This window comes from Pseudomonas sp. Pseu.R1, from assembly GCF_045764065.1.
Taxonomy (GTDB): Bacteria; Pseudomonadota; Gammaproteobacteria; order Pseudomonadales; family Pseudomonadaceae; genus Aquipseudomonas.
Genome location: NZ_JBJGEE020000001.1, coordinates 1 through 115,343, shown reverse-complemented (window position 1 = coordinate 115,343; position 115,343 = coordinate 1). Strand labels below are relative to the sequence as shown.

Genomic DNA, 115,343 nt, shown 5'->3' with positions numbered 1-115,343 from the left:
CTTGCGGGCTGGCGCCGGGGTACAGCGTCATGACGCGAATGGTCGGGTAATCCACCTGCGGCAGTGCGGACACCGGCAATACCGTGTAGGCAATCAGACCGGCCAGCACGATGGCCAGCATGCTCAGCGTGGTGGCAACCGGCCGCAGGATGAACAGGCGTGAAAGGTTCATACGTTGCCTTTCTGCACAGGCTCAGCGTCTGCAGACTCACTGGATTCTTTCGACGGCTTGCCCTGCAACTTCTGGCCCGGCGTAACGGGAACCTCCTTGCTGTCGTTGACCACTTCGACTTCACTGCCGTCCTTCAGGCGGTCAGTGCCTTCCAGCACCACGCGATCGCCCGCTGCAAGCCCCTCGGTGATCACGGTCGAGTTCTCGTCGCTCGGGCCGGTCTTGAGCTGACGGATGCGCACTTTCCTGTCGCCGTCCATCACATAGACGAACGTGCCGTTGACCCCGAACTGCACCGCAGCCGACGGCACCAGCACGACCCCTTTCAGGGTGTTGGCCAACAGCCGTGCATTGACGAACTGATTCGGAAACAACGCTTCGTTTTCATTCTCGAAGCGTGCCTTGAATTTCAGGGTGCCGGTGGTGAGGTCGATCTGGTTGTCGATGCTCGCCAGCACGCCTTTGGCTTGCAGCTTCGCATCGCCCCGGTCCCAGGCTTCCACCAACAGCGTGTCGCCGTTGCGGTAGTGGCTGAGCACGTCGGCAAGGTCTTTTTCCGGCAGGGTGAAATTGACCGTGATCGGTCTGGTCTGGGTGATCACCGCCAGTGCAGTCGTGTCGTTGGCCGCGACGAGGTTGCCGACGTCCAGTTGGCGCAGGCCGATGCGCCCGGAAATCGGCGCGCGAATTTGGGTGAATTCAAGGTTGAGTTTTGCGTCGCCCACGGCTGCCTGATTGGTCTTGATCGTGCCCAGGTACTGGCCGACCTGAGACTCTGCGGTGTCGAGGGTCTGTTTGGCGATGCTGTCTTCTTTATAGAGGTCCCGATAGCGCTGCACGTCGATTTGGGCGTTCTTCAGCAGCGCCTGATTCTGCATCAGTGTGCCTTCAGCCTGTTGCAACGCGATCTGGTAGCTGCGCGGATCGATCACCGCCAGCAGATCACCGGCCTTGACCTGTTGGCCTTCCTGGAAGTTGATCTTCACCAGTTCGCCCGCGACGCGGCTGCGCACGTTGATGGTGTTCATCGCCGTGACGGTGCCCAGTGCCTTGTAGAAGATCGGGAAATCGCCCGTGGTCGCAGGCGCCACGCGCACCGGAACCGGGCCGGTCGAACCGCCGAAGCCCGGACGCGACGCTCCGCCCATGCGCCCCGGCGTACCGCTGCGGTTGCCGCCTTTGTGCGGCTGCTCGGCTTTTTGTGCCGTGGCGTCGGTTTTTGCCGACGAACCCGGCCAGAAATGCCAGCAAACGCCTGCGACGATCAAGAGAACCAACAGGCTGAACAGCCAGCGACGGGAGTTACGAGGACCAGACGATTGCATGAATAAGTCAACCAGTGTGTGGGGGCATCTTCGGGAGGCTGAACAATAAGCACTGTTGACAACCAAGCAAAGAACCTTTACCGGCAATTTACGCATTGAGCGATGCGGTAACGTGCTGAAGTGCAAATAAAAAACGGCCTGATCAGGTCAGGCCGCTATATGTTGCGAAGTATTGCCACGACAGATCGGGCAACACGCAACCGGACAACTTACTTGAGAACAGCCAGTGCCGCGTCGTAGTTCGGCTCTTGGCCAATCTCCGGCACCAGCTCACTATGCAGAACGGTGTTGTTTTCATCCAGTACCACGACAGCGCGGGTGGTCAGCCCGACCATCGGGCCGTCCGCAATAGCCACACCGTAGTTTTCCATGAAGTCTGCGCCCCGCATGGTGGACAGGTTCTTCACGTTTTCCAGGCCTTCGGCGCCACAGAAACGCGCCTGCGCGAACGGCAAGTCAGCGGAGATGCACAACACCACGGCGTTGTTCAACTCGTTGGCCTGGGCGTTGAATTTGCGCACGGAGGTGGCGCAGGTCGGGGTATCGACGCTCGGGAAGATGTTCAACACTTTGCGTTTGCCGGCAAAGGTTTCCAGGGTCACGTCGGCCAGGTCGCTACCGACCAGCTTGAAAGCAGGCGCCTTGCTGCCGACTGTTGGCAGTTCGCCGCTGATCTGTACCGGAGAGCCTCTACGAGTCACTTGAGCCATGAGCTGAGTCCTTATTCTGGAGGTTGCAGGGTTCGGTTTACGACAAGACCGGAAGTTAACCACGAATCCTCGCGGCGACCTACCGGTAGACGCGATTTTGTTGTTCAGGGTCCACCTTCTGACGACGGTTTGTCCAGCAGACTGGGGCGCGCGCACCGGGGCCCTGAAAAGCCCGGACGACTTCGCCGCCGATGACTACCGTCGCAGCAGCCCGCGCTTTCAGGGCGAAAACTTCACCAAGAACCTGTTGCTGGTGGGAAAAAGTGCAGCAACTGGCGGCGGACCAAGGTGTGACTGCAGTCGCGGGCGGGCGGTACACGGACGCGGGAATGAAACTGGTTAATGGCTGATTTCGCGCTACCCCGGCTGCGCCCCGTGGGCCGAATCAGACCTCGGTAACTTCCAGTTCCGCCAGATACGCCCACGGGTAAATCCCGCGCTGGTGTCCGTCGCTGAACACCAGTTGCACGCCATACCCCTGTGAATGGACCGCCAGCACTCTCAGGGACGCCGCTACATGCGGCGTCATCCCACGCAAACGAAATGCCCGGCACTGCGAGCACGGGCACTGCTGGCGCAACAGGACGTGGCTGATCCGTTGTTCACGGCCATCCTGCCAGCGCACGCGCAGGGTTTGCCGCTCCCTAGCGTTGCCGATGGAGACAGGCGCGGCAATCATGGCAACTGCGCCAGTGCAATGCGCACGGCCTTGCGCACTTCCGGGTCGCCGTCGTGCTCCAGTTGAAGCAAGGCCGGCCGGGCACGGCTGTCACCCAACTCGCCCAGTGCCAGGGCAGCCTCCTTGCGCACGTTGCTGATGCGGTGGGTCAGGGTCTCGACCAAGGGCCACAGGGCATCGGAATGACGCAAGCGCCCCAGGCTGCGGGTCGCGCGCAACCGAACCTGCCAGTATTCGTCGTTCAAGGCCTCGATCAGCGCCGCCCCCGCTTCTGGCTGACCAATCTTGCCCAGCGTCGTGGCGGCTTCCTCGCGCACTTGCCAGACCTCATCCTGCAACGCCTGACGCAACGCGGGCAGAACGTCGGCATTGTGGGTCAGGCCCAGCGCGCCAGTGGCGGCGCGACGCACCTCGCTGTCGGGGTCCTGGCTGGCCAGCGCAGCCAGGGCTTGCAGCGCTTCAGTTCGCTTCAGCCAGCCCAGCACGCCCACCGCTTCACGGCGTACGCTTGCGTCTTCATCCTTCAACGCCAGCAATGCAGCGGGTGCGGCCTGCTCCAGACGCAACTCACGCAAGGCACGGAATGCTGCGATGCGCACACTGGCGTCGGCATGCGTCGTCCACGGCAGCACCACCCTGCCCGCCTCGGCGGTCTTCAGCAGACTCAGGCTCTGCGCCGCCGCTTCACGCACAAGCGCTTGAGGGTCGATCAGCGCCTGACACAGCGCCTCGACCACCTCGACCTCTTCCCAAGCCTCCAGCAATGTCGCGGCCTGAGCGCGTACCTCGGATGCCGGGTCATTGGCCAGCCGATCGGTCAACCAGCCCAGGCCTTCAGGATCTTCCAGATCCGCCAGCTCGATCAGCGCAATGCGCCGAACCCCCGCGTCCGGGTTTTCGAGCCTGCTTCTGAGCGCCAGAATCTCCGCAAGCTCGATGTCATCAAAATAGGTGTTCAGGTCAGTCATAAGGCCAGTCGCAGTCCGGGGTGATCGTTGGGTAAGCCGAGAGGGTCCAGACGCGGCAACTGCCGCCCGTCCTCGTGGTGCAGCAGTTCAAGGCAATGCCGTTTCAGGCGTGAAAACTCCGGGCGCGTCACCAGTTCGCTGCTGCGCGGGCGCGGAAAGTTCAGGCTCAGGTCTTCGATGAAACGCCCGGGCCGCGGACTCATCACCAGAATCCGGTCGGCGAGAAACAGCGCTTCGTCGATGTCATGGGTGACGAACACCACTGTGGTGCGAATGCGCGTCCAGATGTCCAGCAGCAGCGCCTGCATGTGCATGCGGGTCAACGCGTCCAGCGCGCCGAACGGTTCGTCCATCAACAGCAGGCGTGGGCGATTGATCAGCACCCGCGCGATTTCGACCCGTTGCTGCATGCCGCCGGACAGTTGATTCGGCCAATGCCCGGCGAAACCTTCCAGGCCCACCAGCGCGAGCATTTCGTCAGCGGCCGCCAGGCGTTCGGCCTTGCCGACACCGCTCATTTTCAAACCAAAGGCGACGTTCTCGCGCACCGTGCGCCAAGGGAACAGGGTGTGTTGCTGAAACACCATGCCCCGCTCGGGAGAAGGCCCGTGCACGTCTGCGCCATCGACGCTCAGGCGGCCTGCAATCGGTTGCAAATGCCCGGCAAGGGCGCCGAGCAACGTCGACTTGCCACAGCCTGAGGGGCCAAGAATGCACACGAACTGCCCCGACTCAATCGTGCAGTCCAGCGCCTGCACGGCCTGGAAGGCGCTCTGCCCTTCGCCCAGGGCAATGGACACACCTCGGATGTCGACATGCCCCGCCTGTTTTGTTGCGACGTTCATCAGGCTTTTCCTCGTGGTCGATGCCAAGGGGTGAACAGCCGCCCCAGACGTTTGATCAATCCACTGCTGCCCATGCCCAGCAGGCCGATCAGCAGCATACCGACGACGATGTCGGCGTAGTTCTGGATGGTGTAGGACTCCCAGGTGTAATAACCGATGCCGAACTGCCCGGAAATCATCTCCGCCGTGACCAGGCAGAACCATGACGTGCCCATGCCAATGGCCAGCCCGGTGATGATCCCGGGCGCTGCGCCCGGCAACACCACTTCCAGCAGAATGGCCCGACGCCCCGCCCCCAGACTTTTGGCCGAGGCAATCAATCGCCGGTCCACGCCCTCCACCCCATGCACGGTGTTGAGCAGGATCGGAAATAGCGCGCCCGTGAACGTGATGAACACCATGGACAGTTCGGACGACGGGAACATCAGAATGGCCAGCGGAATCCACGCCACAGCGGGGATCGGTCGCAGCACCTCAAGGGGCGGCAACAACCAGTCCTCGGCCCGACGCGATCGACCGATGATCACGCCCAGCGCCACGCCGATCACCACTGCGGCCATATAACCGGCGAACACTCGACCCAGGCTGGCCGACAGGTGCTGCATGAGCCGACCGGAGTCCACCAGCCCCGCTGCCGCTGCGATGACGGCACCGGGCGTCGGCACGTTGGCAAACGTCACCAACCCCAGATTCCAGTGGTTGCTGGCTGCCAGTTGCCAGAACAGCAGGCAGAGCAACACCGATGTCAAACGTGGAATCCAGCGCATCGAGATCATCAGCGGCTGGCCACAGCGGACTGGGCGCTGGCGTCAGTGAAATCCAGCACTTTGCCGCCTTGTGCCTGAGCGTATTGCTGAGCCTGACCTTTGAGCAGGAAGGCACTCAACCGCCCTTTGCTGTCGCTGGCAAACCACGCCTGACTGGCCAGCAGCTTGATGCCGCTGTCTTCAGCCTGAGCGTAAACCGCGCGCACCGCCTTACCCTCCTTGTTCAGCGCTTGCAAGGCCGTGAACGCAGACTCAGCGGAGGCGTAATTCCGCACTTTTGGCTCGCCTTTGACCCAGATCTGCGCGACATGTCGGTCGTCCGTGATCGGTTTGCCAGTCAGTGCGTCATTGGCCTTGAGCGGCGTCTGGGCGTAATTCGCCAGCTGCGCGTTGTAATCCAGACCGGAGGCCTTGTAGGCCGCGCGGATGTACTGGTCATCGACAAAGGTGTTGAGGTCCAGCCCGCGATCGGCCTTCTTCAGCAACTTGAGGGTGTCGATGGCGGTGCCCACAGCCTGCCGGTATTCCGGCTTCCAAGTCTGATCCCGAGTCTGCAGGCCCAGCGGGCCGTGGAACAGGTAGTTCACTTCGGCTTCGATACCGGTGACTTTTTCGATCAGCTCGCTGTACTTCTCAGGTTCGGCGGCCAGCAACTGGTTGGCTTCGATGCCTGCGCGCAGGTAGGCGACGACGATTTCCGGGTACTTCTTCGCGTAGCTTTCGTCGACCAGCGCGCCATGGAAGGTGGGTGCGCCGGATTGCGAGCCGTCGTAAATCTTGCGCGCGAAACCCCGATTCGGAAACAGCTCGCCGAACGGCACGAAGTCGGCGTGGGCGTCGACCTTGTTGGCTTGCAGCGCGGAGCCTGCGACTTCGGGCGCCTGAGCAATGATGTTGACGTCTTTCAGCGGGTCCCAGCCCTGCGCTGCAACGGCCCGCAACAGCATGCCGTGGGCGGTTGAAGCGAACGGCACGGAAATGGTCTTGCCTTTAAGGTCGGCCAGCGACTGTGCGCTGGACGATGTGGGCACGACAATGCCGTTGCCGCTGCCCTGAATGCTGCCCGACAGCACGCTGATGAACAGGCTGTGCTTGCCCGCCGCTTCGAACGCGACGCCATTGAACGCCCCCGGAAAATCGGCCATGGCGCCGAAATCCAGTTTCCCGGCAACCATTTCATTGGTCAGTGGCGCACCGCTGGTGAAGTTCCTCCACTCGACCTGATACTGCGCGTCCTTGTATTTGCCTTCGTGAGGCAGGTATTTGTCGAGCAGCCCCAACTCGCGAATCAGCAGTCCGCCGGCCGCGCAGTTGATGGTGGTGTCCTGAGTGCCAATGGCAATGCGGATGGTTTCGGCCTGAACCGACAGGGTGAGCGAAGCCAGTACGAAACCGGCCAGTGTGGCGCGCAATAGCATGGATGTATCCCCTCGAATCATTAATAGAAGTCGTCTCCGCCGCGAGACGGCGCGGTGGGAAACGAGGGGTTCTGGGTGCATCAGCGTCCGCGGTGGGCGGATGGCTCTTGGCTGTTTTTACAGAGCCCTGCCAAAACGGCGGGCTGTCGGCTCAGCGCAGCAGATACGGGATCTCGACCTTGACTGCGCCGGTCGGGCAGTCCTTTTCGCAGGGCATGCAATACCAGCACTCGTCAAACGCCATGTAGGCTTTCTGGGTGGCAGGATTGATGGCCAGCAGGTCCATCGGGCAGACATCGACACACACGGTGCAGCCTTTGTCGGCGATGCACTTGTCCTCGTCCACGGTGACCGGGGCGTTGGAGCGGAAAAAGATTTCCTGGGGCTGATAGGCCATTTCACGGTGTCCTTGGCGCGTGTCGCGCTCTCTGTCTATAAAAGTGCGGGCCGTACGGTTTCAGGCGGCGTCAGCCCCCACACGCAAGCGGTCGTAGGCGAGCATTTCTTCGGCATCCAGCGCCACGATGTAGGGTTCGACCGGTTTCTTGAAGCTGACCATCCGGCCCTCCTCATCCTTTTTCAGATGGGTGTGACAGAACCAGTCGTGGTCATTGCGCAACGGATGGTCGACCCGATGGTGGTACAGCCCCCAGCGACTTTCGGTGCGATACAGCGAGGCGCGAGCGGCCATTTCTGCGCAATCGCGAATCACGCTGACTTCCATGGCGCGCATCAATTCGTGGGCGTTGCTGGCTTTCAGTTGATCAAGATCGCGCTGGATGTCGCTGAATCGTTGCAGGCCGATTTGCATCTTTTTGGTCACTTTCGGCGGTTGCAGGTAGTCATTCACAAAGCGCCGCAGCTTGTACTCCACCTGAGCGGGCGGCAGGCCGTGCTCACGATCCAGCGGTGCGTAAACCCGCGCCTGCTCGCGTTCGATCTGTCGGGCATCGACCTCGGTGAAGTCCCGCTCGGCCACGTAATCCGCTGCGTTGTTGCCCGCAAACCAGCCGTAGGTAAAAGCACCCAGCATGTAGTTGTGCGGCACTGCCGCCATGTCACCCGCTGAATACAGCCCCTTGACCGAAGTTTCCGCCCGTTCGTTGACCCACACCCCTGACGCCGAATGCCCGCTGCAGAAGCCGATTTCGGAGATGTGCATTTCCACCATTTGGCTGCGGTAATCGGTGCCGCGATTGGCGTGAAACTGCCCCCGGCTGGGGCGCTCGTTGCTATGCAGAATCTCTTCGATGTTCTGGATAGTTTCTTCGGCTAGGTGATCGAGCTTGAGGAACACCGGGCCATTGCCGCTTTCCAGTTCCTGATGAAACTCCCACATCATCTGGCCGCTCCAGTAGTCACATTCGATGAAGCGTTCGCCCTTGTTGTTAGCCGTATAGCCGCCTAAAGGACCGGTGACGTAAGCGCAGGCCGGGCCGTTGTAATCCTTGATCAGCGGGTTGATCTGAAAGCACTCCAGATTCGCCAGCTCAGCGCCTGCGTGATAGGCCATGGCGTAACCGTCGCCTGCGTTGGTCGGGTTTTCGTAGGTGCCCATCAAGTAACCCGACGCTGGCAAACCAAGGCGTCCTGCTGCCCCGCAGCACAGGATCACGGCCTTGGCTTTGATCACGTGAAAATCCGCCGTGCGGCAGTCGAACCCCATCACGCCATTGACCGCGCCCTCGGCATCGGTCAGCAGCCGGGTACAGACCACACGGTTGGTGATGGTTACCCGCGCGCGCTTCAACTGGCGATACAGCACCTTCTTGATGTCGTGGCCCTCGGGCATCGGCAGCACATAGGCGCCCATGTGGTGGACCTTCTTGACCGCGTAATCACCGGTCTCGTCCTTCTCGAATTTCACGCCCCAGCGGTCCAGTTGCTCGATGGTTTCGAAGCTGTGGGTCGCATAGGCGTATACCGCTGCCTGATTGACGATGCCGTCGTTGGCAATGGTGATTTCCTTGGTGTACTGCTCAGGCGTGGCGTGGCCAGGGATCACCGCGTTGTTCAGCCCGTCCATGCCCATGCTGATGGCGCCGCTGCGCTTGACGTTGGCCTTATCGATCAGCAACACCCGCAGATCGCGATTGCGCTCCTTGGCCTTGATTGCGGCCATCGGACCTGCCGTGCCGCCGCCGATCACCACGATGTCGTATTCCTGCTCCAGCACGTGGCGTGTCATCACTGAGCCTCCTGGTGACGGTCGATTCGCAGGCGGTACTGAAACGCATCGCCCCGGTAATAAAGGTGTTCGAAATCCACGGGCTGGCCATCGGCAGTGTGGGTCAGGCGCTCGATGCGCATGATCGGCGAACCCGCCTCGACGTCCAGCGCCTGGGTCAAATCGCTGTCGGCCAGCACCGCGTCAATGGCCAGATCCGCATGACCCAGCGTAAGGCCGCAGTCGTTTTCCAGGATCAGAAAGATGTCGCGGGTCACCAGGTCAGCGCTTTCCAGTCGCTCGCCCAGGTGCCTGGGCAACCAGGTGACTTCCAGTGACACCGGCTCGCGGTTGATCAGCCGCACGCGGCGAATCTGCGCAACGCTTTCGCCTTCCGCCACGTTCAGGCGCTCGGCCACCCGTTTGTCGGCGGGTACGAAGCGGAAACTGCGCAGGCGGTTGATCACTTCATAGCCGCGACCGGTCATGGATTCGGCCAGGCCCTTCAGGGTGCTGACGTTTTGAAAGGTCTTGGGTTTGGACACGAATGTCCCTTTGCCGTGGATCTTGAAGATCAGCCCTTCTTTCTGCAGATCGCCCAATGCCTGGCGCACGGTGATGCGGCTGACCTTGAACATCGCGCCCAGCTCGCTTTCGGAGGGCATCTGACTGTCGGGGGCGTATTCGCCGTCCAGAATCCGGCTGCGCAGCAAGTCACGCAGTTGGCTGTGCAGGGGTACGCTGGACAGCGGAGAGAGGGTTTTGGCAGTGTCGTTCATCGAAGTCACTTGTCATAACGAGTTATGACGTGATCTTAAAGAGCTTGAATTCCGGCCGTGAAATACCGTTTGGGCATAAGGTTAGAGGCTTCTTTGCTGTCGCGTGCCCCCTTGGTGTCGGTAGCGCTTGTGCACACGCCGCCGCGGGCAAACCATACGGTTACGCAGATGAGGTGTAGGTGAGCGGCAATTGCGTGGTGGACTTGATCTGCTCCATCGCAAAGCTGGAGCTGATGTCGGTAATGCCCGCCAACTGGATCAACTTCTTGTACACCGCGTCATACCCGGCGATGTCCGGCACCACCATACGTAACATGTAATCCGTGTCCCCCGCCATTCGATAGCATTCCACCACTTCGGGCAGCGTTTCAATGAGGTTGTGAAAGCGCTCAAGCCATTGTGCGTTGTGCTGATTGGTACGTATCGCGGCAAACACCGTCACCGCGACATTTAGCAGGGCCGGGTCTAGTAACGCGACACGCCCGCGGATCAACCCCTGCTCTTCCAGCTTCTGGACACGGCGCCAACAGGCGGTGGTGCCCAGGCCAATGCCGTCGGCGATTTCAGCGATGGGACGGGTGCAGTCACGTTGCAGCATGTCCAGGATGGCCTGGTCGAACTTGTCCATGGTGAGTTAAGCCTTGAAAGATCCGGTTATGACGAATGGTGATAACCATACGCCAAATCGTGCAGCGATCCGCAGTCTTATTCTCCAAAACCGATTGATACTGAAAAAATAATCTACCCGAAGCGCAAATCGGCGCTCACTAATCAATATTTTTTCGCGCCTGCCCGCGTACTATTTTTCCCATCACGGACAGCGCGGATTTCTCCCCATGAGCACACTTCCTTGTTACTTCGATTACGCAGCCACCACCCCTGTCGATGACCGCGTCATCCAGGCGATGGTCACCTGCCTGGGACGCGAAGGCACCTTCGGCAACCCCGCTTCCAACTCTCACGCTTACGGCAATCTGGCGCGCCAGTCCGTTGAACTGGCGCGTCGTCAGGTCGCCGAACTGGTCGGTTGCAACGCCGAATCGATCATCTGGACCTCCGGCGCCACCGAGTCCAACAACCTGGCCATCAAAGGCATCGCCCAACGCGCACAAGGCCCTTGTCGCCACCTCATTACTAGCCGCATCGAGCATAAGGCGGTCGTCGACACCGTGCGCCAACTGGAGCAAGCCGGTTTTCCGGTGACCTGGCTTGAGCCGGACGCGCAGGGCTTGATTCAACCCGAGGCCGTGCGTCAGGCCTTGCGGGACGACACGTTGCTGGTGTCGCTGATGCTGGTGAACAACGAATTGGGCACACTCACCGACATCGACCGCATCGGTCGCATGGTGCGCGAACACGGAGCACTGTTCCACGTCGACGCGGCACAAGGCGCGGGCAAGGTCGCCATCGACCTGAACGCCCAGCCGGTCGACCTGATGTCGTTCTCCGCGCACAAAATCTACGGTCCCAAAGGCATCGGCGCGTTGTATGTCGGCGAACGCGCGCGCGATCTGCTGGAAGCGCAGATTCACGGCGGCGGCCACGAGCAAGGCTATCGCTCCGGGACGCTGGCCACGCACCAGATCGTCGGCATGGGCGCCGCCTACGCGCTGGCCAGCGCCGACATGCACGCAGAGGTGCAACGCATCACCGCCCTCTCCACTCAATTACGCGATGGCTTGCTGCAACTGCCGGGTGTCAGCCTCAATGGCCACCCCGATCAACGGGTCCCACACACCTTGAACATCTGCGTCGACAAGCCCGGCTTCAGCGCCATGAGCCTGGCCAGCGAACTCGCGGTCTCATCCACCTCAGCCTGCAACTCCGCTGGCGGCGGCGCCTCTCACGTGCTGCTCGCGATGGGGCTGCCTCAAGCATTGGCCAGCAGTAGTCTGCGACTGAGTCTGGGGCGCTATACCCAGGCGGCAGATGTCGAGAAAGCGATTGCGGTCATCGCCGGTCGAGTAAACAGCCAATCGACGACATTCTGGTAACACAACCTCGAAGGGTGGGTGATCTGGCGAGCCAGTCTCTGGCACAATCGCCCATCGTTTTTTTTCGAGACCGTCACACGCATGGACCTCAACAGCGTTTATCAGCGCCTGAACACCGGCAGCAAGAAGTGGAGCCAATACCCGGAAGATGTCTTGCCAATGTGGGTGGCAGATATGGACTTTCCAGTGGCCGAGCCGATCGTTGCCGCGCTGAAAAACCGTCTGGAGCACCCCCTGCTCGGCTACTCGGTGGCTCAGGACAGCCTGCGCCAGACCTTGGTCACGCATCTCGCGCAGCGTTACGGCTGGGCCATTCAACCTGAAGACCTGGTGTTTCTGCCCGGCGTCGAGCCGGGTGTGAACATGGCGCTGAACACGCTGGTTCCCGCTGGCAGCGGCGTGCTGGTGCAAACACCCAACTACTCGCCGTTGCTTCATGCCCCGGCGAACTGGAAGCTGCCGCGGGTCGATTTGCCGTTTCATGCTGACGCCAACGGTGAGTACCCCACCGATCTGGCCGCGTTGCAAGGCGCTCTGCTTCAATCGCGAGCCTTGCTCCTGAGCAACCCGCACAACCCGCTGGGCAAAGTCTTCGAACGCGAAGAATTACAGGCCATTGGCGAGGCCTGCGTGCAACACGACGTGCTGATCATTTCCGACGAGATTCATGCCGACATCGTGTTCGACGGACGCCACCACACGCCGATAGCGTCGCTGAGTCCGGAGATTGCCGCGCGTACCGTGACCCTGATGTCTGCCAGCAAAGCCTGGAATATCGCAGGGCTGAAAACCGCGTTTGCCGTGGTGCAAAACGCCGAACTGCGCGAGCGCTTCAATGCGGGCCGTCTGGGATTGGTGGACAGCGTTAACGCGCTGGGGCTGGAAGCCACCGAGGCGGCGTATCGTCTTGGCGCAGACTGGCTCGTACAGGTGAACGACTACTTGCAGGGCAACCGCGACTACCTCGCTCACGCCCTCGCGACCCGTTTCCCCGGCATTCGCATGAACCTGCCGCAGAGCACCTACCTGGCCTGGCTGGATTGCTCGGCGCTGGACATCGAGCATCCACAGCAATTCTTCCTCAAGGAAGCCAAAGTCGCGTTCAGTGACGGGCTGGAGTTCGGGGAAGATTGCAGCCAGTTCGTACGCCTGAACTTCGGCTGCCCGCGCCCAATGCTGGAAGAGGCATTGGCACGAATGGAACGCAGCCTGCAACAACGCTGATCCCTTCTGGCGGCGCCCCCCCCCTTTGAAATCGGGGGCGCTTGCCTCAGAAATACTTCAACCAGGCGATATCCCGACGTCGCGCCTTCAGCTCGGCAAATCCGCGCACCGCCGGAAACAACACGACCGTCAGCCCCGCCGCACACAGCCACAACGCCCACACTGAATCAAAACCGAAATAGCGGCCCTGGGTGGTCCCCCATATCGCCACGGCGATCAGGTAAAGCACCTTCAGCACATACAGGTGCAGCACGTAAAAAAACATCGGTGCAGCGCCGAAGATCATCAGTGGTTTGAGCCAGCGCTGCCCCGCGCCGCGCTCCAGCCAGGCAAGTGTCAGCAACCCCATGCCCAGCGTCAGGCAGATGAACAATAGCGACGGCGGGTACTTGGTGATGTTGAAGACACTCATCAAGGTCTGAGTGGGGGTGTCACCCGGGGTCCAGGGCTTTTCGCCATAACCGTTGAAGCCGCGCAGGGCCAGAAACAGCGCCAAAAGGCCGAAACCCCAGGCAATCAGATTGATTTCCCTCTCGGCGTTTTTCGCAAACCACGGCCCTGCTGCGTAACCCACGGCAATGACCCCGATCCAGGGCAGCACGGGATACGACGTGCGCAGCCGCAGGCTGTCGGTGGCCTCGATCCAGCCCCGATCATGCAGAATCGCCCATGGAATGTGCATCCACGAATCCGGGCCAAAGTGCACGCCGTCCAGCAGGTTGTGCCCGGCGATGATCGCGATGCCCAGCGTCGCCAGCACACCACGCGGGAGTCTCACCAGAATCGACAGCGCGATCATGCTCAAGCCGATGGCCCAGATCACTTGCAGGTAAATCACCGAGGGCGGCAACTGGAAGGTCCAGGCGAAGTTGACCAGGGTCAACTCCAGACCGATCAGCACCAGACCGCGCACGCAGAGAAAACGCGAAACTGCGTGATGCCCGGCATGACGTTGCCCATACAAAAACGCCGACAGCCCGGTGAGAAACACAAACAAAGGTGCACAGAAATGCGCCAGCGTACGGCTCAGAAACAGCGCCGGATCGGTGTTGCCGACCTCCATGGGGTCGGACACCTGATGGTGCAGATAGAACGTCTCACGTACATGATCCAGCAGCATGAACACAATGATCAGTCCACGCAGGGCATCAACGGACTGCAAACGGGGCTGAGCCGCCGACGACGTCTCGCGGGTCGGCAATAACAGTGCCGCCGTCATGCGCGAAGCGCCTTGTCGAACGCCTGAAACGGCAACGTTCCACGGCGAGATGACGACGCCGCCGCATCGTGCGGGTGCAGGCTTTCCAGATGCGTGACGGAGACGTCGCTGGCGTGAAATCGGGTGGCCAGTGCTTGTTGCACCTTGCGCGCGGCATCTTCGACGTACATCAGATTTTCCCCGTTGAGCCGGGCGAAGGCCTGCTCATCTGCGCGCTTGACCGCCGTTTGCACGGGAGTGCCCAGTGCGCCTTCAATCAGATCGATCAGGTTCAACAGGCCCAGATGTTCTGCGTCCTGATCGATGTGCACGCGCACACGCGCCACGCTGCGTTGGCTATGGGGCGTGGCGTGCGAGCCGTTCTGGCGAATCCAGTTCGCCACGTGGTTGCTGTCCACAGGTCCTGCGCCGAAATGCGCGATGAACGCCTGTTCCAGCAACTGCCGGGACAATGCCGCCGAGCATGGGCAGGTCGATGAATAGGTCACATCGACCGTGGCATCCAGAGACAATCGCCCCTCACACCACTGCGCCTCGATCACCACCGGATAGGATTTCCAGCCGCTCAGGCCTTCGGTCACCAGTGCAGGACGTTTGCACAACAGTTCAAACGCCAGCCGCAACCGCGATTGGGACGAATGACAATCGGCGTGGCTGTCGACCATCAGTTCCAGCAGTGCCACCAGACTCGCCGGACTCACTGCCTGATGCTCGGCAAACCGGTCCAGCAGCGTGTACAACCGCGACATGTGAATGCCTTTGATCTGCGGCATCGGCAGATTCACGTACAAGTCGGCGCGGGCATGCACCGAGGCGTCAACGCCAGGTTCATCGAGGATCAGAGGGATATCGATACCTTGCATGCCGACCCAATCGAGGGGCAGCAAGGCTTGCGACAGTTCGGAATTAGCAACGTCAGGAAGCGGCGTATTCATGAGGGAATGGAGTCTCGAAGCGCAATGTCATAACGAGTTATAACATAACACTTAAAACACCAGCTTTACACTCTCCCCTACCTCACACCCCGGTCACGCCAGTCCCTACAGTGTGCTCGGTGCCGATCTCAGTGGGAGATTCTATGTTGGCCGGTCAACCGCGTTCGTCGGAACGCCGTCCGCACCAAGGCGGCTCCCACAGTGATGCGTGTCGAACCACAGACTCATGCTCAAAACCAAACCTGTGGGAGCCGGCTTGCTGGCGAAAGCAGCCGGTCAGCCTATTCATGCGTAACTGACCCACCGATTTCGCCAGCAAGCCCGCTCCCACAAGCCTCCAGCATGGCTTGCCTGCGGTGACTCGCTTGCAAACACCACCGCAGGCACGTCGGACCGCTCTAGGGCTCAATACCCCAACGACAACCCGGTGTTACGACGGGGGTCGTTGGCGCCGTAGAACCGATTGTTCCCCACCGGCTTGCCACCCAGCGACGGCGCGCCGACGAGGATGGCGGCCAGGTGGTTGGCATCCTGCGGGCCTGCGAACGTGTGACCCCAGCTTTCGAGGATCTTCTGCGTGTCAGGGCTGACCGCGAAGTTTTCCAGGTTGGTAGTCTCCGGCATCCATTGCTGGTGGAAACGCGGCGCATCGACCGCTTCCTGAATGTTCATGCCGTAGTCGATGACGTTGAGCATGGTCAGCAGGGTCGCCGTGATGATCCGGCTGCCACCTGGCGTACCCACCACCATCACCGCTTTGCCGTCCTTGGTGACGATGGTCGGACTCATCGACGAGAGCGGCGTTTTGCCCGGCGCAATCGCGTTGGCTTCACCCTGCACCAGGCCGTACATGTTCGGCACGCCGACCTTGGAGGTGAAATCGTCCATTTCATCGTTGAGGATCACGCCGGTCTTGCTCGCCATCACGCCTGCACCGAACCAGTCGTTGAGGGTGTAGGTGACCGATACGGCGTTGCCCCATTTGTCGACGATGGAGTAATGGGTGGTGTTATTGCCTTCGTGGGGTGCAACGCCCGGTTTGATGGCTTGTGAGTCACCGGCCTTTTGCGGTTCGATGGCCGCGCGCAGCTTCGCGGCGTAGTCATGATTGAGCAAATGCTCGATCGGGTTCTTCACGAAATCCGGGTCGCCGAGATAACTGTTGCGGTCCACGTAAGCGTGACGCATGGCCTCGATCTGGTAATGCAGCCCCTGAGCCGAGTGATAGCCCAGTTCCTTCATCGGGTAGCCTTCAAGGATGTTCATGATCTCGCAGATCACGACACCGCCGGAGCTGGGAGGCGGTGCGGAAACCACGTGGTAACCACGATAATCACACTCGATGGGCGCCAGTTCGCGAGTTTTGTACGTGTCCAGATCGGCCTGAACAATGATGCCTTTGCCCGCCTTGCTCGAATCGACGATGGCCTTGGCCACCCAGCCCTTGTAGAAACCGTCGGTACCTTTCGCGGAAATTTCCTTGAGGGTCTTGGCCAGATCCTTCTGCACCAGCTTGTCGCCAACGTTCATCGGCTGGCCTTTGTTCAGGAAGATCGGGCTGAGGTCCTTGTCGGCCTTGAATTCGTCCGTCGCGGTGTGCAGCAAGTCGATGTCGCCCTGCTCCAACGGGAAGCCGTTTTCGGCCAGTTTGATCGCCGGGGCAATCACTTCAGCGCGCTTCTTGGTGCCGTACTTGCTCAGCGCCAACTCCATGCCCGATACCGTTCCCGGCACGCCCACCGCAAGGTGGCCTTTGGAACTCAGGTCCGGGACCACGTTGCCGTCCTTGTCCAGATACATGTTGGCGGTCGCCGCCAGCGGGGCTTTTTCGCGGAAATCGAGGAAGGTCTTGCGTCCGTCCGCCAACTGGATGGTCATGAAACCGCCACCGCCCAGGTTACCCGCCGCCGGGTAAACCACGGCCAGCGCGTAGCCCACGGCAACAGCGGCGTCCACCGCGTTGCCGCCGGACTTGAGCACATCGACGCCCACGTGGGTCGCCAAATGCTGCGCGGTCACCACCATGCCGTTTTCAGCGGCAACCGGGGCGACAGAGGCGGCGTAGGAGGGGGAAAAGGCGAGCGCGAGCGCAGTCGCGATCAGCGACCGAGTCAAGGGTTCAAACTTCATGTGTCGACTCTCTTTGTTCTTTGAATGTGGAACAGCATTGACGGGTCGAGCCTTGATGGGGAGTACCCTCTCGCGGATCGCCCGGCATCCTTGCAACTGCAGATGCACATTTATGTAGAGCGCGTTCGATACGACCGATCAGTTCAAGACAGTACTCATCGGCCGCACCAAAATAGCGCACTCAAAAGAATCAACCTAGAGCCAATGGCAAGATATTTCAGAAAGTTTTATCGACCCACGCGCCGGATTCAAAACCAACGATCGTTGCGCTTGCGGCCACGGGTCAGCGCCGGAAGGATCAAACCCACCAGCAGGCCCGCTCCTGCGATGCTGCCGCCGTACACCATGTACCGCATCAGCACCTGATTGTTTTCGTCGCCGAGTTTGGCCTGCGTGGCGCGCAATTCCGATTGCGCATCGGTCAGTTGAGCATTGAGGTCCTTGGAACGGGCCTCCAGCTCATCCACCAGCTTCTTGCGCGAATCGAGGGTTTCCTGCATGCCCTGGACTTTGGTTTTCCAATCGTCATCGATGGTTTTCAACTGTGCGCTGAGGTCCGCGACTTGCTGGGTCAACTGCGGCAGTCGCTCGGCCTGGCCGGGCACTTCCTGCAGGTCGCTGGACGGAATCCAGACCGTATCGCCCGAGTTGCCACGCACCTGGCTGTAGTCGCCCTGGGTGTTGAGCAGTTCGACCTTCTGCCCGGATTTCAGCGTGCCGACGATGCGGTAGCCGTCGGTCGGGCCGCTGCGCACGTAGGTGCTCAAGGTGTCACTGACCCAACGGTCCTTGCCCTCGGCCTGGGCTTGTGGGGCAAGGCCTACGGTCAGCAGCGTGCCCAGCAGACCGACGCTGAGCAAATGGCGAGTAAGGGATGAGGCGCAAACAGAAGCGGAACGAGTGAGCGGCATGAAGATTCTTCGACAAAAAAATAAAAATAAAGGCCGGATGGACAGGCCCGATGCAGTGAACAAAACGTGGTTTACTGACCGTACAAATGGTTACAGGTTCACTGCGCAAGGGTGACGTTCGTCTGCCTGGGGCTGAACGCGCTGCGGCCGGGGGCGGCGGATCTGGCGGGAATGACCATGGGATACCCGCTCAGGTTGGGGAGGAAAGTGGCGGAAGGCAGCCGGAGTCGAACCTGCCCGGGAACGGCTGCCGTCCCCAACCGGGTTTGAAGCCCGGCCGCGCCACCGGGCGCGATTGCCTTCCTTGATTGATTAAACGCTGTCGTCAGCCTTGTACTGCGCCAACGCGTTGTCCGGCCGTATCAGGCGTTGGTCGCCGATTCGGCGGGTCAGGCCGATGCGGTCGAAAAACTCAAGAATCTGAATGCTGCGCTTGCGCCCGATTCCCAGCCGGTCACGAAACGCAGCCGCCTGTATCACTGGTTCGGCATCGGACAGTTGCAACAGCATAGCCGCCATTCGCGCAATCGTCGGCTCGGGATAAAACAGATCCTTCACCACCTGATGCACTCGACCGATCCGCGCCAGTTTACGCAGCAGCAGGCGTACAGCGGCGTCCGATTGCCCCACGAGGCCCGCGAGGTCGCGTACCCATGGCGGATCAAAACCACCCTGCACCATCAAGGGTTCAAGCTGCGCCCACAGCGCGGCGTCCTCGTCATTGAGTTGCACCTGATGATCCGGCGCATGCAGCCACGGCCCGCTGCTGGCAATTCGGCCACTGGCGAGCAATTCGTCGAGCAGCGCGATGAACGCCGGGCGCTCCAGCGTCATGGCGGCGAATCGGCGCAGGCGGTCGCGATCCGGGCCGAGTTGATCGGGCTCCTGCTCATGAAACCGGGCCAGGTGTTGTAGCAGTTGACCCTGCAACCCCTGCCAACGCGCCTCGCTGAACAGCAACGAGCCTTGGCGGGTGGCGATGATGCGCACGTCAGAAGGTAATCGCCACGTTGCACGCAACCGGTTGAACTGCCGCTCAAGGCGCTGCGGATCAAGGCCGCTTGCGCTCTGGGCGATCAAGTCCGGCAGGGCCTGCTCCAGACCGTCAGCGAGGGACAGAATGCGCAATTGCGTCAGCCGTTCAGGGCTGCGACGTTGCCGGGAAGGCGCGAACGGATCGAGCACACGACCGCCACCCAAGGTGCGCTGAGCGCTGTGATCACGCAGCACCAGCCGGTCGCCGTGAACGGTCTGCACCGGCGCGTTGAGTAACAACTGGGCAAACAGGCGCTCGCCCGGCTCTACCTGATTACCCTCCAGCAACGCCACGCGGGCCGAGACATCCTGCGTGCCCAGGTGCACATGCACCGGGCTGAAGTGCTCGAACACCCGCGTTTCACTGGGCAGCAGGCGCAATTCGATGTCGACCCGCTGCGTCGGCGCGAACAACCAATCGGCCAGCAGCCAGTCACCTCGATGAATCTGGTCAAGCGCCAACTTGTCCGCGCTCAGGTTCAGCGCCACGCGCTGCCCCGCCCTCGCCTGCGCCGCCGCCTGGTGTTGTGCGTGCAATCCGCGCACGCGCACCGGCTTGCCTGTCTGCCCCAGTAGCAACGTGTCGCCCACCGTCACTTGCCCGGCCAGCGCGGTGCCGCTGACGACGATGCCGGAACCGGGGACGCTGAACGCTCGATCAATGTCCAGCCGAAACCCGCCTCGATCACTGCGTTCCAGCACTTCGTTGCGAGCGAGCAACAACGCCCGACGCAGAGCGCTGATGCCTTCACCGGTCTGGCTGGACACCTCGAACAGCAAGGCATCGGCATAGGGGCCGGGCGCGAGCAACTCGCGCACCTGCATCCACACTGCTTGCACCCGCTCAGCGTCTGCGCGGTCGCATTTGCTGATGACCACCAGCAGTTCGGGAATGCCCAGCAGCTCGACGATGGCCAGATGCTCTCGGGTCTGGGGCATCACCCCATCGTCCGCCGCCACCACCAGCAACACCAGATCGATGCCCTGCGCACCGGCGAGCATGTTGTGTATGAAACGCTCGTGACCGGGCACGTCAATGAACCCGGTCAGTTGACCACCGGGTTCCAGCGCTGCATAGCGATAGCCGAGGTCGATGGTGATGCCCCGCTCACGCTCTTCGCGGCGACGGTCGCCCGCTTGCCCGGTGAGCGCTTCCAGCAGCGCTGTCTTGCCGTGGTCGATATGCCCTGCGGTGCCGACAATCACGCCAGATCGCCCTCCCATTGCAGACGCTCTAGCTGCCTCAGCCAGCCCGCTTCATCGTCCAACTGACGCAAATCCAGCCATAACGCGTCGTCGTCGATACGGCCCAGCACCGGAATCGGCAGGCGCCGAAACCCCGCTTCCAATCCATGCAACCAGCGGCTGCGCAGCTTTTTCGAGACGATCGGTCGAAAACACAGCGCCGCGCTGGGAAGCCGAGCAACCGGCTGGCTGCCACTGCCGATCATGCCTAACGACGTTTCGACGAAAACGCCCCATTGCGCCCCCATCCGTCGCGCCACAATCGGCTGTAAACGCTGGGCCTGAGCCAGAATATTCGCCTGTGATCGGGTCAGTAATCGCAGGCTGGGCAAGCGTTCGGCAAGGCGGTCCGGGTCTCGATACAGCCCCAGTACGGCCTCCAGTGCAGCGAGGGTCAGTTTGTCGACACGCAAGGCACGTTTGAGCGGGTTCTTTTTGATTTTCGCGATCAGGGCTTTGCTGCCGACAATCAACCCGGCCTGGGGGCCGCCCAGTAATTTGTCGCCGCTGAAGGTGACGATGTCCGCGCCCTCGGCCAGGGTCTGGCGTACGGTCGGTTCGGCAGGCAGGCCCCAGCGGCTCAGGTCCAACAAACTGCCGCTGCCCAAATCCTCCAGCAGTGGCAAATCGTGTTGGTGGGCAATCTGTGCCAGTTGCGGCGTCGATACAGAAGCAGTGAAACCCTGCACGCTGTAATTGCTGGTGTGCACCCGCATCAACAGGCCGGTGCGCAGGTTGATCGCCGATTCGTAATCGGTGGGATGGGTCCGGTTGGTGGTGCCCACTTCGTGCAGTTTCACCCCGGCACGGGCCATGATGTCCGGGATGCGAAAGGCGCCGCCGATCTCGATCAGCTCGCCTCGCGAGATGATGCCTTCCTTGCGCGCGCCCAGGCTGTTCAGGGCCAACAGGACAGCGGCGGCGTTGTTATTGACCACGGTGACGGCTTCGGCGCCGGTCAGTTCGCGGATCAACCCTTCGATAAGGTCATCGCGGTCGCCACGTTTGCCGGTGTTCAGGTCGAATTCAAGGTTGAGGGGGTAGCGGGCGGCGGTCTGAATGGCTTCGATCGCCTCTTCCGGCAACAGCGCACGACCCAGGTTGGTGTGCAGCACCGTGCCGGTGAGGTTGAACACGCGGCGGACCTTGCTTTGGTGTTGAAGCGTCAGGCGTTCGGCGAGTCGGCCCAGAATCACTTCATTGCCCGATTCTGCAGCACTGATTTGCCCCTGCTGCGCCGAACCGCGCAAGTCTTCCAGCAACTGGCGCAGCCCTGCCAGCACCACTTCTCGACCATAGCGATCGATCAGCGCGTGGCAGGCAGGGTGACGCAGAAGGCTGTCGACGGAGGGTAAGCGGGGTCGTTCAGAGGCGAGGCTTAGAGGCATTCAAAATTCCTTGAAAAGTGACTGCCATGCGCTGATCACTCTGTGGGAGCGAATTCATTCGCGATGCGTAGGTACAGGCGACACATCTCTATCGAATGTTCCGACCTCTCGCGAATGAATTCGCTTCCACAATTCAGACCGCGTATCTCGGCCACATGGGTGTCGGATGCTCGAAGTGTAGACGCCAATCCTCAATCGCCCCCCGGCGCCAACAACAGATTTGGCGCCGGGCGCTGAATGCCTTCCAGGTCCAGACGCATGTCCAGCATCAGGCTCGCCAGATCCGCCGACAAGGCTTCCCCCTCAGGCTCGCTTTCGAGGTAAATCTGCTTGAGATAACGATTGCACGACGGGCACACCTCGGCCCGCAATGGCGCCTTGTCCACCGCCACGCGATCGTCCTCAAGGCTGACGTATTTAAGCCCTTTGCTCTGCTCGCAATACACGCACTTGACGCGTACCACGTGCCATTCGCAAGCGCACAACGAGCACACCAGGTAGCGCAGCCCGTTGTATTTACCCCGATGACGAATCACCCCGGCCATGGCGGGCGAACCACAGGCCGGGCACTGGCTGAGGCTGTCGCAGGGTTTCAGGTCATGGCTGGGCAGGTTGAGCAACCAATGGCTCCACGCGGCCTGCAACGCAGCACCGAGAAACGGCACCAGCGCCGCAGGCACCCCGACGAACTGCCCACTGAGCAGCGACACCGCCCAGCCCCGACGCTGCCCGTCGTCGGCGGCTCGCAAACGGGTCAACGCTTGCTGGATGGCGACGGACGCAGGCGGCTGAAAACGCTCCAGCAAAGCCCGAAGCCACACCTGCCAGTGATCTTGCCGCGCCAGGCTCTCTGCCGACAGCGGCGGCAAACCGTGCTGACAACACAGGGTCATGCTGTCTGCGTCCAGCATCCATTCGGCGGGAGGCTGGTCCAGCAAGTCCTGCTGCACGCGGCACAGCCCTGCCACCAGTCGCAGGTAATCGCCCAACGGATGCCCTTTCCCTAATTGTTCAAGCCGCGCCGCACGCAAGGCGAACAGGTTGTTCGGCGGCAGATACAGAAACGGCAGTGAACTGGCCGCTGCCTCGGCCTGAATCTCTTCGGGTTCACGAATCTCGCTCAAGGCATCATCCCTTCTTGCTCACACGGTCCGGCGCCGCTTCCTTCTCGGCGATCTGCCGATACCACAGCGCATGGTGTTTTTTCGCCCAACGACGGCTGACCCAGCCGTACAACATCGCGCCGATGGAACCCTTGATCCAGATCCCGGCATAGATGTGGACGATGATGCTGGTGATCAGCACGAACCCGGCCAAGGCATGCACCAGCGCCCCGAGACGAATCACGTCGATGTTGAAATACGCGCTGAAATACGCCCGCCAGATCACCACGCCGCTGACCAGCAAGCCCAGCATGCACAGCAGCAAGGTCCAGAACAGCAGCTTCTGGCCAGGGTTGTATTTGCCAATGGGTGGCACGCCCTCTTCCTCATTTTTCATCACCCGGTCGATGCGCTTGAGCCACAGCCGGTCGTTGGGAATGAACAGGTTGGCGCGCCAGAAACGGATCACCAGCCCCATGAAAAACACGAACATCGCCACGCCCAAGAACGGGTGCAGGATGCGCGTCCAGGGGCCGCCGCCAAACAGGTTCGTCAGCCAGAACATCGCCGGATGAAACAGCGCCAACCCCGACAGACCGGCCATGAAAAACAGAATGGCAACGATCCAGTGATTGGTTCGCTCGTTGGCGTTGTAGCGCAGAATGGTCTTGCCGGGTTCACGGTGCTCGCTCATGGCCGTTGCTCCCCTTCGTGACCCGGCTTATGCGGATCGTAAACATGCACCGCCGGGTCGACTTCATGCACGGCCGGATCGCTGCCGTGTTCATGCTCGTCTTCTTCACGCTGCGGGCCGATGCGCACGTAGTGGAAGAAGCCCGCCAGCACGGCAAGCCCCATAGCCAACAACCCCAGAGGCTTGGTTACGCCTTTCCACAGCCCCACCAGCGGGCTGATTTCCGGGTTGTGTGGCAGACCGGCGTACAGCTTCGGATCGTCAGCGTGGTGCAACACATACATCACATGGGTGCCGCCCACCCCGGCCGGGTCGTAAAGACCGGCGTTTTCGAAGCCCCGGGACTTCAAATCCACGACGCGCTCCGCAGCGTGGACCTTCATGTCTTCCTTGGTGCCGAACACGATAGCGCCGGTCGGGCAGGTCTTCACGCAGGCCGGTTCAAGGCCAACGGATACCCGATCCGAGCACAGCGTGCATTTGTACGCCTTGTGGTCTTTTTGCGAGATGCGCGGAATGTCGAACGGGCAGCCGGTGATGCAGTAGCCGCAGCCGATGCAGTGATCCTGATTGAAATCGACGATGCCGTTGGCGTGCTTGATGATCGCGCCGGGGCTTGGGCAGGCTTTCAGGCAGCCCGGATCGGCGCAATGCATGCAGCCGTCCTTGCGGATCAGCCATTCCAGATTATTGTCGGCGGTTTCGTGCTCAGTGAAGCGCATGAGGGTCCAGGTCTCGGCGCTCAGGTCTTGCGGGTTGTCGTAGGTGCCGTGGTTGTGGCCCACCTCGTCGCGCAGCTCGTTCCACTCCGAGCAGGCGACCTGGCAGGCCTTGCAACCAATGCATTTGGTGGTGTCGATCAGCTTGGCGACCTCTTCCAGTTGCCGCACCGACGACGGCACCGTGGTGGTGGCTGAACGGGCAACGATGTCTTGAATGGCCATTCAGATTTTCTCCAGGTTGACCAAAAACGACTTGGATTCCGGGGTCTGGGAATTGCCGTCTCCGAGGAATGGCACCAGCGTGTTGGCCAGATAGCCGTTGCGCGTGGTGCCGGTGAAGCCCCAGTGGATCGGGATGCCGATCTGGTGCACCACCTGGTTGGTCACCTGCAATGGCCGAATGCGTTTGGTCACCACCGCAACGGCCTCGATGAAGCCGCGCTTGCTGCTGACCCGCACCCGATCTCCGGCAACGATGCCCTTCTCTTTCGCCAGCGCTTCACCGATCTCGACGAACTGCTCGGGTTGCGCGATGGCATTCAGACGACAGTGTTTGCTCCAGTAATGGAAATGCTCGGTGAGCCGGTAACTGGTGCCCGCGTACGGAAAGTCCTTGGCCACACCAAGGGAATCCCACACTGAATCGAAGATGCGCCCGGCCGGGTTGCTGGTCGCCTGTTTGTTGGTCGGGTGCAGCGGGTTGATGCCGATGGGGGTTTCGAACGGCTCGTAGTGTTCAGGGAAAGGCCCCTCGTTCATCTTGTCCACGGCGAAGAACCGCGCCACGCCTTCGGGGTTCATGATGAACGGGTTCATGCCCGCTTCCGGCGCAGACGTCGGCGCAAAATCAGGCACATCGGTGCCGGTCCAGACCTTGCCGTTCCACCAGATCAGGCGTTTTTTCGGGTCCCAGGGCTTGCCTTGGGTGTCTGCCGACGCGCGGTTATAGAGAATCCGCCGGTTACTCGGCCACGCCCAGGCCCAACCTTGATGTTGGTGCATGTCGAATGGGTCGCTGTTGTCGCGCCGAGCCATCTGGTTGCCGGTTTCAGTCCAACTGCCGCAGAAAATCCAGCAACCGGATGCCGTGCTGCCGTCGTCCTTCAACTGCGCGAACCCGGCCAACTGTGACCCGCCCTTGACGGCCGCGCCGGTGGCGTCGGTGAAGTCCGTGGTGGCCGCGCCGTTGATCTCCTTGGCGATCTCCTCCGGCGACGGCTCTTCGGGCACTTTGTATGGCCAGCTCAGCTTCAGCAGCGGCTCGGCATAGGCGCCGCCCTGTTCCTGATAGCGTTTGCGCAAGCGCAGGAACAGTTCGCTCATGATGCGAATGTCCGTAATCGCCTCGCCAGGACCTTCCGCGCCCTTATAGTGCCATTGCAACCAGCGGCTGCTGTTCACCAGCGAGCCGTCCTCTTCGGCAAAACAGGTGGTGGGCAAGCGGATGACTTCGGTCTGGATGTTCGCCGTGTCCACGTCGTTGTACGGCCCGACCTTCTGCCAGAACTCCGAGGTTTCCGTGGCTAGCGGGTCCATGACCACCAGCCACTTGAGCTTGGCCAGTGCCTTCATGACCCGGTTTTTGTCCGGCAGTGCGGCAATCGGGTTGAAGCCTTGGCAGATGTAGCCGTTGACCTGTCCCTTGCCCATCAGGTCGAACATTTTCAGGATGTCGTAGTTGGGGATGTCCAGCTTCGGCAGCCAGTCGTAGCCCCAGTTGTTTTCAGCGGTGGCATTGGCGCCGTACCAGGACTTCATCAGGCTGACGTGAAACTTGCTGTAGTTCTGCCAGTAGGACAACTGGCCGGGACGCAACGGTTTCTGCGTGCGTTTGGCGATGAATGCGTTGTAATCCTGCTCAGCGTCCAGCCCCAAGGTCAGGTAGCCCGGTAGCGAGTTGGACAGCAGCCCCAGATCCGTCAGGCCCTGAATGTTGGAGTGACCGCGCAAGGCGTTCACACCACCACCTGGCATGCCGACGTTGCCGAGCAACAGTTGCACCATCGCCGCACTGCGGATGATTTGCGCGCCAATGGAATGCTGCGTCCAGCCCAAGGCGTAGAGAATCGTCATGGTCTTGCCCGGCGTCGAGCAGGTGGCGATCTCTTCCCAGATTTTCATCATCTGCGCTTGGGGCATGCCGCAGGTCAGGCTGGCGATTTCCGGGGTGTAGCGGCTGTAATGCTGTTTCATCAACTGGTAGACGCAACGCGGGTCCTGCAGCGTGGGGTCGACTTTGGCGAAGCCGTCCTCACCCAGCTCGTAGCCCCAGCCTGACTTGTCGGTGTACAGGCGCTTGCTGGCGTCGTAGCCGCTGAAAATCCCGTCCTCGAAGCTGAACCCCGCTTTGACGATGAACGACGAGTCGGTGTAATTGCGCACGTATTCGTGCTGGATCTTGTCCTGAGTGATCAGGTAATTGATCAGCCCGCCCATGAAGGCAATGTCGCTGCCGGTGCGAATCGGTGCGTAATAGTCGGCCACCGAGGCGGTCCGCGTGAACCGCGGGTCGACCACGATCAAACGCGCCTTGTTGTGCGCCTTGGCTTCGGTCACCCATTTGAAACCGCACGGGTGCGCTTCTGCTGCGTTGCCGCCCATCACCAGAATCAGATTCGCGTTGGCGATATCGGTCCAGGTGTTGGTCATGGCACCACGGCCATACGTCGGGGCAAGACTTGCCACCGTCGGGCCATGTCAGACACGTGCCTGGTTATCGAACCCCAGCATGCCGGTTGCACGAACGACCTTGTGGGTCATGTAGCCCGCTTCGTTGGACGCCGCCGAGGCCGCGAGGAACCCCGTGGTCAGCCAGCGGTTGACGGTCTGGCCCTTGTCGTTCTTCTCGATGAAATTGGCGTCGCGGTCGGCCTTCATCAGGTCAGCCACGCGGTCCAGCGCCTCGTCCCAGGAAATCCGCGTCCATTCGTTGCTGCCGGGTTTGCGGATCTGCGGGTATTGCAGGCGGCTGGGGCTGTGAATGAAGTCGAGTAGACCTGCGCCTTTCGGGCACAACGTGCCGCGATTGACCGGGTGATCGGCGTCGCCTTCGATGTGGATGATGTTCTGCGCCACGTTTTTCGCGGCATCACCCAAGCTGTACATGATTAATCCACAGCCCACCGAGCAGTAAGGGCAGGTGTTGCGGGTTTCATGGGTGTGAGCGAGTTTGAAGTGGCGTATCTGTTCGGCGAACGCAGGCGTCGGGGCCATGCCCAACGCCGCGAGGCTCGAGCCTCCAAGGCCGACAGCGGCGACCTTGAAGAACTGCCGACGGTTGAGGTCCATCGTACACTCCTGATCAGGTGATGATCCCGGTACAGTGCCGGGAGCGTGTTCGATCACGGTGTCGGCGACAAGAGCGCCGACCCTTTGGAGGGTAGTCCAGATTGCCAGTAACGCAGATGAAACTTGACTGTTGGTGAATGGCTTGAGTCTGCGGTGAACAACGATTTGCGCAGCACCGCAGTTCCCACAGGTAGTGATCGTCCCCACGCTCCGCGTGGTGATGCGTTGTGTGACGCTGCGCGTCACTGGACGCGCAACGTCCTGAGCGGTATTCCCACGCGGAGCGTGGGAACGATCAGCGCTGAAAATGTGGGAGCCGGCTTGCTGGCGAAAGCGGCGTGTCAGACAACACAGTGACATCTGACCAGACGCTTTCGCCAGCAAGCCGGCTCCCACAAAAAAGCAACATCATCATCCGCGAAAGAAGTTGACCGGCTACTGATCCCCCACCGGCTTCAGAATCACCACCGCCAACGGCGGCAAATCCAACGCCAGCGACACCGCCTGGCCATGGCTCTTCACCTCATCGGTCAGCACCGCCCCGCCATTGCCCACGTTTGACCCGGCGTACACACCGGCGTCGGTGTTGAGCAATTCCGCCCATTTGCCACTGAACGGCACGCCGACGCGATAGCCGTGGCGCGGCACGGGCGTCAGGTTGGCCACCACCAGCAGCGGCTCGCCCTCCTTGCTCCAGCGCAAATAGGCATAAACGCTGTTTCCGGCGTCGTCACCAATCACCCACTGAAAGCCCTGCGGCTGGCAGTCCTGTTCATGCAGGGCCTTTTCCGAGCGGTACAGCCGGTTCAAGTCCCCCACCAGCGTGTGCACGCCTTTGTGGTCCTCGTACTGGAGGAAATGCCAGTCCAGTTCGGTGTCGTGGTTCCACTCGCGCCACTGGCCGAACTCGCAGCCCATGAACAACAGTTTCTTGCCCGGGTGGGTCCACATAAATGCCAGATAGGCCCGCAGGTTGGCGAATTTCTGCCAGCGGTCGCCGGGCATCTTGTCGATCAACGAACGCTTGCCGTGCACCACTTCGTCGTGAGAAATCGGCAGGATGAAACGCTCCGACCAGGCATACACCAGCCCGAAACTCAGCTCATTGTGGTGATGCTGTCGATGGATCGGGTCTTGCTGGATGTAGTGCAGCGAGTCATGCATCCAGCCCATGTTCCATTTGTATGAGAAACCCAGCCCGCCTTGCTGCGTGGATTGCGTTACGCCCGGCCAGGCCGTGGACTCTTCGGCGATGACCAGTGCACCCGGCGCTTCCAGCCCGACCACGTCATTGAGATGGCGCAGAAAATCGATCGCTTCAAGGTTTTCTCGCCCGCCGTAACGGTTCGGCACCCACTCCCCGGCCTTGCGTGAATAATCGCGATACAGCATCGAGGCCACCGCATCGACCCGCAAGCCGTCGATGTGGAAGTGCTTCAACCAATGCAGCCCTGACGCGATCATGAAGCCATGCACTTCGGTGCGGCCCAGGTTGTAGATCAGCGTGTCCCAGTCCTGATGGAAGCCCTCTTGCGGGTTGCCGTATTCGTACAGCGCGGTGCCGTCGAATTGCGCCAGGCCGTGTGCGTCGGTCGGGAAATGGGCGGGCACCCAGTCGAGGATCACGCCGATGTCGGCCCGGTGGCAGGCGTCGACGAAGCCGGCAAACTGCTCGGCGGTGCCGTAACGGGCGCTGGGGGCGAATTGCGACAGCAACTGATAACCCCAGGAACCGCCGAACGGGTGCTCCATGATCGGCATCAGTTCGATGTGGGTGAAACCCAGCCCTTTGATGTAGGGGATCAGTTCGTTGGCCAGTTCGGTCCAGTTGAACGGACGGTCCGGTTCATCCTCGCCGCCGTGGTGCCATTTCCAGGACCCGGCGTGGAGTTCGTACACGGACAGCGGTTTATGAACGTCCTGATTCTCGCCACGGGCCTGCATCCAGTCATGATCTTGCCAGTCGAAACTCAACGGTGCGGCGACTTTGGAAGCGGTGTCCGGCGGCAATGCGGTGGCCAGGGCCATGGGATCGGCCTTGAGGGGCAAGATGCCGTGTTGGCCGAGAATTTCGTATTTGTAGGTTTCACCCGGCCCGATGCGCGGGATGAAAATTTCCCAGACACCGGTCGGGTGGCGCAGGCGCATCGGGTGGCGGCGCCCGTCCCAACTGTTGAAATCCCCCACCACCGACACGCGGCGTGCATTCGGCGCCCAGACCGAAAAGCGCACCCCGTCGACGCCATCAACGTTCTTTACCTGCGCGCCCAATGCACTGCTCAGGTCACGATGATTGCCTTCGGCGAACAGGTACAAGTCCATCTCGCCCAACTGCTCGCCAAAGCTGTAAGGGTCTTCAGTGATCTGCTCACCCGTGGCCCAGTTGATTTTCAGCAGGTAGGGTTCACGCACCGGGAAGTGCCCGGTGAAGAAGCCTGGCTTGTCACTCATGCTCAGCTCACCCAGGTCCCGCTGGCCATCCCGTGACAACACCCGCACGCCCAGCGCATTGGGCAGATAGGCGCGGATCACCTGCCCCTCCTTGCCATCGCTGTGTGGCCCCAGCATGGAGAACGGGTCGCGGTGTTCGGCGCGGATCAACGCGTCCATATCGCCGGCCGACGGCAACCACCCCTGGTTGCCCGTGCCGAATTGGTCAGACGCACTCATGTTCACTCTCCATCAGACAGGTTCAACAGCCCGCGCAGACCTTGAAGCGGGACCGACAACCAGGTCGGCCGATTCTCGGCCTCGTAGGCCACTTCATATGCGGCTTTTTCCAGGGTGAACAACGCCAGTGCGGCAGCTTCTCCCCGGGCATCTTTAAACACATGGGCAACGTCGACGGTGGCTTGTTTATAGGCCCCCAGAAACGCCTCCCGCGCTTGCAACAAATACGTTTCGGCCACATGCCGACGCGCCGCAGCGGCCTGCTCCGAAGTGTCGGCGCTGTGCGCATTTCGCACGGCCATGGCGGCAGCGTAGTCGAAAGATCGCAACACGCCGCTGACATCCTTGAACGGGCTGTATTTGGCCCGTCTTTCCTGCAATGGCCGGGCCGGTTCGCCTTCAAAGTCAATTAGATAAGCGTCACCCTTCACCACCAGCATCTGCCCCAGGTGCAAGTCGCCGTGGACACGCATCCGCAGGCCGCCGACCGATTGCTTAGCCAGTGTCTGCACCTGCGCCAGCAACGGCTTGCGCTTGCTCAACAGTTCACTGACCAGTTGCTGATCAACGGGTTCCAGCGAATCGCGATGCTGTTCGAGCAAGTCCAGCGCGCGCTCGATTTGCGCCGAGACGCTTTTCGCCGAGGCCTGGCTATCCTTGACGCTGGTGACTTCGGTTTTGAAGTCCGGGTTGTCGGTCGGCGCGCTCAGCACCACGTGCATTTCGCCCAGTCGCTGACCCAGCAAGGCGGCGAAATCCTTGAGCTCCAGCAGGGCGTTAGCGTGTTTTTCAACCTCTGACTGACCATGGGCCATCTCGTCCCGCACAGCCCGTTCCAGATTGTTCTGCGTCCATTCCCAAGCATCGCCCTGATTGCTCAGGTAGCCCTGAGCGATCATTAGCAGGTTGCTCTCGCCCTGTTGATCCACGCGTACCACAGCGCCCAGCAGCGGCGAGATGTGCGCGTAACCGGCTTCAGTGAGGTAAGCGCCCATTTCCAGTTCCGGGTGCGTGCCCGCGGCCACCCGGCGGATCATTTTCAGCACCAGCGCGCCGCCCACCACCACCGAACTGTTGGACTGTTCAGCGGACAGGTAGCGCACTTCGGATGCGTCGTTCAGCCCCAGCGCGGCCAGTTTGGAAGTCTGCTGGAAGCGCAGTTCACCCGACGCGGTGGACAGCGTCGTGCCCTCCTGCATGCCCTTGATCACCGCACGGATGAAGGGTTCGAGGGTGAAGGCGTCAGTAATCAACCCTACCTGACGCCCACGACGTACGCGGGCCAAAGCCAGTTGCTGTGGCAACGCGCTGCTGAAATCGTCTTCGGCGAGAAAACCGAACGGCATCTGGTAGCGTGCAACTTCACCGCCCGCCGTGACTTCAATCTCGCTAAGCAACACAGGCCGTTCTTTGCTACCAAAGCGCACACCGTAATCTATGTGCACGTGGTCGATGGCCGTGCCCTTGCCTGCGAACCAGCGCCGTTTGGGCAAGTACACCGAGAGCGACGTCTGTTCCATGGTCTGGCGCAGCGGTGCGTCGAGCAGCTCTTCCATCCGCTGCTTGAGCACCAGCGTCGGAAAGTCCGGCATGCTTTCGGCCGGTTCTACATGCCAACTGGGCATTTGATTCTCCGCAGCCAGCAAGAACCAGTAGAAGCCATACGGCGGCAACGTCAGCAGGTAATTGAGCTGGCCAATGGGTGGGAAGGCACTGCCGCCGAGCATCTCCACCGGCACCGTACCGGCATAGTGAGACAGCTCAAGTTCGGCAGCCTGAGAGGCCGACGACACGTTGGCCACGCACAGGATGATTTCGGTTTTGCCGTCCGGTGCCGTGTATTCACGGGTGTACGCCAGAATCCGGCGGTTGCTCGGCGAAAGCATTTTCAGTGTGCCCCGGCCGAACGCCTTCTGCTGCTTGCGCACGGCGAGCATGCGCCGGGTCCAGTTCAGCAGCGAGTGCGGGTCGTGGTCCTGCGCTTCGACGTTGACCGACTGGTAGCCGTACAGCGGGTCCATGATCGGTGGCAACACCAGACTGGCCGGGTTGGCGCGGGAAAAGCCGCCGTTACGGTCGATCGACCACTGCATGGGCGTGCGCACGCCGTCGCGGTCGCCGAGGTAAATATTGTCACCCATGCCGATTTCGTCGCCGTAATACAGAGTCGGCGTACCTGGCATGGACAACAACATGCTGTTGAGGAGCTCGACGCGTCGGCGGTCCCTTTCCAGCAAGGGGGCCAGACGTCGGCGGATGCCCAGGTTGATCCGGGCGCGGCGGTCGGAGGCGTAGTAGTTCCACAAATAGTCGCGCTCACGGTCGGTGACCATTTCCAGGGTCAGCTCGTCGTGGTTGCGCAGGAAAATCGCCCATTGGCAGTTTTCCGGAATTTCAGGGGTCTGGCGCAGGATGTCGGTGATCGGGAAGCGGTCCTCCTGAGCCACGGCCATGTACATGCGCGGCATCAGAGGGAAGTGAAAAGCCATGTGACATTCGTCGCCGTCCTTGCCCTTGCGATCACCGAAATACAATTGGGTGTCTTCCGGCCATTGATTGGCCTCGGCCAGCAGCATGCGATCAGGGTAATTGGCGTCGATTTCGGCGCGGATTTTCTTCAGGACGTCGTGGGTTTCCTGCAAATTCTCGTTGTTGGTGCCTTCACGCTCCATGAGGTACGGGATCGCGTCCAGGCGCAGGCCATCGATGCCCATGTCCAGCCAGTAGCGCATGACTTCCAGCACCGCCTTCATGACCTGGGGGTTATCGAAGTTCAAATCCGGTTGATGTGAATAGAAGCGATGCCAGAAGTACTGGCCAGCGACCGGGTCCCAGGTCCAGTTGGACTTTTCGGTGTCGAGAAAAATGATTCGCGTGCCATCGTACTTCTGGTCGTCATCGGACCAGACATAGAAGTCCCTCGCCTTGGAGCCTTTCTTCGCGTGCCTCGCACGCTGGAACCACGGGTGCTGATCGGAGGTATGGTTGATGACCAACTCAGTGATCACCCGCAGTCCGCGCTTATGGGCCTCGGCGATGAACTTCTTCGCATCGGCCATGTTGCCATAGTCGCTGTGCACGCCCCGGTAATCGGAGATGTCGTAGCCATCGTCCCGCCGTGGCGAGGGGTAGAACGGCAGCAGCCAGATGGTGTTGACCCCCAGTTCGGCGATGTAGTCGAGCTTGGCGATCAGCCCCGGGAAATCTCCGATGCCATCGTCGTTGGAGTCGAAATACGACTTCACATGAACCTGATAAATCACCGCATCCTTGTACCAAAGCGGATCGTCGATAAACGCAGCGTTCCGGTTCTTTTTCGCCATGACGCCATCCTTCGAATGATTAATGGGCGGCCTTGATTCGCCAGATGCCGAACGGTTGATACGCCGGATCGATGCGCATCCACTGGGTTTTCCCGTACCAGGTCCAGGAGTGCCCGGTCATCAGGTCTTCGCCCAGCGTGGCGGCATCGTCCGCCAAGCCCATCTCCCAAAGCGGCAGTTCGAAGTGCGCCTCTTGAGCGTTATGCGGATCAAGGCTGACGGCCACCAATACGAAGTTACTGCCGTCGGCGCTGCGCTTGCCGAAATACAGGATGTTGTCGTTCCAGGCGTTATAGATGCGCAGGCCCAAGTGGGTTTGCAACGCCGGGTTTTGCCGACGAATGCGATTGAGCTGGGCGATCTCGGCAATGATATTGCCGGGGGTCGTGTAATCCCGAGGCCGGATCTCGTATTTCTCGGAATCCAGGTATTCCTCTTTGCCGGGCACAGGGGCTGATTCGCACAGTTCGAAGCCCGAATACATGCCCCACAAGCCAGACCCCATGGTCGCCAGCGCCGCCCGGATCAAAAAGCCCGCGCGTCCTGAGTCATGCAGAAAATACGGGTTGATGTCCGGCGTGTTGACGAAGAAGTTCGGCCGGTAGCATTCGCGCCATGGCGACTGGTTGAGCTGGGAAAAATACTCGCTCAACTCGGCCTTGGTGTTGCGCCAGGTGAAATAGGTGTAGCTCTGGGAGTAACCGACCTTGCCCAGCCGGGCCATCATCGCCGGTTTGGTGAAGGCTTCGGCGAGGAACATCACGTCGGGATGCTTGGCGCGCACATCAGCGATCAGCCATTGCCAGAACGGCAGCGGCTTGGTGTGGGGGTTGTCGACGCGGAAAATCTTCACGCCCTCCTCGACCCAGCCCACCACGATGTCGCGCAGCTCCAGCCACAGGCTGGGGATGGCGTCGGGTGCGTAGAAATCGACGTTGACGATGTCCTGATATTTCTTCGGCGGGTTTTCCGCGTAACGAATGGTGCCGTCCGGACGCCAAGAGAACCAGCCCGGATGCTGCTTGAGCCAGAGGTGGTCCTGAGAGCACTGAATCGCGAAGTCGAGGGCGATTTCCAACCCGTGCTCGGCGGCGGCTTTCACCAAATTGCGGAAATCTTCCCGCGTGCCCAGTTGCGGGTGTATGGCCTCATGGCCGCCCTCCGCGCTGCCGATGGCGTACGGGCTGCCCGGATCATCGGGACCGGCTGTCAGCGAGTTGTTGGGGCCCTTGCGATGAGCGCGGCCAATGGGATGAATCGGCGGAAAATACAGCACGTCAAAGCCCATGTCGCGGATCATCGGCAAACGGCTGTGCACGTCGTTGAAGGTGCCGTGGCGGTGCTTGTCGTCGGTGATCGAGCGCGGAAACAACTCGTACCAACTGGCGAACTGGGCCAGCTCGCGTTCGACATCCAGCGGGAATTCCAGGCTGCGGCTGAGAAACGCACGGTTGTCGGCCTTGGCCATGATCGCGGCGGTTTCTTTGCTCAGCAGCAACGCCACCTGAGCTTCATGTTCCGGGTTTTCGCCCAACCGTTTGAGCACGGCGTCGATTTCTCTGCGCAACCCGCCCTGGCTGCGCTCGGACGCATGCACCAGGTGCAACCGCCCTTCCTCCAGCTCCAGACCGATGGCCACACCGGCGGAATACTTTTTCTCCAGCTCATAGCGATAACTGGCGTATTGGTCGATCCACGCTTCGAGGCGAAACACGTAGCGGCTGACCGAGGTAGGGGTGAACTCGCCGATCCAGCTGTCGTTGCCCAGATCGCGCATCGGCGCGCTGTGCCACGCCTGCTCGTCGGCGGCGCGATAACAAATGCGCACGGCCAACTTGTCGTGACCGTCGGCGAACACCTTGCTCGTCACGGTCACGGACTGGCCGGTGATGGCCTTGGCTGCCAATTGGCCGGACTCGATCACAGGCTGCGTGTCTTCAATGACGATACGCGGCAGTTGCAGGGCTTGGGTCAGGGGTAAAGGCCGGGTTGGGTGCGGTACATCAGTGGCCAGGGAATCCGGGCCGTATGGCTGATCAGCAGTCACATTCATCGAGCATCACTCCTCACGCCCCAAGGACGCTCCTTATTGAGAGTCCATTCATTCGCATCGTGTCCCTATAAAAAGAGGAAGGCCACCGGACTAAACCCATCCCGACGTGGCCGCATAGGTTCCGAACGCCTGTCTTGGGGAAAAGTTCAAAGAGCTTGTGCAGCAAAAAATCGATCCGATGCCAGCTTAGTCGCCGACAGAAAAAGCGCTGCAAAATTGCGCTGAATCATTCAAGGCCGAGCACTGTCGAAGCCTGCGGGTGCGGTGTAAAGGTGCCGCTCCCTTGGCTCACACAGCGCTGGAGGAAGGTGAAGCAATGAACATTCCGATTCCCGCAGAAACGCCCGATCCGAACATCGATGACCCGAAACTGCCGGTGCCACCGGCTGAAGAGCCGCCGCCACCGACCATGCCGCCGGTCATTGAACCACCCAAGGGTGATCCGCCCAGTCAGGAGCCGCCAGCGGTGCTGGCGGGCGCGCGGCAAGGAGCGGTGAACAGAAACAGTGCACCCAGCCAACCCTGATCAGATCAGCCGTCTGGCGCTCAGGAAAACCGCAACGGATTCGCGGGTTGCCGTAACGCAGCGGGGTCACGGTAGCGGGCGCCGAAGTGGTCGGCGGGCAGGCGCGACTGGCCCGCGCCGAACAGCCGTTCACGCAGGGTCTCGCCGTCTCGGTAGGACTCCCGAAAACGACCACGACGGCGCAGCTCCGGAATCACCAGCTCGATGAAGTCCCGCGCCGTTTCGAACGACAAGTACTGACGCAGGTTGATGCCGTCGATGCCGTCCACGTCGAGCCACTTCTCGATTTCGTCGGCGACCACGCTGGGCGTACCCGCCACGAAGAACCGTTCTCGGTTGAAGCCTTCCAGTTGCGCCAACACCGTCCCTACCGTCGCCCCCGGTTTGAAACGCGCCAGACTCTGCCAGCCCTTGACCCGCCGTTCTATCAGTTCGCTGATCAGCAGATCCCGCGGATAAGCCGTCAAATCGACCTCGAACCGCGCGTGGGCCAGTGAAGCTTCGACGCTCATCAACTTGCGATAGCTGTCCAGCTTGCGGCTGACCTCTTCATCGGTGCGTCCGACGATCACCCCGGCCATGACAATGAACTTCAGCCCTGCCGGATCGCGCCCATGTTCGATCGCTTTCTGGCGCATCGCCTGAATGTTGTCACGCACGGCTGCGGTATCGGGACCACCGGTGAATACCACCTCGGCGTGGCGCCCGGCGAACTCGATTCCGGCCGGTGAGCCAGTGGCCTGGAACAGCACCGGGGTGCGCTGTCTCGAAGGCTGGCACAAGTGCGGTCCGGCGACCTTGAAGTGCTCGCCAACATGATCGATGTAGCGCACTTTCGCCGGATCGGTGTACACCCGGCGCTCGCGGTCCTGAATCACCGCATCGTCGTCCCACGAGCCTTCCCACAGTTTGTACAGCACGTCCAGATACTCATCGGCGATCTCATAGCGATGGTCGTGAACCACTTCAGTGTCATGGCCAAAATTGCGTGCCGCGTTGGGCAGGTAGGACGTGACGATGTTCCAGCCCACTCGGCCTTTGGTCAGGTGATCCAGTGTGCTCATGCGCCGGGCAAAGGCAAACGGCGGCTCATAGGTCGTGGAAAAGGTTGCACCGAACCCCAGGTTTTTCGTGACGGCAGCCATCGCCGGAATGACCAGCAGCGGGTCGTTGCTGGGGATCTGCATGCCTTCGCGCAGCGCGGTGTCCGGCCCGTCACGATAGGTGTCGTAAGTACCGATGACGTCCGCCAGAAACACCCCATCGAAGGTGCCGTATTCCAGCAACTGCGCCAGCTCCGTCCAATAGTCCAGATCATTGAAGCGATGGCGGTTGTTTTCCGGGTGCACCCAGAGGCCGTGCACGATGTGGCTGACGCAGTTCATTTCAAACAGGTTGACGTGCAATGGCTTGGGCACGGCAGGCACTCCTTCGCAGATCGGTCACAGGCTCAGATGGCCACTTGCAGATAAAACACAGCGGGGCCGCGCTCGGCTTCCAGCGTCGGAATGGCGGCGATCAGTGCGCGGGTGTAGGCATGCACCGGACGGTCGAAAACCGCCCTCACCGTCCCGGACTCCACCACCTCGCCATCCTTCATCACCAGCACCCGGTCACTGACATGATTGATCACCCCCAGATCATGGGAAATGAACAGGCACGCCAACCCCAGACGGTGCTTGAGGTCGTCGAGCAATTCGAGAATCTGAGCCTGCACCGAGACGTCCAGCGCGGACACCGGTTCGTCGCAGATGAGCACTTCAGGCTCTGACGCCAAGGCGCGGGCAATCGCAATGCGTTGGCGCTGACCGCCCGACAGCTCAATGGGGCGACGAAACAGCACGCTGTCCTTCAAACGCACCAACGCCAGCAATTGCTGCGCTCGGCTGCGCCATTCACGACGGGGCAATCCGGCGACCGAAAGCGCTTCGAACAGCACCCGTTGCACGGTGTAACGCGGGTCAAAAGAGTTCAGCGGGTCTTGGAACACCACTTGAACGGCCTTGCGTGCCTGGCGCCTCTGCCGGGCGTCGAGGGCCGACCACTGTTGTCCGGCGATCCACACCTCGCCGGCATCGGGTGTGTCCAGACCGAGCACCAGCCGCGTCAGGGTGGTTTTGCCCGAGCCGGACTCCCCCACCACGCCCAGCGTTTCGCCGCGACGCAATTGCAGCGAGGCCTTTTTCAGCACCGTACGCCGCGAACCGTCCGGCCCATTGAACGACTTGCTCAGTTCACGGGCTTCCAGCAACACGTCGCCTTGCGGCTCAGGTTCCGCTTCCACCGCCGTCAACAGCCGCCGCTCGGGCTGAAAATGCACCGCTCTGGCCGCCCGTAGCAGGGACTGGGTGTAGGGATGTTGCGGGTCATGCAGCACCTGTTCGGTGGTGCCCTGCTCGACGATGACACCGTGATGCATGACGGCCACGCGATCAGCCAGACGCGACACCACGGACAGGTCGTGGCTGACCATCAACAATGCGTTGTCCTCACCGCGCAGGCTTTCCAGCAGCGCGATGACCTGGGCTTGTACCGTGGCATCCAGCGCGGTGGTGGGTTCATCGGCGATGATCAGCCGGGGATTGCAGGCGATGGCCGAGGCGATCAGGGCTCGTTGGCGCAAGCCACCCGATAACTGCCAGGGGTATTGCCCGGCACGCCATTCGGGATCGGGAATACCGACATCACGCAGCAGCTCCAGCACCCGCAAGCGACGGGCCTCTGCGCCCAGCGTGGTGTGCAAATGCAGGGGCTCTTCGACTTCCGCGCCGACCCGGCGCAGCGGGTCCAGTGCGCCCAAGGCGTCCTGCATGACAAAACCGATGCTGGCGCCGCGCAAGCGTTGCCAGTGGCGCTCACTGAGACGCCGCAGGTCGATGCCTTGAAACGCCAGCTTGGCCGCTTGAATCTGCGCGCCCTTGCCGGTCAGGCCCGCGAGCGTGCGCGCCGTCACGCTTTTGCCGGAACCGGACTCGCCCACCAGGGCCAGGCATTCGCCCCGGTTGATGTGCAGACTGACGCCCTGCAACACCGGTTCGGCCTGACCGAAACGCACGGTCAAATCGCGGATTTCGACCAACGGGCCGAGGGTCTGGACAGTGGCATTCATAGGGGTTTTCCTTCGCTGCGCCGCAACAGTTCACGGCCGATGGCACTGATGGATATAACGGTCAAGGTGATGCCCAACGCGGGCCAGGCCACCAGCCACGGTGCGTTGGCGAGAAAGCTGCGCCCGATGGCCATCATCCCGCCCCATTCCGGCGCTGGAGGCGGTGCGCCAAAGCCCAGAAAGCTCAAGGCCGCGCCTGCGGTGATGGTGCCACCGATGCCGATGGTGGCCAGAATCAGCACCGGTTTGATGGCATTGGGCAGGATGTGCCGCAGCACCACCGCCCCGTGCGAATGCCCCAGGGTGACTGCCGCTTCGACGTAACCGGCGTTGCGCACGTTCAGGGTCTGCGCCCTGACCAGTCGCGCATACCGGGGCACGCCCGCAATGCCCACGGCGAGAATCAGGTTGGCGGTGCCCTGCCCGAAGAAGGTGATGATCACCAACGCCAGCAACAGGTCAGGGAACGCCAGCAACACATCGACACCGCGCATGATCCCGGCGTCCAGCCAGCGCGGACCAAGGCCGGAAATCAGCCCCAGCAGCGTGCCCCAGGCCAGGCCCAACGCGGTGGCGGCCAGGCCCATGAACAGCGACGAGCGCACGCCGTAGATCAATCGGCTGAGCACATCGCGACCGTTTTCGTCGGTGCCCAGCCAGTGCGTCAGGTTGGGCGGCTGGAACGCCAGACGAGCCGTCGCATCCAGCGGGTCGTAAGGGGCCAGCCGATGCGGAAACAGGGAGGCCACCAACAAAAGCAACACAAAAACGCCCGCCGCCCACAGGCCGGGGCGCAAATGGCCAAACCTCAGTGCCTTGCTGCCACCCGTGCCGATGGCCGGGCCGATGATGAGCGGTTCAATCGCTTGAGACATCAAAAACCTCCGTTTCCAATAAGCAGCGATGCCGATCCGTGATTCATTCCCCCATGGATTTGCGTTGCAGGGGGCATCCGGCGCTCAGACGACACGCTGTCGCGCATCAAGCACTCCCACCGAGCCCCTTGCCACGGAGCTTGAGGTCAGCTGGATCAAGGCGCCGGGTTCGGCACCCGCTGATGCACCGCCTGCACCTGTGCCCTGATCTCGTCATTCAGGCTCACGTCCAGCGCGCTCAGGTTGTCGCGCAATTGCGCCAGGGTGGTCTGGCCGGTCAGAGCACTGGCCACGAAGGGCTTTTCGATGAGAAACGCCAGCGCCAGTTGCGCCGGGGTCAGGCCGTGCTGTTGGGCGATGGCCACGTACCCGGCAATCGCTTCCTGTGCCGAGGGGCTGTCGTAGCGGTTGAAGGTGCGATACACCGCCGACAGCCGCGAACCTTCGGGGCGTGCGCCATTGAGGTATTTCCCGGTCAGCGCCCCGAACGCCAGTGGCGAATACGCCAGCAGGCCAACGCCTTCCCGATGGCTGAACTCCGACAATCCGCCTTCGTACAGGCGATTGAGCAGGCTGTAGGGGTTCTGAATGCTGACGATGCGCGGCAGCCCCAGACGCTCGCTCTGCTTCAAAAACTCGGCCACCCCCCAAGGCGTTTCGTTGGACACACCGATGTGCCGAACCTTGCCTGCCTTGACCTGATCGGCCAGCACCGAAAGGGTTTCTTCGATAGCCACACTGCCCGTGTCGTCCTGATACGGGTATTCGCGCTGGCCGAAAATGTTGGTTTTGCGGTCCGGCCAATGCAGTTGATACAGGTCCAGGTAATCGGTTTTCAGCCGGGCCAGACTGCCGTCCAGCGCTTCGACGATGTTGCGTCGGTCATGACGGCTCAGCCCGTCACGAATGTGCGCCTGACCACTGGGATCACGAGCAGGACCGGCGATTTTGCTGGCCAGCACCACCTCGGCCCGACGGCCCGTCTTTGCCAGCCAGGTGCCGATGAAACGCTCGGTGGTGCGCCAGGTTTCGGCCTTGGTGGGTGTGGGGTACATCTCGGCGGTGTCGATCAGGTTGACGCCATCGGCCAGCGCCAGATCGATCTGCTGATGGGCGTCAGCTTCGGTGTTCTGGTGGCCCCAGGTCATGGTGCCCAGCCCCAGCACGCTGACGTCGATGCCGCTGTTGCCCAGTTTGCGATAACGCATGGTAGATCCTTTGTCGTGAAAAAAGCTGGCGTCGCGGATCAGGCCCGCTGCGCGTATTGGTTGGTCGGAAATGGCAGGCCCAGGTGCTCACGCAAGGTGCTGCCGGTGTATTCGTGGCGGAACACGCCGCGCTGTTGCAGCAATGGCACCACTTCGTCGACGAACACCTCGACGCCAGACGGAAACATGTCCGGCATGATGTTGAAGCCGTCGGCAGCGTGGGCCAGGAACCAGTGCGTCAGGGTCTCGGCGACCTGTTCGGGGGTGCCGACCAGCAGCCGGTGGCCCACCAGAATCCGGCGTGACAGTTGGCGAATGCTCAGGTTTTCCCGTCGCGCCAGATTCAACTGGGCTTCGAGAAAACCTTGGGAACCCCGTTCGAAGTCCGCCACGGCCCCGATGCGTGACCACGGCAAGGGCGCATCCGGGTCCAGTTCACTGGCCGGGATGCCAATGCGCCCGGCGACCTGCTCCAGCAAACCGTGCTCGCCGTGCCAGGCATTGAGCGCGTCGAAACGGGCATGGGCTTCCGCCTCGGTGCTGCCGATGACCGTCGACAGCCCCGGCATGATCTTCAGGTGTTCAGGGTTACGGCCCCAGCCCGCCGCACGTTCCTTCATTTCGCGGTAGAACAGTTGCCCGTCCTCTAGCGTGGTCTGGGTGGTGAAGATCGCATCGGCATAGCGCGAGCCTAACGCCTTGCCGCCTTCGGACGAACCGGCCTGCACCAGCACCGGCCGCCCTTGCGGCGAACGCGGCACGTTCAGCGGGCCTTTCACCGAAAAATGCTGGCCGACGAAGTCGATGGCGTGGACTTTTTTCGGGTCGGCGAAACGGCCTGCCTTGGCGTCGCCGATGATTGCGTCATCCTCCCAACTGTCCCAGAGCTTCAACGCCACATCGATGAATTCGTCAGCCCGCGCGTAGCGGTCCACGTGCAGCGGCGCCCCCGCAAGACCGAAGTTCTGCGCCGCAGCGTCCCCGGCGTTGGTCACCACATTCCACGCCGCACGGCCGCCACTGAGGTGATCCAGCGATGCGAAGCGCCGGGCGATGTTGAACGGGTCGTTGTAGGTGCTGGACGCTGTGGCAATCACACCGATGCGTTGAGTCGCCAGTGCCACAGCGGTCAACAGCACCGTCGGCTCCAGTCGCCCCGCAGGCTGCTTCGACACGTCACCGGCCAGCGCCGGGCCGTCGGCGAGAAAGATCGCATCGAGGCAGCCACGCTCGGAAATCCGCGCAATATTGCGGTAGTAATCGACGTCCAGATAGGCGTTGGCCGCCACTTCGGCGCTGCGCCACGCACCGGAATGCGCGCCAAAGCCGAGGATGTTCATGCCCAGGCTCATCTGCCCGGCCCGGATGTTTTGGGTCGCTGTGCTCATACTGCGCTCGCTTCGTCACGGGCGCCGCTGCCCTGCTGTTCGGCATCTGCCGCTTGCAGGGCACGCCACGCCGCGTTGGGGGTGATGTCGTTGAGGTAGAAGTTGCCCAGCGCCCGCTCGCGGAAGATCGCCGGGTTGTGCGAAGCCAACGTGCGCGCATTGCGCCAGTGGCGGTCAAAGCGTCGGCTTTCACTGGTGGCCGACGCACCGCCCACCTCGAACAGCAAGGTGGTGGCTTCCAGCACCTGCTCCAGCACGATCTGCTGGGCCTGATAGGCGCGGATCTCCGCTTCGGTGTAATGCGCCTCGATGGCGTAGCCACCCTGCTCCGCTTCGTACACGTCTTGCAGCACCTGAGCCACGGCCAGGACCTGGGTGCGCGCCGAATAGGCCAGGCTCGACAACCGCCCGATCACGCGCTGCACCAGTGGGTCATCCTTGGGGCTGGACTGGCCCGGAACGCCGAAGGCGCGGGTGCGCCCTTTGACGAACGCCGTCGCGTCACGCAGCACCGCGTTGGCGATGCCGGTCAGGGTTGCCAGGTGAAATAGCTGATAGAACGCCGACAGGTAGGATTCGGCGCGCAACTCGTCCTTTTTGAAACGCCGCACGAGGTGTGCGTCCGGTACGTGGACGTCCTTGAAGCGCGTGGTGCCGCTGCCGGTCAGACGCTGGCCGAAACCGTCCCAGTCGTCTTCCACCGTGACGCCGGGGGCGTCGGTCGGCACCGCAAGGCTGACGAAGTCATCGCCATCCAGCGCCACCGCCGCGATCCAGTCGGCGTACAGGGTGCCGGTGCAGTAATACTTTTCGCCATTGAGCCGCCAGCCTGCAGCGAGGTTGCCCGGCTCGACCGCTGTGAGGGTCACCGAATTGCGCGTGGTGTCGGTGCGCTCCGCCATGGCCGCGCCCCACAGCTCTCCGCTGGCGGCTTTGCTCAACCAGTATTGCTGGGAGTCCGCTTCCCGGCTGGACAGGCGCCCCTCGACGAACCCGAAGTGCGCCCGCACGATCTGCGGCAGGTTGGAGTCTGCTTCGCCCAGCGCGATCAGCAACTCAAACAACTGCGGCAGGCTGGCGCCCAACCCGCCCAACGCCTGCGGAACACGCAAGGCACCGAAACCGGCGTCGCGCAGCCACTGCACGGCTTCGAAGGCCAATTCACGCTGCTGCTCGCGGGGCACGGCGGTGTCAGCGATCCGGGCAAACACATCGGCAAAGCGCCGTTGCAGGTCTTCAAACTTCACATCAGGGGCAATCGCGGCGTTCATGGGGCTTCCTTATTCGTGATCGTTGACGTTCATGGCCATCAGGCGTGGGCCGAACGCGGGTCGATCCAGCGGTTGACCAGGTCGACGGCGAGGTTGACCACCACATAAACGGTGGCCGCCAGCAGGGTCACGCCCAGCACCATCGGCACGTCTTTGTTACTGGTGGCGTCGAGCATCAGACGACCGATGCCCTGACGCGCGAACAACAGTTCGATCACCACGGCGCCGCCCAGCAGGCTGGCAAAGATGAATCCGGCCAGGGTCACCAGCGGCACCAGCGCATGACGCAAGGCATGACGTAACCGCACGGCGGTTTCCGACAGTCCTTTGGCGCGGGCCATGGCGATGAAGGGTTGTTCGAGGGTGTCTTCCAGCGACTGACGCAGCAGTTGCGTCAACACGGCTGCGACCGGCAATGCCAGCGCCACCGAGGGCAGAATCAACGAGCGCCAGCCCACCGAGCCCGAAGGCGGCAGCCAGTGCCAGTGAAAGGAGAACGCGAGCAACAGCAGAATCCCGATCACGAAGGACGGCGCCGAAGAAATCACCAGTTCGCTGCCCGAGGCCAGCGAACGCACCCAGCGCGAACGGTTGGCCGTGAGGATGGCGCAGACCAGCGCCAGCACGACGGCCAGCAGCGCCGCGCTGAGGGACAACTGGACGGTGGCGCCGAGCTGTTCGCGAATCGCCTGCGACACGGGAATACGCAGACGATAAGACTCACCCAGATCGCCATGGGCCAGCCGCTCAAGGTAATGCCCGTATTGCACGATCAGTGGCTGGTCGAGGCCGTATTCGGCGCGCACTCGCGCGAGTAATTCGGGCGTGGGCAACGCGTCCGGGCCACCGAGGATGGCCAGTGCGGTGTCGCCGCCGCTGAAGTTGACGGCCAAAAACGTCAGGGTCGCCGCGCCCCACAGCACGCCGATGCCCGCCAGCAATCGCCCGGCAATGTGTTTGACCGCGCTCATGGCTGCCCCCGGTCCAGCCAGAGGCTGGTGAAGAATGGAACGTTGTGGGAGGTGTCGAAAATCACTCCTTTCACCTGCGTGCTGTAGGCCGTCAGCACCTGACTTTCCACCGACGGCACCGCGGGCACGGTCTCGGTCAGGCGCTTTTGGGCCTCGGCATACAGCGCCTTCAACTCCACCGGGTCTCGGGAGCGGCGTGCGGCACTGAGCACCCGATCAAGCTCGGCGTCGCGAAACCTTCCGGCGTTCTGGCCGATCAGTTTCGGCGTGCTGATGGACTGGCTGTGGTAGAGCACGAACAGGCCGTCCGGCGTATTGGTGTGCCAATAACCCGCGGCCAGCGCCTGGAATTTCCCGGCGTAACGACGCTCGGTGACCCGCGTGAGGGGCAGCATCTCGATGGGCATGTCAAAGCCGACTTTCTTCAGGTCCGCCTGAATCGCCACCGAGACACTGGCCGGGAACGCCGGGTTGTCGTAGGTCAACAGCGTCGCTTTGAGTCGCTGGCCGTCGCGGATGCGATAGCCTTGGGCGTCGCGTTCGGTCCAGCCCGCCTGATCGAGCAATGCATTTGCAGCCTTCACGTCATAAGCCAGCGCGTCACTGTTCGGCTGATAGAACCGGGTATTGGCCGCGAGAAAGTCGGGCTTGCTGATGAACTCGCCAAAGCCGGAAATCCACGCCAGACCGTCACGGTCTATCGCCTTGGCCACTGCCTTGCGTACGCGCACGTCATCGAACGGCGCCTGCTCGACGTTGAACGTCATGCTGCGGCTGGGATTGCCTTTGCGAATCCGACTGCGCATCACCAGATTCGGGTTGGCGCGAATCGCCGCCGCGTTCTGCGCCGGGGCATCCAACGCGAAATCGGACTGCCCGGACTCCAGCGCGGTGAAGCGAATCATCGCTTCTGGCACGTAGCTCAGCTCAATACGGTCCAGATACGCCTCGCCCACATGCCGCGTCACGGGCGGCGCCCAGTGGTAACCGGGACGCCGGACGAACACTGCGCCCTGATCGCGGGTGTAGCTTTGCAATAGAAACGGGCCGCTGCCGACCGGGTGTTCGGCGATGGTTTTCGGCGCCTCACGAATCTGTTTCGGCGAGACCATGCCCAACCAGGACTGGGCCAACACATCGAGAAAGGGCGTGTAGGGTTCGCGCAAATGGGCTTCGAAGGTGTACGCGTCCACCACCCGGCCATCCAGATACGGCGCGATGTAGGCGGCGGCCAGCGGCGACTTGGTCGCCGGGTCGCGCATGTGCTCAAGGTTGGTTTGCAGCGCGGCGGCGTCGAATTTTTCGCCGTCGCTGAAGGTCACGTCATCGCGCAGATGAAAGGTGTAGGTCTTGCCGTCCTCGGAAATGTCCCAGGATTTCGCTAGCCATGGACTGATGTTGCCTTGCTCATCCTGATAGACGAGACAGTCGAACAGAATGCGCCCCATCCACTGCATGTTGCCGTTGGACAAGGCGTGGATGTCGAAACTGCCAGCGTCCGATGCCGCCGACACGCGCAAGGTGCCGCCTTGACGACCAGGTGATGATTCATGAAAGTCCGACGGCGCATAGGAAATAACTCCATTGCTTACTGTACCGTCAGCATGAGGAGCGCCCGGTTCCGGTGAAGTGGCAGGTGAACAGGCACAGAGCACCATGACCAGCGACAACACAGTTGAAAGTTTGAATAAGGACGTCAAAGAAGTTCCCTTGAAATAACTCACTCGCGACACATGCGAACAACACCAATGAGGACTATGCAGCGAGCATGCCATCGCCACCTCGAACTTTTTGAAAGACCTTATTTATGTATCGCGTATTTAACCGACCCAGCCGCTCGTTGCCCGACGGGCCGGGCACCACGCCTGCACTCAAGACCTCTTCCGCGGCGCACGCCCAGCGGGCGACACGCCCGACGGGGCTTGCAACACTGTCTATGCTTATAACCCGATCACTGCCCCCTTTTGTTCCCACCCTGACAGACTGCTCATTAAGTGTTGATTTTTCGACAACGCCCTCCACAACACTCACCCGTGCGCACAATAAAACAACTGTTGAATTTCAGACAGCGACTCAAAACTAAGTGCAACATCACGCACGGCGCAAGGAAGAATCCCCATATAAACAGCTGTCGCACCCCAACTAGCGTTGGCACAAAATCTGCTGAATGCATAACAAGCATGACTATACGAATAGAAAGCTGGCATTTATTTATCTATTCATTAAGGAAACACACGATGCATTTAGCGTTTCGGGGAGAGTTGCAAAAATTGCCGCAGGCCATTCGCCGGGCAACATGGTTGACGAGTGTGGGATTGGGGTCTGTCTTGCTGTGCACCGGAGCCGCTCGGGCCGACGACGCGGCGACAGCATCCGACACCTCACAAGCCAACGTGCCACGGCTCAAGACCGTGACCGTACAGGCGCAGAAAGTCACGCCGGTGGAAGTGGCGAAAAGTCAGTTGGACGAAGTGCCGGGCGGCACCAGCGTGGTCGACAGCGAGCAGGTCGCCAAGGGCCGGACGGCCACGTTGCAGGACACGCTGGCCTATCAACCGGGGGTCTTCGTGCAATCCACGGGCGGTAACGATGCAGCGAAGATTTCCATTCGTGGTTCAGGGGCCAACACCTCGCCCGGCTACTTTCGCGAGGGCATCAAATTCCTGTTCAATGGCCTGCCAATCACCGGCCCCGGCGGCACGCCTTATGAGTTCCTCAACGCCTCGGGGGTGAACTACACCGAGATTCTGCGCGGCGCCAACGCCTTTCAATACGGTGCGTTGACCCTCGGCGGCGCGGTCAACTTCGTCAACCAGACCGGCTACACCGCACCGGGCTTACGCGTACGGGCCGAGGCAGGCAGTTACGGCTATCAGAAACAGAGCGTCAGCGTCGGTGGTGTCGAGGGTGATTTCGATTACTACCTCAATGCCGACAACTACCGCAGCGACGGCTATCGCGATTACAGCCTGTCGAAGAGCCAGGGCATCGTCGCCAACTTCGGCTACACATTCAGCCCGAAACTGGAAACTCAGTTCATGCTGCGTTACCGCGACGAGTACCATAACGACCCAAGCCCCACGACCCTTGATGCGGTCAAGCACCACACCCGCGACGCCAGCGCCACTGCGGCCACCAGTGGAGCGGGCAGTCGGCGACCAGGCAGCGTCTGGGCAGGCAGCAAGACCACCTACACCTTCGACGATGATTCGCGGTTGTCCGTGGGCGTTTCCTACTACGAGTATGCTCACAACAACAGCCCGAACAGCCCGGCCAACCCGAGCTACTGGGACTGGCACGATTTGAGTTTCGTGCTGGGTTACGACCGCACCGACAAGCTGTTCGGCCACGAAAGCCGCACCAACCTGGCGTTTACCTCCACCGAGCACTTGAAGGGTGAGGTCAACTCCACTTTCGCCAACAAACAGACCCGCAAGTTCGTGGACTACGGCTCCTCGTTCGATCACGTATTCTCGTTCGGCAACGATCTGGAACTGGTGGACGGACTTTGGCTGACCAGCGGGCTGTCGGCCATCAACGTGCGCCGCCATGCCGATGTCAAAGAGGCCCTGCAAGCCAACACCACGACCTACCCGACGGACGTGACGTACGACAACTGGAGCCTGGCGCCACGGATCGGCGTGCGCTATGAGTTCACGCCGCAGTTGCAGGTGTTCGCCAACGTCAGCCGCTCCATCGATCCGCCTGCCTCCTGGGAATATTCGGGCTCAGGGCCGACCACGCCGTACGTCAGGCCATTGGTGGAGCAGAAAGCAAACACCGTGGAGTTCGGGGTCAAGGGCTCAGCCGGTATTTTCGACGGCAGCCTGGCGCTTTATCGCTCGTGGGTGCGTGATGAACTGTTGAACGTGCAGATCGTCGCACCGACGGCCACCACCGCAGCGGTCACCGGTGCCTTCAACGCGACCCCGACCATCCACCAAGGCATCGAAGCCGGGCTGAATACCCGTCTGTGGGAGAACGCATCCGGCGAGAAAGTCACCTTGCGTCAGGTCTACACCTACAACGATTTCTACTACCGCCACGACCCGACGTTCGGCGACAACCAGTTGCCGGGTATTCCGAAACACATCTATCAGGGCGAAGTGCAGTATCAGCATCCGCAAGGCTTCTATACCGGTGTCAACGTGCAGTCGGTGTCGCGCACCGCCGTGGATTACGCCAACACATTCTACGCGCCCTCCTACACGATCTTTGGCGCCAACGTGGGCTACGAAACGCCGAAGAAGGACTGGAAGGTTTCGCTGGACCTGAAAAACCTGGCGAACAAGAAGTACGTCACCGCCGTGCAACCGATCTACAACGCCAACGGCCAGGACACCGCGTCACTGTACCCCGGCGACGGCATCGGCGCGTACGTCGGTGTAGAGTTCCGCTACTAGGAAGCCAAACCGTCGACAACAGGGCCGCAATGGCCCTGTCTGTCATTCATGGACAATGGTTTGCGACAAGAGGGCCACCCAGTGACTCAAAACATTTACGACACCCCCGAGTTTTTCGAAGGCTACAGCCAGCTACCCCGATCAGTGGAGGGCCTGGCCGGAGCCCCCGAGTGGCCCGCCCTGCGCGCCCTTTTGCCAGACATGAACGGACAAAACGTCGTGGACCTGGGGTGCGGTTATGGCTGGTTCGCTCGGTGGGCCGTCGAGCAAGGCGCACGCCACGTACTCGCGCTCGATGTCTCGGAAAAGATGCTGCAACGGGCTGCACGCGATGGCGAAGATTCGCGTATCACCTTTCGACGGGCCGATCTGGAACACCTTGAACTGCCGCCTGCGAGCGTTACCCTCGCCTACAGTTCGCTGGCCTTTCACTACATCGTCGACCTGCCCCGTGTGTTGCGTACGATCCACACGGCCCTCGAGCCCGGCGGGCGACTGGTGTTTTCGATTGAACACCCGATCTTCATGGCCTCGCTGAGCGCTGACTGGGTCATCGACGATCAGGGCCGTCGTTTCTGGCCAGTGGATCACTACCAGGTCGAAGGCCCACGCCGCACGAACTGGCTGGCCGAGGGCGTGATCAAGCAACACCGTACGTTGGGCACACTGTTGAACCTGCTGATCGCCAGCGGCTTGCGCCTCGATCACGTCAACGAATGGGGGCCTTCGGCGCAAGACCTGCGAGATCGTCCAATGCTGGCCGATGAAATCCACCGACCCATGATGTTGATCGTCGCGGCCAGTCGCGAATGAATTCGCTCCCACAGGCTCAAAATTCGCGTTGATTTTGCTCTCCCCACGCGCTGGTCCAGACACCGCCGAACGCGACTTGCGTGCAGGCTGAACTGTTGCGCATGAAGAGCAAGAGCTAACGGCAAGGGGACACACGCAAATCTCCAGTAGAAATCCGGCCGGGCGGCGCAGCGATTTCACGAACGCCACCGCAGGCAAGCCATGCTGCTACGGTGTGGGGCGGTCCATACAGTCTCAGTAGCGAACGCGGTATCTGTGGGAGCGAATTCATTCGCGATGCGTGGATTCGGGCAACAAAGGCTCACTGTCTACCCGCATAAGCTAATAGCCACACGATATTTAAATAATATTTTTTAGAACTCTAAGATCGATAGCTCAACGCCATCCCACTTTTTCGATCACGAGTCCATCATGAACTTTCCCGCTATCCGCCTCAGAATGACACTCCGTTGCCCCGTGTTCGCAAGCCTCGCCATTGCGTTAGCGTGCACACTCGCGTTGCCCGCTCAAGCGCGAGAAACCGTGCGTATCGGCTATCAGAAGTCGTCGACATTGATCACCCTGCTCAAAGCCCAGGGCACGCTGGAGCAAGCGCTCGCCAAAGACAATATCGACATCAGTTGGCATGAGTTCCCCAGTGGACTGCCACTTCTGGAGGCGCTGAATATTGGCAACGTCGATATCAGCGCGGATGTGGCCGACACGGTGCCCATCTTTGCCCAGGCGGCTCAAGCGAAGCTCACCTATTTTGCGGAGGAATCAGCGTCCCCGAGCGCCCAAGCCATCGTCGTCGCCAAAGACTCGCCGATCCGACAGTTGTCCGACCTGAAAGGCAAGAAGATCGCCGTGACCAAGGCCGCAGGCACCCATTACTTGCTGATAGCGGCGCTGAACAAGGCCGGTTTGAGCTTCGCCGACATCCAGCCCGCCTACCTCACGCCCGCCGACGGGCGCGCTGCCTTCGAGAACGGCAAGGTCGACGCGTGGGTGACCTGGGAACCTTTCCTGACCAGCGTGCAACGTCAATTGCCGACCCGAACCCTGACCGATGGCTCCGGCCTGGCCAGCTACAAGCGCTATTACCTGACCAGCACGGCTTACGCTGATACTCACCCGGATGTACTCAAACGCGTGTACCAGCAGCTTCAGGAAGCAGGCCAATGGGTCAAAAAGAACCCGAAAGACGCCGCCCAGGTGCTGGGGCCGCTGTGGGGCAACCTTGATACACAAACCGTCGAAGCGGCCAATGAGCATCGCAGTTATCACGTCGAACCGGTGCAGGCAGGAAACCTGGGCGAGCAACAGAAAATTGCCGATGCGTTCTTCGCCGCGGGCCTGTTGCCCAAAGCGGTGGATGCCAGCGACGTGGGAATCTGGAAACCGTAACAGACACTACCGACGATCTCCCGTCGTAGCAGCAGGCAAACTCACCTATGCTCTGAACTGTCGCGCCCCCACGTGCAGCCCTGGAGCCCCTTGATGAGAACACTGCCCGTCGTGTGCGCCCTGCTGCTGGCCACTCACTTCGGTCCCGCCTTCGCTGAAGAATGGACCCTGGCCAAAGACGAAGATGGCATCAGGGTCTACCTGAGCCAGCGCGTCGGCTCGCAATACCAGAGTTTCCGGGGGGTGGCGAGAATCAAGGCCGACGTGTCCACGCTCAGTCGCCTACAGGAAAACCTGACTATCGCTTGCAACTGGTTGTACGCCTGCGCGGACATGCGCTTGCTGAAAGTCGATGGCGACAGCACGTTCGTCTACCTGACCACCGCTCTTCCCTGGCCCGCCAACACCCGCGACATGGTTCTGAAAGTGCAGACCGAACAGACTGACGACGGCGGCGTGCTGCGGCGTTTGAGTGCGGTCAACGGCATGGAACCGGTGGTGCCGGGGCTGATTCGCGTGGAGCAACTGGAGGGCATCTGGCAGATGGTGCCCCAAGGAGAACGGGAAACCGAAGTGACGTACCAGTTGCAGGCCGAACCGGCCGGAGACATTCCGTCGTGGCTGGCCAACCGTTTCGTGATCGACGCACCGATGGTGACGCTCAGAACATTGCGCGCGGTTGCCGAGCGCCAGGGCGGGCACTCGGCGGAACTGGACGATGGCGTCGGCAAACCTTGAGGCACCCGTCGTCGGAAATCAGCAACCCCCCAACCCGCCTGGCAGTCGTACGTTCACACGCCTGAAAAGGAGTACGACCATGCCTCTGCAATTCGATGCCAGCCACGAGCATTGCTCGGCCGTAGTGGACGGCGCTGTCTACCGCAGCGCAATCGTCGATGTGGTCATCACCACCAACGACGCCACGCACATGTCCGAAGCGCAAATTGACGGGCAGAAAGTGCCCATTACCGAACCCGAAGCCGATGCGCTGACGGTGTACAGGGCCAAAGACATGCGCCATCACACCATCGGCGTCGAGCCGGGCGAGGATTCGCCTGTCATTTAGCGTGATGGGTGGGGCAACCCGCGCCGCCCCACGTCCCGGACCTCAACCTTTGAGCAGCGATGGGTCCGCCTGAAGCAGAACCTTGTCCTGGATGCCCGCCAGGGTGTCTTTCAACAACGAGGCGCCGCGCCCCTGTCTGGCTTCTTTATCCTGCTGTAGCGCTTGCTGCAGCACGCCGAGCAGGTTCTGGGTTTTAGTGGACGTCGTCGGTGTCAGCGTTTCGTCTTCCAGCCGCCCCATTACGTATTTCGACACCCGTGTGGACTGGCTGGCCGACTGGGTAACGGACGCCTGCACCAGTTCGCCTTTGTTATAGCCGATGGTGGTCTTGCTGCTGGCCGAGTCGTTGACCTCGTAATACAGGTAGTTCTGCGAGGCCGGGTCTTTGCTCAGTTCCAGCTTCTGACCGGCGGCCAGTGGCTTGTGATAGGTGGCCACCAGATGGGACTGCTGGTCCTGAACGAGTGTGCGGTTGAGTTGATCGCGACCCTTGGTTTCGGTTTTCTGCGACAGGTCGTAGGCGAAGCTGTCCAGTTCATTGGGCCGCGCCGGGTTACCCGCCGAGGTTTTTTCAGTGACCGATGCGCTGAAATCCGCCAGACCGCTGAGCAGTGCGTGATCGGTGTCGGTCAGGGCGATGGAGTTGACGGTCTGAGGCGCGGTCGACTCGCGACTGCCGGGGTAATGGCTATGCAAGGATTTAAAGGCGTCCTGGAACATCGACAGCAATTGCGGGTCACCGTCGCCGCGCTTGCGTGCCGCCTCAATCTGGTTCAGGTAGCTGTTCAGCGCTTTGGCCTGCTGATCGCTGTTGCCGATGATCGCGCTTTTTTTCAGGTCCACACTCAGATTCAAATCACCGGAAGCGCCGCTCATGCGCACGCTGCGTTGAGTCTCGTCGGCTTGGAATTCCAGGGTCTGCAGACTGCCATCGTCCAGTTTCAAATGCGTGTTGAGGTCGACCGAGGAAAACACCTTGCTGTCGAACCGGGTCAACGCATCGAGTTTGAGCTGTGGCGGTTTGGCGGACAGACCGTCGATGGCCGATTGAAAACCATCCGCCATTTTGCCCAAGGCCAGCAGTTCGTCATCGCTCAATTTGCCGCCGTTGACGTCCGCCTGCACCGCCAGGCCTTTGTCGGTGCTGGTCAGCGTCAGTTGCACGGTTTTGCCGCTGGCGGTTTTGAGGGTCAGGCTGATGCTGTTGTCCGCCGCGTCGCTGTGCAGTTTTTTCTGCGCGGCTGCGAGGGCGGCGGGTTCCAGCGCAGAACCGCTCGTGGAACTGATCATCGACTGGGAGACGCCCTTGCCGGTTTGCGCCAGTTGAGTGATCAGCGAGGCCCCCAGGCCTTGAAAACGGCTGACGCCGGACAGGGTGCTGAAATTGCCCTGCATCACTAGCGAAACCTTGTCTTGCGGGGTGTATTCCCATGCCGGTGCGACGTCAGGGGCGTTGATGACGCCACGGGAGGTGTAGGTCTGCGCATCGGCAACGCTGGTGGTCTGGCCCAGCGTGACCACGGACGACGGCGAAGTCGCACTCGTCGAGGCCTGCGTCGACGTGTTGACAGCCGGGGTCGCGGCCACGCTGGTGAGCACCAACGGTTGCACGGCTGATACAGAAGAAATCGCGGTCATGGTGGCTCCATGCTCCAATGGATCGGTAGTGTCCTGCCTGCTGTGTCGGCAGCCACTACGACAACTTGAAGAAATGTATCGGGGCCGACACACTCCTTCGGCGCGAAGACTTAACGCAAGGCGTTGGCGATCTCCTCCAGAATCAGCGGATCATCAATGGTGGCGGGAATCGTGTAAGCCTCCCCGTCGGCAATCTTGCGCAACACGGCACGCAAGGTTTTGCCTGACCGGGTCTTGGGCAGCCGCTTGACCACCACCACGCGATTGAAACAAGCCAACGCGCCGATTCGCTCACGCATGTGGGCGATCAATTCCCGAGAAACCACCTCCGCCCCCTGCTCCACGCCGTCCTTGAGCACCACCAACGCCAACGGCACCTGGCCCTTGATGTCGTCGTGCACGCCAATCACCGCGCTTTCTGCAACCGCCGGGTGTTGTCCGGTCAGATCCTCCATTTCGCCCGTAGACAGCCGATGGCCCGACACGTTGATCACGTCGTCAGTGCGCCCCATGATGTGCACAAAGCCGCTGTCATCAATGAAACCGCCATCGCCTGTGTTGTAATAGCCCGCAAACGCCTGCAAATAAGCGCTGAGGTAGCGCTCGTGATCGCCCCACAACGTCTGGCTGCAACCGGGGGGCAGCGGCAAGGCAATGACGATCGCGCCCTGCTCGCCGGGGGGCAATCGTCGCCCTTCGTCATCCAGCACCTGAACGGCATAACCCGGCACCGCACGATTGCTCGATCCAGGTGCCGGTTCATGCCCCTCCAGACCAAGGCACGGTGCGGTCACCGGCCAGCCCGTCTCCGTCTGCCACCAGTGATCGAGCACCGGCTTTGCGGTGAGCTGCTGCAGCCACTCATGGGTGCTGGAGTCGAGTTTTTCCCCCGCCAGAAACACCCGACGCAGCGAACCCAGGTCCCGCCCCTTGAGTAACCGGCCTTGCGGGTCTTCTTTGCGGATCGCGCGTATCGCGGTGGGCGCACAAAACAGCGCGTTGACCCCATACTGCTCGACCACCCGCCAGTAAGCCCCGGCGTCCGGGGTGCGCACGGGTTTGCCCTCGTAGAAAATCGTCGTGCATCCCGCCATCAACGGGCCGTAGACAATCAACGTGTGCCCGACCACCCAGCCGACGTCGGAGATGCCCCACCACACATCCCCCGCCTGCATCCCGTACACTTGGTTCATGGTGTAACGCATCGCCACGGCATGACCGCCGTTTTCACGCACGATGCCTTTGGGTTTGCCCGTGGTGCCGGAAGTGTAAAGAATGTACAGCGGGTCCAGGCTCGATACCGGAACAGGGTCGACCGGCCCCACCCCGTGCAGCGCCTGCGCCCAGTCCAGATCACGCCCCTCTTGCAGCAACGCGAGGGACTGCGGACGTTGCCACACCAGCACCCGCCGAGGATTGAACCGTGCCAGCTCCAGCGCCTTGTCAACCAGCGGTTTGTAAGGAATGACCCGGTCAAACTCCAGACCACAGGAGGCCGTGAGCAAGAGCTTCGGCTTGAGGTCGTCAATGCGAATCGCCAGTTCATGAGGCGCAAAGCCGCCGAACACCACCGAGTGCACGGCGCCGATCCGCGCGCAGGCCAGCATGGCCATGGCGGCCTGCGGAATCATCGGCATGTAAATGATGACACCGTCGCCCTTTTCCACACCCAGTTGGCGCAGCAGCCCGGCCAGGCGTGCGACCTCGTCACGCAATTGATTGAAAGTGAAACAGGCCTGCTGATCCGTCACGGGTGAATCGTAGATCAACGCCCACTGATCACCCCGGCCCTGTTCGATTTGAAGGTCCAGCGCCAAGTGGCACGTATTGAGCTGACCGTCGGCAAACCAGCGATGGGTTCCGTCGGGCAGGGTTTGCAAGGTTTGCTGCGGCGGGCGATACCAGTCCACCTGAAGCGCCTGTTGCGCCCAGTACACCTCCGGCTCGGCGATGGATTGCGCGTAGTGCCGGGCGTAGTGTCCGTTGTTTCGGTTATTCATCCGTGGATCCCTGTGATTATTGTTATGAGGGCCAAAGCACAGCCATGACGTTAGCAGACGGCGCAGACTCGAGCGTCCGGAGGATGGTACCGGCAGACATTCTGTGTTGAACAAGACTTAACGAAAGGCCCGGTCAAACGTCCTCGAATCAAACCGCCGTGGCCTCTTCGCGACGACGCAGCAGCAGGCCACCCAGCGCCAGCAACGCCAGCACGACCACCACCGCCCCATAGACATTGGTCGTGACGATCAAGCCTTCCGTCTTCACCGCCAGGCCCGCGATCAGCGACGGCACACAGAACGCCAGGTAACTGAGCACGAGGAACGTCGACATCAGCCCCGCACGCTCGTGGGCGTGTGCCAACGGCAGCAACAGCCGCAGCGCGCCGAGAAAACTGGCGCCGAACCCCACGCCTGCCACCACCGCGCCGACAAAGAATAACCAGAGCCAGCCTAGATCGACCGCCAGCAATACCACCGACACCCCCGCCGCAAGAAAACTGCACCCGACCAGCAACGCCAGCCGTGGCGCCCGCAAACGCAGGTTCATGATGGAAATGGCGCCGCTGATGGTCAACGCGGCCACTGCCAGCCCGCCGTTGAGCACCGAGGTCGACCCGGTGGCCGCCGCCAGCAGCGAAGGCGCCAGCGACAGAAAGAATCCACCCAGCGCCCATGCCGCGATGTCGGCAGGCAATACCAGCATCAGCGTCGCACGCGCACGCTGAGGCACATAAAGCGCAGGCTTCAGGGTTTTCAGCACGCCTGGCTGCGGCGACACGGTTTCCTGAACCCACGCCAGATACAGCAACTGACCTGCGAACGCGGCCAGCAGCAGGCCGTAGGCCAATTTCGTCGGCAGCGGCGCATACTGAACCAGCGCACTGGTACCCAGTGCACCCAACGCCATGCCGAACATGGGTGCAATGCTGTTGATCAGCGGCCCTTGGGTCTGAGAGGTGTCGAGCATCGCGGCACCCAACGCGCTGGTGGCAATGCCGGTCGCAATGCCCTGCAAGATGCGGGCAGCGATCAGCCAGCTCACGTCAGTGGCGCTGATGAACAACAGCAGCGAGAGGATTTCCAGGATCAGCGCCACGCAGATCACCGGTCGTCGTCCCAGATAATCCGACAGCGAACCGAACACCAGCAGCGTTGCCAGCAAGCTCAGGGCATATACCGCAAAAATCAGCGTCAACAGCGCCGAAGAAAACCCCCACGCCTGCTGGTAAACATGGTAAAGCGGCGTGGGCGCGCTGGAGGCGGCAAAGAAGCACAGCATCACGAACGCGAGATAAACCAGATGACCTCGCCCCCGACCATCGACTGGCGGGTTCTGCAAATAATCAGACACGCGTAAACTCTCCCGAAAAAGCACGCCACAAAAGCTATGAAGTTGCGTTAAAGAGTGTGCGAGCAGAAACCTCTTAAAGCAAATACTTTGTGTTAAGGTCCGCCCCCATGGCTATCAAAGAAGGCATCCGTACCGGAGGGCGCAGCGCCCGGGTGCAGACATCGATCCACGCCGCCGTACGCGATCTGCTTCAGGAACAGGAGCGTTCCGCGCTCAGCGTGCCGATGATCGCGGCGCGCGCAGGCGTCACCCCATCCACCATTTACCGCCGCTGGGGTGACCTGACCTCGTTGCTGGCCGACGCTGCCGTCGAGCGTCTGCGCCCGGACGAACCGGTGGACTGCGGCAACCTGCGCGAAGATTTGCGCACGTGGGTCGAGGTGTACCTGGAAGAAACCAACTCCGCCCCCGGCCGCGAAATGATGCGCGACGTGGTGGCCAGCAGCGCGACCCTGTGTTCGGGCAAATGCCTGAACATGGTTCGAGACCAGTTGCAGATCATCATCGACCGTGCGCAAGCCCGTGGCGAACGCAGCCCCTCTGCTGACGAACTGATCGACGCCGTCGTTGCCCCCATGGTTTACCGCATTCTCTACGCCGAATCGGCACCGACCCTGCAACGCATGCACCAATTGCTGGATCGCTGTCTGGGTTAAGCGCAACGCCCGCCAAATCGTTATGATGGCGGGCCAATGGACTCTGGGGCTTGCCCTTTATGCACACTCTTGCAGATCTGCGCGCCGGTAAGCTGGCGGTTGCGACCTCACCACGTTTCCCGAGGAAATCTTCAGCCTCAGTGACTCACTGGAAATACTGAACCTCACCGGCAATCGGCTGACTGACCTGCCCGCTGACCTGCATCGCCTCACCCACCTTAAAATCCTGTTCTGCTCCAACAATCCGTTTACCCGGCTCCCCGACGCGCTGGGCCAATGCGAGCAATTGTTCTTCGTGGGCTTCAAGGCCTGCCGGATTGTCGAGGTGCCTGCCCGCGCGCTCCCGCCTCGCTTGCGTTCGCTGGTGCTGACCGACAACTGTATCGAGTCGCTGCCGGATGAACTGGGGCAATTGCAAGACCTGCAAAAAATCATGCTCTCGGGTAATCGGTTGCACAGCCTTCCGGCATCCCTGGCCGCTTGTGATCGACTGGAGTTGGTGCGTATCGCTTCCAACCGTTTCCGGGAGTTGCCTTCATGGTTGCTTCAAATGCCTTCTCTGGCGTGGCTGGCATTTTCCGGCAACCCGCTGACAGACATTCACACCGAAGCCTCGATCCGGCGGATCCCATGGTCGCAACTGACGCTGCACGAGGTGTTGGGCGAAGGCGCGTCCGGGGTGATTCAGCGTGCCGACTGGCGCAACGATGAGGGCGATGTCCAGGACGTCGCGGTCAAGCTGTATAAAGGCGAGCTGACCAGCGATGGCACACCATTGAACGAAATGGCCGCCTGCATTGCAGCGGGTCAGCACCCGAACCTGATCCCGGTCGAGGGCCAGGTGTTCGGCCATCCGCAGCATGCCCGAGGGCTGGTGATGCAGTTGATTTCTGCGCGCTTCGTGACCCTCGCCCGGCCGCCTAGCCTTGAGTCCTGCACCCGCGACGTTTACAACGGTACGCGGCTGAGCCTCTCCACCGTGCAGCGCATGGCGCTGGGTATCGCGTCGGCGTGCCACCATTTACACGCACGGGGCATCAACCACGGCGACCTGTACGCACACAACGTGCTCTGGGCTGAGTCCGGAGAAAGTCTGTTAGGGGATTTTGGTGCGGCAGCCTTTTACCCGGGTATCGACACCGGCTTGCAGCTTGAACGCATCGAAGTGCGGGCGTTCGGGATTCTACTGGGGGAATTGCTGGCGTGTTGCGATGCAACAGAAGAACAGACCGCCCCGCTGCGGGACTTGCAGCAGCGCTGCACACAGCGAGAGATCAATGCTCGACCGTTGTTTGCCGAGATAACGCCAGCCCTGACGATTTAAGACACCCGCAAACGGTCGCCGTCGCCTTTGATTTTGCTCTTGCTCTTCGTACGCGATATCTCAGACGCCACCGAACGCGACTTGCGTGCAGGCTGAACGCAAGCGTTCCGCGGTGACTGGGCCATCCTGGATGAAGAACAAAAGCTAGAGCAAAAGCGAAAGCGGATTTTCTGTTTAACCTGCCAGGCCTACATACACGTTCTGTACGTCATCGTGGCTGTCGATGGCCTCCAGGAACGCCTCGACTTCGGCCATCTGCTCATCGCTCAGACCCGAAACCGGGTTCTTCGGCCGGTAGCCGATCTTCGCCGACTCAACGGTAAAGCCCTGCTCCGGCAGCGCCTTGCACACCGCATCCAGATCGGTGGTCTCGGTGTAGAACAGGGTCACCCCGTCGTCACCCGCCTCGACATCCTGAGCGCCCGCCTCGATAGCAGCTTCGTCCGGATCGACATCAGCATTGGCCGCAACCGCTTCAATCATCCCCAGATGATCGAAGTCCCACGACACCGAACCTGACGCACCCAATTGCCCCTTGCGGAACAACACGCGGATTTCGGCAACGGTGCGGTTCACGTTATCCGTGAGGCACTCGACGATCAAAGGCACCTGATGCGGCGCAAAACCTTCGTAGGTCACACTCGTGAACTGAACCTGATCTCCCAACAGACCGGCGCCTTTCTTGATCGCACGCTCCAGGGTTTCGCGAGGCATCGAGGCCTTTTTAGCCTGCTCAACCACCAGGCGCAGGCGGGAGTTCATGTCCGGATCGGCTCCGGCGCGGGCAGCAATCATGATTTCCTTGGACAGCTTGCCGAAAATCTTGCCCTTGGCGTTGGCTGCTGCTTCTTTGTGTTTGACCTTCCACTGTGCGCCCATGAGTGCTCTCTTGTTCCGATGGCGATTGACCGTCGCGCTGTTGTCTGACATGGCGTGCCAGGCCGCGGACGATGAATGCTGAAAAAGGTGATCGATATCGACGCGCCATGGCAGAACCATCGCGCCCGGCGCATTTTATACGCGATGACGCCAGATGAAACCCCTGACATGCTGCCACCGATCAAACGGCTGGCGATAAGTTGCTGAGCAATTGCCGACACGAGACGCAGGATAAAAGGACCAACGTCGTAGGCAATTTCCGAAAATCTGGAACTTAACCTTTTACCCGATCGCTTTCCGTACCCTCTGCACCTCGAATTTTCAGGGTGACTCAGCAGATGCACGACAACTCGCACGTGACTTTGACGTTGGCCATTGCCGACAGCTCATACGACCTTCAGGTCGTCGGAGTCAGCGGCCATGACCGTCTGAATGCGCCATTTCGCTTTGAAGTCGATCTGGTGAGCACCGAAGCCAGACTGACGGACGCCTCCTTGCTGCACCGGAGTGCATACCTGCAAATCAGCAACCAGGCAGAAGACGTTCACGGCCTGCATGGCCAGATCCATGAGCTGCGCCACCTCTATCAAGGGCAGGACCTGAGCCTGTACCGCCTCACGCTGATGCCTTCGCTGCAACGATTGGCAAACCCGACACGCCGTCGTGTGTTCCGCGACCTGAACGTGATCGAAATCATCGAGCGCGTGCTCCAGGGCCACGACATGCCAGGCTGCACGGTTCGGTTCGACCACGTCGTCGGCGTCTACCCGCCTCGCGAGCAGTGCCTGCAATACGACGAGCATGACCTGCACTTTCTCGACAGGCTCTGCGAAGAAGAAGGGATCAGCTATCGCTTCGAACACTCACCTCGCGGCCACACCCTGGTGTTCTCCGACGATCCGATGACTTTTCCCGAGTGGCCAGCCGCCGCCGGGATGGCGCACCTGGCCGAGCGACTGTCAGCCCGCAACTGCTACAGCAGTCACGCTGGCGAGCATTACGTGCCGCTATCGTCCTGGTCGTCATCGGCCTCAGAGGCTGACAACCAGCCTTTCTGGGCGCCTTACGGCGAGACTCTCCCGCCAGGCCGCCTCCAGCAGATTCGCAGCCGCACACTGGAACGGCTGCGCTGCGAACGCCGTGATATCAAAGGGAACAGCGCCCAACCATGGCTGCGTGGCGGGCTGGTCATCCGTGTCGACGATCATCCCGAACCACAGTTCAACGATCATTGGCTGCTGACCGATGTTTCCCACACGGCCTGGGAGTTGGCGCCCTTGCGGGGCTGCGCCTCTTGCGACGTGGTCCATATTCTTCAGGCGATGGCGTTTCGGGACACTGGCGGAAACGGTGTTTCGCGTTTACTGGCCCCGGACGCCAAGGGCGGCAAGCCTCCTCTGGCGCACTACGACAATCAATTCCAGGTCATCCCGTGGACCCTGCCATTTCGTCCGACGCTCGCTCACCTCAAACCGGTGCTGCTCGACGAGGAGTACGCGACGCGGCTCTCAGGCCCTGCTGACCGTTCCGGTCGCATCCCCGTTCGCTTTGACTGGGAGACCGACGAGACCTCGCCGGGGTGCCTGGTGCGTACCGTCACGGGCCTGATGCCCCACCAGGAGGGCACGAGACTGAAAATCGGCTTTTTCGAGGGAGATCCTGAGCAACCCGTGGTCGTCGGTACGCTCGACAACGAACCTGACAATGACACCCCGGTCCCGCGCGATACAGCCAAAAGCCTGTGCATCGACAGCCAAAGCCCGCTATTGCTCAAGGGCGCGCATGCCACCCTCAGCATCACTGAAGATGGCGTGCATTACCTTCCGCAAGCTGCCGTCAACGATGCTTGAACGAAGGTTCGCGCTTTTCGATGAACGCTGCCATGCCCTCTTTCTGATCGTCGCTGGCGAAAGCGGCATGAAACACCCGGCGCTCGAAGCGAATGCCTTCCGAGAGGCTGACTTCGAAAGCACGGTTGACGCTTTCCTTGACCATCATGGCCACTGGCAGCGATTTGGCTGCGATGCCTTGAGCGACCTTCAGTGCCTCTTCGAGCAACTGTTCCTGCGGCACGATGCGGGCGACGAGGCCCGAGCGTTCGGCCTCCACGGCATCGATCATGCGCCCGGTCAGGCACATGTCCATGGCTTTGGCCTTGCCAACGGCGCGAGTCAAGCGCTGGGTGCCGCCCATGCCCGGCAAAACGCCGAGATTGATTTCGGGCTGGCCGAATTTCGCGTTGTCGGCCGCCAGAATGAAATCGCACATCAGCGCCAGTTCACAGCCCCCGCCCAACGCAAATCCCGACACCGCCGCAATGATCGGCTTGCGACGATTGGCAACGCGGTCGCTATCGCTGAACAGGTCATCCAGGTAAATCTGCGGGTATGTCAGCTCCGCCATTTCCTTGATGTCCGCACCCGCCGCGAACGCCTTGGCGGAGCCGGTCAGGACGATGCAGCCAATCTCGGTGTCCCGTTCCAACGCATCCAGTGCGTGATTGAGTTCGCTGATCAGTTGCGAATTCAAGGCATTGAGGGCTTCAGGCCGGTTGAGCGTGAGCAACGCCACTCGACCTTTTATTTCTTTTAGAATTGTCGCGTAACTCATTGATAGATATACCTTATATGTATGTATTCGAATTCAAGAAATCACATCATGCAGCTTGAACTGTCACGCATAACCAATTGATTTATAACGCTAAATAACCTCAACGGCCATGGCCGTCGCCTCACCGCCGCCAATGCAAATGGCAGCCACACCACGCTTCGATCCACGCTGTTTGAGCGCAGACAGTAGCGTGACCAGAATCCGTGCCCCCGACGCACCAATAGGATGACCGAGCGCACACGCACCGCCATTGACGTTGACTTTTTCATGGGGCAGTCCGAGTTTGCTCATGGTCACCAGCGCCACCACCGCGAACGCCTCATTGATCTCGAACAGGTCCACGTCGTCCACCGACCAACCGGTCTTGGCCATGAGCTTTTCAATCGCCCCGATCGGCGCTGTCGGAAAGAGTCCTGGCTGATTGGCATAGCCTGCGTGCCCCCGAATCGCCGCCAGCGGTTTGAGGCCTCGTTTCTCGGCTTCGGATTGGCGCATCAGGGTCAAGGCCGCAGCGCCGTCGGAGATCGAACTGGCGTTGGCCGCCGTCACAGTCCCGCCTTGACGGAAGGCAGGTTTGAGTTGAGGGATCTTGTCCAGCGTCGCCCTGGGCGGTTGTTCGTCCTGGCTGACGGTTTTCTGCTCCTTGCCCACCGTGACCTGTAGCGGAACGATCTCGGCGTCGAAGCGGCCTGCTTTCATCGCATCCTGCGCACGAGTCAATGACGCTACGGCGAACGCATCCTGCGCCTCGCGGCTGAAGCTTTCGAACGACGCACACTCTTCGGCAAACGTGCCCATCAGGCGGCCCCGTTCGTAAGCATCTTCCAGCCCGTCGAAGAACATGTGGTCAATGATCTGACCATGGCCCATACGATAGCCGCTACGGGCCTTCCCCAGCAAATACGGGGCGTTGGACATACTTTCCATGCCCCCCGCGACCACCACCTCGGCGCTGCCTGCCAACAACAGGTCGTGGGCCATGATCGCCGCCTGCATGCCCGAGCCACACATTTTGTTGAGCGTTGTACATTGCGTGGCGTTGCTCAAGCCTGCGCCCAGTGCGGCCTGGCGCGCAGGCGCCTGGCCCAGCCCGGCAGACAAAACGCAGCCGAACAGCACCTGCTCGACGTCACGGGACGCCAGGCCTGCTCGCTCCACGGCGGCGCGAATGGCGAAGGCCCCCAGCTCTGGCGCGGTCAGGCTTTTCAGGTCGCCCTGAAAGCCGCCCATGGGTGTGCGCACGGCGCTGACGATCACCACCGGGTCTTCATTCAAAGGCTGACGTGGGTTCAACGACATGATGGAACCTCCTCGTTTGACAGACTCGATTAGCGGGCAGCCATGCGCAACGCACCGTCGAGGCGGATCACCTCACCGTTGAGCATGCTGTTTTCGATGATATGGCGCACTAGCGCGGCGTATTCGTCCGGTTTGCCCAGTCGAGGTGGAAACGGCACTCCAGCGGACAGACTTTCGCGCACTTGCGGGGTCATGCCCGCCATCATCGGGGTTTCGAAGATGCCCGGGGCAATGGTCATGACCCGGATGCCGAACCGCGCCAATTCGCGAGCCGCAGGCAGGGTCAGGCTGGCAATCGCGCCTTTGGACGCTGCATAGGCCGCCTGGCCAATCTGACCGTCGAACGCCGCCACGGAGGCCGTATTGATGATCACACCGCGCTCGCCACCTTCATCGACAGCACCTTCTGCAATGGCGGCGGCGGTCAGGCGCAACAGGTTGAAACTGCCGATCAGGTTGACGTTGATGACCCGACTGAAACTGTCCAGCCCGTGGGGCCCCTCCTTGCCCACGATCTTTTCGGCGCCGACAATGCCTGCGCAGTTGACCAGGCCGTTGATCTGTCCGAAAGCGGCCAGCGCGCTGTCGACCGCCGCTTTGGCCGCGTCTTCATTCGTGATGTCGGTGACACTGGCGCGGGCATTGGCGCCCAGCGTCTGAACCTGCGCGTGGAGCGCTTGGGCGTTGACGTCGACGAGCAACACTCTGGCCCCCGCCTCGATCAGCATCTGCGCGGTCGCCGCTCCCAGCCCGGAGGCGCCACCACTGACCAGAAATACCTTGCCTTCGATCTGCATGACTGTGTGTTCCTTACACTGTTCTTGTTTGAGTGAGGAAATACTCCGCCCTGTGGCCGGGATGGGCAATAGTCAAAGCGTGCATCAGGGGTGGCTGTTTTAGCCATTGCCCCTTGTAACAGCGCGGCCTCGATGATGGGGCCCACAAAATCGCTGCTGTCGACAAATCGTACTGTTGCAGGGAGTCTGTGACTCGGCCATTAGGCCTTACGTTGCAACACCGCCTCCCCCGATTGCGCCGACAGTCGCCGGTTATCCAGTAACGCCAACAAGGCAATCAGCGCCACCCAGACAAAGGTCAACTGAAAATCCGCCGTCTGCGCCTGCCCCTGATTGCCGTGCAAAAACATCGACCCCCGCAACAGCAGAGCCGCGATGGCCACACCCAGCCCCATGCTCAGTTGAAAGAACATGCTGAACATCGTCGACGCATCACTCATCTGCGGCTTTGGCACATCCGCGAAGCCCAACGTGTTGAAGGCCGTGAACTGCATCGAGCGCGACAGGCCGCCGACAAACAGGATCAGCAGGATCAACGGCCAACCCATCCGCTCGTTGAGCAACGCACAGGCCGCAATCGCCAGGACGCCAATCAGGCCATTGCCCATCAATACGGCACGAAACCCCCAGCGTTCCATGACCGCGCTGGTGAAGGGCTTCATCGCCAGATTGCCCGCGAACACGCCCAGCACCAGCAAGCCCGCGTCAAATGCCGACAATCCGAACCCCAGTTGAAACATCAATGGCAACAGAAATGGCAAAGTGCTGATGGCAATACGAAACAGCGAGCCGCCCAGCAAGCTGACACTGAAGGTGCGGATGCCAATCACCGCGACATTCATCAACGGATCGTTGCGTTTGCGCATGTGCGCCCAGGCCAACGCACCGCTGATCAAGCCTACGCCCGTGACGAGCAACCCCGGCCACTGACTGGCGTGCCCCTGCCCCAACATTTCCATGCCGTACAGAATCGCCATGCAGGCCACGCCCACCAACACGAAACCGATGAAGTCAAACGCCCGCTGAGTGACGTCATTGCGGCGCGGAATCAATACCCAGGTCGCGATTAACGCCAGCACACCCAGGGGCAAATTGAGGTAGAAAATCCACGGCCACGACGCGTGAGTGACGATGAACCCACCCAATGGCGGCCCGAGGACCGGTGCGACCAGTCCCGGCCAGGTGATCAACGAAATGGCCCGTACCAGGTCCTTCTTTTCTGTGGCTCGCATCACGGCCAGCCTTCCCACCGGCACCATCATCGCGCCGCTGATGCCTTGGAGAACACGCGCCGCGACAAACGCATCAAGGCCGGTGCTGATCCCGCACAATAACGATGACACCGTAAACAACACGATCGCACCACCAAACACCAGCCGCGAACCCAGACGGTCCGCCAGCCAGCCACTGATGGGGATGAACGCCGCAATGGCTAGCATATAAGCGCTCATGCCTATGTTCAGATCGACAGCCGCCGCACCAAAGGTTTTGGCCATTTCCGGCAGGGCGGTGGCGATCACCGTGGCATCGAGGTTTTCCATGAAGAAGGTGACGGCGACCAGCAAAGCGATCAGCGTCGATTGGCGTTGCGACATCAACGGGTTCCTTGTTCGAGGTACAGGCCGCCCCAACAGTGACCAGGCTCTAGAGTATAGGTTTCACGTCATGTCGAGCAGACCGGAATGACCTCAATAGTCATTACAAAGGAACAGGGCGATTACCGAACACATTGTGAAAACGATCTGTGGTTCAATACTTTTACTTAATTAACCATCTGGTACATTTTGCTCATACAAGGCAGCCGACTCAGGACTGCCGCATTACAAGAGCCCATCATCATGACGTCATCCATCCCTCAACCCTCCATCCTTGTCGGCCTCATCGGTGCTGGCATTCAGGCTTCCCGAACCCCTTCGCTTCATGAATACGAAGGCGATGCCCAAGGCATGCGCTACCTGTACCGGATCATCGATCTGGACGCCCAGAAACTCGACACCACGGCCCTGCCCCAATTGCTCGATGGCGCCCAAAGCTGCGGCTTCACCGGACTGAACATTACGTTTCCGTGCAAGCAGGCGGTCATTCCGTTGCTCGATGGGCTGTCCGACGAGGCGCGCAGCATCGGTGCGGTCAATACCGTGGTGTTCAAGGATGGGAAACGCATCGGGCACAACACCGATTGCCTGGGCTTTGCCGAAGGCTTCCGCCGTGGATTGGGTGATGTCGCGCGCGGGCGCGTGGTGCAACTGGGTGCCGGGGGTGCCGGGGCGGCGGTGGCTCACGCGCTGCTGAGCGAGGGTGTCGAGCAACTGAGTATTTTTGAAGTTGACCCTGCTCGGGCGCAGAGTCTGGTGGACAACCTCAACGCGCATTTCGGTGCTGGACGTGCGCGGTTCGGCCTGGATCTGCCCGGCGCGATGGCGGTGGCCGATGGTGTGGTGAACACCACGCCGGTGGGCATGAGCAAATTGCCCGGTACGCCGCTGCCGCCACAATTGCTGCGGGCCGAACATTGGGTCGCCGAAATCATCTACTTCCCGTTGGAAACCGAACTGCTGGCCCACGCCCGCCGCCTGGGCTGCCGCACGCTGGACGGCAGCACCATGGCGGTGTTTCAGGCGGTCAAGGCATTTGAATTGTTTACCGGGCGGCAGGCGGATGCGCAGCGGATGCAGGATTTTTTCAGTTCGCTTTAAGAGACGCTGTCGAACACCCCACCTGTAGGAGAAGGCGCTTACGGCATCAAATACCGCGTCACCGAATCGCACACCATCGCCTTCTGCCGCGCCTTGACCTCGGGGTCTTCCAGCTCGATCTGGAAGATTTCCGAGAACGTGTGGCGGTTGGACACACGATAGAAGCAGAACGAGCTGATCAGCATGTGCAGATCAACCGCCTGCACGCCCGACCGAAACACCCCTTCTTTCTCCCCGCGGCGCAGGGTTTCGTCCAGCGCCAGCAACACGTGCTGGCTCAAGGCGCGAATGGTCGGTGACTGCTTGACGTTGTCGCCGTTATGGATGTTTTCGATGCAGACGATGCGCACGAAATCAACGTTGCGGTCATGGTGATCGAAGGTGAATTCGACCAGACGCCGAATGGCCTCCATCGGTTCCAGCACGTCGAGTTTCAGGCTGCTCTCGGTGTGGCGAATGTCGCCGTAAAGCTTCTCCAACACTTCGGTATACAGCTGTTCCTTGCTGTTGAAGTAGTAATAGATCATCCGTTTGGAGGTTTGCGTACGTTCGGCGATGGCGTCGACCCGGGCGCCTGACAGGCCCTGGGCGACGAACTCGGCGACGGCTGCCTGAAGGATGCCGTCGCGGGTTTTCTCCGGATTGTTCTTGCGGCCCTTGCGTGGCGCCTCTACGGGCGCATCGAGCAGGGTGTCGTCGACAGTTTTCATACTTGGCTCACGACCACGGTGGAATCGCGCGATTATGAGCCGCACCGCTCCGTTACGGAAGCGGCATATGCCAGCATGCCATCAACGGGTTCACAACCGCGCCTGACGCGACGCCCCGCTGCGAGACTTGGCCATCGCCGCTAGACGAACCGCCACGTTGGCTGCGCCGTACCCGACATAGCCATTTTTGCGTTGCAGGATTTCAAAGAAAAACCGATCGTCGAACGCTTCGGTGTAGACGTGAAACAGCTCGCCGCCGTTGGCGTCGCGGTCATACAGGACGTTGTAATAGGCCAGTTCGCTGAGGAATTCGTCGTCGAAGTCGAAGCGCGCGGCCAGGTCGTCGTAGTAGTTGAGGGGGATGTCGAGCAGCCGCACACCGGCCTCTTTCGCCCGAGCGACCTGCACGAAAATGTCGCCGCAGGAGAAGGCGATGTGGTGCACACCCGAGCCGCGATAGCTGGACAGCGCGTGGGAAATGGCCGTGTTGCGGTTTTCCGAGATGTTCAATGGCAAACGAACGGTGCTGCAGCGGCTGCGCAGGGCACGGCTTTTCACCAGGCCGTACGGGTCCGGCAGCACCACCTCGTCGTCGGCTTCGAAGTCCAGCAGGCTTTTGTAGAACAGCACCCAGCTGTCGAGGCTGTCGGCGGGCAACGCCATGGCCATGTGGTCGATGCGTTGGAGACCGGCGTTGACCGGCGTCTGAACAGTGATGTTGAAATCGCTGTCGTAGATCGACTGGCCCGGCGCGCCGGGTTCCACCAAATAGATCAGACTGCCGTCCGGAGCGCGTACCGCCGGGATTTCCCGCTCGTTCGGACCGACCAGCCCGCGATACGGTTGACCTTTGTATTGCCGCGCACGCTCCAGGGCGGCGCTGCCGCTGTTGACGCGCAAGGCCGTGGCACACAACGACGGGCCATGGGATTCGAAAAAACTGTGGGCAAACGAATAAGGTTCAGCGTTGAGCACAATCTTGATGTCGCCCTGCCCCAACAGGCTCACGGCCTTGGAACGGTGTTGGCCGAGCTTTTCAAACCCCAGGCCTTGCAACCAGCCGCCGAGGCGCGCGCCTTGGGCATCGTCCACGGCAAATTCGAGAAACTCGACGCCATCGTAAGTGCTCGCTGGCGGCGGACTGAACAACAATTCCCGGGCGACGGGTTGCGCCTCTTTAGCCAGCAGGTCCCGGGTTTTCTCCTCCAGATACAGCAACGAACGCAAACCATCGGCGGCGTTGGCCCGTGGCGGCGCGGCGCGGAAGCCGTCGTTGAAGATTTCCAGCGACAGCGGGCCGGTGTAGCCACTGCGCAGAATCGGCGCCAGAAAACCTGGCAGATCGAATTCGCCCTGACCGGGGAAGCAGCGGAAATGGCGGCTCCACTCCAGCACGTCCATGGCCAGAATCGGCGCGTCGGCCATTTGCACGAAGAAGATTTTGTCGCCGGGAATGTCGGCAATCGCGCCGGGATCGCCCTTGAGCGACAGCGTGTGGAAGCTGTCCAGCAAAACACCCAGCGCCGGATGATCGACCTGGCGCACCAGATTCCAGACCTGCTGCCAGGTGTTCACATGACGTCCCCAGGCCAGCGCTTCGTAACCGACCCGCAGTTTGCGCGCACCGGCCCGCTCGGCCAGCAGCGCCAGGTCATCGCGCAGAATGTTCTCGTCGCCCAGCGAATCGCTGGCGGTGTTGCTGCACACCAGCACCAGATCCGTGCCCAGCTCCTGCATCAGATCGAACTTGCGCTCGGCGCGGTCGACGTTGCGTTGCAGGCGGTCACGGCGGCAGCCCTCGAAGTCCCGAAACGGCTGAAACAAGGTGATGGCGATGCCCAGATCGGCGCACATCTGCCGCACGTTGCGGGGGCTGCCGTCGTAATAAAGAAGGTCGTTTTCGAAAATTTCCACGCCGTCAAAACCGGCGGCGGCAATGGCTTCGAGCTTTTCCGGCAGGGTTCCGCTCAAGGAAACGGTGGCAATCGAGCGCTGCATGATCATCTGACTCCTGGGTAGAGGCACCTGACGAGCAGTTCTTGGGCTGATGTTCAGGTGTGAAAGCGATTATTCTCCCGGTATTCTGCGATCGCAATTTAAATGTACGGACTGGTTAGTTTTGTGTTCGATAATCGCCCAAAAGCGCATTGAGTCAATTGACGCTCCTGCCCGCGCGCTCCACCATCAGCTCCACATTGTCGGACAAGGTAGACCCTCACCTTCAGCTTTAACCCGATGCCGCCTTGCATCGGTACATGCGTCACAGACAAAACCATAACAATTCCAAGACAGGTTAATGCTCATGCGCTCATACCCTGCTTCGCCTGCGCCCACCGCTGCCACACCCGTGCACCCTCACGCCGGGATTGGCGAAAAGATCCGTGGCGCCCTCGCCATCGGCAAGACACGCTGGGGCATGCTGGCACTGGTGTTTTTCGCCACCACCCTCAATTACATCGACCGCGCTGCACTGGGCGTCATGCAGCCGATCCTCGCCAAACAGATGAGCTGGACGGCGATGGACTACGCCAACATCAATTTCTGGTTTCAAGTGGGTTACGCGGTCGGCTTCGTGCTGCAAGGCCGGTTCATCGACCGGGTTGGTGTCAAACGTGCGTTCTTCCTGGCCGTGCTGCTGTGGAGCTTCGCGACCGGCGCCCACGGCCTGGCGACTTCAGCGGTCGGTTTCATGGTCTGCCGGTTCATCCTCGGCCTGACCGAAGCGGCCAACTACCCGGCCTGTGTCAAGACCACCCGGTTGTGGTTCCCGGCGGGCGAACGCGCCGTGGCCACGGGCATTTTCAACGCGGGCACCAACGTTGGCGCGATGGTCACCCCGGCGCTGTTGCCGCTGATTCTGACCGTCTGGGGCTGGCAGGCGGCGTTCATTTGCATGGGTTCGTTGGGCCTGATCTGGGTCATCACCTGGCGTTTGAAATACTTCAACCCTGAAGATCATCCGACCGTTCGCCAAAGCGAGCTGGATTACATCAACCAGGCCAGCGAACCCGAGCCCGTCGCCGAGAAAGTGCCTTTCTCGAAAATCCTGAAAATGCGCGGCACCTGGGCCTTCGCCCTCGCCTATGCCATGACTGCGCCGGTGTTCTGGTTCTACTTGTACTGGCTGCCACCGTTTTTGAATCAGCAATACAACCTGGGCATCAGCGTCACGCAAATGGGCATTCCGCTGATTCTGATCTGGCTGACAGCAGACTTTGGCAGCATCGGTGGCGGCATTCTCTCTTCATGGCTGATTGGCCGGGGCATGCGCCCGACCACCTCTCGGCTGCTGTCGATGCTGATCTTCGCCTTGACGATCATTTGCGTGGTGTTCGCCGCGAACGCCAGCGGTCTGTGGGTAGCGGTTGCGGCGATCGCCCTGGCGGTGGGTGCGCACCAGGCCTGGACTGCGAACATCTGGAGCCTGGTGATGGACTACACGCCCAAACACATGATGAGCACGGTGTTCGGTTTCGGCGGGATGTGCGCGGCGATTGGCGGAATGTTCATGACCCAGATCGTCGGTGCGATCCTGACCGCGACCAACAACAACTACAACGTGCTGTTTACCCTGATTCCGGCAATGTACTTCATTGCCCTGACCTGGCTGTACTTCATGGCCCCGCGCAAAGTCGAAGCCATCGGCGACTAAGCCACGCTATTGCGCCATCGAAAGGGCCGCCCGAGCCATCGCGCGGCCCTTTCCATCTTCAACTCACCTGCGCTGAAACCACGTACTGGCGATAGAAATCCTCGACCGCCAAGTTCTTATCCTTGGCTTCGAACATGATGTCGAAGCGGTCCACGAACTGCAGCGCATAGCGATTGGTCCAGTCGTTCCACATCCGGTCGCTGTGCAGGTACAAATCTCGCTTGTTGACCACCTTCAGCAGCGCCTCCATCTCCAGCTTTTGCGCTGGCATAAACCCCAAACCTTGCAGGCTTTCGGGCGGCTGAGAGTAATGCATCGCAGGCCGCACACCGCGCCAACTGTCGATGATGCGTCCAACGCGAGGATCATCCGGCGCGATGTACTGCCCTTCATGAATCCAGCAGTGGTGAATGTCCAGCACCACGGGCGCCAGATCGGCCAGTTTCAGGCAGTCGTCGACGCCGTAGGTCTTCTCGTCGTTTTCGAAGGTGATGCAGTGCCGCGCTACGTCCGACAGGCGCGACCACACCGTGCGCACGCCTTCGGCCCCAAGGCGGCCGGCGATGTGTACGTTGCATTTGAAATCCTGAAAACGTCGGCCGTACCCCATCATGCGGATCATGTCGGCGTGGTATTCGAACTCGGCGAGGCTGTTTTCGACCACTTCTGGCCGATCCGAACCCAACACGCAGAACTGGCCGGGATGAAAGGACAGACGAATGTCAGCTTGCCGTGCGGTATCGCCAATGGCGCCAAACAGCGTCTCAAGACGGCCCATGACAGAAGGCGATTGATAGAACGCGGCGACCTTGGGGTGGCTGTAGAACGGCAACAAGTCACTGCTCAGGCGAAGCATGCGGCGCGCCACCGGCAATTGCGCGACATACCCCAACAAGCGGATCTGTGCGGCGAGGTTGTGCTCGACAATGTCCAGCAGCTTGTCCTGCGCCTCTTGCGCACTGACGCTGTCCATCCAGCGTAAGGTGGTGGTGCGCGGGTTGTAATCGCCTTCCAGAACCTTCAATTCCTTGAGCGACAGCGCGCGCTCCGGGTGACGGTACATGCAGGCAAAACCAAGACGGGGTGTATTCAAAACAGGTTCCTGAATTCAGTGAACGGGATTGAAGAGAAGACTGCGCCCGCTGCCCGAGAGTTCGCGGCAGAACGAACGAGCACCATGCCGCATTCGTTATAGACAGCCAACCCCGCCGCTCCCTAACATCCCCGTGCCACAGCGACCCGCCTTTTTTCAGTGGAACTCTGCCTATGCCGCCAGCTGTCCCTCATTACGCCCTCGCCTGGAGCCTGTTGCTGCTGCTCGCTGACGTGATCGCCTGGCACCTGCTGGCCGATCGCAACCGCATGGCCCGGATCGCCATCCGCCTCTTCGGGTTCGTCGCCTACAGTCTGGTGATCATCAATGCCGGTGTCAGCCCGCTGGAGGCCCCGGCCTGGCCAGACAACAGCGCCATGCAATTCGCCGCAACGGCGCTGGCCATCGTCTGGTGGATGTACGCGGCGCGCACTCTGACAGTATTGCTCGGCCTGCTGTTGACCGGACGGGTCGGTCACAGCGGGCGCTTGCTGCAAGAGGTCATCGGTGCGGTGATCTTTCTGATCGCCATCGTCGCGGCCGCCGGTTACGTGCTGCAACTGCCGGTCAAAGGCTTGCTGGCGACCTCGGGCGCCATGGCGATCATCGTCGGTCTGGCCTTGCAAAGTACGCTGAGCGACGTGTTCTCCGGGATCATTCTCAACACAACCAAGCCTTATCAGGTCGACGACTCGATTTCCATCGATGGCATGGAAGGCAAAGTGATGGACATCGACTGGCGCGCCACGCATCTGTTGACCGGGGTCGGCAGCATGGTAGTGATCCCCAACTCGGTGGCAGCGAAAGCCAAAATCGTCAATTTGAGTCGACCGGTCCATATTCATGGCGTGTCGATCAACATCATGATGTCGCCGCACATTCGCCCCCGTCGGGTGCTGGACGCACTTGAACGCGCTTTGCAGGGATGCAGCGCGCTGCTGCAAACGCCCAAGCCCCGCGCCGTCGTCAAAGACACCAGCCCGACCACCATCGAATACTCGATGACCGGTTTCATCAGCGATCTGGGGACCAAGAGTGACGTGCGCAACCTGCTGTTCGATCTGGCCTACCGTCATCTGGAGGCGGCGGGTATTGCGTGGCAGTCGGAAACCACCGCCGAAGAAGTCTCACGCCCCCGCGCGCTGCTGGACGAGGTGAAGGTGTTCCGCACCAGCAGCGCCGAGGAAAAAGACCAACTCGCACAGGCGATGGTCTCCCGGGAATACGCCACCGGCCAGACCATCATCGAACTGGGTGCGATCACCGACGGGCTGCTGGTCATCGCCACCGGCGTGGTCTCGGCCAATATCCCGGATGGCAACAGCATGGTCGAAGCCGGGCGTATGGGGCCAGGCGAGGTCATGGGCGAACAGAGTGTGCTGACCGACACGCCATCCGAAGCGCGCTTTATCGCGCTCACTTCATGCGTGGTCTATCGGATCGACAAGGCCGCCACGCGCAAGGCCATGGAACAACGAGTGGAAATCACCACCGCCTTGAACAAGCTGCAAGCCATCCGCCAACAGAACAGCCAGCACGTGCTGTTGCGCAAACCGGTGGCGATCAAGAAGAACAACTTCCTGGGCTGGCTACAGAAACGCTGATCCTGCGCACCGGCCTGATCGTTCTACCGAAACCCGCCCGCCCGCTGGCTTCCGCCCGCACTGGAAATCGCGTGGGCCGTGTGAATCAGCGCCGGGCCAAAGGCCTTGCGCGCATCCTCATGGCTCCAGCGGCTGGCCGGGACCGAAATGTTGATCGCCCCCAGTGGCGTGCCACCTGCGTCGACAATGGGGGCCGCGAGGCTGATGTCACCCAGGAAATATTCGCCCTCGATGCTGCTGAAGCCCTCCTCCCGCGCCTGGGCGATCTTGTCCAGCAGCGTCTCAAGATCAGTGATGGTGGCGTGGGTCTGCGCCGGACGTGGCATGGCCCTGAGCAGCTCGGCACAGGACTGATGCGCCATGCGTGACAGGTACGCCCGACCCGACGCCGTGCAGTACATCGGCAAGCTCAGGCCCAGCGGCATCGGGATCATTACCTGGTTGTGGCTGGGGAAACGGGCGACGAACACCATTTCATGGCCGTCCGGCTCGGACAGGTTGCAGCTTTCGTGGCATTCGCGGTTGAGCTGGTGCAGGTACGGCGACGCGCGGTCGATCAGGCTGTCGGTCTGCAAATAGCCAAAGCCCAGTGACAGCGCTCGGGGTGTCAGTTGATAGCGCTTGCTTTGCGGGTCTTTGCGTAAATAACCCAAGGCTTCGAGGGTAAAGGCAAAGCGTTGTGCCGCGCTTTTGGTGATCCCGGTGGCCGCCGCGATTTCCGGCAGGTTCATGCTGGGATTGCCCGCACGAAACGCCATGATCACGTCCAGTCCTCGCGCCAGGGTACTGGCGAACAGCGGTGAGTCTTCAGGCGCGACTTTCTCGGCAGGCAGTTTGTCGTCAGGCATGGAGTCTTGGCTCATGAGCGCTCAAATAAAAGCAGAGTGTTATTCGCGAACAGGTACATCCGCACGGCAGCGCGACTGTACCCGACCATTGCGGGGCGTCAACCGCCCAGATGCACCCACACCGATTTGGTCTGGGAATACTGGGTCAGCGCTTCAAGGCAACGGTCGCGGCCATTGCCTGACTGCTTGAAACCGCCCCAGGGCTGAGTCATGTCGCCGTGGTCGAAGCAGTTGACCCAGACGATCCCCGCCTCCACATCACGAGCGAAGGTCAGGGCCTGATCGATGTTCTGGGTCCAGACCGACGCCGCGAGGCCGTAGATCGAGTCGTTGGCAATCTCCAGCGCGTGTTCCAGGCCTTTGACCCGAATCGCCGCCGCCACCGGCCCGAACACCTCTTCCCGTGCCAGAGTCATCTCGGGCGCGACGTCGGCGTACAAGGTCGGGCTGACGAACGCGCCGTGCTCCAGGCCTTTCGGCACGCCGCCGCCGAACACCAGACGTCCGCCCTCGGCGTTGGCCTTGTCGATGTAGCCGAGCACCCGCTTTTGTTGCTGGAACGAAACCATCGACCCCATGCGTGTGGCCGGGTCGAACGGATCGCCCGGCAGAAAACGCGCCTGCGCCACCGCGGTGAAGCGCTCGATGAAATCGTCGTACAGGCTGTCGCAAACGGGCGCCTGCGTTGCACACTTCGCCCTGATTGGCGTAGATGCCGTTGACCGCGTAGCTCACCGCCCGGTCCAGATCGGCGACGTCGGCCAGGATGATTTGCGGGCTTTTACCGCCGCATTCGGTGGTCACCCGCTTCATGTTCGACTGACCGGCGTACACGAACATCTTCTTGCCCACGTCCACCGAACCGGTGAAACCGATCTTGTCCACGTTCATGTGCAGTGCCAGGGCCTCGCCCGCTTCCCGGCCGAAGCCCTGAATCACGTTGAACACACCGGGTGGCCCGCCCGCCTGAATGAACAGATCGGCCAGCAATACCGCGCTGGAGGGCGATTGTTCGGCGGGTTTGAGCACCACCGAATTGCCCATCGACAGTGCCGGGGCCAGCTTCCACGCCGCCATCAGCAGCGGGTAATTCCACGGCACGATCAAGCCGACCACACCGAGCGGTTGACGCAGGATGTAGTGCAACGCCTCCGGCGTGGTGCTGGTCACCGCACCTTCAAGCTTGTCGATGGTCTCGGCAAAAAACTGGAAGGACAGCGCCGAATACGGCACGTCGACCTCCAGCATGTCGGTGATCGGCTTGCCCATGTCCAGCACATCGAGCATGGCGAAGGCTTCGGCCTGTTCTTCTATGAGCTGGGCAAAGCGATACAACACCGCCATGCGGTCCCGGGGCGCCAGCCGTGACCAGCTTCCGGACTTGAACGCCCGGCGCGCGGACGTCACCGCAACATCGACATCAGCGGCCTGACTGCGCGGTGCCGTGCCGTGGACCTTGCCGGTGGCCGGATTGACCACCTCGAACGTCTCACCGCTCAGGGCCGCACAACACTCGCCCTCGATGAAATTGCTGAGGCGGTAATCGAAGCCGCTCAAGCGTTGCTGCCAATCGGCGGCGCTGCGTTGCGCCAGGGTCTGGTAGATCGTGGTCATGAACACATCCTGCACGAGCGAAAAATGGAAACGTTGTTGGGTGTCTCAGTGGGGAGCTGCCGCGAAGGCCCTGGCCGCTCCCGGCGCGACGCTGAGGCAAATGCCATCGCCGGGGCGCAGCACGTCGTTCGCCTGCCCCTGGCCATCGCGAGGCAAATCCAGTGTCAGCGCGTCCACGCCCGGCACTCGCACCTGAATGCGTAATGAACGGCCATGAAACAGCGTCTGCACCACAGTGGCCTGGGTCATGGCCGGATCGCTGCTGGCGGTACGGGATTCGACTCGCAGGTCTTCAGGACGCAGCGACACGGTCACCTGATCGCCCGTGCGCAGTGGCTGGTCGCTGCGGGCCATCATCTGCATCGCACCGACCTTGACTCGAAACAGATGCTCATCGGCGCCCGTGACCTCACCGGGCAGCAGATTGCTCGCGCCGATGAAGCCCGCCACGAAGGTGGTGGCGGGCTGGTCGTAGAGTTCAGCGGGGCCTGCGATCTGCTCGATTCGGCCATGGCGCATCACGGCAATGCGGTCCGAGATCGACAGCGCCTCGGTTTGATCGTGGGTGACCATGACGAAAGTGGTGCCCAGTTGCGATTGCAAACGCTTGAGTTCGACCTGCATGTGTTGCCGCAGGTGAGCGTCGAGTGCGGACAACGGTTCGTCGAGCAATAACACTCTGGGCCGACAGACCAACGCTCGGGCCATGGCGATTCGTTGCTGCTGACCGCCGGACAAATCCTGAACCCGCGCCTTGGCCTTGTCTGCCAGACCGACCAGTTCGAGCATTTCACGAATCCGCGTACGCGCCTCGCCTCTTCCGACACCGGCCAGACTGAGGCCGAAGCCCACGTTGTCAGTGACGTTGAGGTGTGGAAACAGCGCGTAATCCTGAAACACGGTATTGACCGGGCGCCCGTATGGCGGCGCGGAAGTCAGGTCCCGGCCATCGATGACAATCTGCCCGGAGGTCGGGCCTTCAAATCCGGCGATCAGCCGCAGCGTCGTGGTTTTGCCACACCCGGACGGCCCGAGCAGGCTGATGAACTCGCCGCTGGCAATGTCCAGGTCGATGTTATCGACGCTCAGAATGCTCTCGGTGTAACGCTTGCTGACGCCCCGGAGGCTGACCACATGGGTGTCTGTCATGGGCGAATCCTCGCTGAAATAGGTGCAACGTGCTTTCCAGTCGTTCCCAGTCCGGCTTAGCGACGGCAGCGATCTCACCGACGCCACCGCAGGCAAGCCATGTGCAACAGAGCTGGACCTAACCGCCCGCCTTCACCCGCTCGAACAATTTGGCCAGTTCGTCATTGCTCGGAATCGGCTTGGTCAGCACGGTATCGCGCAGCATGGTTTCCGGGTCGTTGGGCAGGGACAGCTCTTCGAGCTTGGCCGCCGGGACTTTTTTGAAGGCCGCTTCACTGGCGCTGCCGTAGCCGTATTCGTTGATCAGGCTGGCACCGGAATCCGGGTTCATGCGGGCGTTGATGAAGTCATACGCCAGGTCCACATGCTTGGCGTCCTTGAGCATGACCATGCCGCACACCCAGGTCAGCATGCCTTCCTTGGGCTTCATGAACGCCACCGGCACGTTCTGTTTCTTCAGCGCCGTGGCCGAAGCGTTCCAGGCCATGGCCGCGACCAGCTCGCCACTGGCCAGGCTTTGCTCCACGGAGGTCATGTCGGTGGTGTACGAGGACATCAAAGGCCGCTGCTGACGCAGCATCGCGCCGACTTTCTCCAACTGCGCGTCGTCCATCTTCTTGAACGGATCGACACCCGCGAGCAAAGCCGCCACCAGCGGTGTGTCGTGCACCGCGTCGATGGTGGCCATCTTCCCGGCATAAGGTGACGCCGGGTCGAAGAACATTTTCCAGGTCGGTTGCGGGTCTTTCACCAGGTCAGTGCGGTACAGGATCGAGGTATTGCCCCAGTCCCACGGCACCATCCAGACCTTGCCATCGGCATCGACAATGCCCGGCAGTTTCTGCAAGACCGGGAAAATCTGGCCCCAGTTCTTCAACCGTTTCGGGTCCAGCGGCTGAATCAACCCGGCCTGTTTCCAACGGTCCAGCTTGTCGTAGCACGGGTGCGCAAGGTCCGGGTGAAAGCCCGCCCGGGCCTTGGACAGCGCGTCGTCGTCATCACCGAACACCGAGATGTCCACCTGTCCGGCGTGGGCTTTTTCGAAGTCGCTGTGAAACTGCGGCAGTTCGTAACCCGACCAGGTGAAATAGGTCAGCTTGCCGCTATCGGCCGCCTGCGCCCCTTGTTGCAACAACGTGACACCAAGGGCAAAAGCCCCCAGCCCCATTACCCAGGCGCGTGAATCTGTCATGCGGATTTTCATGAGACCTCCGAGCTATTTCGTTATGGAGTTGGCAGAGGAACGGGTGTCGCGGCGACGAAGGTGTTCGGCCAGCGCCGCGATGATCACGGAGACCACAAGGATCACCGTACCGAGCGCCATCACGCTCGGCAGTTGCTTGGGAAAGCGCAGTTGGCTCCAGATATAGATCGGCAACGTAGGCTCGGTGCCGACCAGGAAGAACGCGACGATGAACTCGTCGAACGAGGTGATAAACGCCAGCATGAACGCCGACACCAGCCCCGGTAACGCCAATGGCAGGGCCACGCGACGAAAAGTGATCCACTCGTCCGCGCCCAGGTCCATGGCCGCGTCCTCAAGGCTGCGAGGAAAGGCCGCGAACCGGCTGCGCATCACCACCACCGTCGTCGGCAGCCAAAAACACACGTGCCCGACCACGATCGCCCCCAACGACGGCCCCGGCCCGATCAGGTTCACGCCCACCAGCAACGCAATGCCCAACACCACGCCGGGCAGCAGGATCGGCAGCCGCGCCAGTAACGAGATGCTGCGGGCCAGTGGCGAGCTGCGGCGCAGGTCCGCATAGGCAATCAGACACCCGGCAGCCGTGGCGATGGCCGCCGCCGTGCTCGCCACGATCAGACTGTTGAGCGCGGCATTGCGCAGGCGCGGATCATCCAACAGGCTCTGGTACCACTGCACCGTGAAGCCTTTGAGCGGGAACGCCGGAGCGATGGAATCGTTGAACGAAAACACCGGAATCAGCAGCGTCGGCAAATACAGAAACACCAGATAGGCCGCAACGTACGCCGCCAGCCAGTTGCGCGTCAGGTAGCGAGTCATGTGCGGGTGCTCCAACGGGTGACGATCCAGCGCGCCGCCACCACGACCACGGCAATGGCGATCATGCTGATCACCGCCAGCGCCGCCCCTGCGGGCCAGTCGTTGGCTTTGCCGAATTGCGCCTGAATCAGGGTGCCTATCATCGAGCTGTTGGGGCCGCCGACCAGCGCCGGGGTCACGTAGTCGCCCACCGTCGGCACGAACACCACCAGCGCCGCCGACAGAATGCCGGGCACCGACAGGGGCAACACCACGCGGAAAAAGCCCTGCCACGGTTTGGCCCCGAGATCGGACGCCGCTTCGAAGAGGTTTTTTGGCAAGCCTTGCAGGCAGATGTACAACGGCAACACCGCGAACGCCGCATAGGCATGGGCCAGGGTCACCACCACCGTGGACGGGGTGTTGAGCAGGCCGTTCAGCGGCGTGTCGATAAGCCCCAACTGCATCAGCGCCGAATTGAGCACGCCGTTGTAGGCCAGGACGATTTTCCAGGCGAACACCCGCAACAGGTAACTGGTCCAGAACGGCAGCGTCACCAGAAACAACAACAGATGACGCCAGCGACCGGCGCGAAACGCGAGGAAATACGCCACCGGAAAGGCCAACACCACGGTGGCGGTCGTGACAATCGCCGAGAGCACAATCGAGCGCAACAGCACCAGGCGCGTCAGGGGATCGGTGAGTGCCGACCACAGATTGTCGAAACTGAAAGCCGAACCAAGGATCTGGCCGTCATTGACCCGCACGCTCATGTACAGCAGCAGCCCCAGCGCGAACAGAATCAAGGTGCAGGTGATCAACCCACCCGGCAGATTGAGCAAGGCATCGAACAGTCGCGCGCGCGAGCGTCGTGGCGCAGGTGTGGCGGATGCGGTCATGGGTGCACTGACCTCGGCGTGTGTGCGGCTCATCGTCTGGCTCCCCTGACCCGGCGCTCGAACAAATCCTGAAAGCGCATGACGTTGGCGGCCACCCGCGCTACGTTGCGGTGCAAAGGCGCAGCGGGCATGGCTTTGAACGGCGTCACCGGGTAGACACTCTCTTCAGCGGGCAAGCCGCGAACCAGATCGGCCACCAGTGCGCCCATGCGGGTCGCCATCGCCACACCACGCCCGTAATAGCCCAACGCGACCGTCAACCCCGGTTCAGGCTGGCTCAACATCGGGATACTCGCTGCGGGCACCGCGACTCGACCGCACCAACAGTGAGTGATCGGGACGTTTTCCAGCATTGGGTAGATGTCGAGCATCTCGGCCCTGACCCGAGCGACATCGGCGAGGTTCAATGCATCGCGGAAGGCACCTCGCGTCCCGAGCACAAAGCGACCATCGTGAGTACGACGGAAATAGCGCAGCACGCGAAAGGTGTCCGACACCGGCAGGCCGCCCGGCAACACTTGCGCCAGCATTTCGGCAGGCAACGGCGCCGTCGCGGCTTGCAGACTCCACAGCGTGACATAGGTGTGGGGCAACGCGGGCAACAGGGGCGAAGAATAAGCATTGGTAGCAATGACCACCTGCTCGGCCCGGACCTCACCGCTGGCCGTCACCACCGTCCAGCCGCCCTCCGTGCGACGCAATTGCAGTGCCGCACTGTGTTCGAAGATCCGCACGCCCCGTTCCCGCGCCGCTGCGGCCAAGCCGTGAACGTACTGATAGGGTTGCACTTGCCCGGCGCGGCGATCCAGCAGCGCGCCCTGGTAGATCGACGCGCCCAACAACTGGCGAGTCTGGCCCTTGTCCAGAATCTGCACATCGGCACCCCGGCCCTGCCATTGAACCGCGCGATTGATCAGGCCATCCAGCGCCGTTTCGTGGTGGGCCGCCTGTAGCCAGCCATCCTGCCGGGCGTCGCATTCGATGCCCAGGCGGCGGATCAACTCGAAGACATAATCTGCCGCGCCGCCGACCAACTCCACCAATGCCGCGCCCCGCTTTTGGCCGAAACGCTGCTCCAGCTCGTCAGGATTGAGCTTGAGGCCTGGAATGACCTGTCCCCCGTTACGCCCCGAGGCCCCGTCGCCAATGTTCATCCCGTCGAGCACCAGCACGTCCTGCTCGGTGGCCGACAAGGCGAGCGCGGTGGACAAACCGGTGTAGCCCGCCCCAATCACCACACAGCGCGCACGGGACGGCAGGGTGGCAGCGAACGAGGGCATTGGACAGTGGGCATGCCAGAGACAATTGAACGGATCGGACGCAGTTTTCAAGATTCACCCGTATCGATGTTCGATATGTTTCTATTTATATTCGATAGAAATGGATGCGCAAGGCCAGGAAGCGACGGGTGTCGTTTCCGGTGCTTTGAGGTCGTTAACGTGAGCGAAGGGTATCGATGTTCGATAGGACGGCAGGCTTGGGACAAGCCTGCACAGGGATCAGAGGCGAAGTGGCATGAAGAGCGATCGTTAGATCAGCGAGGCAAACCGGCGCCAGACCGACGAATGATCTTGATCGAATGCTTGATCGCGGGTTTGCGGGTCACGCTGATTGCTCGCCGGGTCACGGTGTCCAGGGTGATGTTCCAGAAGCCGGTGCTTGGCACCACGATTTTCGCCGGAAAACGGTCGAACGCCCCACCGTGGTAGGTGTGGCGCCCACCGTTCTTGAAGCTGCGAAAGTTGGCATCGCTCATGAGGCGAATATTGCAAACACCCGATGACTCGATGACGACAATGTCGCCTTCATTGAGGTGCTCACGCTGATGGATGAATTTCACGGGACTCCACGGGGTAACCGACAAAGCGCGAGGATACCACGACAGCTCCGGCAAGGATTGCCAGCGCACACCCGCACCATTAGCATCGCGCCCTTTCGCACGGACAACACGCCATGAATGAAGAACTCCAGATCATCGACCTTGAAGAAGGCACCGGCAAGGCGGCGGTCAAAGGCGCGCTGATCACCACGCAATACACCGGTACGCTGGAAGACGGTACGGTGTTCGATTCCTCCTGGGAGCGCGGCAAGCCCTTCCAGTGCGTGATCGGCACAGGCCGCGTGATCAAGGGCTGGGATCTGGGGCTGATGGGCATGAAAGTCGGCGGCAAGCGCAAGCTGCTGGTTCCGTCGCACCTGGCCTACGGCGAGCGCAGCATGGGCGCGCACATCAAACCCCATTCGAATTTGATTTTCGAGATCGAGTTGCTGGAAGTGTTGACGCGGGACGACTGATCCGACTCGGTCGAGCGTTCTGTGCGAGGTACCCTGGTGGAGCGCGTCATTTTGTTCTGCGTGCGCTCTTGCCGTTTGCTCTTGCTCTTCATACACAAATAGCTCAGACACCGCCGACCGCAACTTGCGTTCAGCCTGCACCCAAGTCGCGTTCGGCTGTGTCTGCGCCATCGCGTAAGAAGATCACGATCAAGATCAACGGCAACCGTCGGTGTAAAACAGGCGATCTGCCGGATTTTGTTGCCGCCCACCACAGATTCATCGTTCTGCGGCATTGCACCCTCCATTCCCTAAAAATGTTGTGCTACACCTAGTTACAGGCTGTATATCCAGCACTTTCAGAGATGAGACCGTCTATGCGTTTGAACATGCCGGTGACACAACAGGAACGCACCTTTGCAGCCAGCGAGCGCTTGATTTCCACCACCGACCTCAGCAGCCACATCACCTACTGCAACGACGCCTTCGTTGCCTTGAGCGGCTTCACCCGTGAAGAACTGATCGGTCAGCCCCACAACCTCGTGCGCCACCCCGATATGCCACCGTCGGTGTTCGCCCATATGTGGGACACCATCAAACAAGGCAAACCCTGGATGGGCGTGGTGAAGAATCGCAGCAAGAACGGCGATTTCTACTGGGTCAGCGCCTACGTCACACCGATCTACGAAAACGGCAAGATCGCCGGCTTCGAATCGGTCCGCTCCCTGCCCACCCGAGACCAAGTGCGCCGCGCCGAGGCGCTGTACGCCCGATTGCGGGCGGGCAAACCCGCGGTGTCCTCGTTCAGCACCGCGCGCTATCACCTGATGCGCCAATTACCGCTGCTGCTCGCCGCCCTGGTGCTGGGCGTGTGCAATTACGTACTGCCCGAGCATGCCACCCTCGGCGTCATGCTGCTGACCCTCATCGCCCTGAGCGCGGTACTGGAGTGGCGCCAGAACCAGACCCTGAAAACCATTCTCGACGATCACCCGAAAGCCTTCACCGACCCGCTGATCGCCCTCACCTACAGCGACAATCACGGCCCTCAGGCCAGGCTCGATCTGGCGCTGCTCAGCGAGGAGGCTCGTCTGCAAACCGCCCTGACGCGCCTGGTGGACGCAGGAGAAAGCGTCAAACAGCGCGCCGGGCAATCCGCCAGCCTGTCGCTGCTGCAAGCCGAAGCGCTGGATCAGCAACGCAGTGAGACTGAGCAGTCGGCCACCGCCATCAACCAAATGGCAGCGACGATTCAGGAAGTCACCCACAACGTGCAAAGCACCGCCCACGCCGCTCAAGAGGCTGACACCCTCGCCCAGCAAGGCCGCGGATTGGCGGATGACAGCCTCTTGGCGATTCGGCACATGGCCAATTCGGTGAGCGAAATCGGCGAGGCCGTGGGCGAACTGGCAGGGGCCACACAATCGATTGGCAGCGTCGTCGACGTGATCAACGCCATTGCCCAGCAAACCAACCTGTTGGCCCTCAACGCGGCCATTGAAGCGGCGCGGGCCGGTGAACAAGGTCGAGGATTCGCGGTGGTGGCCGACGAAGTGCGCTCACTGGCTTCGCGCACGCAAACCTCCACCGAACAGATTCAGGGCATCATCGGCGAACTGCGCGAAGGCGCAAATCGCGCCGTGGCCACCGCCACGCGTGGCCAGGCCATGTCTCAGGAAAGCGTGGCCAGTGTCGAAGCCGTGCAACAGGCCCTCAGCGGCATCAGCGAAGCGGTGACGCGCATCACCGGCATGAGTCAGCAAATGGCTTCGGCCTCCGAGCAACAGACCCACGTGGCCGAAAGCATCAACCAACAGATCAATCGCATCGCCCAATTGTGCGATCAAAGCGCGGGCCAGGCCCAGCAAGGCTCCAGTATCAGCCGGGAACTGGAACATATGGCGCAGTATCTGCACAGCCTCGCCGAACGCTTCAATCGTTGAGCGGGCCTGCCATCAGACCCGCGTCATCGATCAGACTCAGGATTGCCGAGGCAGAGGACTGACCGACGGCCCGGCAAGCAGTTCCGGCCTCTTCGCCGGAACGTGCGCATTGGCGGTCGAAGGCTGCCCGGCCTGGGAGCAAGCGAAGAAATCCTCCTTGCGCAAGATCACCAACGCAATCAGCGACGCGCCACCGTGGCGACGTAAAAATACTTTTTCGGTTTCTTGAACGAGGCCATGCGCGACACGAACCAGGTGTTGAGCGCATCGTGGTTCAGCGCTTGTCTACTCCCCCGCTGCGATCTTGTTCGAGGCAAAGCGGTACTGTCCCTTGCCTCGACGCTTGGCCTCATACATCGCCGAATCGGCAGCACGCATCAGGCCTTCGACGGTGTTGCCGTTTCTGAGCAGGCAGGCGATGCCAACACTGGCCCCGAGTCGAAAGTTCTCCTGATCGGCGGACACCTGCGCAATCAGTTTCCCGGCGACGGCCGCAGCATCGTCCGGTCCGTTGACCCCCTCGATGATGACCGTGAATTCATCGCCGCCGATTCTCGCCAACCGGTCGTAAGGCCGCAGGCATCCCTGCAGCTGAGTGCTCACCCAGCGCAACGCGTCATCGCCGCGCTCATGGCCGAACTGATCGTTGATCTGCTTGAAACCGTCCAGGTCCAGATACAGCAGCACACTCATGCGGTCGGTCCGTTGGGTTCGGGCAATGGCGGCCTGCAACGCTTGCATGAAACCCCGTCGGTTGAGCAGCCCGGTCAGTGCATCGGTGATCGTCATCACTTCCAGTTGGTGGTGCAGTTCGCGAACGGCGGACATGTCCAGCGCCAGCAACGTCATCGCGCGTTGGTCAGGGGGGAGCGGCGAACAGGACAGCGCCACCGGGAGGCTTCGCCCCTCCCGAGTGCGCAAGTTGGCGTCATGCAGGCGAAGGCTTTCGCCGCGCTGTAAATGATCGTGCCACACCGAATGCTGCCAGGTGTCTTCGTGGGGCGATTCGATCCACTCCAGCAGCGCAGTGCCCTGCAACTCGCTACCGGCGCAGCCCAGCATGCGGGTGATCGCCGGATTGGCGAAACGGATGATGCCCTCGTCGCTGACCACCAGAATGCCTTCGGCGGTGTTGTCCAGAATAGACGCGTTGAACGAACGCTCACGCTCCAGTTGCTCGCTGGTGTGCTTGAGCCCTCTTCGATAATGGTCGTGCTCCAGCAGAATGCGCGCCTTGTGCAGCAACATGTTCGGCTGCACCGGTTTGCTGAGGAAATCCACGGCTCCTGCGGAATACCCCTGATTGAGCACGGTGTCGGTCTGGCGAATGCCGGAAATGAAAATGATCGGGGTGAAGCGGGTTTCCGGGTCGGCGCGCATCCGTCGCGCCACTTCAAAGCCGTCCATGCCGGGCATTTGCACGTCCATCAGCACCAGGCCGATTTGCCCGGTGGCCATCCGTTCAAGGGCTTTGACGCCGGAGTCGACGCAGCGCACCGTACGACCGAGGTCTTCGAGCAACTCCTGCATTTCTTCCAGATTTTCGGCCTGGTCATCCACCACCAGAATTTCCAGCGCTTGGCCTTCCACGTGCAACACGCACCTCCATGTTCAGGGCGCCCACCTCTTTCGGCCTGCTGCCAAACAGACCTCGCGGGCAACGCAGCGAAAGCATAGACGATGCGCTGAAACAGACGACCGGTCAAAACCCTCGAACGCCCGTGAATCGGGCTTTTTGTCGCCTTATAATTCTCAACTTGACCCAGTGACGGTGCATTTCTGCCAAAACAGGTGACGAAATATCTTTAGCTGAATCGCTTCATGACGATATCATGGCGCCATCATTACGTCGGACGTCCTATCTCATGAACCTCAGAAGCCTGAACATTGCCCCCCGATCACTGATGTGTTTCGGTTTTTTTGCCCTCCTGATTTCCGCTGTCGGGGTGTTCTCGCTGATGCAGTCTTCGCGCTTGAAAGACGCCCGCGACGCCTTGCAAGACAACGTGCTGCCCACCCTCATGACCATCGCCGACATCAAAAATGACCTGCTGACGATTCGCCTGGGCAATACCAGCCTGCGTGCCGCGCAAACGACCGAGAGCGCGGACAGCGCGCGCAAGCGGGTCAATCAAGGCCGCGCCGATCTGGAAAAAGACGTAAAGCGCCTCAAACCCATGCTGGTCACTGAGCGTGGCCAGAATGTGTATCAGGCAATGGAAGCCAACATGATCGCCTACCTCGCCGTCCATACCCGTTACCTGGAGGCGGTGGCGCAGAACCGCGATGACGTGATCACGGCGATGACCCAACCATCTGGCGAGCAAACCCGCGCCGCTGACGTTCTGACCCAAGACATCGCCACCATTTCCCAATTGGCGACGCTCAAGATGGAGGACTCCGACGCGGCGGCTGACGACAGCTATGAACAGTCGCGCAACGTCGTCATCGCCGCGATTCTGGTTGCACTCGCTGCGACGGTGACCCTGGCCGCCCTTTTCACCCGCAGCCTGGTGGCACCGATTGCCAAAGCCCTGGCCGTAGCCGAGCAGATTGCCGCCAATGACCTGAGCCAACCGATTCAGGTCGATGGCTCCGATGAGCCGGGGCGTCTGCTTCAGGCCCTGTCGTTGATGCAGGACAACCTGCGTCGCACCATCGCTGAACTGGGTGATTCCTCCAGTCAATTGGCGTCGACGTCCGAAGAAATGACCGCTGTGACCGAGGACGCCCTGCGGGGTGTTCAGCGACAGAACGACGAAATCAATCAGGCGGCCACGGCGATCAATCAGATGAGCGCCGCCGTCGAGGAAGTCGCCCGCAATGCGGCATTGGCCTCTGCGGCAGCGCGCGAATCCAGCGAATCGGCGCAGAACGGTCGTCAACGCGTGGACGAAACCGTCAGCGTCATCAATGAACTGCATCAGGCGGTCGGTGCGACGGCCGTGGAAATCAACGGCCTGGCCAGTCAGGTACAAAGCATCAGTGGCGTGCTGGACGTGATTCGCGGCATTGCCGACCAGACCAATCTGTTGGCCCTCAACGCCGCCATCGAGGCCGCCCGTGCCGGTGAAGCCGGTCGCGGCTTTGCGGTGGTCGCCGATGAAGTGCGCGCGCTGGCCCATCGGACCCAACAATCGACCGCCGAAATCGAGAAAATGATCGCCTCCATTCAAGGCGGCACTGACAAGGCCGTCACGGCGATGGACCAGAGCAGTGACCGCGCCCGGGCCAGCCTGGAGGTGGCCGAAGCGGCCGGAATCGCGCTGGCGCAGATCACCAGCGCCATCGTGCAAATCAACGAGCGCAACGTCAGCATTGCCTCCGCGACGGAAGAACAGGCCCAGGTGGCCCGTGAAGTCGACCGTAACCTCACCAGCATTCGCGATTTGTCGTTGCAGACCTCTGCGGGCGCCAACCAGACATCAGCCGCCAGTGGCGAACTGTCGCAACTGGCGGTGGGATTGAATGGGTTGGTGTTGCAGTTCCGGACGTGACCCATCTCGGGCAGCATCGGATATTGCTCAACAGCGGCCAAGCCCGCGACGATGACTTCGCTTGAGACAAAATTGTCGGTAAAGCCTTGAAGGTAGCCTTGCGGCCAATAGATCGCGTGCATGGTCGTGGGGACTCGATGAGCGGAATGTCGCCATGATCGAGCCGCCACTGGCGATCCCGGGCTTCAGCAAAACCCTAGCCTGGCATGAGCGCACCCACCGGGATGCGGGGCATCAGTGGCTGCGCTCGGTGGTGCTGGACACCTGCGCAACGCTGGCGTCCAGGGAGTGAGCCGAATCACTCGGCACGTTGCAACACCAAAATGCGCGACAGCAACTCATCACGGTCCATGTAGCACCCGCGCAAGTGGCGCATGCCGCTGGCCTGATCGAAGGCCTGTCGGGCGTGCATGGTGCGGCGGTTGTCGAAGCACCACATTTCTCCGGCGTTCAGGCGTTTGCGCACAATGAACTCGGGCTGGCGGGTCAGTGCGCTGAAGGTACGATAGGCCTGATAGAACGCGGGCATGTCCCGTTCGGCAACGTCGAACGGCGCCCGCAGCCAGTTGGCCAATCGGATTTCACTGACCTCCCCCCGCGCATTCAGGCCGATGATCGGGGCCAGGCTGCGATAGTCGCTTTGCGGCGCCTTGTTGCGGAAGCTCACCGGGATCTGGGTCAGCAGTTCGAAGGCCTCCGGGTGTTCAAGCCGCAACTGGTGGGCAATCGCAAAGCCGTCGACGAAGGTGCTGTCGCCGCCGGTGGCGTCGTTGACCAGGCAATGCAGAAATTGCAGCCCCGGTTGCAGCTCGCGTGTTGGCAGGTCGGTGTGGTGAGGTAATTCCAGCGTGGTGTAGGCGTTGCTGTTCACCGCTTCGACTTTGGTGCGCACCTCGAACACCACGCCAAAGTTGCTCTCGCGAATGAACGAAATGCGCCGCGCCACCTGTTCCATGGTTTCTTCCGTGGTGGGCATGTTGACCATGCGTGTCAGGCCCACGTCGCGGGAGGCCAGCAGCCAGGCGAGCAACGCGCGGTCGTCGCTCATCACGGCCTGATAGTCGAAGGTCGGGATGGGCAGATCATTGCGCCACATCTGCACCGTACGTTCGGCGCTCAAGCGTTCAAGCCGTGTCGCGTGGTCGTAGGCATGGGCGCGCAACCAACCGGCGCCGAAGACACTGCGGTGCCCGTCGGACCAGCCGATGGCCAATTCGCCCTGCCCGTTCAGACCCGCACTTTCGGCATGCAGGTCGACCGGCGTATCGATGATCTCGAACACCTGCTCGCGGGTCACCGGGTGCACGCAGGTTTCACAGGGGCAGTTGTCACGCAGCCACTCGGTATGGAACAGGCTTTTGCGGCCATCGTCCCACTGCACGGCGACGCCACCGGGTCGCAGCAGGCAATGCTCGATGCGCCTGACCGTGGCGAAGCTGCGCCAGTCAGACGAAAACACATCAGCGGTTTGTTTCTGAACGGCACTCATGATCATCTCCAGACAGCTCAGGGTGACAGGAATCAGACAGGCAAAGCGATTGACCGACCAAGGTCCGGTGGTCGTTCACGGGTACGATGACAGGCCAACACAGCACTCACGTTCGCGTGAACCGAGGGCGCGAACGGCGCGGATTTCGGGCCGCTCATGTCGACGTTGAGCCACATTTGCTCAGCCGTTGCCGCGACCTGCTCACGGCCCCGAGGGTGCAGGCTGAAATGCAGGTGCAAGCGTTTGGCGTCAGCACCGATCAACTGCCACCGCACCTCGGCCTCATCGCCGTGTTTCATCTCTTTCAGGTAATTGAGGTGGCATTCGAGGGTGAACATCGAATGCCCGGTGCGCGCGCGGCCTTCGCTGTCCAGCCCCAAATGGTCGAGCAGTGCGTCGCCCGCCAAGCTGAAAATCAGCAGGTAGAACGCATCCCGCAGGTGACCGTTGTAGTCGGTCCACTCTTTCAGAATCGGGCCGGACCACAGCACGTCCGGAACGTCATTCACGGCATGTATGGCACCGTCAGCACCCATGGCTCAGTCCTCGATCCGGTGGCGGGCCTTGACCTGCGCGATGGTCTGCTGAATGGACTGCAGGCAGTCGTCCCGGTAACGCTCCAGCGCTTCGATGCTGCGCCCGGCCAGTTGCGCTTCGGACCCGCTGACGATGTCGTCCAGCAATGTATCCGTCAGTTCCGGCGCCTCAAGGTAGGTCCAGGGCAACTTCAGCGCCGGACCGAACTGGCGCATGAAATGGCGCATGCCCTGCGCACCGCCTGCCAATGAGAACGTCATGAACGATCCCATGAAGGCCCAGCGCAACCCACAGCCGAAGCGCACGGCATCGTCGATTTCCGCAGGCGTTGCGACACCGTCGTTGATCATGTGCAGGGCCTCGCGCCACATCGACTCCATCAGCCGATCGGCAATGAACCCCGGCACCTCATGGCGCACTCGCAGTGGGTGCATGCCCAAATTCCGGTAAACCTCGGTGGCCCGATCAAGGGTTTCAGTGGACGTGCGCACGCCGCCGACGATTTCAACCAACGGCAGCAGATAAACCGGGTTGAACGGATGGGCCACCAGACAGCGCTCAGGCTGCGAGGCGTCAGCGAAGAACTCGGAGGGCAGCAGCCCGGACGTGGACGAGGCGATGAGCGCGTGATCCGGCGCCGCACGGGAAATCGTCGCGTGCAGGTCGATCTTCAGCGCGAGGTTTTCCGGGGCGCTTTCCTGAATCAGATCGGCCTCGGCAACACACGCCTCGATGCTGTCGACGGTCCGAAAATCAGCCAGGGCGGCATCCAGCGAACGGGTCGCATAACCCAGCGTTGGCCAAGCATTGGCCACACGCTGGCGAATCTGCGCATCGGCTTCAGGCGACGGGTCCCATGCGGTCACCCGCAGGCCGTTGGCCAGAAAACGTGCGGCCCAGCCACTGCCGATGACACCCGCGCCGATGATGGCAACGTGTTTAACGGTTGATTGCATGATGTGTCCTGCGCACGGGTTGGAAAGGGTTCAGAGCAGATTCAGGGTTTTGCGCGCTTGCGCCGGGGTTTGTGGAGTCGCGCCCATGCGCAGCATCAGTTCGATGACTCGCTCTACCAGGCTGCCATTGCTGGCGTACACACCTTTGTCGAGCCACAAGTTGTCTTCGAGCCCCACCCGCACATGGCCGCCCAGCAGCATCGATTGCGCGGCCATGGGCATTTGCATGCGACCGATCCCGAACGCCGACCACTGCATGCCCGTGGGCAGGTTGTCGACCATGGCTTTCATGGTCCCGGTGTCGGCAGGCGCGCCCCACGGAATGCCCAGACACAGTTGGAACATCGGATCGACCAGCAATCCTTCGCGCAGCATCTGGCTGGCGAAGCTCAGGTGCCCGGTGTCGAAGATTTCCAGTTCAGCCTTCACACCCAGTTCGGTGATTTTCTTTGCCCCGGCGCGCAGTTGCGGCGGGGTCGCCACATAAATGGTGTCGCCGTCGCCGAAGTTCAGCGTGCCGCAGTCCAGGGTGCAGATGTCCGGCAGCAGCTCCTGCACGTGCACCAGCCGCTCCAGCGGTCCGACCAGATCGGTGCCCGCGCCAAACTGCATCGGTGTTTCGCCCTGGCCGATTTCCAGATCGCCGCCCATGCCGGCGGTGAGGTTGACGATGATGTCCACGCCGCTGCCGCGAATTCGCTCCATCACCTCGCGGTACAACACGGGGTCGCGACTGGGCGTGCCGGTGTCAGGGTCGCGAACGTGGCAATGCACAATGCTGGCGCCCGCGTTGGCCGCCTCGACCGCCGCTTGTGCGATCTGCGCGGGTGTGACGGGAATCGCCGGGTGTTTACCCGTCGTATCGCCCGCACCGGTCAAGGCACAGGTCACGATGACGTTTCTGTTCATGATTTGCCGCGTTCCTTTTCCAATCCCCAATAGACCCGTCCTGGACGCCTGCACCGCGTGACACGGCGTGGCGCTGTGACGGGGCGGCCCACCCGATGAACGCAGGCCGTTGAGGCATACGTTACGGATCGCGAACCGGCGCAAACCGTAACTTCGCGTCGAGGATGGCGACTTTTGCGACATGCTTGCGGGGCTTTGGCCGATGGCTTGCATACCCCGATGCAACCCGTCCATGGAGGTGTCAGGTGTCCAGGTTATTCACGTTCTTGTTGATTCCCGGTTTCTCGATGATGGACTTCGCCGCCGTCGCCGAACCGCTGCGGTCGGCCAACCGCATGGGCGGCGATTTGTACCGCTGGCGCACCATCAGTCAGGACGGGCAGCCCGTCGCGGCCAGCAATGGCATGTCCATCGCAGTCGATGGCGCGCTGCTGGGCCTCGGCCCCGAAGACACGCTGATCATCGTCGCGGCGTATGAACCGATGGCGTCGATTTCTGCGCCGTTGACGCCGTGGCTGCGGCGTCAGGACAAGGCGGGGGTCACGCTGGGTGGAATCGACACAGGTGCCTTTGTGCTGGCCCACGCCGGTTTGATGAAGGGCTATCGCATGACCGTGCATTGGGAGGCCATCGATGCATTTCTCGAAAGCTATCCCGGCTTGCAGGTGAGCCATGAGCTGTACGAGATCGATCAACGCAGACTGACCTCGGCCGGCGGCACGGCCTCGATGGATTTGATGCTGGAATTGATCGCTCAGGCCCACGGCTCGGAGCTGGCGCTCAAGGTTGCGGAGCAGTTCGTGCACGGCCCGATTCGTGCCCGTCAGGTGTTGCAGCGTCTGGAGGCGCCGAAACGCTACAACTTCACCAACCGCAAGATTCACGCGGTCATCGAGCGCATCGAGCAGAATCTGGAAAAGGACATGGACGTCGACGACCTGGCCCGTGGCGTATGCGTGACACGGCGGCATCTGGAGCGGCTGTTTCGCGCGACAGTGCAGGCTTCACCGGCCGAGTTTCGTCAGCGGCTGCGTCTGGACAAGGCGCGGCAACTGTTGCAGCAGAGCGACCTGACCATCCTGCAAATCAGCGTCGCCTGTGGCTACGAATCACCGTCGTATTTCGCCCGTTGCTACAAGGAGCGGTTCAAGTGCACGCCGCGTCAGGACCGGGCCATTCTCACCGGTCGATGCAGCCCTGCTCAGGCGCAGTAATCATCACGCTGGCTGGCCACCAGTGTGAGCGCCGCGTTCCAGCCGGTCTGGATGTAACGCATGCCCTCCTCGTCATCACTGAACTGGCTGGCCGTGAGCCGACACACGGCCTCGCTGGGGAAAATCAGTTTGCTGCCACCGGCCAGCGCCTGAATCTGCGCCTGACAGGCCCGCTCCAGGAAGTGGATTTCGTGAAAGGCCTCAGCGACGTTGCGCCCAGCTGCCAGCAGGCCGTGATTGCGCAAAATCATCGCCCGATGTGGCCCCAGATCCGCCACCAGCCGCTCGCGCTCGGTGAGGCACAGCGCGACGCCCTCGTAAGTGTGATAGGCGAGCTTTTCGTAGAACTTCAGCGCGTGTTGAGAAATGGGCAACAGGCCCTGTTCTTGCGCTGACACGGCAATACCCGCCGCCGTATGGGTGTGAATCACACAATGCACGTCAGGCCTCGCCTTGTGGATGGCCGAATGAATGGTGAACCCGGCGGCGTTGACCTCAGCCTTGTCCGCGTCTTCGCCGACGACGTTGCCCGCGTAATCGATGACGATCAGGTCGCTGGCTTTCATGTGATCGAATAACACCCCATAGCGATTGATCAGAAAGCGATCTTGCGCGCCAGGCAAACGCAAACTGATGTGGGTGTCGATGAGATCGGTCATGCGAAAGTGCGCAATCAGCCGATACAGCGCCGCCAGTTCGCAGCGTGCGTTCCATTCTTCAGTCGTGGTGTTCAGGCGCTCAGCCATGGCGGTTCCTTGAGGTGAAAACAGCACCGCCGAATCGAACGGTTTTTTCGACTCGGCGGTGTGCGTGGGTATAAGAAGGTGTGTTCAGTTGGCGGCGATAGTCGCCGTGTCGCCATTGAAGCGGGTCACCCCGGCCAGCCAGTCGTTGACCAACGCAGGGTTGGCCTTGAGGAAATCCCGCGCCACTTTCATTGGGTCTTCGCGATTGAGGATGCGCTCCATCATCTGCGCTTCCTGTGCACTGTTGAACCTGATGTTGCTCAGCAGACGCGCAGCGTTCGGACATTGTTGCGCGTAATCGCCGCGCACCACCGTCCACACCGTTGCCTTGCCCTCATCCGCCCCCATCAGCCCATCGCTGCCGGTGAGGTACGTGAGGTTGAAGTGGATGTTCATCGGGTGCGGTTTCCAGCCGACCAGAACGATGGCCTCCTTGCGGTTTTCTGCCCGGGCCACGGCTGACAGCATCCCGGCTTCGCTGGATTCCACCAGTTTGAAGCCCTCCAGATCGAAGCGCTTGGCGTCAATCGCGGCCTGCAACCGACGGTTGATGTCGGTGCCCGGATCAATGCCGTAGATCTTGCCGCCCAGCTCCTTCTTGAACTTGTGGATGTCCTGAAAGGTGCGCAGCCCCTTCTCGGCCAGCCAGGTGGGCACCGCGAGGGTCATCTGACCGTCGGCCAGGCTTGGCTCATCGAGCACTTTGACCTGGGCCTTGCTGCGAAACGGCTCGACAATCGAATCCGCCGACGGGCTCCAGTAGCCTAGAAAGGCGTCCAGCCGGTTATCGCGCATCGCGCCGAAGATGATCGGCTGAGACGCCGTGCTGTCAGAGGTTTTGTAGCCCAGATCCTCGAACAAGGTGCGCGCCACGGCGGTGGTGGCGGCCAGATCGGTCCAGGCCATCATGCCGAAACGCACGGTTTCACACGACGCTGCCTCGGCTGCCGAAGCGCCGTTGCAGGCCACGGCCAGCCCAAGGCCGACCAACAAAAACTTGAGTGAGCGGTTGCCACGTTTCATCAGGTGTTTCTCCGACCAAGGCTAAACGGAGACAGTGAGAAAGAACCACGCCATTCTGGTCAGGCAACGGGCTGCCTGCATCGCTCTGTTGGCGACCGGCTTACGTTACGAAGCGAGCGTCGGTAAAAACCCTAAAAGCGCGGCTTAAACAGGGAGTTTTGCGACATGGCGGGTTCGGGTGTGTCTCGCGCAAATCAGCCGAGGCCGGAGACGGCCATCAACTGGCGGCAGGCAACGACACCAGTTCCAGTTGCGAACCCCACGGTGTCAGCACGTAGAACCAGCGAATGCCGTCCGGGTTGGTGATCGGCTCGTTCAGCACTTTCAGGCCCCGCGCCTTGACCACCGCCAGGCTGTGGTCGATGTCCGGGGTGCGCAGCGCGATGTGGGTTGCACCGATGTCGTCTTCATGGGGTTGCTGGTGATTGATCTGCGCGCCCTGGTACTGGAACAACTCGATTTTCGAGCCACCGCTCAGTTGCAGCATGGCGAAGCGTTGCAACTCGCTGGATTCGCGCCAGTTGAAGCTGGCTTTCCATTCGGCGGGAATGGGGCCTGGGCGAGTGTCACTGAGGACTTTGACGCCCACCAGTTCGTTGAAAAATGCAGTGGCGGCGTCGATGTCCGGCACGTTGATGCCGACGTGATCAATGACAGCGGCTTGCAATGCCGGGGCCTGGGCCTTCGGAGCCGAAGTTGCGGCCTGGGCGCCGACGCTGAAAGCAAGGCTCAAAGCCAATGCGGTGAGTGCGAATGTTTTCATGGGGCTTCTCCTGAAGGTTGCTGCAGAAGTGCTGCAAGTGGGGAGAAGCTTATCGACGGCTCGACACTTCCAAAATAGAATCATCTGCAAACCATCGTTGCAGAAATGAAATGAGCAAACTTCCCGATTTTGAAGGTCTGGCCATGTTCGCCAAAGTGGCTGAAGAAGGTTCGTTCGCCGCCGCTGCGCGCATCATGGGGGTTTCGGTTCCCACGGTGTCCCGCGCCGTTGCGCGATTGGAAGAACGTCTGGGCGGGCGCCTGTTCAACCGCACGTCGCGGCAACTGGCCCTGACCGAGTTCGGTTCGAGCATGGCGGCCAAGGCCGGTGATATCTATCGCCAGGCCGAAGAGGTGGAAAGCGAAGCTCAAGACTTGTCCGTACAGCCACGGGGTCAGGTGCGCCTGGCCGTACCAATGTCGTTCGGCCTGCGCTGGGTCGCGCCGTTATTGCCCAAACTGTTGCGCCAATACCCCGAGCTCTCGGTGGATTTGCATTTGTCCGACGCCTCGGTGGACCTGATCGCCGACGGCTTCGACGCAGCGCTGCGCATCGCCGTGATGCCCGACTCCTCGCTGGTCGCTCGCCGCTTGTGCGCCGTCACTCAATTCGCGGTGGCCTCGCCCGCCTACCTCGCCGAACACGGGCGCCCCACTCACCCGCGCGAACTGGCCAGCCGCCCCTGCCTCAGTTACGCCTACCGCGCCCGCAGCCAGGTCTGGCGTTTCACCCATACCGACGGCACAGAAGAAGACGTGGTGCCGAACGGGCCACTGCGCGTGACCAACTCCGATGCCCTGATTCCGGTGTTGCTGGAAGGCCTGGCCATTGCCGAATTGCCGGAGTTCATCGCCAGCGAATACCTGGCCGATGGCCGACTCGAAGCGCTGCTGCCCGACTGGAGCATGACCCGGGGTGGCCTGTATTTCGTGACGCCTTCGGCTCGCAGCCGACCCGCGAAAATCCGGGCACTGTCGGATTTCTTTGCGCAGCACCTGGCCGACCCTGAATGGCGCTGGCCCCGCCCGTGATGCTCATCAACGACAAGCTGATCAGATTTTCAAAAAAGAAACGATGACTTTCACATCCTTCTATTTTTGAAGTCATGGGAGCTCCTTAACCTGTGTCTCAACCGCCGCACTCAACCACGGCGGATCCCACACTCGTTCAAGGAGCTTCACCATGAAAAACGCCGTCCAACTGCTGCAAATGTACCTGGAATCCATTCAGGACCCACGCAAGGCTGCCAGCCTGTTCGCCGAAGACGGCGTGCTTGAGTTGCCCTACCTACAAACCCTGGGCATCCCTCACAGCGTGCAAGGCCCTGCCGCCATCGAAGCCTTCATCGGCTCGCTGTTGAAGAAAGTGCCCACCTTCAGTTTCCAGCGCGTGCGTTTCCTGATCGAAACGCCAGACCAGGTGTTCGCTGAATACGACGTCGAAGAACCCGTGCCTGCCACGGGGCGTATCTACAAACAGTCCTACGCCGGGCGGTTGGTGGCCCGGGACGGCAAAATCCAGTTGCTGCGTGAGGCGATGGACACGGTGGCGGCGCAACGGGCGTTTGCGCCGGTCGAGACTGATCAGGACTGACTGTGCCCCCCCCTCGCTTGCTGCCGTCAGCGACGGAAAGCGGGGATCGCCAGGCCCAGGCTTTCTCGCAGCGTCGTACCTTCATACGCCGTACGGTACACGCCGCGTTCCTGTAACTGCGGGATCACTTCCTGGGTGAAGCGGCTGAACTGTTCCGGATGGCCGATGTAAATGTTGAAGCCGTCCAGCGCCCGGGCTTCGAACCACTCAGACATCTTGCGCGCCACGGTGTCGGCGGATCCTGTAAAGGCGCCGGGGCGCAATTGCCGTCCGAATTCCACCGCCTGGCGCAGGGTGAACCCCTTCTCTCGCGCCTGATCGGCAATGCGTTTGGCATTGGTAAAGAAACTGCTGCGTGCGGCTTCCAGACTCTCCTGCGGGAATGGCGCGTCAAGGTCATACTGACTGAAGTCGTGCCAGCCGAAATTGCGTCCGAACTCCTTGAGCGCCAGCTCAAAGCTGTGATCGAGCTGATGGTAGTGGCGCTCGATTTCACGGGCATGCTCGTCCGTGTCGCCCACGTAAATCTCGGCGCCCGGTAGCACCAACAGTTGCTCCGGATCACGGCCCAGGCGTTGCGCCCGGCCCTTGACGTCCCGATAGAAAGTCTGGCCCTGCTCAAGGCTGGGCGCCTGGGTGAAGATGACGTCCGCGGTAGCGGCACCCAATTCACGGCCCTGCTCCGAGTCCCCCGCTTGAAAGATCACCGGCTGACCTTGCGCAGAGCGCTGAATGTTCAAAGGCCCGGCCACCGAAAAGTGCTCACCCTTGTGATTCAGGGCGTGCAGCTTGTCCGGGTTCAGGAACTGGCCGGTGGCGCGGTCGCGCACGAATGCGTCGTCCTCGTAGGAATGCCACAACCCCTGCACCACCTTGACGTGTTCGGCAGCGCGTCCATAGCGAGTGTCGTAATCGTAATGTTCATCGCGGCTGTAGTTCCCTGCCGTACCGGCGTCGCCGCTGGTCACAACGTTCCACCCGGCCCGGCCTTTGCTGATCAAATCCAGCGACGCCAGACGCCGGGCCACGTTATAGGGCGAGTTGTAGGAGGTCGTCAGCGTGCCGACCAGCCCCAGACGCTTCGTGCTCATCGCCAACGCCGACAGCAGTGTCAGCGGCTCCAGCCGGTTCAGGTAATGGGGCGGCGAGCCGGGGGTGATGAACTGGCTGTCGACAATGAACATCAGGTCAAACAGCGCCGCTTCTGCCTGCCGGGCAATATCGACGTACCAGTCGATATTCACGCTGGCGTCGGCGGGCAGTGCAGGGTCGCGCCACAGGTTATGCCGTCCCGGCCCGCCACAGCCCATGGTCAGCGCACCAAGTTTGATCTGTCGCTTGCTCATCTCGTCAGTTCCTTACTGTGCTTGCGCGGTGGCGGGCTGAAGCGTGCTGGAGAAGGAAGTGTCGAACAGGCTTTGTGCCGGGTAGGACTTGATCAGCCCTATTCCTGCAAAAAAATCGACGGTTTTCTGCGCGTCGGCGACCACTTGAGGGTTCAGTGCCTCGACGTTGGTTCTGGCCCGGGCGAACCAGATGCGGGCGATCTCACTGTCGGCACGGGTACGTTTGGCCCAGGCATCGGCGTAGGTCGCCGTGTTGGCAGGATCCTTCAAGGTCCATTCACGGGCTTTTTTCAGACGGTTGAGGAAGTCTTCGATGACCGCGCGTTTGCTGTCAATGACATGGGCATTGGCGACCACATAGCTTTGTGCCGGAATCAACCCTTCGGCCGTTGCCAGAACTCGCGCGCCCTGACGCTCCTGTTGGGTGACGTAGGGTTCCCACGTGGCGATCACGTCCACCGCGCCGCCGTCCAGTGCGTGAGAGGCGTCCAGCGCGCTCAGGTAACGCAGGTCCAGCGAATCTCGCGGCACGCCCGCCTTGTCCAGCGCACTGAACAGCAGTTGCTGGCTCCACGAACCTTTCCAGATCGCCGCACGCTTGCCGCGCAGATCCGCCAGGCTGTGAATGTCGGAATCCTTGCGCACCAGAATCGCCACGCCGCCGAGGTTCTGGCGGGTGATCGCGATGACTTTGATCGGTGCGCCCAAGGCGCCGAGAAACAGCGGGGGCGCGTCGCCCAGCAGGCCCAGATCCAGACTGCCGACGTTCAAGGCTTCTGCTACCGGCGAGCCGGCCGTGAATTGTTTCCATTCCAGGGTATAGGGCAGATCGTTCAACACCCCTGCCGCTTCCATCACGGACTGAGCGTTGTAGCTCTGGTCACCCACCACCAGGGTCTGGGCGTGGGCAGTGAACGCGACAAGCGAAATCGCGGCAGTGGCGAGTAGATTCTTGAGATGACGCACGTGGGCTCCAAATGCCGGAATCGGCAAGCAGGGCCGATCCGCACGTGCGGTCTCGACAGGTTCAGGCAGAAACGCCCGGATGGCTAATAGCTGCCGGATCTAAATATCCAGTCGTTTATAAGCTAATGCCTCGATCGTCGATTGTTAAATTCCATTTTTGCATAACCTAATGAACCAACATGCAGCCGATGCATTTCTTCACCCTGCGTCGCGAGGCTTTCCATGAACCGTAACCTGAACCCGCTGGCCGCGACTCAGGTCCGTTTAGGCTCGCTTCTGGTCAGAACGTTACAATCGCTCGAACGCTGAACCACATTACGACCGCCCGCGCCTTCGCGGCTGAAAAAACCGAAAAACGGGCCATAAAAAATGCACCATAGACGTGCGCAAATCCGATAAACGCCCTTTAACCATGCAGTCATGGTGGACTATGTACTTGCAGCATGGGTCATGCCAAAACGACATAACTTCGGAATATTCCGCATGTTAGTCTCGCGGCTCAAATGAAAGGCGTAGATCGTCAGTCTCGATGACGACCCATATCAGGAAACACCATGTCCAGAATGTCCCACACCGCTCTGCGCCGTAATTTTCGCGAATTGCTCGCGTCCAACGCGTGCTTCGAAACAGCCTCCGTCTTCGACCCGATGTCCGCCCGTATCGCGGCAGACCTGGGTTTTGAAGTCGGCATCCTCGGCGGCTCCGTCGCGTCGCTGCAAGTGCTGGCAGCGCCGGACTTTGCGCTGATCACCCTCAGCGAATTCGTCGAACAGGCTACCCGCATCGGCCGCGTGGCCCAGTTGCCATTCATTGCCGACGCCGACCATGGCTATGGCAACGCCCTCAACGTCATGCGCACCGTGGAAGAACTGGAACGCGCAGGCGTCGCTGCACTGACCATCGAAGACACCCTGCTGCCTGCCCAGTTCGGACGCAAATCCACCGACCTGATCTCCATCGAAGAAGGTATCGGTAAGGTCAAGGCCGCCCTGGAAGCCCGTGTCGACCCTGAGCTGTCGATCATCGCCCGCACCAACGCCGGGGTGTTACCGGTCAAGGACATCATCGAACGCACCCAGGCCTATGAAAAAGCCGGTGCCGACGGCATCTGCATGGTCGGCATCAAGGACTTCGACCACTTGGAGCAGATCTCCGAGAAGCTCAGCGTACCGTTGATGCTCGTCACCTACGGCAATCCGAATCTGAGCGACTACGCACGTCTGGCAAAACTGGGCGTACGTGTCGTCGTGGCGGGCCACGGCGCCTACTTCGCGGCGATCAAGGCCACTTACGACAGCCTGCGCGCCCAGCGCAAAGTGACTCACAGCACGGAAAACCTGAGCGCCACAGAACTGACCCACACCTACACGCTACCCGAAAGCTACGTGAACTGGGCCAAAGAGTTCATGGACGTCAAAGAGTGATGTCGCGGGCCTGCGATGCTGAATCGCAGGCATTAAAAAACCCGCCGAAGCGGGTTCTTTTCTATCAAGGCCATTCCAACGTCCTGTCGGTAGCGTTCCGGGCAAATGGCAGATCATCCTTGACCTCTGAAGCGCGTCCTGCGCTTCAGTCGATGGATCCAATTTAGGGTTTTGCCCCGTCGCTGTAAACGGACGGTTTGCTGAACCGCGTGTAAGCCTTTGGCTATACCCGTGTGCGATTCAGCGCTGCTCCCAAGGCAACGTCCCCGCAAGCGCTGACGCCACGTGGTCGATGAAACAGCGCAATTTCGATGGCACGTAACGGGCCGTCGGATAAACGGCATGGATCGCCAGTTCGGTCAGGCAAAAGTCCGGTAATAACGCCACCAGATTTCCTTCCCGCAGCGCCTGCCCGAAGACAAACGTCGGGCCATAAGCAATGCCCAACCCCGCCAGCGTCATCGACAGCAGCATTTGCATGTTATTGGCCTGAGCGCGGATCGGCCCATCGACCCGAAAAGGCCGACCCTCGGTATCCCGAATCGTCCAGCCATCGCCGGAGACCGCTTCGCTGAACGCCAGACGCGGCAAGGCCCGCAGCGCCACCGGTGTGGTCGGCAAGCCATGACGTTCGATGAAGTCGGGGGACGCACACATGACCATTCGACACGCGCACAGTCGCCGGGCGATCAGCGATGAATCTGCCAATTCGCCGATCCGGATGGCGACATCGATTCCGGCCGCGTGCAGGTCGATGAAGCGATCATCAGCAATCAGTTCGACGTTCAGGTCCGGATGATCACGCAACAATCCGGCCATCACATCGCCCATGTATAACGCGCCAAACGTCACCGGCACCGCGACGCGCAGTGTGCCGCGTACGCTGATTCCGGTGTCGCTGGCTTCATGATTGGCTTCATCCCAGGCCTCGATGATGCCTTTGCATCGGGCGTAATACGCCCGACCTGCGTCGGTGGCGCTGAGTTTGCGCGTGCTGCGTTGCAACAAGCGCACGCCCAGTTGGGCCTCCAGCGCGCTGACGTGTTTGCCCGCCATTGACGGCGACAACCCGAAACATCGCCCTGCCGCGACAAGGCTGCCCTTTTCGAGGGCGGTGACGAAAACGCTAATACTGGTCAGACGGTCCATGGCCCATCCATTCGATAATCTGGTGATCGATTCATGATAAGAATCGGCAGATTATCCTCCACAGCGCTGCAATTTAAAGTGTTCGTCCCCACTCAACTGACGAGCATCAACCATGAACGTGGTTTCAAATGGCGTACACCTGCATGTCGAAGATCAGGGCGAAGGCGTACCGACGCTGATTTTCCTGCATTACTGGGGCGGCTCTGCACGCACTTGGGACGCTGTCGTCGCGGCCCTGCCCGCGCGTTATCGCACGGTGAGGCCCGACCTGCGTGGCTGGGGCCAGTCACAACGGTTCGAAACGCCCGCAACGCCCATCGCGTTCAGTCTCGACGCCTTTGCCGATGACGTGCTCAACGTCGTGCAGGCGCTGAGACTGGACCATTACGTACTGGTCGGCCACTCGATGGGCGGCAAGATCGCGCAACGGATCGCCTCGCGCCGACCGGTCGGCTTGAGCGGCATGGTGCTGGTGGCTCCGGCGCCTCCCACTCCGTTGAACATGCCGGAAGACGCCCTCGCGGCCATGGCCAGGGCCTATGACTCGGTGGCCTCCGTTGAGCTGGCCATTGACCACATGCTGACCGCCCGCCCCTTGAGTCCGGCGCAACGCCAGCAAGTGATTGAAGACAGCCTGCAAGGTATGCCCGACGCGAAGCGGGCATGGCCGCAGTTCACCAGCCGTGAAGACATCGCCGAGTCGGTGGCGCGCATCGAGGTCCCCGTTGCGGTGATTGCCGGGACGCTGGACAAAGTGGACTCGGTGACCACGCTGCAAACCGAATTGCTGAGCCGCGTTCCTCACGCGGCGTTGCACGAATTGACGGACATCGGCCACCTGTCGCCGCTGGAAGCCCCCTCGGAAGTCGCCGCGATCATCGATCAGTTCATTCGCCAGCATCGCCTCGCCGGTTGATGCCAACAACGCTGCCGATGCCTTGCGCTAAAAAACCGCTTACGATGCACTTCCCATCGTTTCAGATTCAAGGTGCTGGTGTGTCCATGCTCTCGGCATAGCTCAAAGCGTTTTACACGGCGGCGCGTCTCGGCAGCGTGACGCAGGCGGCAAAGAAGCTGGGCCTCAGTCAGCCTACCGTGCTGGCCCAGGCCGACCTGGCCAAGCCACCTGCCGAGTTGCCTGAAGACTCTGAGCAGCACCTGATCAAGAACGACTTCGCCTGGGCGTCGAAGGAACGCGACCGCATGCTCGGCGAATGGCGCAAGCGCCATGACGGCAAGTCGGCGAAACAGTGACGAGCTGCGTATGATAAGCACCCTGCGTCAGCCGACCTTCGGCGGATGCAGGGTTCCTTTTTCAGCACGAGACGCGTATGTCCAGCCAAGACCTCATCTTCACCCCCGATCCTGACCAGGACTCCATTTCCTCCGACGTCGCCAGCTTCAGCGGCATCATGGTCTCGACCCAGATCCCGACCCGCGCCGACGGCAGCCTGGAACTGGGCGACATCACTCTGCAAAGCGAATGCACCCTGCAAGCCCTGAAAGTCGCGCTGGAGCGTGCGGGCAGCTCGATGGATCGGGTCATGCACCTGACCATCTACCTCACCGACATGGCCGACCGTGCTGCGTTCAACGAGGTGTACAAGCGTTTCTTCGCCAAACCGTGGCCAGTGCGCGCGGCGGTGGGCGTTGCCGCATTGGCTGTGGAAGGCATGCGCGTGGAAGTGACCGCGATGGCGGCGAAGGCCTGAAGTTCAGCGCATTACCTTGTAGCAGCATGGCTTGCCGGCGGCAGCGATTTCAAAGACGCCATCGCAGCCAAGCCATGCGGCTACAGGTCGGTTTTCCTCGGTTTTCCACCACCCGGCAGCCGAAAGATGCCGGTCAGGCGTTTCACCGCTACAATGCGCGCCTTGACCGTGAAGATCCGACTAAAAAAACATGTCCCTACCCAAGCATCACCTGGAATTGCTCAGCCCTGCCCGCGATGTGACCATCGCGCGCGAGGCCATTTTGCATGGCGCTGACGCCATCTACATTGGCGGCCCGAGCTTTGGCGCGCGGCACAATGCCTCCAACGAGGTCAGCGACATCGCCGGGCTTGTGGAATTCGCCCATCGCTATCACGCGCGCGTGTTCACCACGATCAACACCATTCTGCACGACAACGAACTGGAACCGGCGCGCAAGCTGATCCACGAATTGTACGACGCCGGCGTCGACGCGCTGATCGTCCAAGACCTGGGCGTGATGGAGCTGGACATTCCGCCCATCGAGCTACACGCCAGCACGCAGACCGATATCCGCACCCTGGAGCGGGCCAAGTTCCTCGATCAGGCCGGATTCTCGCAACTGGTGCTGGCCCGCGAGTTGAACCTGCAGGAAATCCGCGCCATTGCCGATGAAACCGATGCTGCCATCGAGTTCTTCATTCACGGCGCGCTGTGCGTGGCGTTCTCCGGCCAGTGCAACATTTCCCACGCTCAGACCGGCCGCAGTGCCAACCGTGGCGATTGCTCCCAGGCCTGCCGCCTGCCCTACACGTTGAAAGACGATCAGGGCCGCGTTGTTGCCTTCGAAAAACACCTGCTGTCGATGAAGGACAACAACCAGAGCGCCAACATCCGCGCGCTGGTCGAGGCCGGTGTACGCTCGTTCAAGATCGAAGGCCGCTACAAGGACATGGGCTACGTGAAAAACATCACGGCCTACTACCGTCAACGCCTGGACGACGTGCTCGAAGACCGCCCGGACCTGGCCCGCGCCTCCAGCGGCCGTACCGCGCACTTCTTCGTGCCTGACCCGGAAAAGACGTTCCACCGTGGCAGCACCGATTATTTCGTCACCGACCGCAAGATCGACATCGGCGCCTTCGACACCCCAACCTTCACCGGCCTGCCGGTGGGCGTGGTGGAGAAAGTCGGCAAGCGCGACCTGCAGGTCGTGACCCATGACCCGCTCACTAACGGCGACGGCCTGAACGTACTGATCAAGCGCGAAGTGGTGGGTTTCCGCGCCAACATCGCCGAGCCCAAGGGCGAGTTCGACGAAGATGGCGAGAAGCGCTACCGCTACCGCGTCGAGCCTAACGAAATGCCCGCCGACCTGTACAAGGCGCGCCCGAATCATCCGTTGAACCGCAACCTCGATCACAACTGGCAGCAGGCGCTGCTGAAGACCTCGGCCGAGCGCCGCATCGGCCTGACATGGCAGGTGCAATTGCGCGAAGAGCGTCTTGAACTGACCGCCGTCAGTGAAGAAGGCGTGCGCGCCAGCGTGTCGCTGGATGGCCCGTTCGGCGCCGCCAACAAGCCGGAACAGGCACTGGAACAACTGCGCGACTTGCTGTGCCAGCTCGGCACCACCCAGTATCACGCCCTGGACGTGAAGCTGGACGCGCCGCAAGCGTTCTTCATCCCGAACTCGCAGCTCAAGGCCCTGCGCCGCGAGGTCATCGAGGCACTGACCGAGGCCCGGGTCGCCGCTCACCCTCGCGGTGGCCGTAAAGCCGAGACCAGTCCGCCTCCGGTATACCCGGAAGCGCATTTGTCGTTCCTGGCCAACGTCTACAACCAGAAGGCCCGCGATTTCTACCACCGCCACGGCGTCAAACTGATCGACGCCGCTTACGAAGCCCACGAAGAACCAGGCGAAGTGCCGGTGATGATCACCAAACACTGCCTGCGTTTCTCCTTCAACCTGTGCCCGAAACAGGCCAAAGGGGTGACCGGCGTGCGCACCAAGGTGGCGCCAATGCAATTGATTCATGGCGATGAGGTGCTGACCCTGAAATTCGACTGCAAGCCTTGCGAGATGCACATCATCGGCAAGATGAAAGGCCACATCCTCAACCTGCCGCAACCGGGCAGCGCGCCAGTGGTGGGGCACATCAGCCCTGCCGACCTGCTGAAGACCATCCCTCGGGCACCGCACTGAGTGATGATCGGGCGTGCCGCAATGGCGCGCCTGATGCTTCTGTCATCCCTCTCCAGCCCTCAAGAACGACGGCCGTCGGCCTGATTGCGACGTTGCCCCATGCGGCATTGGCCTCACGCTGAAACGGCACGCTATAACAGGCGCCCCAACACCCGTGGAGCCTTGTGAATGCCTGTCGTATTTCGTCCAGCGACCCGTGCCGATGCGCGTGAGATTGCCCGCCTGTTCCAGATTACGTCCGAAGGGGCGTCGGATTACATCTGGAGCCAGTTGGCGGAGCCAGGCGAGGATTTACTGGAAGTCGGCACCCGCCGCTATGCCCGCGAAGGCGTGGATTTTTCGTTTCAGAACTGCCTGATCGCTGAAGCACACGGAGAAGTCATCGGCATGATGCACAGCTATGCCATGTACGAAGATCCGAATCCGGCACCCGCGACCGACCCGGTACTGGCGCCGTACGCCGACATGGAAGTCCCCGACACGCTCTATATCTCAAGCCTGGCACTGCATGACGGCTGGCGGAACAAAGGTTTGGGGCTGCGCTTTCTGGAGCAGGCACAGGCGCGGGCCGATGGCATGAAACTCAAAGGCCTGAGCCTGATCGACTACGCGGCCAATACCGGAGCGCGTCGGTTTTACGAGCGCCACGGTTTCTCTGTGATAAAAACCTGCCAGATCACCCCGCACCCGATGATCCGGGTAACGGGCGAGGCTTATCTCATGCAACGGTTGTCCTGAAACACCCTACCGGCGTGCCAGTTCATGGCGGGTACACCCTTCGTAATAAACCTGACGCACACTCTCGGGGCGCATACGCGAAGGGCTGTCGTAGGTTTGTTCGGTAATGCCCAGAGCGCTCATGCGCATCCACTGCTGAGGGAAACGCCGCGCCTGTAACTTGTTGCGAGCGCCATACAGCGTCAGCCCGGCGAGTTTGTACTGTTGCGCGGTGGCGGCAATCCCCGCGCCCCAGGTACACAGATCCCGTTCGTTCTTGCTCAAATCCCTCGCCCAAACGCCATTCGAAGCGCCCGCTAACACAACCAACACCAGACAGCGCGTGATAATTCGCATGCAGTTCCGTGCCTAACTTCCTGATAAGGCGAGGATTCTGCCGAGGTTTTTTCAGAGCAGGGGCCAGCAAATGGCCTGCTTTGCCGGGCAGCCGACCAGTGACACGTTTCATCGCGCCGAATGACTTCACCCCGTCACAAATGAATCACCAAAGCCCCCGCCGCCTGCTACCGTGTAAGGGAGCGAGGTGAACCTTATCGGCTGACAACCGGTCGATAGTTGCACCCGTGGTCAGGTCGAGCGTATCCGTCTGGTGCGTCGATCTGGCTGGCTTCATTTCCAGAAGGACCATCCATGATCCCGATTCAACGTATTGCCTGGCTCAAAGCATGGGGTGCCCATGGTTTCACGGCCACTGGCGTCGTGCTCGCTTTCCTGGCGACCATTGCCCTGTTCGACAACCAGCCCAAGGCCTGCCTGCTGTGGCTGGGCATCGCCCTGATCGTCGACGGTCTGGACGGCTCACTGGCGCGCAAGGTCAACGTGCAGTCGGTGCTGCCGCATTTCGACGGCTCGGTGCTGGATCTGGTGATCGACTACCTGACGTACGTCTTCATTCCTGCACTCTTTATCTACCGCTACATCCCGCTGCCGGATTACACCCTGCTGCTGACCATCTCGATCATTCTGGTGTCGTCCCTGTTCTGCTTTTGCAACACCGAAATGAAAAGTAAGGACAACTACTTTCAGGGCTTTCCCGCCGCCTGGAACGTGGTGGCGCTGTGCGTGTACATCCTGTCACCCGCGCCATGGCTGACGTTCATCACCGTGATCTGCCTGGCCTTGCTGACCGTCACCCGGATGAAATTTCTCCATCCGTTCCGGGTACGACGCTTCATGCCAATCAATATCGCCGTGACCAGCGTGTGGTTTCTGTGCAGCTTTCTGCTGGTGATCAACCATCCGTACAACGGCTCATGGGTGTTGAGCGTGTGGTTGTTGATGTCGGCGTATTTCCTGGGGATTTGCGTCTGGCGCACGTCGATGGAGTGGATCGACAAGGCGCGGTATTGAGCGTTACCACCAGTAAGCGCAGGAGCGTGGTGAAGGGAGCGCAGCGTCTGACACTGCTCGATTAGCCAGACCGTGCACCACACCCCCGCGCCCCCGGGACAGCGCAGATTGATTCGAACCGCCCTTTAGAAATCTCGCTTGTAGAAAATGTCCAGGGAACTGGCCACACCGCTTGCGGCTTCCACGTACACTTTTTTGCTTAACAGGTAACGCAGCGCGATGGTATTGGCCGGTTCGAACACACCCACGCCGTAACGCAGGCTGAGCCTGTCAGTGATCTTGCCACTGGCAACCACCGAGGTCTTGTCACCGCTGCCCGAGGTGTCCAGGTCGAAGTCCTTGATCCCGAGCCCCGATGCCAGCTTGCCTGCTGTCGACGAACTCCCCGCCAATCCCAGCGCCAGCGCGGCCTGGGCCATCATGTTGTTGTCTTCACCGTTGGTGCTCAACGGTCGTCCCAGCACCAGATAGGACAACGCCTGCTCCTGACTCATCGCCGGTTCCGAAAACACCGTCGTGGTCGGCTGCTCGGCGCTGCCCGTCAAGCGAATTCCGGCGATCACGTCATCGGTCTGGCGTATAGCCTCGATGTCCAAATACGGCTGATCCACCGGCCCGGCAAACAACAGCCGCGCCTTGCGAATGGTCAGACGCTGACCATAGGCGCGATAACGACCGTCATTCAGACTCAGTTCGCCACGGGTGTCGAGGTTGTCGCCGATGTGTACACGACCGGCCAGGTTGGCGGTCAAGCCAAAGCCGCTGAAACTCAGTTTGTCCTGACCCACTACGACGTTGACGTCCATGGCGATGGCCATCGACGGTTTGCCCTGCTCGGTCTGCGCGCCGACGATCACTGTGTCATCGGACACTTTCACCGTGGACGGCGGCAACTGCCGAACCGTGATTTCACCTTTGGGGATCAGCACGTTGCCGGAAACCGCCAACCGGTCACCCTGCAACGTGATGTTCAGGTCCGGCGCAGCTTCCAGCTTGGCATAGGGTTCCACCGTAATCGGCAACTGCGAGCCCTTCAGGCTGACGTCGACATCCAGCGCTTCAGCCCAGCCGATGTGCCCACCGATACTGCCCTGCCCGCTCGGCCCGCTGGTCCAGTGGCCCTTGAGTTGAACGTTTTCACCGGCAATCAGCGCCTGCACATTGAGTTTTTCCAGGCTGACCGGCAATTCAGGCCCTGACACCTCACCGTCGCTAAGGACCACGTCGCCGTTGACCTGCGGCGCCAACAACGTGCCGGAAATGCGGCCGTTGCCGTTGAGCTTGCCATTGAGTTTTTCGATCATTGGCACGAACGGCCGCGCCACCGAAATATCCAGGCCGCTCAGGTTGAAATCGCCATTCACCGGCTTGTTTTTTGCCAGTGGGTCAATGCTCAAACGAGCCAATAACTCACCCAGTTGGCCACCGCGAAAATCCAGTGTGGTGTCGACCTTCTTGGGCGTCAGATTGCTGGTCAGTTTCAAGGCCTGATAGGGAAAATCCAGCCATTGGTTCTTGTCCTTGACGCGCAATGTACCACCGCTGGCGTCGATCACGATCTGACCATTGGGGCCTGCCGCCGGGACGTCCAGCTGGACATCGGCATTGAGTGCGCCTTTCCAGGCGAAATCCTTGGGCATCCACTGCGCCAGGCTTTCCAGCGGAAACTGTTTGAGGTGGTAACGCAGACGCGGATCCGGCATCAGACGCTGGTCCTCGCCGCACAGACTGGCAGGGCCTGACATCCAGCAATGGGCGCCAAAGTTGACTTTACCGTCCGCCAGCCGTTCCAGTTTCGCCGGTTGCTGCAGCTTCCAGTCCTTCCCGCCCGTCTGGATATCGCCGCTGGCCAGCCGTCCGCGCCAGTTGCCTTTGTCGAGGCTGCCATCAAGGGCGAGCGCCAGCTTGAGCAGCGGCCCTTGCAGATCGAGTTTCATCTGTTGCTTTTTGATGTCGCCTTGCCCTGTCACCACCAGTGTGCCTAGGGCTGTGTCTGCGCTCTGAATGCCCGATATCTTCAGATCGATATCGGCCCGTTGGGCGCTGTCCAGCTTGGCCGCTAGCGTCAGGCTTTGCAGCTTGTTGGTCTCATACGCCAATTGGTTGCCTTGCAGAGCCAGTTGCCCTTGAGGCGCCTGTAACGTGCCCGCCAGATCCAGACGGCCTTTGATCTGCCCTTGCAACCGGGGCCACAACTGCCCCAGACGCGGCAGGTTCATATCAAGTTGCCCGGCCAGTTTCTGTTGCAGGCTACCCGTGCCCTGAATGCGGTTGTCACCCAACCGGATTTCCAGGGCATTGACCGTCCACTTGTCCGCTGCACCCTCCGCTTTGGTCTGCAACACCGCTGGCTGGCCGCGCAGCCGCCCCTTGAGGTCCAGGTCGGCGCTCAGGCTCAGTTGTTCATTCTTGAAGGCACCCTTGCTGCGCAACGGACCGGCCAATGAGCCGGGCAACTCGCCCACCCAGAAAGACGGATCGAGCGCGCTCAGATCCAGCGCGGTGTCCCAGGACACGCCATCGGCGAACCCGACATTCGCGTGCCCGCTGGCCTTGCCCTGCCCGGCCACCAGCTCCAGTTGCGGCAGGAAGATCTGTTGCAGGTCTCCACTGAACGGGCTTTGCAACGTAAAAGGCCCGGCAGGCCCCTTGAAGGCGCCGGTGAAATTGCCGAGGTATTTGCCGTCGGTGTAAGACACTCCACCGGAGAAGGTATGAACACTGACCTCAGGCTCGTCGATCAGCGGGTACAACCGATGCCAGGGGAAGTCCAGCCAGTCGATTTTCGCGTCGGCACGCAGGCCGGTTTGCCAATCGACCTTGCCGCTCGCGCTCAAGCGCTGATTGGCGCTGGCGTCCAGGTTCAAGGTATCGATTTCAGCGCCTTTGGCGTCCACGCGCCCTTGCAATGCCAATTCCACAGGGCCCTGCTCGGCAGGCAGGCTCGCGTTGCCGAGGATGGCATAGCCTTGGGCAAGATCACCTTTGGCGTTCAGATTCAACTGGTTGAGTTGCAGCGTGTCCGGCAGGTCGGCAGCCGGTTTGAAGCCGTCACTGGTGATGACCACGTCAGCCGGTAGATTGGCCGCAAGAGGTTGCAAATGCCCTACCAGTTTCGCGTTGATGTAACCCTGCGTCTGTGCGTTGAGGTTCAGCGTCTTGAGCAGGTCGCCCTCCACGTTCAAGGCCAGGAACAGTGGCTGGCCGCTGATATCGGGCAGTTTCACCTGCCCCTGCGCCGTCAGCGGCCAATTGGCCGTCGGTTTCAGCAGGCCGTTTAGGTCGAGAATGATGTCGTCCCGTTGCGCGTGAAGCGAATCGATCTTCAGGCCCTCGACCGTCCAATGTGCCGACAGGTGTAAATCACGCACTTGCTCGGTGCCGTCCAGTTGCACACTGCCCACCTGAACACGGCCCAGCTCGATGGCGACGGGCAGGTTGAGATCGGGCAAGGCGATCGGGCCGCTGCTCTCGTCTGCACCTGATGGCGCGAAATGCAGGCGAATGTCGCCGGTTTGCAGATCGTCAATGCATACGGTCATGCGCGTAAGGCACGTCGGCGACCAGGCCAGCACGGGCGCATCCACTTCGACCCTGCTCTCACCGTCCTGCCAGACCAGCGAATCGGCCTGCCACATTCCGCCCAGGTGTCCGGTGAAGTTCTGCACGGTCAAGCCCGGCACCCTTGCGAGCGCCCAGCGGCTGCCGGATTCCGTGCCCAGCATCCAGCCCGCTGCCGCACCGATGATCAACATCACCGTCAGCAAAGCCAACAGCGCAAACAGCGCAATACGTTTAACCCGTGCCGTACCCGTCACAGTTCAGGTCCCATCGAGAAGTGCAAACGAATACCACCGTCGTCATCCAGCGCGTGAGCCAGGTCCAGGCGTAAAGGTCCGACTGGCGATACCCAGCGAATGCCGATACCCACACCGGTTTTGAGACTGGGGAAATCCAGCGAATTGAAAGAATTGCCTTCGTCAATGAAGGCCGCCACGCGCCATTTTTCGGCGATGGAGTATTGATATTCCGCACTGCCAGCGACCATGTAACGCCCACCGATCTTGTCGCCATCGGAGTTTTCCGGAGACAACGACTGGTAGTCATAACCGCGCACGCTCTGATCACCACCGGCAAAAAAACGCAACGAGGGCGGAATGGATTTGTAACCATTGGTGGCCGTACCGCCCACTTGTACCCGCCCCAGCAAACGATGGTTTTGCGCGATCGTCGTCAGTCCTTTGAGAGTGGCCAGGCCATGCACGACGTTGGCGTCAGAACCCAGCCCCTCCTTCGCCACTTCGGTTTCAAATTGCAGACGATAGCCATTGTGAGGGTCGATCCGGTTGTCGCTGCGCAGGTACGAATAGCTGATCCCCGGCATCAGCAACGTGCTCAATCCCGAGTCGTTACCCAGGCGATATTCTTCGCGCTGCCACTTCAGGGAAATCACCCGTTCCCAGCCGCTGGGCAACTTGCTGTGCCATTCAGGACCGACGGTGAGCAATTTACTCAGGCTGTCGGTGTCAGCGATCTCTTCGTATTGGTAGCCGCCCGCGAAGCGCAGCTTGTCGGTCAGCGGAGGATCGAGCGGGATGTCATAGAACAGTCCGACGTTCTGCCGAGGTGCGGACAGCTCCGACTCAATGCCGTAACTGTGGCCTTGCGGGTTGACCCAATGGCGGGTCCAGTTGGCCTTGATCCTCGGCCCCACATCGGTTGAATAGCCGACCCCAAGCCCCATGGTGCGGGGCTTACGGGTTTGCAGTTGAACGTCAACCGGAATCACTTGCCCCTGCGCGGTGGTCGGGGACGCGTCCACACGAACGCCCTCGAAGTAACCACTGGATTGCATGGCCTGATTGAGTTCGGCGATCAATTCGGAATCGTAGGGGGTGTCTGCCTTGAACGGCACCATCCGGTTAAGCAGGTCTTCATCGAACGGCGCATCCCCGCTGAACGTCACCTTGCCCAAGGTAAAGCGCGGGCCACTGTCATACACCAATTCGATGTCCGCCACGCCCGCTCGCGGATCGACGGAAAGGCGCTGCGTCACGAAGCGGCCATTGAAGAAACCGTAGCGAGCGGCCTGGTTCTGGATCAGTTTCTTCGCGTCTTCGTAATAACCGTGATTGAGCACGGCACCTGACTTGAGCGCATCGCTTTTCGGGACTTTGAAAGCCTTGAGCTGACTGGCCGGACCTTCGATACGGACGGTGACATTGCGCAGATGCACCGGCTCGCCAGGCTGTACGCTCAGGATCAGGTGCCAGTCCTTGTCGACCTTTTTGACTTCGCTGTCGATCTGCGCCTGATAGTAGCCCAGGGCTTGAGCGGCCTTTTGTGCCTGCTCGACGGCGCCCACACTGAACCGCTCAAGCGCCTGTTCATCGCGCTCGCCAAGGCTGCCCACGTACCCTTCGATATTGGATTTGAGCTCGGAATTGGAAGGTTTGATCCGCACATCCAGTTGGGCATCGGCGAAGGCTGCGCAACTGGACAACATCAGGAGAAAACCGCTGGTGAATCGACCGGGAAACTTCATAGGCGCGGATGCTAACACGAGCAGCGGGGACGTCTGGAACCCGCGAAGGTTGAGAGGACACCCGCGTTCAAGCCGTGGAACCCAACGACACCTGGGGATTCGGGTGAAAAAAAATGTGTTCGCGGATTGGTCCTACAGCAATTTCGCCAATTTCCTCGTACCCCTGTCGGCGATAGAACTCAAGATAATGGCCATTTCCCGTGTCCAGCACGACCCCTTGTGAATGCTCATCCACCGCACACCAATCATGGAGTGCCTGCAACAATTGCTCACCGTAATGTTGCCCCTGAAATTCCGGATGAATGCCGAACAGGGGCAACACATGCACGGCATCGGAGGGCAAACACCCCAACACCGCCTGGTAATACTCCAGATAC

At 61.1% G+C, this 115,343-nt stretch carries 93 protein-coding genes, 1 tRNA gene and 4 pseudogenes (1 of these 98 running past the window's edge); 30 read left to right on the top strand and 68 right to left on the bottom strand.

Annotated features, from left to right (window positions below; translation table 11 throughout):
- From ACI5GA_RS00490 to tpx, 3 genes are all read right to left on the bottom strand, one after another.
- Positions 1–172 carry the start of an MdtB/MuxB family multidrug efflux RND transporter permease subunit gene (locus ACI5GA_RS00490; protein ID WP_421421089.1) on the bottom strand. Its footprint begins 2,930 nt before the window's first position, so only the first 172 of its 3,102 coding nucleotides appear in the window; it begins with the start codon at positions 170–172; its stop codon lies beyond the left edge, outside the window.
- Positions 169–1,497, bottom strand: a complete 1,329-nt coding sequence (locus ACI5GA_RS00485; protein ID WP_421421087.1) for an MdtA/MuxA family multidrug efflux RND transporter periplasmic adaptor subunit — start codon at positions 1,495–1,497, stop codon at positions 169–171. The genes ACI5GA_RS00490 and ACI5GA_RS00485 overlap by 4 nt, the downstream gene beginning before the upstream one ends.
- A gap of 209 nt (positions 1,498–1,706) precedes the next feature.
- Positions 1,707–2,207, bottom strand: a complete 501-nt coding sequence (gene tpx, locus ACI5GA_RS00480) for a thiol peroxidase (protein WP_404637915.1) — start codon at positions 2,205–2,207, stop codon at positions 1,707–1,709.
- Between the two features lie 145 nt (positions 2,208–2,352).
- Between tpx and ACI5GA_RS00475 the strand changes: the two are divergent.
- Positions 2,353–2,506 (top strand): annotated as a pseudogene (locus ACI5GA_RS00475) (aldo/keto reductase); the annotation flags it as partial.
- An 86-nt stretch (positions 2,507–2,592) separates the two neighbouring features.
- Here the strand turns inward: ACI5GA_RS00475 and ACI5GA_RS00470 are convergent.
- The 9 genes from ACI5GA_RS00470 to ACI5GA_RS00430 form a co-directional block, all read right to left on the bottom strand.
- Positions 2,593–2,886 (bottom strand): DUF971 domain-containing protein, encoded by a 294-nt coding sequence (locus ACI5GA_RS00470; RefSeq protein WP_404637913.1) that lies wholly within the window; start codon positions 2,884–2,886, stop codon positions 2,593–2,595.
- Positions 2,883–3,854 (bottom strand): HEAT repeat domain-containing protein, encoded by a 972-nt coding sequence (locus ACI5GA_RS00465; RefSeq protein ID WP_421421086.1) that lies wholly within the window; start codon positions 3,852–3,854, stop codon positions 2,883–2,885. The genes ACI5GA_RS00470 and ACI5GA_RS00465 overlap by 4 nt, the downstream gene beginning before the upstream one ends.
- Positions 3,851–4,699 carry an ABC transporter ATP-binding protein gene (locus ACI5GA_RS00460; RefSeq protein WP_421421085.1) on the bottom strand — a complete coding sequence of 283 codons (849 nt, stop codon included), beginning with the start codon at positions 4,697–4,699 and terminating at the stop codon, positions 3,851–3,853. Before ACI5GA_RS00460 ends, ACI5GA_RS00465 begins: the two co-directional genes overlap by 4 nt.
- Positions 4,699–5,475, bottom strand: coding sequence for an ABC transporter permease (locus ACI5GA_RS00455; protein ID WP_421421083.1), 777 nt, complete (start codon positions 5,473–5,475; stop codon positions 4,699–4,701). Before ACI5GA_RS00455 ends, ACI5GA_RS00460 begins: the two co-directional genes overlap by 1 nt.
- The gene (locus ACI5GA_RS00450) at positions 5,475–6,884 is read right to left on the bottom strand and encodes an ABC transporter substrate-binding protein (RefSeq protein ID WP_421421081.1); all 1,410 of its coding nucleotides are present in this window, start codon (positions 6,882–6,884) and stop codon (positions 5,475–5,477) included. Before ACI5GA_RS00450 ends, ACI5GA_RS00455 begins: the two co-directional genes overlap by 1 nt.
- 151 nt (positions 6,885–7,035) lie before the next feature.
- A complete protein-coding gene (locus ACI5GA_RS00445; RefSeq protein ID WP_110950700.1) occupies positions 7,036–7,281 on the bottom strand; it encodes a 4Fe-4S dicluster domain-containing protein in 246 nt (81 codons plus the stop codon).
- 60 nt (positions 7,282–7,341) lie between these two features.
- Positions 7,342–9,072: a fumarate reductase/succinate dehydrogenase flavoprotein subunit gene (locus ACI5GA_RS00440; protein WP_421421079.1), complete on the bottom strand. Its 1,731-nt coding sequence runs from the start codon at positions 9,070–9,072 to the stop codon at positions 7,342–7,344.
- Positions 9,072–9,830 (bottom strand): GntR family transcriptional regulator, encoded by a 759-nt coding sequence (locus tag ACI5GA_RS00435; protein WP_404637901.1) that lies wholly within the window; start codon positions 9,828–9,830, stop codon positions 9,072–9,074. Before ACI5GA_RS00435 ends, ACI5GA_RS00440 begins: the two co-directional genes overlap by 1 nt.
- A gap of 160 nt (positions 9,831–9,990) precedes the next feature.
- Complete coding sequence (locus ACI5GA_RS00430) at positions 9,991–10,458, bottom strand: Lrp/AsnC family transcriptional regulator (RefSeq protein WP_421421077.1); 468 nt, start codon at positions 10,456–10,458, stop codon at positions 9,991–9,993.
- A 208-nt stretch (positions 10,459–10,666) separates the two neighbouring features.
- Between ACI5GA_RS00430 and ACI5GA_RS00425 the strand changes: the two genes are divergently transcribed.
- Positions 10,667–11,824, top strand: a complete 1,158-nt coding sequence (locus tag ACI5GA_RS00425; protein ID WP_421421075.1) for an aminotransferase class V-fold PLP-dependent enzyme — start codon at positions 10,667–10,669, stop codon at positions 11,822–11,824.
- An 81-nt stretch (positions 11,825–11,905) separates the two neighbouring features.
- A complete protein-coding gene (locus ACI5GA_RS00420) occupies positions 11,906–13,048 on the top strand; it encodes a MalY/PatB family protein (RefSeq protein ID WP_421421073.1) in 1,143 nt (380 codons plus the stop codon).
- Positions 13,049–13,094: 46 nt separating this feature from the next.
- On the opposite strand, the gene ACI5GA_RS00415 is transcribed toward ACI5GA_RS00420, so the two are convergent.
- From ACI5GA_RS00415 to ACI5GA_RS00350, 14 genes are all read right to left on the bottom strand, one after another.
- Positions 13,095–14,267, bottom strand: a complete 1,173-nt coding sequence (locus tag ACI5GA_RS00415; protein ID WP_421421071.1) for a DUF1624 domain-containing protein — start codon at positions 14,265–14,267, stop codon at positions 13,095–13,097.
- Positions 14,264–15,202 carry a GTP cyclohydrolase FolE2 gene (gene folE2 / locus ACI5GA_RS00410; RefSeq protein WP_421421070.1) on the bottom strand — a complete coding sequence of 313 codons (939 nt, stop codon included), beginning with the start codon at positions 15,200–15,202 and terminating at the stop codon, positions 14,264–14,266. The genes ACI5GA_RS00415 and folE2 overlap by 4 nt, the downstream gene beginning before the upstream one ends.
- A 405-nt stretch (positions 15,203–15,607) precedes the next feature.
- Positions 15,608–17,332 (bottom strand): gamma-glutamyltransferase, encoded by a 1,725-nt coding sequence (gene ggt / locus ACI5GA_RS00405; protein WP_421421068.1) that lies wholly within the window; start codon positions 17,330–17,332, stop codon positions 15,608–15,610.
- Positions 17,333–17,580: 248 nt separating this feature from the next.
- Positions 17,581–18,243 carry a TIGR04211 family SH3 domain-containing protein gene (locus ACI5GA_RS00400; RefSeq protein WP_404637887.1) on the bottom strand — a complete coding sequence of 221 codons (663 nt, stop codon included), beginning with the start codon at positions 18,241–18,243 and terminating at the stop codon, positions 17,581–17,583.
- A 208-nt stretch (positions 18,244–18,451) separates the two neighbouring features.
- A tRNA-Sec gene (locus tag ACI5GA_RS00395) sits at positions 18,452–18,547 on the bottom strand.
- Positions 18,548–18,555: 8 nt separating this feature from the next.
- Positions 18,556–20,484 (bottom strand): selenocysteine-specific translation elongation factor, encoded by a 1,929-nt coding sequence (gene selB / locus ACI5GA_RS00390; protein ID WP_421425419.1) that lies wholly within the window; start codon positions 20,482–20,484, stop codon positions 18,556–18,558.
- A complete protein-coding gene (gene selA, locus ACI5GA_RS00385) occupies positions 20,481–21,911 on the bottom strand; it encodes an L-seryl-tRNA(Sec) selenium transferase (protein WP_421421066.1) in 1,431 nt (476 codons plus the stop codon). Before selA ends, selB begins: the two co-directional genes overlap by 4 nt.
- Positions 21,912–22,102: 191 nt before the next feature.
- Positions 22,103–23,035, bottom strand: a complete 933-nt coding sequence (gene fdhE, locus ACI5GA_RS00380) for a formate dehydrogenase accessory protein FdhE (RefSeq protein WP_421421065.1) — start codon at positions 23,033–23,035, stop codon at positions 22,103–22,105.
- A 4-nt stretch (positions 23,036–23,039) separates the two neighbouring features.
- Entirely contained in the window at positions 23,040–23,708 is a 669-nt protein-coding gene (locus tag ACI5GA_RS00375; protein WP_404637881.1) for a formate dehydrogenase subunit gamma, read from the bottom strand.
- Positions 23,705–24,652, bottom strand: coding sequence for a formate dehydrogenase subunit beta (gene fdxH, locus ACI5GA_RS00370; RefSeq protein ID WP_421421063.1), 948 nt, complete (start codon positions 24,650–24,652; stop codon positions 23,705–23,707). Before fdxH ends, ACI5GA_RS00375 begins: the two co-directional genes overlap by 4 nt.
- Positions 24,653–27,718, bottom strand: coding sequence for a formate dehydrogenase-N subunit alpha (gene fdnG / locus ACI5GA_RS00365; protein WP_421421061.1), 3,066 nt, complete (start codon positions 27,716–27,718; stop codon positions 24,653–24,655).
- 435 nt (positions 27,719–28,153) lie between these two features.
- A complete protein-coding gene (gene glgB / locus ACI5GA_RS00360) occupies positions 28,154–30,388 on the bottom strand; it encodes a 1,4-alpha-glucan branching protein GlgB (protein ID WP_421421059.1) in 2,235 nt (744 codons plus the stop codon).
- A 2-nt stretch (positions 30,389–30,390) separates the two neighbouring features.
- On the bottom strand, positions 30,391–33,711 hold the full coding sequence (treS, locus tag ACI5GA_RS00355; RefSeq protein ID WP_404637873.1) for a maltose alpha-D-glucosyltransferase: 3,321 nt from the start codon (positions 33,709–33,711) through the stop codon (positions 30,391–30,393).
- A gap of 19 nt (positions 33,712–33,730) precedes the next feature.
- Positions 33,731–35,764, bottom strand: coding sequence for an alpha-1,4-glucan--maltose-1-phosphate maltosyltransferase (locus tag ACI5GA_RS00350; protein ID WP_421421057.1), 2,034 nt, complete (start codon positions 35,762–35,764; stop codon positions 33,731–33,733).
- A gap of 316 nt (positions 35,765–36,080) precedes the next feature.
- On the opposite strand from ACI5GA_RS00350, the gene ACI5GA_RS00345 reads away from it, so the two are divergent.
- Complete coding sequence (locus ACI5GA_RS00345) at positions 36,081–36,290, top strand: hypothetical protein (protein WP_404637869.1); 210 nt, start codon at positions 36,081–36,083, stop codon at positions 36,288–36,290.
- Positions 36,291–36,310: 20 nt separating this feature from the next.
- Here ACI5GA_RS00345 and ACI5GA_RS00340 read toward each other — a convergent pair whose 3' ends face one another.
- The 8 genes from ACI5GA_RS00340 to ACI5GA_RS00305 all read right to left on the bottom strand — a co-directional run bounded on the left by ACI5GA_RS00340 (position 36,311) and on the right by ACI5GA_RS00305 (position 46,626).
- Complete coding sequence (locus ACI5GA_RS00340) at positions 36,311–37,708, bottom strand: LLM class flavin-dependent oxidoreductase (protein ID WP_421421054.1); 1,398 nt, start codon at positions 37,706–37,708, stop codon at positions 36,311–36,313.
- A gap of 32 nt (positions 37,709–37,740) precedes the next feature.
- Complete coding sequence (locus tag ACI5GA_RS00335; RefSeq protein ID WP_421421053.1) at positions 37,741–39,399, bottom strand: dipeptide ABC transporter ATP-binding protein; 1,659 nt, start codon at positions 39,397–39,399, stop codon at positions 37,741–37,743.
- Positions 39,396–40,274: an ABC transporter permease gene (locus ACI5GA_RS00330; RefSeq protein WP_421421052.1), complete on the bottom strand. Its 879-nt coding sequence runs from the start codon at positions 40,272–40,274 to the stop codon at positions 39,396–39,398. The genes ACI5GA_RS00335 and ACI5GA_RS00330 overlap by 4 nt, the downstream gene beginning before the upstream one ends.
- Positions 40,275–40,429: 155 nt before the next feature.
- Positions 40,430–41,482 carry an NADP(H)-dependent aldo-keto reductase gene (locus ACI5GA_RS00325; RefSeq protein WP_421421050.1) on the bottom strand — a complete coding sequence of 351 codons (1,053 nt, stop codon included), beginning with the start codon at positions 41,480–41,482 and terminating at the stop codon, positions 40,430–40,432.
- Positions 41,483–41,520: 38 nt separating this feature from the next.
- A complete protein-coding gene (locus tag ACI5GA_RS00320) occupies positions 41,521–42,870 on the bottom strand; it encodes an LLM class flavin-dependent oxidoreductase (RefSeq protein WP_421421048.1) in 1,350 nt (449 codons plus the stop codon).
- Positions 42,867–44,141 (bottom strand): acyl-CoA dehydrogenase family protein, encoded by a 1,275-nt coding sequence (locus tag ACI5GA_RS00315; RefSeq protein WP_421421047.1) that lies wholly within the window; start codon positions 44,139–44,141, stop codon positions 42,867–42,869. Before ACI5GA_RS00315 ends, ACI5GA_RS00320 begins: the two co-directional genes overlap by 4 nt.
- Positions 44,142–44,179: 38 nt before the next feature.
- A complete protein-coding gene (locus ACI5GA_RS00310; RefSeq protein ID WP_404637855.1) occupies positions 44,180–45,112 on the bottom strand; it encodes an ABC transporter permease in 933 nt (310 codons plus the stop codon).
- Complete coding sequence (locus ACI5GA_RS00305; RefSeq protein ID WP_421421045.1) at positions 45,109–46,626, bottom strand: ABC transporter substrate-binding protein; 1,518 nt, start codon at positions 46,624–46,626, stop codon at positions 45,109–45,111. Before ACI5GA_RS00305 ends, ACI5GA_RS00310 begins: the two co-directional genes overlap by 4 nt.
- Before the next feature lie 723 nt (positions 46,627–47,349).
- Here ACI5GA_RS00305 and ACI5GA_RS00300 point away from each other — a divergent pair.
- From ACI5GA_RS00300 to ACI5GA_RS00280, 5 genes are all read left to right on the top strand, one after another.
- Positions 47,350–49,515 (top strand): TonB-dependent receptor family protein, encoded by a 2,166-nt coding sequence (locus ACI5GA_RS00300; RefSeq protein ID WP_421421043.1) that lies wholly within the window; start codon positions 47,350–47,352, stop codon positions 49,513–49,515.
- Positions 49,516–49,596: 81 nt separating this feature from the next.
- Positions 49,597–50,328 (top strand): class I SAM-dependent methyltransferase, encoded by a 732-nt coding sequence (locus ACI5GA_RS00295; RefSeq protein WP_421421042.1) that lies wholly within the window; start codon positions 49,597–49,599, stop codon positions 50,326–50,328.
- A gap of 438 nt (positions 50,329–50,766) precedes the next feature.
- Positions 50,767–51,714, top strand: a complete 948-nt coding sequence (locus ACI5GA_RS00290; protein WP_421425418.1) for an aliphatic sulfonate ABC transporter substrate-binding protein — start codon at positions 50,767–50,769, stop codon at positions 51,712–51,714.
- A 93-nt stretch (positions 51,715–51,807) separates the two neighbouring features.
- On the top strand, positions 51,808–52,452 hold the full coding sequence (locus ACI5GA_RS00285; protein ID WP_421421040.1) for an START domain-containing protein: 645 nt from the start codon (positions 51,808–51,810) through the stop codon (positions 52,450–52,452).
- Positions 52,453–52,531: 79 nt separating this feature from the next.
- On the top strand, positions 52,532–52,780 hold the full coding sequence (locus tag ACI5GA_RS00280) for a DUF3203 family protein (RefSeq protein WP_421421038.1): 249 nt from the start codon (positions 52,532–52,534) through the stop codon (positions 52,778–52,780).
- A 42-nt stretch (positions 52,781–52,822) separates the two neighbouring features.
- Here the strand turns inward: ACI5GA_RS00280 and ACI5GA_RS00275 are convergent, their stop codons facing one another.
- The 3 genes from ACI5GA_RS00275 to ACI5GA_RS00265 form a co-directional block, all read right to left on the bottom strand.
- A complete protein-coding gene (locus ACI5GA_RS00275; protein ID WP_421421036.1) occupies positions 52,823–54,418 on the bottom strand; it encodes a lactate dehydrogenase in 1,596 nt (531 codons plus the stop codon).
- Positions 54,419–54,528: 110 nt separating this feature from the next.
- On the bottom strand, positions 54,529–56,418 hold the full coding sequence (locus ACI5GA_RS00270; RefSeq protein WP_421421034.1) for a propionyl-CoA synthetase: 1,890 nt from the start codon (positions 56,416–56,418) through the stop codon (positions 54,529–54,531).
- Between the two features lie 148 nt (positions 56,419–56,566).
- Positions 56,567–57,700 carry an MFS transporter gene (locus ACI5GA_RS00265; RefSeq protein WP_404638068.1) on the bottom strand — a complete coding sequence of 378 codons (1,134 nt, stop codon included), beginning with the start codon at positions 57,698–57,700 and terminating at the stop codon, positions 56,567–56,569.
- A gap of 179 nt (positions 57,701–57,879) precedes the next feature.
- Between ACI5GA_RS00265 and ACI5GA_RS00260 the strand changes: the two genes are divergently transcribed.
- Together ACI5GA_RS00260 and ACI5GA_RS00255 are read left to right on the top strand one after the other, a co-directional pair.
- Positions 57,880–58,428, top strand: a complete 549-nt coding sequence (locus ACI5GA_RS00260) for a TetR/AcrR family transcriptional regulator (RefSeq protein WP_404637839.1) — start codon at positions 57,880–57,882, stop codon at positions 58,426–58,428.
- A gap of 59 nt (positions 58,429–58,487) precedes the next feature.
- Positions 58,488–59,752, top strand: a pseudogene (locus ACI5GA_RS00255) (leucine-rich repeat-containing protein kinase family protein).
- A 174-nt stretch (positions 59,753–59,926) separates the two neighbouring features.
- On the opposite strand, the gene ACI5GA_RS00250 reads toward ACI5GA_RS00255, so the two are convergent.
- Complete coding sequence (locus ACI5GA_RS00250; protein WP_421421033.1) at positions 59,927–60,631, bottom strand: YebC/PmpR family DNA-binding transcriptional regulator; 705 nt, start codon at positions 60,629–60,631, stop codon at positions 59,927–59,929.
- 75 nt (positions 60,632–60,706) lie between these two features.
- Here ACI5GA_RS00250 and ACI5GA_RS00245 point away from each other — a divergent pair, with 75 nt between their 5' ends.
- Together ACI5GA_RS00245 and ACI5GA_RS00240 are read left to right on the top strand one after the other, a co-directional pair.
- Entirely contained in the window at positions 60,707–60,838 is a 132-nt protein-coding gene (locus ACI5GA_RS00245) for a hypothetical protein (RefSeq protein ID WP_404637833.1), read from the top strand.
- 131 nt (positions 60,839–60,969) lie between these two features.
- The gene (locus tag ACI5GA_RS00240; RefSeq protein ID WP_421421031.1) at positions 60,970–62,481 is read left to right on the top strand and encodes a type VI secretion system Vgr family protein; all 1,512 of its coding nucleotides are present in this window, start codon (positions 60,970–60,972) and stop codon (positions 62,479–62,481) included.
- On the opposite strand, the gene ACI5GA_RS00235 is transcribed toward ACI5GA_RS00240, so the two are convergent.
- The 4 genes from ACI5GA_RS00235 to ACI5GA_RS00220 all read right to left on the bottom strand — a co-directional run bounded on the left by ACI5GA_RS00235 (position 62,468) and on the right by ACI5GA_RS00220 (position 66,932).
- The gene (locus tag ACI5GA_RS00235; protein ID WP_404637829.1) at positions 62,468–63,241 is read right to left on the bottom strand and encodes an enoyl-CoA hydratase; all 774 of its coding nucleotides are present in this window, start codon (positions 63,239–63,241) and stop codon (positions 62,468–62,470) included. The genes ACI5GA_RS00240 and ACI5GA_RS00235 overlap by 14 nt on opposite strands.
- Positions 63,242–63,331: 90 nt before the next feature.
- Complete coding sequence (locus tag ACI5GA_RS00230) at positions 63,332–64,540, bottom strand: acetyl-CoA C-acyltransferase (protein ID WP_421421029.1); 1,209 nt, start codon at positions 64,538–64,540, stop codon at positions 63,332–63,334.
- A 29-nt stretch (positions 64,541–64,569) separates the two neighbouring features.
- A complete protein-coding gene (locus ACI5GA_RS00225; RefSeq protein WP_404637825.1) occupies positions 64,570–65,337 on the bottom strand; it encodes a 3-hydroxyacyl-CoA dehydrogenase in 768 nt (255 codons plus the stop codon).
- A gap of 200 nt (positions 65,338–65,537) precedes the next feature.
- Positions 65,538–66,932: an MFS transporter gene (locus ACI5GA_RS00220; RefSeq protein WP_421421027.1), complete on the bottom strand. Its 1,395-nt coding sequence runs from the start codon at positions 66,930–66,932 to the stop codon at positions 65,538–65,540.
- 243 nt (positions 66,933–67,175) lie between these two features.
- Here ACI5GA_RS00220 and ACI5GA_RS00215 point away from each other — a divergent pair, with 243 nt between their 5' ends.
- Entirely contained in the window at positions 67,176–68,033 is an 858-nt protein-coding gene (locus ACI5GA_RS00215; protein ID WP_404637821.1) for a shikimate dehydrogenase, read from the top strand.
- Between the two features lie 38 nt (positions 68,034–68,071).
- On the opposite strand, the gene ACI5GA_RS00210 is transcribed toward ACI5GA_RS00215, so the two are convergent.
- Positions 68,072–68,743: a TetR/AcrR family transcriptional regulator gene (locus ACI5GA_RS00210; protein WP_404637819.1), complete on the bottom strand. Its 672-nt coding sequence runs from the start codon at positions 68,741–68,743 to the stop codon at positions 68,072–68,074.
- A gap of 90 nt (positions 68,744–68,833) precedes the next feature.
- The gene (gene quiC / locus ACI5GA_RS00205; protein WP_421421024.1) at positions 68,834–70,741 is read right to left on the bottom strand and encodes a 3-dehydroshikimate dehydratase QuiC; all 1,908 of its coding nucleotides are present in this window, start codon (positions 70,739–70,741) and stop codon (positions 68,834–68,836) included.
- Between the two features lie 304 nt (positions 70,742–71,045).
- Between quiC and ACI5GA_RS00200 the strand changes: the two genes are divergently transcribed.
- The gene (locus tag ACI5GA_RS00200; RefSeq protein WP_404637815.1) at positions 71,046–72,395 is read left to right on the top strand and encodes an MFS transporter; all 1,350 of its coding nucleotides are present in this window, start codon (positions 71,046–71,048) and stop codon (positions 72,393–72,395) included.
- 58 nt (positions 72,396–72,453) lie between these two features.
- On the opposite strand, the gene ACI5GA_RS00195 is transcribed toward ACI5GA_RS00200, so the two are convergent.
- A complete protein-coding gene (locus ACI5GA_RS00195) occupies positions 72,454–73,458 on the bottom strand; it encodes a UV damage endonuclease UvsE (RefSeq protein ID WP_421425417.1) in 1,005 nt (334 codons plus the stop codon).
- A 203-nt stretch (positions 73,459–73,661) separates the two neighbouring features.
- Here ACI5GA_RS00195 and ACI5GA_RS00190 point away from each other — a divergent pair, with 203 nt between their 5' ends.
- Positions 73,662–75,092 (top strand): mechanosensitive ion channel domain-containing protein, encoded by a 1,431-nt coding sequence (locus ACI5GA_RS00190; RefSeq protein ID WP_404637813.1) that lies wholly within the window; start codon positions 73,662–73,664, stop codon positions 75,090–75,092.
- A 23-nt stretch (positions 75,093–75,115) separates the two neighbouring features.
- Here the strand turns inward: ACI5GA_RS00190 and ACI5GA_RS00185 are convergent, their stop codons facing one another.
- The 8 genes and pseudogenes from ACI5GA_RS00185 to ACI5GA_RS00150 form a co-directional block, all read right to left on the bottom strand.
- On the bottom strand, positions 75,116–75,955 hold the full coding sequence (locus ACI5GA_RS00185; RefSeq protein ID WP_421421022.1) for an IclR family transcriptional regulator: 840 nt from the start codon (positions 75,953–75,955) through the stop codon (positions 75,116–75,118).
- Between the two features lie 83 nt (positions 75,956–76,038).
- Positions 76,039–77,554, bottom strand: a pseudogene (locus ACI5GA_RS00180) (aldehyde dehydrogenase family protein).
- A gap of 45 nt (positions 77,555–77,599) precedes the next feature.
- Positions 77,600–78,703, bottom strand: coding sequence for an ABC transporter ATP-binding protein (locus ACI5GA_RS00175; RefSeq protein ID WP_421421020.1), 1,104 nt, complete (start codon positions 78,701–78,703; stop codon positions 77,600–77,602).
- Positions 78,704–78,821: 118 nt separating this feature from the next.
- Positions 78,822–79,895, bottom strand: a complete 1,074-nt coding sequence (locus ACI5GA_RS00170; RefSeq protein ID WP_404637805.1) for an ABC transporter substrate-binding protein — start codon at positions 79,893–79,895, stop codon at positions 78,822–78,824.
- A gap of 24 nt (positions 79,896–79,919) precedes the next feature.
- Entirely contained in the window at positions 79,920–80,729 is an 810-nt protein-coding gene (locus ACI5GA_RS00165; RefSeq protein ID WP_421421018.1) for an ABC transporter permease, read from the bottom strand.
- Entirely contained in the window at positions 80,726–81,640 is a 915-nt protein-coding gene (locus tag ACI5GA_RS00160) for an ABC transporter permease (protein WP_421421016.1), read from the bottom strand. The genes ACI5GA_RS00165 and ACI5GA_RS00160 overlap by 4 nt, the downstream gene beginning before the upstream one ends.
- Complete coding sequence (locus ACI5GA_RS00155) at positions 81,637–82,887, bottom strand: NAD(P)/FAD-dependent oxidoreductase (RefSeq protein ID WP_404637799.1); 1,251 nt, start codon at positions 82,885–82,887, stop codon at positions 81,637–81,639. Before ACI5GA_RS00155 ends, ACI5GA_RS00160 begins: the two co-directional genes overlap by 4 nt.
- A 254-nt stretch (positions 82,888–83,141) precedes the next feature.
- Positions 83,142–83,447, bottom strand: coding sequence for a DUF1883 domain-containing protein (locus tag ACI5GA_RS00150; RefSeq protein WP_404637797.1), 306 nt, complete (start codon positions 83,445–83,447; stop codon positions 83,142–83,144).
- A gap of 113 nt (positions 83,448–83,560) precedes the next feature.
- Between ACI5GA_RS00150 and ACI5GA_RS00145 the strand changes: the two genes are divergently transcribed.
- Together ACI5GA_RS00145 and ACI5GA_RS00140 are read left to right on the top strand one after the other, a co-directional pair.
- On the top strand, positions 83,561–83,902 hold the full coding sequence (locus tag ACI5GA_RS00145) for an FKBP-type peptidyl-prolyl cis-trans isomerase (RefSeq protein ID WP_404637795.1): 342 nt from the start codon (positions 83,561–83,563) through the stop codon (positions 83,900–83,902).
- 356 nt (positions 83,903–84,258) lie between these two features.
- Positions 84,259–85,824 (top strand): methyl-accepting chemotaxis protein, encoded by a 1,566-nt coding sequence (locus tag ACI5GA_RS00140; protein WP_421421013.1) that lies wholly within the window; start codon positions 84,259–84,261, stop codon positions 85,822–85,824.
- Between the two features lie 285 nt (positions 85,825–86,109).
- Here the strand turns inward: ACI5GA_RS00140 and ACI5GA_RS00135 are convergent, their stop codons facing one another.
- The gene (locus ACI5GA_RS00135; RefSeq protein WP_421421011.1) at positions 86,110–87,423 is read right to left on the bottom strand and encodes a diguanylate cyclase domain-containing protein; all 1,314 of its coding nucleotides are present in this window, start codon (positions 87,421–87,423) and stop codon (positions 86,110–86,112) included.
- A gap of 266 nt (positions 87,424–87,689) precedes the next feature.
- Between ACI5GA_RS00135 and ACI5GA_RS00130 the strand changes: the two genes are divergently transcribed.
- Both ACI5GA_RS00130 and ACI5GA_RS00125 read left to right on the top strand, forming a co-directional pair.
- Positions 87,690–89,321: a methyl-accepting chemotaxis protein gene (locus tag ACI5GA_RS00130; protein WP_421421009.1), complete on the top strand. Its 1,632-nt coding sequence runs from the start codon at positions 87,690–87,692 to the stop codon at positions 89,319–89,321.
- Positions 89,322–89,475: 154 nt separating this feature from the next.
- A complete protein-coding gene (locus ACI5GA_RS00125) occupies positions 89,476–89,613 on the top strand; it encodes a hypothetical protein (protein ID WP_421421007.1) in 138 nt (45 codons plus the stop codon).
- A gap of 6 nt (positions 89,614–89,619) precedes the next feature.
- Here the strand turns inward: ACI5GA_RS00125 and ACI5GA_RS00120 are convergent, their stop codons facing one another.
- From ACI5GA_RS00120 to ACI5GA_RS00105, 4 genes are read right to left on the bottom strand one after another with little or no spacing between them, the layout of a single operon-like run.
- Positions 89,620–90,810 (bottom strand): gamma-butyrobetaine dioxygenase, encoded by a 1,191-nt coding sequence (locus ACI5GA_RS00120; protein ID WP_421421005.1) that lies wholly within the window; start codon positions 90,808–90,810, stop codon positions 89,620–89,622.
- A 32-nt stretch (positions 90,811–90,842) separates the two neighbouring features.
- On the bottom strand, positions 90,843–91,346 hold the full coding sequence (locus tag ACI5GA_RS00115; RefSeq protein WP_421421004.1) for a thioesterase family protein: 504 nt from the start codon (positions 91,344–91,346) through the stop codon (positions 90,843–90,845).
- A 3-nt stretch (positions 91,347–91,349) separates the two neighbouring features.
- Positions 91,350–92,303: an L-carnitine dehydrogenase gene (locus ACI5GA_RS00110; protein WP_404637785.1), complete on the bottom strand. Its 954-nt coding sequence runs from the start codon at positions 92,301–92,303 to the stop codon at positions 91,350–91,352.
- Positions 92,304–92,333: 30 nt separating this feature from the next.
- Complete coding sequence (locus ACI5GA_RS00105; protein ID WP_421421001.1) at positions 92,334–93,212, bottom strand: 3-keto-5-aminohexanoate cleavage protein; 879 nt, start codon at positions 93,210–93,212, stop codon at positions 92,334–92,336.
- Positions 93,213–93,457: 245 nt separating this feature from the next.
- On the opposite strand from ACI5GA_RS00105, the gene ACI5GA_RS00100 reads away from it, so the two are divergent.
- Positions 93,458–94,426, top strand: a complete 969-nt coding sequence (locus ACI5GA_RS00100) for a GlxA family transcriptional regulator (RefSeq protein ID WP_421421000.1) — start codon at positions 93,458–93,460, stop codon at positions 94,424–94,426.
- Here the strand turns inward: ACI5GA_RS00100 and ACI5GA_RS00095 are convergent.
- From ACI5GA_RS00095 to ACI5GA_RS00085, 3 genes are all read right to left on the bottom strand, one after another.
- A complete protein-coding gene (locus tag ACI5GA_RS00095) occupies positions 94,414–95,172 on the bottom strand; it encodes a class II aldolase/adducin family protein (RefSeq protein ID WP_404637779.1) in 759 nt (252 codons plus the stop codon). The genes ACI5GA_RS00100 and ACI5GA_RS00095 overlap by 13 nt on opposite strands.
- Positions 95,173–95,256: 84 nt before the next feature.
- The gene (locus ACI5GA_RS00090) at positions 95,257–96,195 is read right to left on the bottom strand and encodes a glycine betaine ABC transporter substrate-binding protein (RefSeq protein WP_404637777.1); all 939 of its coding nucleotides are present in this window, start codon (positions 96,193–96,195) and stop codon (positions 95,257–95,259) included.
- 217 nt (positions 96,196–96,412) lie between these two features.
- Positions 96,413–96,958 carry a VOC family protein gene (locus tag ACI5GA_RS00085; protein WP_421420997.1) on the bottom strand — a complete coding sequence of 182 codons (546 nt, stop codon included), beginning with the start codon at positions 96,956–96,958 and terminating at the stop codon, positions 96,413–96,415.
- Positions 96,959–97,068: 110 nt separating this feature from the next.
- On the opposite strand from ACI5GA_RS00085, the gene ACI5GA_RS00080 reads away from it, so the two are divergent.
- Positions 97,069–97,989: a LysR family transcriptional regulator gene (locus tag ACI5GA_RS00080; RefSeq protein ID WP_404637773.1), complete on the top strand. Its 921-nt coding sequence runs from the start codon at positions 97,069–97,071 to the stop codon at positions 97,987–97,989.
- Positions 97,990–98,140: 151 nt separating this feature from the next.
- A complete protein-coding gene (locus ACI5GA_RS00075) occupies positions 98,141–98,551 on the top strand; it encodes a nuclear transport factor 2 family protein (protein ID WP_421420996.1) in 411 nt (136 codons plus the stop codon).
- 26 nt (positions 98,552–98,577) lie between these two features.
- On the opposite strand, the gene ACI5GA_RS00070 is transcribed toward ACI5GA_RS00075, so the two are convergent.
- Both ACI5GA_RS00070 and ACI5GA_RS00065 read right to left on the bottom strand, forming a co-directional pair.
- Entirely contained in the window at positions 98,578–99,897 is a 1,320-nt protein-coding gene (locus ACI5GA_RS00070; RefSeq protein WP_421420994.1) for an LLM class flavin-dependent oxidoreductase, read from the bottom strand.
- Between the two features lie 12 nt (positions 99,898–99,909).
- Entirely contained in the window at positions 99,910–100,863 is a 954-nt protein-coding gene (locus ACI5GA_RS00065; RefSeq protein WP_404637768.1) for an ABC transporter substrate-binding protein, read from the bottom strand.
- Positions 100,864–101,417: 554 nt separating this feature from the next.
- On the opposite strand from ACI5GA_RS00065, the gene ACI5GA_RS00060 reads away from it, so the two are divergent.
- A complete protein-coding gene (locus ACI5GA_RS00060; RefSeq protein ID WP_404637766.1) occupies positions 101,418–102,287 on the top strand; it encodes an isocitrate lyase/PEP mutase family protein in 870 nt (289 codons plus the stop codon).
- A gap of 240 nt (positions 102,288–102,527) precedes the next feature.
- Here ACI5GA_RS00060 and ACI5GA_RS00055 read toward each other — a convergent pair whose 3' ends face one another.
- Complete coding sequence (locus ACI5GA_RS00055; RefSeq protein WP_404637764.1) at positions 102,528–103,436, bottom strand: LysR family transcriptional regulator; 909 nt, start codon at positions 103,434–103,436, stop codon at positions 102,528–102,530.
- Between the two features lie 112 nt (positions 103,437–103,548).
- Here ACI5GA_RS00055 and ACI5GA_RS00050 point away from each other — a divergent pair, with 112 nt between their 5' ends.
- From ACI5GA_RS00050 to ACI5GA_RS00030, 5 genes and pseudogenes are all read left to right on the top strand, one after another.
- On the top strand, positions 103,549–104,352 hold the full coding sequence (locus tag ACI5GA_RS00050) for an alpha/beta fold hydrolase (protein WP_404637762.1): 804 nt from the start codon (positions 103,549–103,551) through the stop codon (positions 104,350–104,352).
- A gap of 113 nt (positions 104,353–104,465) precedes the next feature.
- Positions 104,466–104,690, top strand: a pseudogene (locus tag ACI5GA_RS00045) (helix-turn-helix domain-containing protein); the annotation flags it as partial.
- A gap of 77 nt (positions 104,691–104,767) precedes the next feature.
- Positions 104,768–105,148: a RidA family protein gene (locus tag ACI5GA_RS00040; protein WP_404637760.1), complete on the top strand. Its 381-nt coding sequence runs from the start codon at positions 104,768–104,770 to the stop codon at positions 105,146–105,148.
- 190 nt (positions 105,149–105,338) lie between these two features.
- Entirely contained in the window at positions 105,339–107,333 is a 1,995-nt protein-coding gene (locus ACI5GA_RS00035; protein ID WP_421420991.1) for a peptidase U32 family protein, read from the top strand.
- Positions 107,334–107,501: 168 nt separating this feature from the next.
- Complete coding sequence (locus ACI5GA_RS00030) at positions 107,502–108,071, top strand: GNAT family N-acetyltransferase (RefSeq protein ID WP_404637757.1); 570 nt, start codon at positions 107,502–107,504, stop codon at positions 108,069–108,071.
- A 6-nt stretch (positions 108,072–108,077) separates the two neighbouring features.
- Here ACI5GA_RS00030 and ACI5GA_RS00025 read toward each other — a convergent pair whose 3' ends face one another.
- Positions 108,078–108,407 carry a hypothetical protein gene (locus ACI5GA_RS00025; RefSeq protein ID WP_404637756.1) on the bottom strand — a complete coding sequence of 110 codons (330 nt, stop codon included), beginning with the start codon at positions 108,405–108,407 and terminating at the stop codon, positions 108,078–108,080.
- Positions 108,408–108,701: 294 nt separating this feature from the next.
- On the opposite strand from ACI5GA_RS00025, the gene pcsA reads away from it, so the two are divergent.
- On the top strand, positions 108,702–109,421 hold the full coding sequence (gene pcsA, locus ACI5GA_RS00020; protein ID WP_404637754.1) for a phosphatidylcholine synthase: 720 nt from the start codon (positions 108,702–108,704) through the stop codon (positions 109,419–109,421).
- 125 nt (positions 109,422–109,546) lie between these two features.
- Here pcsA and ACI5GA_RS00015 read toward each other — a convergent pair whose 3' ends face one another.
- The 3 genes from ACI5GA_RS00015 to ACI5GA_RS00005 all read right to left on the bottom strand — a co-directional run.
- Positions 109,547–113,176, bottom strand: coding sequence for a translocation/assembly module TamB domain-containing protein (locus tag ACI5GA_RS00015; protein ID WP_421425416.1), 3,630 nt, complete (start codon positions 113,174–113,176; stop codon positions 109,547–109,549).
- Positions 113,177–113,235: 59 nt separating this feature from the next.
- On the bottom strand, positions 113,236–114,966 hold the full coding sequence (locus ACI5GA_RS00010) for an autotransporter assembly complex protein TamA (protein WP_421420988.1): 1,731 nt from the start codon (positions 114,964–114,966) through the stop codon (positions 113,236–113,238).
- A 67-nt stretch (positions 114,967–115,033) separates the two neighbouring features.
- Positions 115,034–115,343 (bottom strand): GNAT family N-acetyltransferase (locus tag ACI5GA_RS00005; RefSeq protein WP_421420987.1); only part of this gene is annotated, 310 nt, incomplete at its 5' end.

Coding starts and splice junctions, on each gene's coding strand:
- ACI5GA_RS00145 (WP_404637795.1), top strand. CDS start 83,561: ATGAATGAAGAACTCCAGATCATCGACCTTGAAGAAGGCACCGGCAAG.
- ACI5GA_RS00190 (WP_404637813.1), top strand. CDS start 73,662: ATGCCGCCAGCTGTCCCTCATTACGCCCTCGCCTGGAGCCTGTTGCTG.
- ACI5GA_RS00080 (WP_404637773.1), top strand. CDS start 97,069: ATGAGCAAACTTCCCGATTTTGAAGGTCTGGCCATGTTCGCCAAAGTG.
- quiC (WP_421421024.1), bottom strand. CDS start 70,741: ATGCAGCGCTCGATTGCCACCGTTTCCTTGAGCGGAACCCTGCCGGAA.
- ACI5GA_RS00040 (WP_404637760.1), top strand. CDS start 104,768: ATGTCCAGCCAAGACCTCATCTTCACCCCCGATCCTGACCAGGACTCC.
- ACI5GA_RS00265 (WP_404638068.1), bottom strand. CDS start 57,700: ATGCTGTGCTTCTTTGCCGCCTCCAGCGCGCCCACGCCGCTTTACCAT.
- ACI5GA_RS00055 (WP_404637764.1), bottom strand. CDS start 103,436: ATGGACCGTCTGACCAGTATTAGCGTTTTCGTCACCGCCCTCGAAAAG.
- ACI5GA_RS00025 (WP_404637756.1), bottom strand. CDS start 108,407: ATGCGAATTATCACGCGCTGTCTGGTGTTGGTTGTGTTAGCGGGCGCT.
- ACI5GA_RS00300 (WP_421421043.1), top strand. CDS start 47,350: ATGCATTTAGCGTTTCGGGGAGAGTTGCAAAAATTGCCGCAGGCCATT.
- ACI5GA_RS00095 (WP_404637779.1), bottom strand. CDS start 95,172: ATGGCTGAGCGCCTGAACACCACGACTGAAGAATGGAACGCACGCTGC.
- ACI5GA_RS00485 (WP_421421087.1), bottom strand. CDS start 1,497: ATGCAATCGTCTGGTCCTCGTAACTCCCGTCGCTGGCTGTTCAGCCTG.
- ACI5GA_RS00085 (WP_421420997.1), bottom strand. CDS start 96,958: ATGAAAACATTCGCACTCACCGCATTGGCTTTGAGCCTTGCTTTCAGC.
- ACI5GA_RS00230 (WP_421421029.1), bottom strand. CDS start 64,540: ATGTCGTTGAACCCACGTCAGCCTTTGAATGAAGACCCGGTGGTGATC.
- ACI5GA_RS00445 (WP_110950700.1), bottom strand. CDS start 7,281: ATGGCCTATCAGCCCCAGGAAATCTTTTTCCGCTCCAACGCCCCGGTC.
- ACI5GA_RS00345 (WP_404637869.1), top strand. CDS start 36,081: ATGAACATTCCGATTCCCGCAGAAACGCCCGATCCGAACATCGATGAC.
- ACI5GA_RS00245 (WP_404637833.1), top strand. CDS start 60,707: ATGCTGAAAAAGGTGATCGATATCGACGCGCCATGGCAGAACCATCGC.
- ACI5GA_RS00105 (WP_421421001.1), bottom strand. CDS start 93,212: ATGAACAGAAACGTCATCGTGACCTGTGCCTTGACCGGTGCGGGCGAT.
- ACI5GA_RS00440 (WP_421421079.1), bottom strand. CDS start 9,072: ATGACACGCCACGTGCTGGAGCAGGAATACGACATCGTGGTGATCGGC.
- ACI5GA_RS00335 (WP_421421053.1), bottom strand. CDS start 39,399: ATGAATGCCACTGTCCAGACCCTCGGCCCGTTGGTCGAAATCCGCGAT.
- ACI5GA_RS00175 (WP_421421020.1), bottom strand. CDS start 78,703: ATGACAGACACCCATGTGGTCAGCCTCCGGGGCGTCAGCAAGCGTTAC.
- ACI5GA_RS00350 (WP_421421057.1), bottom strand. CDS start 35,764: ATGAATGTGACTGCTGATCAGCCATACGGCCCGGATTCCCTGGCCACT.
- ACI5GA_RS00275 (WP_421421036.1), bottom strand. CDS start 54,418: ATGACCGCGATTTCTTCTGTATCAGCCGTGCAACCGTTGGTGCTCACC.
- ACI5GA_RS00280 (WP_421421038.1), top strand. CDS start 52,532: ATGCCTCTGCAATTCGATGCCAGCCACGAGCATTGCTCGGCCGTAGTG.
- ACI5GA_RS00060 (WP_404637766.1), top strand. CDS start 101,418: ATGTCCAGAATGTCCCACACCGCTCTGCGCCGTAATTTTCGCGAATTG.
- ACI5GA_RS00035 (WP_421420991.1), top strand. CDS start 105,339: ATGTCCCTACCCAAGCATCACCTGGAATTGCTCAGCCCTGCCCGCGAT.
- fdxH (WP_421421063.1), bottom strand. CDS start 24,652: ATGGCCATTCAAGACATCGTTGCCCGTTCAGCCACCACCACGGTGCCG.
- ACI5GA_RS00215 (WP_404637821.1), top strand. CDS start 67,176: ATGACGTCATCCATCCCTCAACCCTCCATCCTTGTCGGCCTCATCGGT.
- ACI5GA_RS00270 (WP_421421034.1), bottom strand. CDS start 56,418: ATGAATAACCGAAACAACGGACACTACGCCCGGCACTACGCGCAATCC.
- ACI5GA_RS00015 (WP_421425416.1), bottom strand. CDS start 113,176: ATGTTGATCATCGGTGCGGCAGCGGGCTGGATGCTGGGCACGGAATCC.
- ACI5GA_RS00430 (WP_421421077.1), bottom strand. CDS start 10,458: ATGGACAAGTTCGACCAGGCCATCCTGGACATGCTGCAACGTGACTGC.
- ACI5GA_RS00320 (WP_421421048.1), bottom strand. CDS start 42,870: ATGAGCACAGCGACCCAAAACATCCGGGCCGGGCAGATGAGCCTGGGC.
- ACI5GA_RS00075 (WP_421420996.1), top strand. CDS start 98,141: ATGAAAAACGCCGTCCAACTGCTGCAAATGTACCTGGAATCCATTCAG.
- ACI5GA_RS00115 (WP_421421004.1), bottom strand. CDS start 91,346: ATGGGTGCTGACGGTGCCATACATGCCGTGAATGACGTTCCGGACGTG.
- selA (WP_421421066.1), bottom strand. CDS start 21,911: ATGCCTCTAAGCCTCGCCTCTGAACGACCCCGCTTACCCTCCGTCGAC.
- ACI5GA_RS00170 (WP_404637805.1), bottom strand. CDS start 79,895: ATGACAGATTCACGCGCCTGGGTAATGGGGCTGGGGGCTTTTGCCCTT.
- ACI5GA_RS00200 (WP_404637815.1), top strand. CDS start 71,046: ATGCGCTCATACCCTGCTTCGCCTGCGCCCACCGCTGCCACACCCGTG.
- ACI5GA_RS00160 (WP_421421016.1), bottom strand. CDS start 81,640: ATGAGCCGCACACACGCCGAGGTCAGTGCACCCATGACCGCATCCGCC.
- ACI5GA_RS00240 (WP_421421031.1), top strand. CDS start 60,970: ATGCACGACAACTCGCACGTGACTTTGACGTTGGCCATTGCCGACAGC.
- ACI5GA_RS00435 (WP_404637901.1), bottom strand. CDS start 9,830: ATGAACGACACTGCCAAAACCCTCTCTCCGCTGTCCAGCGTACCCCTG.
- ACI5GA_RS00125 (WP_421421007.1), top strand. CDS start 89,476: ATGATCGAGCCGCCACTGGCGATCCCGGGCTTCAGCAAAACCCTAGCC.
- treS (WP_404637873.1), bottom strand. CDS start 33,711: ATGGCGAAAAAGAACCGGAACGCTGCGTTTATCGACGATCCGCTTTGG.
- ACI5GA_RS00195 (WP_421425417.1), bottom strand. CDS start 73,458: ATGTACCGTCACCCGGAGCGCGCGCTGTCGCTCAAGGAATTGAAGGTT.
- ACI5GA_RS00155 (WP_404637799.1), bottom strand. CDS start 82,887: ATGCCCTCGTTCGCTGCCACCCTGCCGTCCCGTGCGCGCTGTGTGGTG.
- ACI5GA_RS00460 (WP_421421085.1), bottom strand. CDS start 4,699: ATGAACGTCGCAACAAAACAGGCGGGGCATGTCGACATCCGAGGTGTG.
- ACI5GA_RS00010 (WP_421420988.1), bottom strand. CDS start 114,966: ATGAAGTTTCCCGGTCGATTCACCAGCGGTTTTCTCCTGATGTTGTCC.
- folE2 (WP_421421070.1), bottom strand. CDS start 15,202: ATGAATACGCCGCTTCCTGACGTTGCTAATTCCGAACTGTCGCAAGCC.
- ACI5GA_RS00450 (WP_421421081.1), bottom strand. CDS start 6,884: ATGCTATTGCGCGCCACACTGGCCGGTTTCGTACTGGCTTCGCTCACC.
- ACI5GA_RS00165 (WP_421421018.1), bottom strand. CDS start 80,729: ATGACTCGCTACCTGACGCGCAACTGGCTGGCGGCGTACGTTGCGGCC.
- ACI5GA_RS00425 (WP_421421075.1), top strand. CDS start 10,667: ATGAGCACACTTCCTTGTTACTTCGATTACGCAGCCACCACCCCTGTC.
- ACI5GA_RS00375 (WP_404637881.1), bottom strand. CDS start 23,708: ATGAGCGAGCACCGTGAACCCGGCAAGACCATTCTGCGCTACAACGCC.
- tpx (WP_404637915.1), bottom strand. CDS start 2,207: ATGGCTCAAGTGACTCGTAGAGGCTCTCCGGTACAGATCAGCGGCGAA.
- ACI5GA_RS00330 (WP_421421052.1), bottom strand. CDS start 40,274: ATGTCTCAAGCGATTGAACCGCTCATCATCGGCCCGGCCATCGGCACG.
- ACI5GA_RS00185 (WP_421421022.1), bottom strand. CDS start 75,955: ATGAGCCAAGACTCCATGCCTGACGACAAACTGCCTGCCGAGAAAGTC.
- ACI5GA_RS00325 (WP_421421050.1), bottom strand. CDS start 41,482: ATGCGTTATCGCAAACTGGGCAACAGCGGCATCGACGTCAGCGTGCTG.
- ACI5GA_RS00140 (WP_421421013.1), top strand. CDS start 84,259: ATGCGTTTGAACATGCCGGTGACACAACAGGAACGCACCTTTGCAGCC.
- ACI5GA_RS00090 (WP_404637777.1), bottom strand. CDS start 96,195: ATGAAACGTGGCAACCGCTCACTCAAGTTTTTGTTGGTCGGCCTTGGG.
- ACI5GA_RS00235 (WP_404637829.1), bottom strand. CDS start 63,241: ATGAGTTACGCGACAATTCTAAAAGAAATAAAAGGTCGAGTGGCGTTG.
- ACI5GA_RS00465 (WP_421421086.1), bottom strand. CDS start 3,854: ATGACTGACCTGAACACCTATTTTGATGACATCGAGCTTGCGGAGATT.
- ACI5GA_RS00120 (WP_421421005.1), bottom strand. CDS start 90,810: ATGAGTGCCGTTCAGAAACAAACCGCTGATGTGTTTTCGTCTGACTGG.
- ACI5GA_RS00210 (WP_404637819.1), bottom strand. CDS start 68,743: ATGAAAACTGTCGACGACACCCTGCTCGATGCGCCCGTAGAGGCGCCA.
- ggt (WP_421421068.1), bottom strand. CDS start 17,332: ATGAAGTTTGAACCCTTGACTCGGTCGCTGATCGCGACTGCGCTCGCG.
- ACI5GA_RS00070 (WP_421420994.1), bottom strand. CDS start 99,897: ATGAGCAAGCGACAGATCAAACTTGGTGCGCTGACCATGGGCTGTGGC.
- ACI5GA_RS00130 (WP_421421009.1), top strand. CDS start 87,690: ATGAACCTCAGAAGCCTGAACATTGCCCCCCGATCACTGATGTGTTTC.
- ACI5GA_RS00225 (WP_404637825.1), bottom strand. CDS start 65,337: ATGCAGATCGAAGGCAAGGTATTTCTGGTCAGTGGTGGCGCCTCCGGG.
- ACI5GA_RS00315 (WP_421421047.1), bottom strand. CDS start 44,141: ATGAACGCCGCGATTGCCCCTGATGTGAAGTTTGAAGACCTGCAACGG.
- ACI5GA_RS00220 (WP_421421027.1), bottom strand. CDS start 66,932: ATGTCGCAACGCCAATCGACGCTGATCGCTTTGCTGGTCGCCGTCACC.
- ACI5GA_RS00455 (WP_421421083.1), bottom strand. CDS start 5,475: ATGATCTCGATGCGCTGGATTCCACGTTTGACATCGGTGTTGCTCTGC.
- ACI5GA_RS00030 (WP_404637757.1), top strand. CDS start 107,502: ATGCCTGTCGTATTTCGTCCAGCGACCCGTGCCGATGCGCGTGAGATT.
- ACI5GA_RS00415 (WP_421421071.1), bottom strand. CDS start 14,267: ATGACGGCGGCACTGTTATTGCCGACCCGCGAGACGTCGTCGGCGGCT.
- ACI5GA_RS00110 (WP_404637785.1), bottom strand. CDS start 92,303: ATGCAATCAACCGTTAAACACGTTGCCATCATCGGCGCGGGTGTCATC.
- ACI5GA_RS00250 (WP_421421033.1), bottom strand. CDS start 60,631: ATGGGCGCACAGTGGAAGGTCAAACACAAAGAAGCAGCAGCCAACGCC.
- ACI5GA_RS00290 (WP_421425418.1), top strand. CDS start 50,767: ATGACACTCCGTTGCCCCGTGTTCGCAAGCCTCGCCATTGCGTTAGCG.
- ACI5GA_RS00260 (WP_404637839.1), top strand. CDS start 57,880: ATGGCTATCAAAGAAGGCATCCGTACCGGAGGGCGCAGCGCCCGGGTG.
- ACI5GA_RS00400 (WP_404637887.1), bottom strand. CDS start 18,243: ATGCCGCTCACTCGTTCCGCTTCTGTTTGCGCCTCATCCCTTACTCGC.
- ACI5GA_RS00420 (WP_421421073.1), top strand. CDS start 11,906: ATGGACCTCAACAGCGTTTATCAGCGCCTGAACACCGGCAGCAAGAAG.
- ACI5GA_RS00285 (WP_421421040.1), top strand. CDS start 51,808: ATGAGAACACTGCCCGTCGTGTGCGCCCTGCTGCTGGCCACTCACTTC.
- pcsA (WP_404637754.1), top strand. CDS start 108,702: ATGATCCCGATTCAACGTATTGCCTGGCTCAAAGCATGGGGTGCCCAT.
- ACI5GA_RS00310 (WP_404637855.1), bottom strand. CDS start 45,112: ATGAGCGCGGTCAAACACATTGCCGGGCGATTGCTGGCGGGCATCGGC.
- ACI5GA_RS00470 (WP_404637913.1), bottom strand. CDS start 2,886: ATGATTGCCGCGCCTGTCTCCATCGGCAACGCTAGGGAGCGGCAAACC.
- glgB (WP_421421059.1), bottom strand. CDS start 30,388: ATGAGTGCGTCTGACCAATTCGGCACGGGCAACCAGGGGTGGTTGCCG.
- ACI5GA_RS00050 (WP_404637762.1), top strand. CDS start 103,549: ATGAACGTGGTTTCAAATGGCGTACACCTGCATGTCGAAGATCAGGGC.